Annotated in this window: 96 protein-coding genes (1 of these 96 running past the window's edge); 30 read left to right on the plus strand and 66 right to left on the minus strand. The window is 43.8% G+C overall.

The window, feature by feature from the left end:
- The first annotated feature begins 328 nt into the window (after positions 1-328).
- Positions 329-958 (plus strand): phosphoribosyltransferase, encoded by a 630-nt coding sequence (locus tag OCV57_RS05550; protein WP_022288693.1) that lies wholly within the window; start codon positions 329-331, stop codon positions 956-958.
- Between the two features lie 133 nt (positions 959-1,091).
- On the opposite strand, the gene OCV57_RS05555 is transcribed toward OCV57_RS05550, so the two are convergent.
- Complete coding sequence (locus tag OCV57_RS05555) at positions 1,092-1,643, minus strand: TIGR04002 family protein (RefSeq protein ID WP_051706220.1); 552 nt, start codon at positions 1,641-1,643, stop codon at positions 1,092-1,094.
- 394 nt (positions 1,644-2,037) lie between these two features.
- Positions 2,038-2,472, minus strand: a complete 435-nt coding sequence (locus OCV57_RS05560) for an RrF2 family transcriptional regulator (protein WP_046440590.1) — start codon at positions 2,470-2,472, stop codon at positions 2,038-2,040.
- Positions 2,473-2,676: 204 nt separating this feature from the next.
- On the opposite strand from OCV57_RS05560, the gene zapA reads away from it, so the two are divergent.
- From zapA to OCV57_RS05610, 10 genes are all read left to right on the plus strand, one after another.
- Positions 2,677-3,183, plus strand: coding sequence for a cell division protein ZapA (gene zapA, locus OCV57_RS05565; RefSeq protein WP_117904745.1), 507 nt, complete (start codon positions 2,677-2,679; stop codon positions 3,181-3,183).
- On the plus strand, positions 3,183-5,255 hold the full coding sequence (locus tag OCV57_RS05570) for a U32 family peptidase (protein ID WP_267300731.1): 2,073 nt from the start codon (positions 3,183-3,185) through the stop codon (positions 5,253-5,255). The genes zapA and OCV57_RS05570 overlap by 1 nt, the downstream gene beginning before the upstream one ends.
- Position 5,256: 1 nt before the next feature.
- Positions 5,257-5,697 carry a dUTP diphosphatase gene (gene dut, locus OCV57_RS05575; RefSeq protein WP_022288698.1) on the plus strand — a complete coding sequence of 147 codons (441 nt, stop codon included), beginning with the start codon at positions 5,257-5,259 and terminating at the stop codon, positions 5,695-5,697.
- Positions 5,698-5,715: 18 nt separating this feature from the next.
- Positions 5,716-6,864, plus strand: a complete 1,149-nt coding sequence (locus OCV57_RS05580; protein WP_267300734.1) for an amidohydrolase — start codon at positions 5,716-5,718, stop codon at positions 6,862-6,864.
- Positions 6,865-7,571: 707 nt separating this feature from the next.
- On the plus strand, positions 7,572-9,623 hold the full coding sequence (locus tag OCV57_RS05585) for a chemotaxis protein CheA (protein ID WP_267300735.1): 2,052 nt from the start codon (positions 7,572-7,574) through the stop codon (positions 9,621-9,623).
- Positions 9,624-9,625: 2 nt separating this feature from the next.
- Positions 9,626-10,069 (plus strand): chemotaxis protein CheW, encoded by a 444-nt coding sequence (locus OCV57_RS05590; RefSeq protein WP_267300736.1) that lies wholly within the window; start codon positions 9,626-9,628, stop codon positions 10,067-10,069.
- 25 nt (positions 10,070-10,094) lie between these two features.
- The gene (locus OCV57_RS05595) at positions 10,095-10,931 is read left to right on the plus strand and encodes a CheR family methyltransferase (RefSeq protein ID WP_038670266.1); all 837 of its coding nucleotides are present in this window, start codon (positions 10,095-10,097) and stop codon (positions 10,929-10,931) included.
- Entirely contained in the window at positions 10,928-11,917 is a 990-nt protein-coding gene (locus tag OCV57_RS05600; protein ID WP_267300737.1) for a CheB methylesterase domain-containing protein, read from the plus strand. Before OCV57_RS05595 ends, OCV57_RS05600 begins: the two co-directional genes overlap by 4 nt.
- 25 nt (positions 11,918-11,942) lie before the next feature.
- Positions 11,943-12,407: a chemotaxis protein CheW gene (locus OCV57_RS05605; RefSeq protein ID WP_022288705.1), complete on the plus strand. Its 465-nt coding sequence runs from the start codon at positions 11,943-11,945 to the stop codon at positions 12,405-12,407.
- Between the two features lie 2 nt (positions 12,408-12,409).
- The gene (locus OCV57_RS05610; protein WP_267300738.1) at positions 12,410-13,252 is read left to right on the plus strand and encodes a fumarate hydratase; all 843 of its coding nucleotides are present in this window, start codon (positions 12,410-12,412) and stop codon (positions 13,250-13,252) included.
- 443 nt (positions 13,253-13,695) lie between these two features.
- On the opposite strand, the gene OCV57_RS05615 is transcribed toward OCV57_RS05610, so the two are convergent.
- The gene (locus OCV57_RS05615) at positions 13,696-14,988 is read right to left on the minus strand and encodes an alanine/glycine:cation symporter family protein (RefSeq protein ID WP_267300739.1); all 1,293 of its coding nucleotides are present in this window, start codon (positions 14,986-14,988) and stop codon (positions 13,696-13,698) included.
- Positions 14,989-15,064: 76 nt separating this feature from the next.
- Here OCV57_RS05615 and OCV57_RS05620 point away from each other — a divergent pair, with 76 nt between their 5' ends.
- From OCV57_RS05620 to OCV57_RS05645, 6 genes are all read left to right on the plus strand, one after another.
- Positions 15,065-15,586 carry a YdbT family protein gene (locus OCV57_RS05620; protein WP_022288708.1) on the plus strand — a complete coding sequence of 174 codons (522 nt, stop codon included), beginning with the start codon at positions 15,065-15,067 and terminating at the stop codon, positions 15,584-15,586.
- A gap of 24 nt (positions 15,587-15,610) precedes the next feature.
- Entirely contained in the window at positions 15,611-17,098 is a 1,488-nt protein-coding gene (locus OCV57_RS05625; RefSeq protein ID WP_267300740.1) for a PH domain-containing protein, read from the plus strand.
- 388 nt (positions 17,099-17,486) lie between these two features.
- Positions 17,487-18,020, plus strand: coding sequence for an RNA polymerase sigma factor (locus OCV57_RS05630; RefSeq protein WP_022288710.1), 534 nt, complete (start codon positions 17,487-17,489; stop codon positions 18,018-18,020).
- Entirely contained in the window at positions 18,020-20,479 is a 2,460-nt protein-coding gene (locus OCV57_RS05635) for a beta-propeller domain-containing protein (protein WP_267300741.1), read from the plus strand. The genes OCV57_RS05630 and OCV57_RS05635 overlap by 1 nt, the downstream gene beginning before the upstream one ends.
- A gap of 216 nt (positions 20,480-20,695) precedes the next feature.
- Positions 20,696-22,048, plus strand: coding sequence for an MATE family efflux transporter (locus tag OCV57_RS05640; RefSeq protein WP_267300743.1), 1,353 nt, complete (start codon positions 20,696-20,698; stop codon positions 22,046-22,048).
- 168 nt (positions 22,049-22,216) lie between these two features.
- Positions 22,217-22,732 (plus strand): hypothetical protein, encoded by a 516-nt coding sequence (locus tag OCV57_RS05645; protein WP_267300745.1) that lies wholly within the window; start codon positions 22,217-22,219, stop codon positions 22,730-22,732.
- A 153-nt stretch (positions 22,733-22,885) separates the two neighbouring features.
- On the opposite strand, the gene spoVAC is transcribed toward OCV57_RS05645, so the two are convergent.
- Complete coding sequence (spoVAC, locus tag OCV57_RS05650) at positions 22,886-23,332, minus strand: stage V sporulation protein AC (protein WP_022288714.1); 447 nt, start codon at positions 23,330-23,332, stop codon at positions 22,886-22,888.
- A gap of 287 nt (positions 23,333-23,619) precedes the next feature.
- On the opposite strand from spoVAC, the gene OCV57_RS05655 reads away from it, so the two are divergent.
- Positions 23,620-24,459 carry a hypothetical protein gene (locus OCV57_RS05655; RefSeq protein ID WP_267300746.1) on the plus strand — a complete coding sequence of 280 codons (840 nt, stop codon included), beginning with the start codon at positions 23,620-23,622 and terminating at the stop codon, positions 24,457-24,459.
- 243 nt (positions 24,460-24,702) lie between these two features.
- Here the strand turns inward: OCV57_RS05655 and OCV57_RS05660 are convergent, their stop codons facing one another.
- The 5 genes from OCV57_RS05660 to OCV57_RS05680 all read right to left on the minus strand — a co-directional run bounded on the left by OCV57_RS05660 (position 24,703) and on the right by OCV57_RS05680 (position 30,482).
- Positions 24,703-26,013, minus strand: a complete 1,311-nt coding sequence (locus OCV57_RS05660) for a S1C family serine protease (RefSeq protein ID WP_267300747.1) — start codon at positions 26,011-26,013, stop codon at positions 24,703-24,705.
- A gap of 9 nt (positions 26,014-26,022) precedes the next feature.
- Positions 26,023-27,444: a sensor histidine kinase gene (locus OCV57_RS05665; RefSeq protein ID WP_038670254.1), complete on the minus strand. Its 1,422-nt coding sequence runs from the start codon at positions 27,442-27,444 to the stop codon at positions 26,023-26,025.
- Positions 27,437-28,141 (minus strand): response regulator transcription factor, encoded by a 705-nt coding sequence (locus OCV57_RS05670; protein WP_022288718.1) that lies wholly within the window; start codon positions 28,139-28,141, stop codon positions 27,437-27,439. Before OCV57_RS05670 ends, OCV57_RS05665 begins: the two co-directional genes overlap by 8 nt.
- A gap of 381 nt (positions 28,142-28,522) precedes the next feature.
- Positions 28,523-30,166 (minus strand): chaperonin GroEL, encoded by a 1,644-nt coding sequence (gene groL / locus OCV57_RS05675; protein ID WP_117877148.1) that lies wholly within the window; start codon positions 30,164-30,166, stop codon positions 28,523-28,525.
- A gap of 43 nt (positions 30,167-30,209) precedes the next feature.
- On the minus strand, positions 30,210-30,482 hold the full coding sequence (locus OCV57_RS05680) for a co-chaperone GroES (protein ID WP_022288719.1): 273 nt from the start codon (positions 30,480-30,482) through the stop codon (positions 30,210-30,212).
- 1,093 nt (positions 30,483-31,575) lie between these two features.
- Here OCV57_RS05680 and xylA point away from each other — a divergent pair.
- A complete protein-coding gene (gene xylA, locus OCV57_RS05685; protein WP_022287212.1) occupies positions 31,576-32,901 on the plus strand; it encodes a xylose isomerase in 1,326 nt (441 codons plus the stop codon).
- A gap of 381 nt (positions 32,902-33,282) precedes the next feature.
- Here the strand turns inward: xylA and OCV57_RS05690 are convergent, their stop codons facing one another.
- Positions 33,283-34,548: a cation:proton antiporter gene (locus OCV57_RS05690; RefSeq protein WP_267300749.1), complete on the minus strand. Its 1,266-nt coding sequence runs from the start codon at positions 34,546-34,548 to the stop codon at positions 33,283-33,285.
- A gap of 220 nt (positions 34,549-34,768) precedes the next feature.
- Positions 34,769-35,977, minus strand: a complete 1,209-nt coding sequence (locus tag OCV57_RS05695) for a cellulase (glycosyl hydrolase family 5) (protein WP_038670246.1) — start codon at positions 35,975-35,977, stop codon at positions 34,769-34,771.
- Positions 35,978-36,291: 314 nt separating this feature from the next.
- On the opposite strand from OCV57_RS05695, the gene OCV57_RS05700 reads away from it, so the two are divergent.
- Positions 36,292-39,006 carry a cellulase family glycosylhydrolase gene (locus tag OCV57_RS05700; protein WP_267300750.1) on the plus strand — a complete coding sequence of 905 codons (2,715 nt, stop codon included), beginning with the start codon at positions 36,292-36,294 and terminating at the stop codon, positions 39,004-39,006.
- Positions 39,007-39,134: 128 nt separating this feature from the next.
- Here OCV57_RS05700 and OCV57_RS05705 read toward each other — a convergent pair whose 3' ends face one another.
- From OCV57_RS05705 to OCV57_RS05735, 7 genes are all read right to left on the minus strand, one after another.
- Positions 39,135-40,898: an ArnT family glycosyltransferase gene (locus tag OCV57_RS05705; protein ID WP_267300751.1), complete on the minus strand. Its 1,764-nt coding sequence runs from the start codon at positions 40,896-40,898 to the stop codon at positions 39,135-39,137.
- A 1-nt stretch (position 40,899) separates the two neighbouring features.
- Positions 40,900-42,462, minus strand: a complete 1,563-nt coding sequence (locus OCV57_RS05710) for an NAD(P)/FAD-dependent oxidoreductase (RefSeq protein ID WP_267300753.1) — start codon at positions 42,460-42,462, stop codon at positions 40,900-40,902.
- A gap of 17 nt (positions 42,463-42,479) precedes the next feature.
- On the minus strand, positions 42,480-42,941 hold the full coding sequence (locus OCV57_RS05715; protein ID WP_267300754.1) for a GtrA family protein: 462 nt from the start codon (positions 42,939-42,941) through the stop codon (positions 42,480-42,482).
- Positions 42,942-43,294: 353 nt separating this feature from the next.
- Positions 43,295-45,169, minus strand: coding sequence for a GGDEF domain-containing protein (locus OCV57_RS05720; protein ID WP_267300756.1), 1,875 nt, complete (start codon positions 45,167-45,169; stop codon positions 43,295-43,297).
- A gap of 148 nt (positions 45,170-45,317) precedes the next feature.
- The gene (locus OCV57_RS05725) at positions 45,318-45,758 is read right to left on the minus strand and encodes a hypothetical protein (RefSeq protein WP_267300757.1); all 441 of its coding nucleotides are present in this window, start codon (positions 45,756-45,758) and stop codon (positions 45,318-45,320) included.
- Between the two features lie 34 nt (positions 45,759-45,792).
- Positions 45,793-46,017 (minus strand): hypothetical protein, encoded by a 225-nt coding sequence (locus tag OCV57_RS05730; protein ID WP_267300759.1) that lies wholly within the window; start codon positions 46,015-46,017, stop codon positions 45,793-45,795.
- Positions 46,018-46,375: 358 nt separating this feature from the next.
- On the minus strand, positions 46,376-46,600 hold the full coding sequence (locus tag OCV57_RS05735) for a hypothetical protein (RefSeq protein WP_267300760.1): 225 nt from the start codon (positions 46,598-46,600) through the stop codon (positions 46,376-46,378).
- A gap of 305 nt (positions 46,601-46,905) precedes the next feature.
- On the opposite strand from OCV57_RS05735, the gene OCV57_RS05740 reads away from it, so the two are divergent.
- Positions 46,906-48,216 carry an SGNH/GDSL hydrolase family protein gene (locus tag OCV57_RS05740; RefSeq protein ID WP_267300761.1) on the plus strand — a complete coding sequence of 437 codons (1,311 nt, stop codon included), beginning with the start codon at positions 46,906-46,908 and terminating at the stop codon, positions 48,214-48,216.
- 72 nt (positions 48,217-48,288) lie between these two features.
- Here OCV57_RS05740 and OCV57_RS05745 read toward each other — a convergent pair whose 3' ends face one another.
- From OCV57_RS05745 to OCV57_RS05760, 4 genes are read right to left on the minus strand one after another with little or no spacing between them, the layout of a single operon-like run.
- Positions 48,289-48,972 (minus strand): hypothetical protein, encoded by a 684-nt coding sequence (locus tag OCV57_RS05745; protein ID WP_267300762.1) that lies wholly within the window; start codon positions 48,970-48,972, stop codon positions 48,289-48,291.
- Between the two features lies 1 nt (position 48,973).
- Complete coding sequence (locus OCV57_RS05750; RefSeq protein WP_267300763.1) at positions 48,974-49,723, minus strand: hypothetical protein; 750 nt, start codon at positions 49,721-49,723, stop codon at positions 48,974-48,976.
- Positions 49,720-50,583: an ATP-binding cassette domain-containing protein gene (locus tag OCV57_RS05755; protein WP_267300764.1), complete on the minus strand. Its 864-nt coding sequence runs from the start codon at positions 50,581-50,583 to the stop codon at positions 49,720-49,722. The genes OCV57_RS05750 and OCV57_RS05755 overlap by 4 nt, the downstream gene beginning before the upstream one ends.
- On the minus strand, positions 50,576-50,947 hold the full coding sequence (locus OCV57_RS05760) for a GntR family transcriptional regulator (RefSeq protein ID WP_117957318.1): 372 nt from the start codon (positions 50,945-50,947) through the stop codon (positions 50,576-50,578). The genes OCV57_RS05755 and OCV57_RS05760 overlap by 8 nt, the downstream gene beginning before the upstream one ends.
- Positions 50,948-51,479: 532 nt before the next feature.
- On the opposite strand from OCV57_RS05760, the gene OCV57_RS05765 reads away from it, so the two are divergent.
- A complete protein-coding gene (locus OCV57_RS05765) occupies positions 51,480-51,692 on the plus strand; it encodes a hypothetical protein (protein WP_117957320.1) in 213 nt (70 codons plus the stop codon).
- 168 nt (positions 51,693-51,860) lie between these two features.
- Here OCV57_RS05765 and OCV57_RS05770 read toward each other — a convergent pair whose 3' ends face one another.
- Positions 51,861-54,269: a glycoside hydrolase family 94 protein gene (locus OCV57_RS05770; RefSeq protein WP_267300766.1), complete on the minus strand. Its 2,409-nt coding sequence runs from the start codon at positions 54,267-54,269 to the stop codon at positions 51,861-51,863.
- A gap of 343 nt (positions 54,270-54,612) precedes the next feature.
- Here OCV57_RS05770 and OCV57_RS05775 point away from each other — a divergent pair, with 343 nt between their 5' ends.
- Positions 54,613-55,902, plus strand: a complete 1,290-nt coding sequence (locus OCV57_RS05775) for a hypothetical protein (RefSeq protein WP_267300767.1) — start codon at positions 54,613-54,615, stop codon at positions 55,900-55,902.
- Between the two features lie 64 nt (positions 55,903-55,966).
- On the opposite strand, the gene OCV57_RS05780 is transcribed toward OCV57_RS05775, so the two are convergent.
- From OCV57_RS05780 to OCV57_RS05870, 19 genes are all read right to left on the minus strand, one after another.
- Entirely contained in the window at positions 55,967-56,248 is a 282-nt protein-coding gene (locus OCV57_RS05780) for a hypothetical protein (protein ID WP_022287268.1), read from the minus strand.
- Between the two features lie 233 nt (positions 56,249-56,481).
- Complete coding sequence (locus OCV57_RS05785) at positions 56,482-57,987, minus strand: DUF4340 domain-containing protein (RefSeq protein WP_267300768.1); 1,506 nt, start codon at positions 57,985-57,987, stop codon at positions 56,482-56,484.
- Positions 57,988-58,006: 19 nt separating this feature from the next.
- Positions 58,007-59,731, minus strand: coding sequence for a GldG family protein (locus OCV57_RS05790; protein WP_267300769.1), 1,725 nt, complete (start codon positions 59,729-59,731; stop codon positions 58,007-58,009).
- A 15-nt stretch (positions 59,732-59,746) separates the two neighbouring features.
- The gene (locus tag OCV57_RS05795; protein WP_022287265.1) at positions 59,747-60,451 is read right to left on the minus strand and encodes an ABC transporter permease subunit; all 705 of its coding nucleotides are present in this window, start codon (positions 60,449-60,451) and stop codon (positions 59,747-59,749) included.
- Complete coding sequence (locus OCV57_RS05800; protein ID WP_022287264.1) at positions 60,451-61,428, minus strand: ABC transporter ATP-binding protein; 978 nt, start codon at positions 61,426-61,428, stop codon at positions 60,451-60,453. The genes OCV57_RS05795 and OCV57_RS05800 overlap by 1 nt, the downstream gene beginning before the upstream one ends.
- Positions 61,429-61,711: 283 nt before the next feature.
- Positions 61,712-63,160, minus strand: coding sequence for a glutamate--tRNA ligase (gene gltX / locus OCV57_RS05805; RefSeq protein ID WP_022287263.1), 1,449 nt, complete (start codon positions 63,158-63,160; stop codon positions 61,712-61,714).
- Positions 63,161-63,187: 27 nt separating this feature from the next.
- Positions 63,188-63,727: a transposase gene (locus tag OCV57_RS05810; protein WP_038670216.1), complete on the minus strand. Its 540-nt coding sequence runs from the start codon at positions 63,725-63,727 to the stop codon at positions 63,188-63,190.
- Positions 63,724-64,653, minus strand: a complete 930-nt coding sequence (ribF, locus tag OCV57_RS05815; protein WP_267300771.1) for a riboflavin biosynthesis protein RibF — start codon at positions 64,651-64,653, stop codon at positions 63,724-63,726. The genes OCV57_RS05810 and ribF overlap by 4 nt, the downstream gene beginning before the upstream one ends.
- A gap of 26 nt (positions 64,654-64,679) precedes the next feature.
- Positions 64,680-65,594, minus strand: a complete 915-nt coding sequence (gene truB / locus OCV57_RS05820; protein WP_267300772.1) for a tRNA pseudouridine(55) synthase TruB — start codon at positions 65,592-65,594, stop codon at positions 64,680-64,682.
- A complete protein-coding gene (locus OCV57_RS05825) occupies positions 65,594-66,541 on the minus strand; it encodes a DHH family phosphoesterase (RefSeq protein ID WP_267300773.1) in 948 nt (315 codons plus the stop codon). The genes truB and OCV57_RS05825 overlap by 1 nt, the downstream gene beginning before the upstream one ends.
- Positions 66,542-66,559: 18 nt before the next feature.
- Complete coding sequence (gene rbfA, locus OCV57_RS05830) at positions 66,560-66,940, minus strand: 30S ribosome-binding factor RbfA (protein WP_038670210.1); 381 nt, start codon at positions 66,938-66,940, stop codon at positions 66,560-66,562.
- Positions 66,941-67,005: 65 nt separating this feature from the next.
- Positions 67,006-69,558 (minus strand): translation initiation factor IF-2, encoded by a 2,553-nt coding sequence (gene infB / locus OCV57_RS05835; protein WP_267300774.1) that lies wholly within the window; start codon positions 69,556-69,558, stop codon positions 67,006-67,008.
- Positions 69,559-69,586: 28 nt separating this feature from the next.
- A complete protein-coding gene (locus OCV57_RS05840) occupies positions 69,587-69,919 on the minus strand; it encodes a L7Ae/L30e/S12e/Gadd45 family ribosomal protein (protein WP_267300775.1) in 333 nt (110 codons plus the stop codon).
- Positions 69,912-70,181, minus strand: coding sequence for an RNase P modulator RnpM (gene rnpM / locus OCV57_RS05845; protein ID WP_038672821.1), 270 nt, complete (start codon positions 70,179-70,181; stop codon positions 69,912-69,914). Before rnpM ends, OCV57_RS05840 begins: the two co-directional genes overlap by 8 nt.
- Complete coding sequence (gene nusA / locus OCV57_RS05850; RefSeq protein ID WP_243240703.1) at positions 70,171-71,259, minus strand: transcription termination factor NusA; 1,089 nt, start codon at positions 71,257-71,259, stop codon at positions 70,171-70,173. Before nusA ends, rnpM begins: the two co-directional genes overlap by 11 nt.
- A 61-nt stretch (positions 71,260-71,320) precedes the next feature.
- A complete protein-coding gene (locus tag OCV57_RS05855) occupies positions 71,321-71,815 on the minus strand; it encodes a ribosome maturation factor RimP (protein ID WP_267300778.1) in 495 nt (164 codons plus the stop codon).
- Between the two features lie 216 nt (positions 71,816-72,031).
- The gene (locus tag OCV57_RS05860; protein WP_242988935.1) at positions 72,032-72,430 is read right to left on the minus strand and encodes a hypothetical protein; all 399 of its coding nucleotides are present in this window, start codon (positions 72,428-72,430) and stop codon (positions 72,032-72,034) included.
- Between the two features lie 39 nt (positions 72,431-72,469).
- Entirely contained in the window at positions 72,470-73,387 is a 918-nt protein-coding gene (locus OCV57_RS05865; protein WP_022287251.1) for an LCP family glycopolymer transferase, read from the minus strand.
- A 122-nt stretch (positions 73,388-73,509) separates the two neighbouring features.
- Positions 73,510-74,106, minus strand: a complete 597-nt coding sequence (locus tag OCV57_RS05870) for an SLOG family protein (protein WP_242993225.1) — start codon at positions 74,104-74,106, stop codon at positions 73,510-73,512.
- A 140-nt stretch (positions 74,107-74,246) separates the two neighbouring features.
- On the opposite strand from OCV57_RS05870, the gene alr reads away from it, so the two are divergent.
- Together alr and OCV57_RS05880 are read left to right on the plus strand one after the other, a co-directional pair.
- Entirely contained in the window at positions 74,247-75,410 is a 1,164-nt protein-coding gene (alr, locus tag OCV57_RS05875; RefSeq protein ID WP_267300780.1) for an alanine racemase, read from the plus strand.
- Between the two features lie 16 nt (positions 75,411-75,426).
- Complete coding sequence (locus OCV57_RS05880) at positions 75,427-76,704, plus strand: amidohydrolase (protein ID WP_267300781.1); 1,278 nt, start codon at positions 75,427-75,429, stop codon at positions 76,702-76,704.
- 92 nt (positions 76,705-76,796) lie between these two features.
- Here the strand turns inward: OCV57_RS05880 and OCV57_RS05885 are convergent, their stop codons facing one another.
- The 16 genes from OCV57_RS05885 to OCV57_RS05960 all read right to left on the minus strand — a co-directional run bounded on the left by OCV57_RS05885 (position 76,797) and on the right by OCV57_RS05960 (position 97,805).
- Positions 76,797-77,585 carry a zinc ribbon domain-containing protein gene (locus OCV57_RS05885; RefSeq protein WP_267300782.1) on the minus strand — a complete coding sequence of 263 codons (789 nt, stop codon included), beginning with the start codon at positions 77,583-77,585 and terminating at the stop codon, positions 76,797-76,799.
- 35 nt (positions 77,586-77,620) lie between these two features.
- The gene (locus OCV57_RS05890; RefSeq protein WP_267300784.1) at positions 77,621-78,124 is read right to left on the minus strand and encodes a hypothetical protein; all 504 of its coding nucleotides are present in this window, start codon (positions 78,122-78,124) and stop codon (positions 77,621-77,623) included.
- A 67-nt stretch (positions 78,125-78,191) separates the two neighbouring features.
- Complete coding sequence (locus tag OCV57_RS05895) at positions 78,192-78,953, minus strand: zinc ribbon domain-containing protein (RefSeq protein WP_038670192.1); 762 nt, start codon at positions 78,951-78,953, stop codon at positions 78,192-78,194.
- Between the two features lie 177 nt (positions 78,954-79,130).
- On the minus strand, positions 79,131-79,961 hold the full coding sequence (locus tag OCV57_RS05900; protein WP_117856903.1) for a purine-nucleoside phosphorylase: 831 nt from the start codon (positions 79,959-79,961) through the stop codon (positions 79,131-79,133).
- Positions 79,962-79,975: 14 nt separating this feature from the next.
- Entirely contained in the window at positions 79,976-82,951 is a 2,976-nt protein-coding gene (locus OCV57_RS05905; RefSeq protein ID WP_267300785.1) for an ABC transporter permease, read from the minus strand.
- Positions 82,952-82,969: 18 nt separating this feature from the next.
- Positions 82,970-84,022: an efflux RND transporter periplasmic adaptor subunit gene (locus OCV57_RS05910; RefSeq protein ID WP_138336809.1), complete on the minus strand. Its 1,053-nt coding sequence runs from the start codon at positions 84,020-84,022 to the stop codon at positions 82,970-82,972.
- Between the two features lie 259 nt (positions 84,023-84,281).
- Positions 84,282-85,331 carry a carbohydrate ABC transporter permease gene (locus OCV57_RS05915; protein ID WP_038670186.1) on the minus strand — a complete coding sequence of 350 codons (1,050 nt, stop codon included), beginning with the start codon at positions 85,329-85,331 and terminating at the stop codon, positions 84,282-84,284.
- Positions 85,332-85,343: 12 nt separating this feature from the next.
- Positions 85,344-86,426, minus strand: coding sequence for a carbohydrate ABC transporter permease (locus OCV57_RS05920; RefSeq protein ID WP_267300786.1), 1,083 nt, complete (start codon positions 86,424-86,426; stop codon positions 85,344-85,346).
- Positions 86,426-88,903 (minus strand): DUF5696 domain-containing protein, encoded by a 2,478-nt coding sequence (locus tag OCV57_RS05925; protein ID WP_195221391.1) that lies wholly within the window; start codon positions 88,901-88,903, stop codon positions 86,426-86,428. Before OCV57_RS05925 ends, OCV57_RS05920 begins: the two co-directional genes overlap by 1 nt.
- A gap of 26 nt (positions 88,904-88,929) precedes the next feature.
- Complete coding sequence (locus OCV57_RS05930; protein WP_022287238.1) at positions 88,930-89,559, minus strand: Yip1 family protein; 630 nt, start codon at positions 89,557-89,559, stop codon at positions 88,930-88,932.
- 1 nt (position 89,560) lies between these two features.
- Positions 89,561-91,171, minus strand: coding sequence for a tetratricopeptide repeat protein (locus tag OCV57_RS05935; protein ID WP_267300788.1), 1,611 nt, complete (start codon positions 91,169-91,171; stop codon positions 89,561-89,563).
- A gap of 41 nt (positions 91,172-91,212) precedes the next feature.
- A complete protein-coding gene (locus OCV57_RS05940; protein WP_022287236.1) occupies positions 91,213-92,115 on the minus strand; it encodes a carbohydrate ABC transporter permease in 903 nt (300 codons plus the stop codon).
- An 18-nt stretch (positions 92,116-92,133) separates the two neighbouring features.
- Complete coding sequence (locus tag OCV57_RS05945; RefSeq protein WP_022287235.1) at positions 92,134-93,072, minus strand: carbohydrate ABC transporter permease; 939 nt, start codon at positions 93,070-93,072, stop codon at positions 92,134-92,136.
- Between the two features lie 17 nt (positions 93,073-93,089).
- On the minus strand, positions 93,090-96,056 hold the full coding sequence (locus tag OCV57_RS05950; protein WP_267300789.1) for an extracellular solute-binding protein: 2,967 nt from the start codon (positions 96,054-96,056) through the stop codon (positions 93,090-93,092).
- A 131-nt stretch (positions 96,057-96,187) separates the two neighbouring features.
- Positions 96,188-97,087 carry an ATP-binding cassette domain-containing protein gene (locus tag OCV57_RS05955; RefSeq protein WP_046439215.1) on the minus strand — a complete coding sequence of 300 codons (900 nt, stop codon included), beginning with the start codon at positions 97,085-97,087 and terminating at the stop codon, positions 96,188-96,190.
- A 40-nt stretch (positions 97,088-97,127) separates the two neighbouring features.
- The gene (locus OCV57_RS05960) at positions 97,128-97,805 is read right to left on the minus strand and encodes an ABC transporter ATP-binding protein (RefSeq protein WP_267300790.1); all 678 of its coding nucleotides are present in this window, start codon (positions 97,803-97,805) and stop codon (positions 97,128-97,130) included.
- An 810-nt stretch (positions 97,806-98,615) separates the two neighbouring features.
- Here OCV57_RS05960 and OCV57_RS05965 point away from each other — a divergent pair.
- From OCV57_RS05965 to OCV57_RS05980, 4 genes are all read left to right on the plus strand, one after another.
- Positions 98,616-100,088, plus strand: a complete 1,473-nt coding sequence (locus tag OCV57_RS05965; RefSeq protein WP_267300791.1) for a S1C family serine protease — start codon at positions 98,616-98,618, stop codon at positions 100,086-100,088.
- Positions 100,089-100,307: 219 nt separating this feature from the next.
- A complete protein-coding gene (locus OCV57_RS05970) occupies positions 100,308-100,676 on the plus strand; it encodes an MmcQ/YjbR family DNA-binding protein (RefSeq protein WP_022287230.1) in 369 nt (122 codons plus the stop codon).
- Between the two features lies 1 nt (position 100,677).
- Positions 100,678-101,895 carry a pyridoxal phosphate-dependent aminotransferase gene (locus OCV57_RS05975; RefSeq protein ID WP_267300795.1) on the plus strand — a complete coding sequence of 406 codons (1,218 nt, stop codon included), beginning with the start codon at positions 100,678-100,680 and terminating at the stop codon, positions 101,893-101,895.
- An 81-nt stretch (positions 101,896-101,976) separates the two neighbouring features.
- Complete coding sequence (locus OCV57_RS05980; RefSeq protein WP_267300797.1) at positions 101,977-102,747, plus strand: hypothetical protein; 771 nt, start codon at positions 101,977-101,979, stop codon at positions 102,745-102,747.
- A 153-nt stretch (positions 102,748-102,900) separates the two neighbouring features.
- Here OCV57_RS05980 and OCV57_RS05985 read toward each other — a convergent pair whose 3' ends face one another.
- The gene (locus OCV57_RS05985; protein WP_267300798.1) at positions 102,901-104,223 is read right to left on the minus strand and encodes an ABC transporter permease; all 1,323 of its coding nucleotides are present in this window, start codon (positions 104,221-104,223) and stop codon (positions 102,901-102,903) included.
- Entirely contained in the window at positions 104,210-104,950 is a 741-nt protein-coding gene (locus tag OCV57_RS05990; RefSeq protein WP_022287226.1) for an ABC transporter ATP-binding protein, read from the minus strand. Before OCV57_RS05990 ends, OCV57_RS05985 begins: the two co-directional genes overlap by 14 nt.
- A 717-nt stretch (positions 104,951-105,667) precedes the next feature.
- On the opposite strand from OCV57_RS05990, the gene OCV57_RS05995 reads away from it, so the two are divergent.
- The gene (locus OCV57_RS05995) at positions 105,668-107,302 is read left to right on the plus strand and encodes a cellulase family glycosylhydrolase (RefSeq protein WP_117877526.1); all 1,635 of its coding nucleotides are present in this window, start codon (positions 105,668-105,670) and stop codon (positions 107,300-107,302) included.
- Positions 107,303-107,438: 136 nt separating this feature from the next.
- Here OCV57_RS05995 and cbiB read toward each other — a convergent pair whose 3' ends face one another.
- The 6 genes from cbiB to OCV57_RS06025 form a co-directional block, all read right to left on the minus strand.
- Positions 107,439-108,410 carry an adenosylcobinamide-phosphate synthase CbiB gene (cbiB, locus tag OCV57_RS06000; RefSeq protein WP_022287224.1) on the minus strand — a complete coding sequence of 324 codons (972 nt, stop codon included), beginning with the start codon at positions 108,408-108,410 and terminating at the stop codon, positions 107,439-107,441.
- 224 nt (positions 108,411-108,634) lie between these two features.
- The gene (hisC, locus tag OCV57_RS06005) at positions 108,635-109,696 is read right to left on the minus strand and encodes a histidinol-phosphate transaminase (protein WP_267300799.1); all 1,062 of its coding nucleotides are present in this window, start codon (positions 109,694-109,696) and stop codon (positions 108,635-108,637) included.
- Between the two features lie 90 nt (positions 109,697-109,786).
- Entirely contained in the window at positions 109,787-111,916 is a 2,130-nt protein-coding gene (locus tag OCV57_RS06010) for an RNA polymerase sigma factor (RefSeq protein WP_267300800.1), read from the minus strand.
- 237 nt (positions 111,917-112,153) lie between these two features.
- Complete coding sequence (locus tag OCV57_RS06015; protein ID WP_267300802.1) at positions 112,154-113,917, minus strand: RNA polymerase sigma factor; 1,764 nt, start codon at positions 113,915-113,917, stop codon at positions 112,154-112,156.
- 140 nt (positions 113,918-114,057) lie between these two features.
- Entirely contained in the window at positions 114,058-114,672 is a 615-nt protein-coding gene (locus OCV57_RS06020) for a TIGR04100 family radical SAM protein (RefSeq protein ID WP_242988940.1), read from the minus strand.
- A gap of 122 nt (positions 114,673-114,794) precedes the next feature.
- Positions 114,795-115,343, minus strand: the 3' portion of a protein-coding gene (locus OCV57_RS06025; protein WP_267300804.1) for a glutamate-5-semialdehyde dehydrogenase. 705 nt of this gene lie beyond the right edge of the window; only the last 549 of its 1,254 coding nucleotides appear in the window; its start codon lies off the right edge, out of view; its stop codon occupies positions 114,795-114,797.

A 115,343-nucleotide genomic window follows, 5' to 3' on the forward strand; every position in this document is an offset into this window, starting at 1 on the left:
ACCTCCTCCGATACGCCATTTATCAACAGCAAAGCTTTATCACAGAGCTGCTCAAAGTTTTCCTCATTCAATTATACACATTTTCCAATAAAATTACAAGCAGAATTTTGTACAAATCATACATTCGTTTACACAACAATATACACAACACCTCACGAATTACAAATAAATCGCTGTAAATTTTGATTTATCAGTTTATTAATTGTGTATTGTCACAAAAATATATAGCAAAATTCATCAAAAATAGCATTGAAAATCTTGTTCATATGTGATATAATAACGAATAGCAACATACTGTTCACACTTTACTTGTAAGGAGGTCTTTATTTTGGAAGAACGTATGCAAATTATACAGGCAGCAGGCAACAGCAAGATACAGATAGGCGTTATACCGGGTCACTATGCAACTAACCACTCGCATATCAATTATTATGTAGATATAACATCTCTTAAAACTGGTTATAAAATGGCAAAGGAAGCCGCAAAGGCATTGGCAGCCACCTATGTTTCAACACATATCGACACTATCATATGCCTTGAAGGCACAGAGATCATCGGTGCCTTTCTCGCTGAAAGCCTTGGCGAAAGCGGCATAAACAGCGGTGCAGACGTAAATGTAGTAACGCCTGAGCTAAACGCTGTAAATCAGATGATATTCAGAGATAACACTCAGAAGAAGATATGGGGCAAACAGGTGCTTCTGCTTATCGCTTCCGTTTCAACTGGAAAGAGCATAAACAGAGCAATGGACTGTCTGAAATACTATAACGGCAACCTTGTAGGAATAGCTTCCATATTCTCCGCTATCAAAGAGAACAACGGCACTGCTATCCACGCCCTTTTCACAGAAAAGGATCTGCCTGATTACATGACATATACATCATCAGAATGCCCAATGTGCAAATCAGGACAGAAGGTCGACGCTTTGGTAAACAGCTTCGGCTATTCAAAGATATAGCTTGTAACTTCATTCTCCATAAAAATAACGTTAAAGGGACGGAATTTGACTTCCGCCCCTTTTTCTTTTGCCAAAATGCGTAGGGACGACCTGATGTCGTCCACTTTGCTTATCACGCTTTTATGCCAATAAATTATCCAAACAAATGTGAAAATTTCTTTTTAAGCCCAGCCTTGTCAAAACCAAGACCAAGCACTATATAAAGTATCGAGCTTGCAAGCACCTGTATGCAGTAAGCAGGAGTCTGACCGAAAGCCGAAATTATTGCGCTCTTTGAGAAACCGCCTGCCATAAAAATTCCCTCATAAAGACTGTAGCATACCACGCATATAACAAGTGCAGGGATAATGCCGAGAAGATTTCTCACGCAGATTATCTTCTCTGTCTTTCTTGAAAAGCAAAGAGCAGTTATCGCCTTTATAACGATAGTTCCAGGGAGCCATACCACAAATCCCGAAAGTCCGTCTGCAAGACCTGCTCCGATAGCGCCTGCCGCCATTGCATAAGGTGTAGGAAGCATTGAAGCCGCAAGATAAATAAGTCCGTCACCTGCGTGTGTGTAGCCTGCACCCGTAGGAATGTGCAGCCATGCCGTAAGAACATATATCATTGCCGCAAAAAGACCTGTCACGCATATAAGCTGAATATGCTTTGTTGAATTTTTTACCTGAACTGTTGTACTCATTATTATCACTCCAATTTAATTTCTATCCTTATTTTATACCGCCAGACTATGATTTGCAAATGCCTCAGTTTCACACTTTTCCCACCTCAGATTGTATCTTTTGCACAATCCAAAAGTCCTATCCGAACATCACATTTGTGCATCAAAGCAATACCATATCCCACAATAATTTTACAATAACATGACAAAATCAATTATGCACAAAACCAAGCTGTCATATAGGCTTTCTTTTGTGCTATAGGTAGAAGATAAAAAGGCGTAAAAAAAGAGCGGTCATAGTCAAGACCACTCCACTTTGCAAAACATAAATCATCAAATTGTAGGGGACGGCGCCCCCGACGTCCCGATACTTCTTTTCCCATAAATGTTACCGAGAAATCACAAGCCCTAATACCTAGATAACGTAATCATCTATCCTTGCATTTTCCTGATTTACAAGGTCCTGCAAGGTAATGCCGTCAACAACACCATTTATAGCACCGTAAAGCTTTTTCCATACCGTCAGCGTTGCACAGCTGTCCTGACGTGGACAGGTATTTTCTTCCCCCTCCAGACAAGCCACAGGAGCAAGACTTCCCTCTGTGAGCCGAAGTATCATTCCCACAGTGTATTCCGCAGGCGTTTTTGCCAGCTTGTATCCGCCACCTGCACCACGAACGCTCTTTACAAAGCCCGCTCTTGCAAGAATGGATATTATCTGTTCAAGATACTTGTCGCTGATGTCTTGTCTTTCAGCGATCACTTTGATAGGCACATATCCGCTCTGCTCATGTAAAGCAAGGTCAAGCATAAGCCTCAGTGCATATCTTCCCTTTGTGGATATTTTCATCAGCGTCAGATCCTTTCATAAATCCTACAGAAAATCTATGATTAATTATATATCATATTTGTAAAAATGTCAAGCAAAAACCACCGCAAAGGGCGTATTTACAAAAAACTTCTTTTTACCCTCTTTATTTTTCTCAAAAAGTAGTGTATAATACAATTAAGTATACAAGTTCACAGCAAAGAAAATAAAGGGAGGTCAAAAGCTATGAAAAACAAGCTTAAAGTAAATATTTATAACCGTACATACAATCTGCTTTCCGAAGAGTCGCAGGAGTATACCAATAAACTTGCGTTGGTGATAAATGCAAAGATAAAAGGCATGATGAAAGCTATCCCGAGCCTTTCCGTTCAGGACGCCGCAGTGCTGACAGCACTTGATTGTCTTGACGAGCTTAGCAAGGCAAATCAGAATATCGAGAATATCCGCACCCAGATAAAGGACTATGTTGACGACGCAGGCAGAGCAAGAAGTCAAGCTGACGAAGCTCAGAAAGAAATAAGAGAGCTTCAGGCAAAAGTCCATGACCTTGAAGAACAGCTCGAAGCACGCACAGTTGTAAAAAGAGAGCCTGAGGACGAAGTTATAAACGCAAACGAGCTTCTTTCGCAGGAGATAAAGAACGCTATTGAAAGACCTGTCCACCCTAATCAGCCTAACAACGGCAATTTTGTCGGCACAGTGAATTACAGACCCGAGGGAGGAAGCCATTAATGGCTCACAAAGCTGAGATACTTGCCCCCTGCGGTTCTTTTGAAACTCTCGAAGCCGCCCTTAGAAGCGGCTGTGACGCAGTTTATCTCGGGGGAGAGAAATTTTCCGCCAGACAAAATGCCGCCAATTTCACAGATGAACAGCTAAAAGAAGCCGTAAGGCTCTGTCACCTGCGAGGTGTAAAGGTCTATCAGGCGATAAACACTGTTGTCTTTGACGAACAGCTCGAAGAGTGCAAAAAAGCCGTCAAGTTTGCCGCAGAAATTGGCGTTGACGGACTTATCACACAAGACCTGACCCTTGTGAAAATATGCCGTGAATGTTGCCCCGACCTTGAATATCACGCCTCCACCCAAATGACCATCCACAGCGAAAGCGGTGTGAAAATGGCTAAAAACCTCGGTTTTTCAAGAGCCGTCCTGTCAAGAGAGCTTCCCGAGCATACCATAAAAGACCTCACCGCCCTCGGCATCGAAACAGAGGTCTTTGTACACGGCGCACTTTGTATGTCCGTGTCAGGTCAGTGCTATATGAGCGCTCTTATAGGCTCACGAAGCGCAAACCGCGGCCTTTGCGCACAAGCGTGCAGACTTCCCGCGCAAGGAGATAAGATAACAAAGGGGCAGGAGCGTTACGCCCTCTCTCTGAAAGATATGTCCTATGTTGATAAGCTCCAAAGGCTCGAAAATGACGGAGTTTCCTCTCTTAAAATAGAGGGCAGAATGAAGCGCCCCGAATATGTTGCGGCGGCAGTGAACTGCTGTAAAAATTCTCTCGAAAACAAGCCTTATGACCTGAAAGCCCTTGAAGCGGTCTTTTCCCGCGGGGGCTTTACAGACGGCTATTACAATGGCAGATTAGGCAGAGAAATGTTCGGCACTAGGCAGAAAGAGGACGTTTCCGCCACCGCCAGAATTCTTCCCGAGCTTCATGAGCTTTACCGCAGATGTGAAAAGCGCACAAAAGCCTTTTTCACCATAAAGCTTCAGGAAAGTTCTCCGGCGGAGCTTTCTCTCCGTGACAGCGAGGGAAACACCGTGACCGTTTACGGCGATATACCACAAAAAGCCTTGAAAAAGGCCTGCGACAGCGACTATGTAAAAAAACAGCTCTCCAAGCTTGGGGACACCATATATGAGTTCGGAGGACTTGAAGCCGCCATAGGCAAAGACCTTGCCTATCCAGCTTCCGCACTTAATGACCTAAGACGGCAGGCGGTAGAAAAGCTTGACCAGAAGCGTATAGACTTTTTCACCCATACCGCCGATTTTACCGACAAAGCACTTGCCGATCTTCCTACCCTGCCAAAAGCCTATGAACACAAAAAGATCCGCATAATGCTCTCAAAACTTTCTCAGCTTGAGGGTGTTGACCTTGACAAAGCAGAGCTTGTGGGCGTGCCAATAGAGATAGCGTCAGAAGCGGTAAAGATCGTGTCAGACAAAAGCAAGCTTATGATAATAATGCCACGCTTCACATTCGACGAGAAAGCCCTATGTGAAAAGCTTTCAGCCGCAAAAGAAGCAGGCATAACAAAAATGCTCGCCATGAATATCGGTCACTGCCTTATTGCGAATGACCTTGGCTTTGAGCTTCACGCAGGCTATTCATTCAATCTCTGCAACTCACCCGCATTGGACGAGGTAAAAAAACTTGGTGCAAAAGACTGCACAGTGTCCTTTGAACTTAAAGCGTCGCAGATAGAAAAGTTAAAGAAGCCCATTGAGATAGGCTTTGTGGCATACGGCAGACTTCCCCTTATGCTCACTGCAAACTGTCCTATAAGAAACGATATAGGCTGTAAAAACTGCAAGGGCAAGCTTTTTGACCGCACAGGCAGAGAGTTTCCGGTGAGATGTCCAAAGGGCAGAAATTGCGCAGAGATACTAAATTCCGATATTTTGTACCTTGCAGACAAGCTGACGGATTTTGACAATGCCGACTATATGGAGCTTCACTTCTATGAGGAGAATGCCCACAGGATAAACGAAATAATAAAAGCCTACAGTGGCGAAAGGGGTGCAAAACCCGAAAACGCCACCAATGGCCTATACTACAGAGGAGTTTTATAAAATGAGATTACTTATAAAAAAGCTTAAGGAAAATGCAGTTATCCCTGCAAGACAAACAGAATTTAGCGCAGGCTATGACCTTTGTGCCTGCACAGACGCACCTGTTACCATAAAAGCAGGTCAGACCGAGAAAATACACACAGGCATATCAGCCGAGGTTCAGGGTGAGAAAAACTGCGTTCTTCTTATCTATGCAAGAAGCTCACTGGCATCAAAGTTCGGCATTGCCCCTGCAAACTGCGTTGGCGTTGTTGATTGGGACTACAGAGGCGAGATAATCTGCGCTCTCCACAACAGTTCAGACAAGGACTACACCATAAACAGCGGCGACAGGATCGCACAGCTTGTGATAACCCCTGTTTTCACTCCCGAAGTAGAGGAAGTAACAGAGCTTTCCGATACAGAGCGTGGCGCAGGCGGCTTTGGCTCAACAGGCAAATAAGAATGGTGAAAACTGCATATGAAAATTTACAACGTTAAAATAAAGACCATGGACAGCGACAGACGTGTTATTGAAAACGGCTGGGTGGAGATAACAGACGGCATTATTTCCGCTGTAGAAAGTGGCTCTCCCGAAGCTGTCACAGCCGAGGACATAGACGGCAACGGCAGAACAGTTTATCCTGGTTTTATCGACATTCACACACATCTTGGACTATCCACAAGCGGTGTAGGCATGGAGGGCGAGGATTTCAACGAGGAATCTGAACCATGCACAGCACATATCCGCATTGTTGACGGCATAAACCCGATCGACTATTCCTTTGAGCTTGCAAGAAAAGCAGGCGTAACATGCTGTCTTGTATCCCCAGGCTCTGCAAACCCAGTTGCAGGCAGTATTGCGGCAGTAAAAACCTATGGCAAGCGAATAGATAAAATGCTTGTAGGCACAGTTGGAATGAAATTCTCAATGGGTGAAAACCCTAAACTCACCTATTCTGACAAAGAGGACGCCCCCTACACCCGAATGGCAGTGGCAGGCATAATAAGAGAAGCACTTATAAAGGCGCAGAAATACGGTGAAGCGGTCGAGCGTGCAATGGGAAGCGAGGAGGATATGCCGGAGTTTGACATGAAGTCGGAGGCTCTGCTCCCTGTTCTCAGAGGCGAAGTCAAGGCGCATTTTCACTGTCACAGGGCGGACGATATTTTCACCGCCATAAGGATAGCGAAAGAATTTGAGCTTGACTATGTGCTTATACACTGCACTGACGGTCATATCATAGCTGACGAGCTTGCAGAAGAAGAAGCAAGCTGTGTGATAGGTCCTGTAATATGCGACAGGTGCAAGCCTGAAATGGCAAATCTTACCCCAGCAAACGCAGGCATACTTTCTTCTCACGGCATAAAGGTAGCTATCTGCACCGACCACGCAGAAGTGCCGATAGAATATCTGCCCTTGTCGGCGGCTATTGCAGTAAAAAACGGTCTTGACTATGAAAAAGGTCTTGAGGCTATCACCTGCACAGCGGCAGAGATAGCAGGCATATCCGACCGGGTAGGCTCTGTAAAGACAGGGCTTGACGCAGACCTCACCCTATTCAGCGGCGACCCACTTGATGTAATGGTATCACCTGACATGGTGATATGCGGTGGAAAAATAATTTGATATGATACCAATGCGGAACGGTTTTCGTTTCGCATTTTTTATTTGCGTTATCCGCAATTTGTCATTTTTAACCATGTAGGGGCTGGCGACCTCGACAGCCCGCACCTGTTTGCCTGCTCGATCCTGTGATAAACCCACAAATGGCGGTAGGGGCGAACAGCGTTCGCCCGCCTTTATTCGCCTACATGGTTTGTACAAATTCAACCCCCCGCAACTCCTCGAAACGGGACGTCGTATTTCTGCAAAGCAGAAATTGCGCTGCTCCCCTACAGGTATTCGGGCAAGTTTCTGCCGCCGCAAAATCGCTCCGCTCTTTGCGGATATACGTTTTGCTTTGGGATAGAATAGCGGTGCAGATTGTGTTACTCCGATATTTCTTTTGTCTGATATCTTATTTCTATATGCTTTTAATACTACAATCTGCACCTAGTCGGCTATCGCCGAATGAGGCTCTGCCTCATACTCCGCTAGGGGCTTTGCCCCTAGACCCCACAAGCCCTCCAGCGCCGAGCTTGAGCGTGCGCTTTATCTATCGCTTCGCTCGGTGCTTGGGGGCAGCTTTGCTCACTCCTCACTTACCTTCCTCCTCACTTGATCGTTTCTTTTACTTAAAATGCACAAAAATGCTTGAAAAATATCAAAAAATTTGCTATAATATTATTGATTTTATCCGTATGCTTCAACAGCACCGAAAGGGAGTGACTTTTTTGCCGAAATTTGAAAGCGGTATGGAAAATATGGCGGATATGTTCGTCTTTGAAACAGGCGACCTTCTGGAAAAGTTGGACGAGATCCTTATGCGCACCGAGCAGGAAGACTCTATCTCCTCCGACGATATCAACGAGATATTCCGTACCATGCACACTATTAAAGGCTCTGCCGCCATGATGAGTATGCACAATATGTCTACCCTTGCCCACTCAGTTGAGGATCTCTTCTACATTATCCGTGAAGACCCTACTGTGAAATATGACAAGCCTGCTCTCTATGAGCTTCTTTTCTCAGCCTCCGATAACCTTAAATCAGAGCTTGATTCACTCTATGACGACGCTCCGCTCACCGATTTTTCAGAGCTTGAAAATAAGATACACGCCTTTGCCGCCACCATGAAATGTCAGCCTGCCACAGACAGTTCCGATACTTCATCAGCCGATACCAACACCTATGAGGGGCTTTTCCCTGATGATGAAAAAGAGGGCGTTCTAACCTATAAGGTCACATATTCCGAAAGCTGTGCAATGCCTGATATGCGTGCATTGGTGCTTTTGCGTGCTTTAGGTAAAATGTGCGAGGTAATAAAAACTTTCCCTGAGGATCTTGACGCCGACAATGCAGGGGACGAGATATCAAAAAAGGGACTTTACATAAAGCTTATCACCGATGACCCGAATGGCGTTCTTGACCTTATGAAAAACGCCGTGAACGTTGACAAAGCTGAGCAGGTGAAAAAGCCTGAGCAACCTGCTAACGCAGCCAAAAAACCTCAGCCTGCCCAAAAGTCTGCTCCGGAAAAGTCAGCCCCAAAGCCTGCTCAGCCTGCAAATGCAGTTCCCAAAAAGCATGAGCAGTCCATGATATCCGTCAAGCTCGATAAGCTCAACAGACTTCTTGATCTTGTGGCTGAGATCGTTATAACCGAAGGTTCTGTTATCTCCTCTCCCGACCTGAAAAAAGCCGAGATAAACCTTGACCGCTTCAATAAATCCTCCCGTGAGCTGAAAAAGCTTACCGATGAGCTTCAGGACGTTGTAATGTCCATACGAATGGTACCTGTTTCCACAGCATTTCAGAAGATGAACCGTGTTGTCAGGGATATGAACCAAAAGCTCAAAAAGAACGTTACTCTTGTGTTTGAAGGGCAGGAAACGGAAGTGGATAAATCTATCGTAGATATCCTCAATGACCCCCTTATGCACATTGTAAGAAACGCAGTTGACCATGGCATAGAAGACCCTGAAGTCCGTGCAAAAGCAGGCAAGACCGAGCCTGCCACAGTTACTCTGAGCGCAGGCTATGACTCCAACGAAGTGGTCATCTCCTGCCGTGACAACGGTGCAGGAATGGATACCGCAAAGCTTATGGCGAAAGCCAAGAAAAATGGTATGCTCACAAAGCCTGAGAATGAATATACCGACAAAGAGATATTCAATTTTGTCGTGGCCGCAGGCTTTTCCACCAATGATAAAATAACCGAATATTCAGGCAGAGGCGTGGGAATGGACGTTGTAAAGAAAAACCTTGAGAAAGTCGGCGGAAAGCTCTATGTTGACTCCAAGTTTGGCGAAGGCTCTGTCTTTACTATCAGGATACCACTTTCTCTGTCTATCCTTGACGTTTTAAGCGTTGACGTAGGGGGCGAGAATTTCTCTCTGCCTGTTTCCGCAGTTTCCGAAGCTTTCTCCTGCAAAGCCGAAAGCTTTATCACCGACCCCGAGGGCAACGAGTTTATAATGCTCCGTGAAAAATGTCTGCCTCTTATCAGAATGAGCGACCATTTTGATATACCAAATGCCGAAAAGGACGTAACAAAGGGCATAATGCTCTGTTGTAAAGACGGCGGCAAGGAAGCCGTCCTCATGGCAGACAGGATAACAGTTGACCAGCAGGTGGTAGTAAAACCGTTCTCACCTCTCCTTGACGCCTATCCCCTCAAGGAATCAGGCATGGCAGGCTGTTCGGTCCTCGGTGACGGCAGTATAACCATAATACTGGATATGAAAGAATTTCTCGGCAATTATGACTTCCGAAAGGGTGAATAAAGATGTCAGAACAGGATATAAACGAATTTTGTCAGAAGGGCGGAAAAATACTCTCCTTTGTTTCTGATGAAAAATATTACGCCTTTGAGATAAAAGATGTCACCGATATAATAGGGCTTCTCCCCGTCACAAGACTCCCGAAAACACCAAAGTTCATAAAAGGCGTTATAAATCTGCGAGGAAAAGCCGTTCCCGTGATAGATCTCCGCCTGCGTCTTGGACTGCCCGAAGGGGAGTATGACAACAGAAGCAGTACCATAGTGATAGAAGTCGGCTCAAATCAGGCTGGCATAATATGCGATAAGGTCTTGGACGTTGAGGATATCCTCCCCCAGCAGACCGCCGTGTCGCCCGTAAAAAACAGCCTTGTAAAATGCTTTATAAACGCAAACAACAAAAACATATCCCTGCTTGACCCTGATATTCTGGTCAGAACAAACAGGTAAAACATAATAACAAGGAGGAAGAGGAATGCTGTCACGTCTTGAGATCTCTCAGTCAGACTTTGACGAGCTTACTGCATTCATAAAAGAAAAATACGGCCTTGACCTTGCAAGGAAAAAGTCTATCGTTGAAAGCAGGCTGAGCAACTATGTATTGGACTGCGGCTTCAACAGCTTTTCAGAATATCTCAGCGCCGTCTACAGCGATGAAACAGGCAGAGAAACTGCCAACCTTATAAACCGCCTTACTACCAACCATACATATTTCATGCGTGAAACGGACCATTTCCAACACTTCATGGAGAAATTTCTCCCCTATGCCGAAAAAAACGTCCTCGATCATGATATGCGTATATGGAGTGCAGGCTGCTCATTCGGCAACGAGCCATATAATCTTGCCATGTGTATGGACGATTATTTCGGCTTTGACCGCCGTTTCTGGGACTTGAAAATACTTGCCACGGATATCTCCCTTAACGCACTGCGTTCTGCCAAAAACGGCATTTATACCAGTATGTCCATAAAGAATATCCCCGAAGATTGGCGTAAAAAGTATTTTCACCCATATTCAAACACAAAGGATCTCTGGCAGGTCAGCGATACAATAAGGCAGAATGTTGAGTTTCGCTACCACAATCTTATGGATGATTTCACTTTCAAAAAGAAATTCGACCTTATCGTCTGCCGTAACGTCATGATATATTTTGACGACGATACAAAAGCCGAGATATGCAGAAAATTCTATGACGCAATGGAGGATGGCGGCTATTTCTATATCGGTCACGCAGAATCAGTGCCGAAGTATATGCCTTTTGTAAAAGTTGCCCCTGCAATATACCGCAAGCTGGGAGGGGATAAAAAATGACGCCTCTCTTTCTTGTGATAACTGAAAACAAAACCTTTGCACAGCTTTGCAGAAAGGCCCTTACAAACGCAGGCTTCCAAAGCTCAAAGCTCGCCTCAGCCTGCCTTAGCAACGGCAGAAAAAGCGTCACTGCCCTTTCTCCCGACTATGTTCTTCTCGACGGCGATTGCCAAAACAATATGGACGACTACATCATAAGCCTTGCCCCACGATATTCTGTGCCTATAATCTATCTTACCATTCAGCATAACAATAAATATCCCATGATGCAGGCAGGTGCCATAGACGTCGTATATAAACCTGACGGCACTCCGTCTGATAACGAGCGTTTTCAGAAACGCTTTACCGAAAGCATACAGCGCCTTGAAAAAGCAAGAGTTAATTCTGTTGTGCATATACCTGCCATAAATACCTCCAGAATAATAGCCATAGGCGGTTCAACAGGCTCAACGGAAGCCCTGAAAGCTATCCTTAAAGACCTCCGCCACGACCTGCCCCCTATAGTGGCAGTCCTGCATATGCCTGCGGGCTATACAAGGATATATGCCGAACAGCTATGCACTGAGACCGGTCACAACGTTGTGGAAGCCAAAAGCGGTCTGTATCTCAGCCAAGGCATGGTGGTAATAGCGCAGGGCGGTCAGCACCTTAGATTGTTCAGGGATAAAAAAGGCTATTTTGTCACCTCTGAAGCAGGTGTAAAGGTATCAGGTCACTGTCCGTCAGTTGACGTGCTTTTTGACTCTGTGGCATACAGCGCAAAGCGTAACGCTATAGGCGTTATCCTCACCGGCATGGGCTGTGACGGTGCAAAGGGTATGCTCAACATGAAGAAAATGGGAGCATATAATATCGGACAGGACGCAGAAAGCTCCATAGTCTATGGTATGCCCAAAGCCGCATATGAAAACGGCTCAGTGTCAAAGCAGTGTCCCCTTGACAAGATAGCACAGGAGATACATTATCGCATCGACAGCGGCTTATGATAAAATATAACAAGGAGGGATAGCTGTGGAAAACAGCAGATATCTCATTTTCACCTCAGCAGGGCGAAGCTTTTCACTGCCCTTTGAGGATATAAAAATAATCATAGCGGCGCAGACCCCAACTCCCGTGCCTGATTTTCCCGACTATGTGCCGGGAACAGTGGTGAACGAGGGCGAGGTAGTGCCTGTCATAGACCTGCGCAGACGTTTCCACTATGAGCCAAAAGAGATCTCCGACAGAGATTGCATAATAATCACAATGGGCGAAGAAGTTTCCGTAGGGCTTTTGTGCGACAACGTAGCAGGCTTCACGGATATTCCCGAGGATAAGCTGTGTAAAGCCCCAAACGTCAACGAAGAAGCCTGCGCAGATTTTCTAAAAGGAGAATTTCTTCTGGAGGGCAAGCCATGCTATGTCCTTGACAGCGAAAAAGTAATAAAGCTCAGCGACCGTGAAAAGGTAGCAAATACAGAGCGAAAGGATAAATAAAAATGAGAGAGATAAACGTTTCAGAAGTAGAAGAACTTGTAAGAGATCTGTGCATAAAAGCCAATCTGTATCTTCCTGAGGATATGGAAAGCTGTATAGAGTGCAACGCCAGGGAAGAGCAGTCCCCGGTGGGAAAGAACGTCTTTGCTGATATCCTTGACAATATGAGAGTAGCAAGAGAAGAAACTATCCCTATCTGTCAGGACACAGGCATGGCAGTTATCTTCATGACTATAGGACAGGACGTGCATTTTGTAGGCGGTTCGCTGAATAAAGCCATAAATAAAGGCGTAGCAAGAGGCTATACAGAGGGCAGACTGCGCTGTTCCATAGTATCCGACCCATTGGAAAGAGTAAACACAGGGGATAATACACCGCCTGTTGTGCATCTTAAAATAGCAGAGGGCGAAAAGGTAGAAATAATGGTGGCACCAAAGGGCTTTGGCAGCGAAAATATGTCACAGCTTAAAATGATGACCCCGTCAGTTACCGAGGACGAGATAGTGGATTGGGTAGTGTCAGTGTGTGCAAAAGCAGGTTCTAACCCATGTCCGCCAATAGTCATAGGCGTAGGCATAGGCGGCGACTTTGAGAAGTGCGCATACCTTGCAAAGAAAGCACTGTGCAGAAGCGTATCAAAGAGAAATCCAAAGGAACGTTATGCAAAGCTTGAAGCGAAAATGCTGGAGAAGATAAACCTCCTTGGCATAGGACCACAAGGCTTTGGCGGCACACAGACCTGCCTTGCAGTAAATATAGAAGAAGCACCGACCCACATTGCAGGTCTGCCGGTGTCAGTGAATGTAGGCTGTCATGTGACAAGACACGCAAGCGGAGAGATATAAGGGCATAATGTGGGAGCGAACGGTGTTCACCCGCATTTTCCACAGCACGCACATCTTATTATTCATCAAACAAGCTCCTACATCTTATTCGGGCAAGTTCTTCCGCCGCAAAATCGCTTCGCTCTTTGCGGATTTACATTTGCTAAGGGATAGGGAAAACGGTGCAGATTTTTGCTCCGATATCACCTTTGTTTAATATCGGACTTTTATGTGCTTTTTTCTCATTAAATCTGCACCTAGTCGGCTTATGCCGAATGAGGCTCTGCCTCAAACTCCGCAAGGGACTCTGTCCCTTGACCCTGCAAGCCCTCTAACGCCGGGCTTGTGCCTGCGTTTTACCTCTCGCTTCGCTCGGTGCTAGCTTATACTTTGTGCTTGTGCACAACTCTGGTCAGCTTTGCCAATTCCTCACTCCTCACTCCTCATTCCTCATTCCTCATTCCTCACTCCTCATTCCTCATTTCTACCTCTTTTCTCCACAACACCAATACCCCGATAACATTCGGCACTGCCATAAGTCCATTGAAAATATCCGACACTCCCCACACAAGCTCCATGCTCCACATCGTTCCAATGCACCCACAAGCTATAGCCATAATTCTATATATCATATCGCTCCGAGGGAAAAGATATCTCCAAGCCCTTTCCCCTATGAAAAACCACCCTGCCACTGTCGCTAATGCAAAAAGTATCAGCGAACCTGACATGAAATACTTCCCCGCTCCACCAAGAGCAGCATTGTAAGCCCTCACTGCCATATCCTCCCCCGTGAGGTCAGTGCCGCTTATTATTATGACTATAGCCGTTAGCGTGCATATGACAAAGGTGTCTATAAAGACCTCCGCCATTGCCCATGTACCCTGCAATTCAGGCGACTTTATCTCGCATGAGCTGTGTACTGCCACCGTCGAGCCTAAGCCTGCTTCGTTTGAAAACGCTCCACGCTTTAACCCCTCCACCATGGAAAATATTATCGTCCCTGCCACCGAGCCTGTTATGCAGGCTGTGGGGCAAAAGGCGTTTTTTACTATCATTGCTATCGCTCCTGCGGCTTTTAATGGGTGAAATATTATCACTCCCAAACTGCCGCCTATGAAAAGCACCGCCATTATCGGCACAAGCTTTTCGCAAAGACAAGCTGCTGAGTTTTTTCCCACAGCTACTAAAAATACGAAAATTAGCACCACAAGTGCAAATATATATGAGGGTATCCCAAACCCCTCTCGGGCAGCCGCAGCCGCCGAACCCGTCTGCACCATGTTGCCCATTCCAAGGGACGCACCCACCGTAAAAACCGCAAACAAAACAGCCGTGAGCTTCGTTCTGCCTATCTTTTCGAGATAAGACGCCGCACCGCAAAGCTTTCCGTCAGAGCATCTCACTCCCAGATAGTTTTCGCAGTAAGCAAGCCCCATTCCGAAAAATGCAGATACCCACATCCAGAATACCGAGCCTGCGCCCCCTATCCTGATACATTCCCCCACGCCCACCACCGAGCCTGTTCCTACAGTTGCCGCAAGAGCCGTGGAAAATGTCTGAAACTGCGAGAGAGAATCGCTTTCGGAGCTTTCTTTTTTAAACAGCGTAAAAACCGTTTTCTTCATTATTTTTAAAATGTGTATCTGTGGAAATCCAAGCTTTATGCTCAGATATATTCCGCCCCCAAGCAAAAGTATCAAAAGCGGAACGCCCCACAAAAACGAATTTATCTTGTTTATTATAGCCGTAAGTTCCATAGCTTTCCCCCGAAAACACTTTTTTCGTGCAAATAATTGCCTTATAAATGATATGATATAAAAGGGAGATTAATTCTTGAAAACTGAGATAACCATACATACAAATACGCAAAAAAACAAACAGCGAGGTGAACGTCCTCAAATGCACAGATATAAGCCCTCAAAAATACCGCTTTTTATCTTCTGGGCTATCCTTGCGGTAATATTGTTTCTTATCCGCTATGCGGTCAATCTCATAGAAAAACTTATCCCATTTTCAGTGAATTATATCCTTATGCCAATGTGGATAATCGCCGCACTTTTTTGCCTGCTGGTGCTTCCCTTTTATTTCATCAGATCTTATTTCACCGTCAGCTCAAAAGAAGTCACCGCCTTTACAGGGCTTTTCTTTACCATGCGGCATTTTATGCCCACCTCGGCAATAAAATCCGTCACAACTATCATAACCCCACTGGGCAGTATAACAGGACTGAATTTTGTTGTCCTAAACGCCTTGGGCGCAAGACTTCTTATACCTTTTATGAGCCGCCGTGACGCCATGGAAATATCCGCCATAGTAAACAGCTCCATACGAAACAGAGAACGCAAAGAAGACTAGATACCAAAGACAGGAAAGGTTTAAATGAGCCGCAGAGAAACTATCAAAGAAAAAAGAAGCTGGCTGAAGAATTTCTTCGCCCACCGCCAGCACCCTATAATGATATTATCTTATACAACTAAATATATGTGGCTTCTTGCTATCCCTCTTGCCAAGTATCTCATAGCCGCAAAATTCAACTTTCAAAGCTGGTTTCAGGCACATTGGGTTGATATCCTCACTATCACATTTATCTTCGGCTACGCTTTCTTGCGTTGGATATTTGTCTACTATGAGCTTGAAGAAGATTGCATCATAGCCCACACAGGCTATTTCGGCATAACACGAACAAAGGTCTATTTTGCCGAGATAAGCTCATTGTCACTGTCACAAGGATATATTTCCAGACTTATACATTCCTGTGCCGTATACATAGACACCGATGCAAAATCACTGCAAAATGCAGATATAATGCTCACCCTTACAAAAAAACGAGCCTTTGAGCTTTACCATTTTGCCACTGCCAAATGCAAAAACAAACCTAAATATGTCTACAACTCAAAGAAAAGCCTGCTCGTTATATTCTCTCTTATCTTTTCATCAACTCTGTCAGGCATGATAATCGTGCTGTCGGTACTTTACGAAGCATATAGGATAGTAGGACGAGAGGCGGAGGAACAAATACTCCGCAGAGTGAATACGGAGATAGCAAAAGTTCCGGTGCTTGCAGAAGTGCCTGAATATATCCTTATCGCAGGCGGTGTTCTGGCAGGAGGCTGGCTCATATCATTTCTGTCGAATCTAATGCGCCACTGGAATTTTTCCTGCACACGCTGTGCCGACCTTTTCATAATCAGAAGCGGGATAGGCACAAGACGCAGACACGTCCTCTATAGAGATAGAGTAAACTATATCGACCTAAGACAATCATTGCTTATGAAGATATGCAAAATAACCTCTGTGTCTGCCCACTGTACAGGATACGGAAAAAGACGGCTTGAAATATCAGCACTTATACCGATAACGACAAACGGACAGGTTGACCGCTCCCTGAAGATGCTCATGCCGAAAATACCGCCGGTGAAAAGCGACATCTCCACAGGAAAAGCCGACCTTGGCAGATTTATAACGATACCGCTCATATGCACGTTTATACCTATCGTATCAGGAAGAGGAACGCTTTACTTTTTTCCTAACTGGAAAAGAGAAATAACCATACTTGTTATACTAACTACCATACCATTGCTGTGGCTCGTGATGGTCAAGGCGGCGGCAGCGTTCACAACGTCAATAGGCTTTGAAAACGGGTATTGTACATTGTCATATTGTAAATGGTATAGCTTTCATAAATCAATAGCCGCACTTGACAGAGTGTCAATGGTAACTGTCATGCAAAATCCGTTTCAGAAGATAAGCCATACTTGTGCCGTGAGAGTTTATACCAATTCGGAGAGTACAGACTATCATACTGTAAAGGGACTTAATTATGATAAGGTCATAAAATTGTTGAACAGGAATGGGTATGCGGTGTGAAAAAATGAGGAATGAGGAATTAGCATAGCAGACCAAAGTTACCCCCTCAGCACCGAGCTAAGCGATTTTGCAGCGGTAGAACTTTGGTGTAGGGGCTGGCGCCCTCGACAGCCCGATATCGAAGCGGCTAAGCTTGGAATTTTCACGAATGAAAAGAAGCAGACAATGTTGTGAATTGTTGCGCCGAACTTTGTGCGGATAACGCAAGCTCGTACAGGCAAATAGGAAATGGGCTGTCGAGGACGCCAGCACCTACACAGTTTGATAAACAAATATCATCAGGGACGACCACCTCGTCCCCGATTTTTTTATTCAAAAAATTTTTTCACTGCAACATTTCAGTGAAAAATATACACTTATATTATGACGGACGACAGGGGGGATCAGATTGGACAAAAAGGGAAGAAAAAAGCTCGCAGAACTTGCGGTGAACGGCGATACGGACGCCTTTTCTAAGCTCTATGGAGAGATATATAAGGAGCTTTATTATTACGCCCTCGCTAACCTGCAAAATGCCGAGGACGCCGCCGATGCAGTGCAGGACGCTGTGCTGGACGGCTATATGAGCATCTCCTCGCTGCGGAAAAGCGAAGCTTTCGATAGCTGGATGTTCAAAATTCTGGTCGCCAAGATCAAACAAAAACAAAAGGAATACGCCCAAAGACGCTCTAACCTCGATTATATTAATGAAAGCGACGCAATAATCAAGGACGAAAACGGATTCGAGCGGTGCGAGATCTTAGAAGAGTTTGCTGATCTCAGTGAAGCGGAAAGACTCTGTATATCACTTCACTGTATAGCAGGCTACAAAGGCAGGGAGATAATGGAGATAACAGGTATTAAAGATACGACAGTCCGTTCCCATATATCCAGAGGTAAAGCAAAAATACGCAGTAAGCTGTTTGGAAAGGAGGTGACATGATGAGAAATTTAAGAAAACGCAGAAAGCTTATCAGACAAATGGAACAGGCAAACAAAATTCCTGATAAGCTCATGCCCCAGGAAATAAAAGATATGCTGGACGTGGCAGGCTTCAGACCCGTTATCGAAAATACTCCAAATAGTGCAGAGATAAAAATAAACAGCGGCAGAAGCAACGCCCTGAGATGTCTGGCTGTGGTGGCGGCTTTCGTCCTTGTGGTAGGCGGATTTGCTGTGCTTAGGTTCAGCAATACCCAGTTCGTCAAAAAATACCCCAATTCCGCTTCTTCACAGTCCGCTGACGCCTCAGGTCTTGACGGCCTCCGTGGAACGACCTATAAGGGTCTTTACAACTATATAAATAGCAACAGCAAAAACATAGAGGACTTTATAGTTGACAATAGCTATATATTCAAAAATATCGACGCTTTGTCTGTTGATGACGATGACTATGTGGCTTTGTATAAGCAGGCGCTCAGAGATCACCAGCTCACCCCTAACCCCGCTGATATACAGCTCACTCGCTCAGGCGTGGATATCACCCCCACAAACAGCATAGATGAGCTGGAAACAAACATAACCTACGGAAATGCCCATTTCATTACTGACAATGGCGGTATCGACGTTTATATTACCCAAAACGGAAATATCACAAAGTCAGAACAGGATATCTTTGCGGAAACCTTCCTTAAAAAAGGTCTTGTCGACATTGCCGAATACGAACAGTACGGCTGTAAGTTCGCTCCAAGCGTTGTTGCAATGTATTTGGATAATAACGAGCTTTACGCTTTCTTCGACTTTATCTTACCCGTGAAGGCAGGAAAGAAAAACCTCGATATCGAATACTGCGGAATGTGCGTGTTTGACGTGAGCGACCCTGAGAATATCAAGCTCATAAGCGAGTTTGAACAGCCCGGCGTGCTGGAGGGCATAAGAAAAGTTGACGGAAAATTTTTCATCGTGTCACGCTACACCCGAGCAGCTTCACTGCTATTAGATGACCAAAAGCCCGAGGATATCACACCCGTGCGATACATCAATGGTGAAAAACAGCTTTTTGAAGAAAGTGAAATGTATATCACAGCCAGAGATAATACACCGTCCATGATCTTGCTTTCGTCCTTTGACGGAAAAAATCAAGGCTCATACATGGCTTCAAAGCTTATCGCCTGCGGTGAAAGCAGCATCTTAATGGGAACAGACAACATTTATATTTTAAGAGCATATGGCTTTGAAAAAACAGACGATGATTACAGCACAGTGCCAACAAGAGCGCTTATTACAAGAATAAACTACGGTGGCGGCGACATGGAGCTTAACAAAACCCAGACCGTCACAGGCGCAGACGCCGAGCATATAAGCCACGCCATATCAGGAAATGAGTATAACGGCAGATTGTCGCTGTTCTCAAACGACTCTGCAAACATTTACGATATCAGCACACACAATACCTATTATAGCGGCATTAATATCTGCACGCTGTGGCTTTTTGACAATGACCTTGGCGTCCCTGTGAAAAAGGCCCTCACATACGAGGACACTGATTTCGAGAGTGCAAGATATAACACGTTCTATCATTCTATGCTGTATGTTTACAGAGATTATTCTTCCGCTTACAACAATGATGACACTTATCAGGCAGCGAACAATATCCAGCTTGATGAAGTATATGATTTCTCAGACCCTAACAAGATAACTCAGGTGACCCCTGATGATAAAATGATAGCAGTGTCAACGGCAAACAACTTCTTCCATTATGGTACGAACTATAACGATGATATCGCCGTGCGCACCGACAGCACGTCATTCGACTCTTTCAGCGTAAAAATACTCGACAAGAGCAAAACAGAAAAGCAAGAAACCCTTTTATACGGCTCAAGCGGCAAGGGCATAGCGAATGCTAACGGCACAGTGGATCAGGTGCAGGTCTATGACACAGAGGTAGTAAAGAAATTCAACTTCTTCAAGACTATACAGGAATACAAATATCACGAGAAAGAAATGGGAACAACAGTTGACGGAAAGGATATGACCCAAAGATCCGCCAGCACTGTTTTTTCAAATTCAATAATAACAGACAACGAAAACGGATATATAGCCATACCATTCTATGACATAACCACAGTAGGCAAGACCGATGACGGCGACAATTGGGAATATACCTATTATGAAAAAACTATTGAAAAAATTCTGGTAATGAAATATAACATAGAAACCAAAACCTTCAGCGAGTATGGAACTATAAAGCTTGACGAATATACAGATTATTTTGACGATTATTTCGATCATGCTAGTGAAGACGAGATCACGGCTCTGGTCAACGACAATGACCAGAGAGATCGTTACCGCAGTGCATTCGTTCAGGACGGATATATTTATATCTTCTCCGACAGACAGATACGCTCATACAGCTATGCCGATCTCTCAAAACCCACTGACAGTGTGGACATAGTTAAATAGCATTACACCAAATTTCCCCTTTAGCACCCGACGGATAAATTTCTGTCGGGCGTTTTTTTGCTAAAACGTTTTCGTTATTGCATACAAAGAAAACCACCGCAAATTGTATAGTATGTACAATAAATGTTCACAGTAATATAACCAATTGAAACTCTGTTTGTGCTAAAATAATATGGTTTTAGGAATAAATATAAGACATAAATAGGAGAAAGAATTATGAAAGACCTAACGAAAGGAAATATCACAAAGCTGATATTGATGTTTTCCCTGCCCCTTCTGCTTGGCAACATTTTTCAGCTTTTTTATAATCTTGCCGACACCCGTATTGTGGGTCAGACCCTAGGCAAAAACGCCATAGCCGCCCTTGGTGCAACTTCATCAGTGAACACCGTCATAATAGGCTTTCTGAACGGTCTTACAAACGGCTTTGCCCTTGTGACAGCACGCTTTTTCGGTGCAAAAGAGTTTGACCGCCTGAAAAAGTCCGTCGCCCACGCCCTTACCCTAGGTATCGCAACGGCAATAGCCCTCACCGCCCTCAGCCTTGCCTTTATCGACCCACTGCTGAAAGCGTTGAACACGCCTGACAACATCTTTAAGCAGGCAAAAACCTACATAGTCATAATCCTTGCAGGAATGATAATATCAATGTTCTATAACATCTGCGCAGGTATCCTCCGTGCAGTGGGCGACACTGTCTCGCCACTTATCTTCCTTATAATATCAACTATCGCTAATATCGGGCTTGACCTTCTCTTTATCCTAGGCTTTAAAATGGGCGTTGAGGGTGCGGCATATGCCACCCTTATCGCACAGGGTATCTCAGTTGTGCTTTGTATAATATACATCATTAAAAAACACAAATTTCTTATCCCATCAAAAAGCGACTTCCGCTTTAACTTCAAGCTCGCAGGAGATATGTATGCAACAGGAGTTTCAATGGGACTTATGATATCTCTCGTTGGTATCGGCACTGTTATAATGCAGGGCGCAATAAATATCTTCGGCACTGACATAATAGTCGCCCACACCACCGCAAGAAAAATATCTGAGATCTATATGCTCCCTATATCAGTTTTCGGTGCAGCTTCAGCAACCTTTTCAAGCCAGAACTACGGCGCAGGCAGGATAGACAGAGTAAAAGAGGGCGTGAAAAAAGCGACCCTCATAACATGGGGCTGGTCTGTTATCGTAATAGCCGCAACATGGCTTTTCACACCATTTTTCGCACACCTTATCACAGGTATCAGCGACCCTGAGATAGTGGGTACAGTGGAAAAATACATGAAAATAAACACAGCATTTTACTTTATCCTCGGCATAGTAATAGTTTTCAGAAACGCACTTCAGGGCGTAGGAGATAAGATAACACCTATAGCTTCAAGCATAATAGAGCTTTTAGGCAAGTTCGCAGTGGCAATGATACTCGCCCCACGCATGGGATATTTCGGCATCATGATAAGCGAGCCCCTTGTGTGGGCAGGCATGGCAGTGATGCTCGGCATAGGCTTTGCCGCAAATAAAACCTTCCGTAAAGAGAATATCCCCAACACGGCAGAACAAATGTAAATAGTTTGTTAATTCACATAAAACAGATAGCTCCCTATGTAGAAAAAAAGTAAGCCACTATTGATTTTATCAAAGAAACGTGTTATAATTAGTAAAAACATACAATCCACAAAAGTGTGGCTAACATACCATAGACGTGAAAGGGGGAAATGCCTGCAAACGGCAGGCATGACAGAAAAAATGCTTTCAAAAATATTGTCAAAAGAGGAATGTGCAAAGTGCAGGATATGCTGCTGCTTTGACAGCTATGATATATGGGAAACACCGTATATCTCACAAACGCTTGCAAGCAAGATATTGCAGGAATATACCCCTAAGCAGGAATTTATAAAGAAGGAAAACCATTTCTTGTTCAAAATGGATAAGGAACAGAATGCAGACCTGTATTATTGCCCAATGCTGGATAACGAGAAGGGCTGTATATTAGGCGACGACAAACCGTTCGACTGCAGGATATGGCCGCTGAGAGTAATGGCACTGAATGAAACTAAAGTAATAACATTGTCGCCGGTCTGTCCTACTATGAATGAAAAGTCCATAAAGGAGCTGACGAAAACGGCTAACGAGCTGGCAGATCAGATATTTGAGTATGCAGACGAAAATCAGGAAGCCGTGAAACCGTATCTTGACGGCTATCCAATATTGGTGGTAGAGGGCAAGAAATATAAAGATACACTTGTATGATAAAAAGGGCAGCAAATTCGCTGCCCTTTTATTCTGCATAAAACATATCCAGTGCAGTGTTTCTATGTAGAGGCGACCTGAGGTCGCCTGCTGATATTATTTTTCGGTAGCCCACCAACATCATTTTTTTCGACAAACAGACCTCGCTGCTTGTTACCTCAAAAACAAATAATAAATAAGCCCGTAAAGCACACTAGCCAAAGTGCCGTAAAGAATAACAGGTCCGCTGATAATGAAAATTTTCGCCCCAAGCCCAAGAATATATCCCTCCGTCTTGAACTCAAGAGCAGGTGCAGCCACAGAGTTCGCAAAACCTGTTATGGGTACAAGCGTACCTGCACCTGCGTGCTTCGCTATGCGGTCGTACCAGCCAAGACCTGTGAGAAGAGCCGATAAAAATATCAAAGTTATTGATACCGACATTGAGGCGTTATCCTTGGATAAACCTAAATATAAATACATATCCATAAGCGATTGCCCAATAACGCATATAAGTCCGCCAAATAAAAACGCCTTCGGTATGGTCACCCACCACTTAGTCCCCTTTGACGCCTCTTTGTACATCTCGCTGTATTGTGCCTTGCTTAAATTTATATCCATTTTGTTCTCGCTCCTTTTGGTTTCTGACTGCCAGTATTGTGCCACATAAAGCTCAGGTTATTCATATTTTAAGTGCACGATTTTCGCATGATTTGTTCAATATGTTGCTGTAAGGTTAATATTTTTATATAGTTTCAACAAGTTTTGTATAATGTAAACGATTTATCATAGGGAAATTTGTTAAAATAGTATCTTGAAAAAAATGCGAAAATTTTGTATCATATTCATTAGAGATATTCTATCTTAGGGGCAGTGTAACTGCCATTATTTTTCAGGAGGTTATTATAATGAAAGCTAAAAAAATTCTTGCTGCTGTCACAGCTCTTTCTCTGACAACAGTAGTATTCGCATCATGCGGCGATTCAGCTGATTCATCAAGCACACCTGCCGCAACAACAACTACAGCTGCTACTACAACTACAGCTGCAACAACTACAACAGCTGCTACAGAGGATTCTGCTGCAACAGGCGGCGGAGCAGGCGACTCTGCTGTAGCAGCAGACAGCACAGCTGACTCAAAGACAGAGGGCGGTGACTCTGATTACACACCTGTAAAGACATTCAAGGGCTATGACGCATTCCTTATGTTCGGTGACAGCCAGTGGCTCTGGGGCAACTGGGAAGGTCAGGGCGAACCTGAAGCTACTAAAGCATTCGGCGTTGACGCTGATGTAACAGGCGACGGTGAGTACACTGTTTCTATCACAAACGCATCTATCTCTTATGATGACCCAGACGAGGGTATCAATCCACAGATCGCTCTTGACGGTGACTATGCTGTTGGCGCTCAGGGTTGCGTAGTAATGTGCGTTGATATCATCGGTCTTCTTAACGGCGAAAAACTCAAGGGCACAGGCGATCCTAAGACTGATAAGGAAACTCCAGGTAAGTACAACGCTGACGATCTCAAGGTAGAGCTTAAGTCTATCAAGGCTGACGGTCAGGAAGTTGCATTCGATAAAGCTAAGATCAAGTATGGCAACATCGAGGACAACAACAACTGCTACAGAATCGAGATCTACAACGATTACGGCGATACAGCTAAGGATTCTCCTATCGACAAGGACAATCTTGCATTTGAGGACAGCCTTGAGATTACATTCTCTATCGAGGGTCTTTCTGAATAATTTTTCATGAAAACTAAGAGCAGACCGCAATATGGTCTGCTCTTTTGTATTTTTATACATTTTTCAAGTGACAAAAAGTGTGACAGATTTTTTAAAATAGCTGTCACACTTTTATGTTGACATGAAACTAAGGGGAATATATAATAATAGTATTATAGTAATTCTATAATATCATCACATATTTTATTAATCCCCTAAGAAAAAAGCCGTGGTACCCTTTCTTACCACAGCTTTTTTCTTTTTTTATTTATTCTGACTGTCTGCCACCAGACCGCCGTTATCCGCCATAAGCTTAAATTTTATCTCAAACTCTTTCTCATCACCGCTGTCCGTCTTGCGATATACCTTGCAGACGACTTCATCTCCTGCCTGCTTTCCTGAAAACAGCGACGCTATATCCACCTCTCCTGCGGTGGACTTTCCGTCTATTTCCGTGATGATATCGCCCTCCGCAAGGTCTGTGTTGGCAACGTCACAATCAGGGTTTATGGACACAATACAAATGCCCGGCTTTATACCGTATATCTCAGCAGTGGTGTCGCTGACAGCATAATAAGTCACACCTATCTTTACTCTGCCTGCCACATAGCCCTTTTCCATAAGCTCCTCAATAACAGGCTTCGCCTCGTCAATGGATACCGCAAAGCCTATGCCCTCATAGTCGCTTGAAGCAAGCTTTGATGAGGTTATCCCTATGACCTGACCCCACATATTGAACAGCGCTCCACCTGAGTTACCGGGGTTTATGGCTGCGTCTATCTGTATGCAGTTCATTATTGTTGACGAGTTTTCAAGTCTTATCCTGCGGTTCACACCTGACACGATACCCTTTGTCACAGTGCCGTAATAGCCAGCCGGTGAGCCGATAGCGACTACCTCTTCCCCTGCATTTACCTGAGTTGAATCACCGAACTCAGCCGCCTGCAAGCCCTGCGCCTGTATCTTTATCACCGCTATATCCGTGGCAGGATCCTGCCCCACCACCTTGGCCTCATACTCCGAATTGTCGCTTAGAACAACTTTTATGCCCGACTCCGCCGCATTTACAACATGAGCGTTTGTGACGATATATCCGTCAGCAGACATTATAACACCGCTGCCCTGACCTGCCGCAACATATCCACCCGAATTTTTGTAAACCTCTATAGATACCACAGCGGGAGAAAACCCCTTTGCGATACCCTCGGCAGTGTATCTTCCGTCAGCCTGATAAAATTCATCGTCAAGCTTCGGCTTGTCAGCCACAGGAAGCGTAAAGCTTATCTTTTCGTCCCCTGTAACAAGATTTCTCACCCAGCCGCTTCCCCTTATGGAGGTTATTGATATGGCTATTCCGATGCCTACAAAAAGCACCATAAAACACAACCTTGCAGCTGCATGGCGCATACGCTCTCTGTAGCGGCTTCTTTTTTTTGCCGAATCAACAGCCGACCAAAAATCTTCGTCCACCTTGTGAGCGGCTACCGCTCCCTCAGGCAGCTTGTAATGCCCGGTTTCTTGGGCTGTATCTTCATTTTCATCATGCAGACAAGGCTGCTCTTCAAACTGCTCCATATGAGCCTCCTAGTCGCCCTCCGCCTTGTTAGGCAGCGTGAACACAAATTCCGTATACTCGTTCTTAACGCTTCGTACCATTATCTTGCCCCCGTGGAGCTTTATGATAGAACGCACGATATTAAGTCCCAATCCAACGCCCGTCTTGTCAAGTCCTCTTGACTTATCGGTCTTATAAAATCTGTCGAACACCAGCGGAAGCTCGTCCTCAGACAGACCCTCGCCGCTGTTTCTGATAGAAATGCTTGTCATATTGCCCTCAGGCTCAAAATGAAACTCTATATAACCGCCCTTGTCAACGAACTTTATGGCGTTCTCTATAAGGTTATACATGACCTGATGAACAAGATCGTTATCAGCATAAAGGGTCACTCTGTCAACGTCAAGACCCCTTATCTCTATCTGCTTTTCCTCAAGCCTTGGCTCAAAAGTCACAAGAGTATCGACTATCGGCTCAAGCACAGAGAAATACTGCAAATTAGGTTTTAGCTCGCCTGCCTCGATCTTTGCAAGATTGAGCATACTTCTTACAAGCCTTGCAAGTCTGTGTACCTCAGAGGAAATTATCTTAAGATAATATCTCTCCTGCTCCTTTGGTATGGTGCCGTCAAGCAGACCGTCCACAAAACCGCCTATAGACGTCATAGGCGTTCTAAGCTCATGAGAAACGTTCGCAAGGAAGCTGTTTCGCATGGTGTCATAGCTTTTCAGGCTGGCAGCCATATCGTTGAAAGCGTTGCTGAGCTGTTCAAGCTCCGAGGTTGAATAATCAGGCAGCGTGACAGAAAAATCTCCTGCTCCTATCTTCTTTGATACCTCCGCTATCTCTTTTATAGGCTCTGTAAGCTTCAGCGTCATAAAATATACCAGAAACATTACTATGACCAGAACTATTATAGCGGAAACTATAAATATTTCCATTATGTTGTAGGTATAGTCGTCCTGAGCCGCCTTTGAGCTGAATGCAAGCACATAATATTCAGGTCCATTCGCTTTGAACGACTTACCTATCACATGATATATAGCATCGAAAGCTCCTCCGAGATCCGAATAAACATACTCGCAATTGTCAGAAAAAGCTTCAAGCTCATGGACAGATATATTATGAGGGCTGCACACAGGATCCTTACTGGAGTTCACAAGCACTGCTCCCGTAGAGTCGCACAAGATAAAGTCAGCGTTGCACGCCATTGAATACTGCATCATCTCATCTGTCACCGACTTTTTCCAGTCGGCAGGCTGAGCCAGCATTTCTTCCTGCGTATATAAAGCAAGAGCCTTGGTGTTTTTCTCCAACAGGCTCTTTTTTTCGTCAATAAAATACCTTGAAGAAACCAGCAGTAATACCGTTCCTAAGCACACAAAGCTTATAAGTATTACTGCTGAACAAATTACAAAGTATTTAAAGAATATGCTTTTACGATTACTCATGCGGTGTTTCAGCGACTTCAAACTTGTATCCTACGCCCCATACAGTTTTAAGTGCCCACTTGTCAGAAACGCCCTCAAGCTTCTCACGCAGACGCTTAACGTGAACGTCGATAGTTCTCGAATCGCCGTAATATTCAAAGCCCCATACCTCATCAAGGAGCTGATCTCTTGTATAAACTCTGTTCGGATTTGAAGCAAGGTGGAACAGAAGCTCAAGCTCCTTCGGCGGTGTGTCAAGCACCTGACCGTTTACTCTCAGCTCATATCTTGTCATATTAACTGAAAGCTTGTCATACTTGACTTCCTTTATCTCAGCTTCGCCTGATGACTGACCAACTCTTCTGTATACAGCCTTTATTCTTGCGATAACTTCCTTTGTATCGAAAGGCTTTACTATATAGTCGTCAGCTCCAAGCTCCAGACCAAGCACCTTATCAAATGTTTCTACCTTTGCGGTTATCATGATGATAGGCACGTTGGACTTCTTTCTTATCTCACGGCATACCTGCCAGCCGTCTATACCAGGCAGCATAATGTCAAGCAGTATGATGTCAGGCTTAAGAGCGTTGAATTTTACCACTGCTTCCTCACCGTCATGTGCAAGTATTACTCCATAGCCCTCCTTTTCAAGGTAAAGCCTGAGCAGCTCGCAGATGTTCTTATCATCGTCTACTACCAATACTCGTCCAAGCGACATATTTCATCTTCCTTTCGTTTATTTACTTCTTTTCATGCCCATTATTTCAAATTTTCGCACTTCTGAAAATTTGAACAAAAGACAATAATTATTCAAATTGATATAAGTATTATAACAAATTCACAAACCCATTGTGTGAATATTTATTTAACTTTTTATTAAATATCATAATTTGCTCCAATTTTAAGCGGACGTCTGCAACAATATGTATATATTTAATTTAATTAATCAATACTTTTGGATTTTACTTACAAAAGCATCGATGATATTATTTGATTTTTGTAAACTATATCATAAAATATTACCCGTTCCATACAAACAGCCTCCGCAGGATAACTACGGAGGCTGTAAATTATATCAGATATTAGTCATGGGAGCTTATTAGTACATACCGCCCATTCCGCCTGCACCTGCTGCGGCGGCTGCCATAGCAGCGTCAGCCTGTGGGTCCTTCTTGTCTGCAACAAGGCTCTCAGTTGTGAGCACCATTGAAGCAACAGAAGCTGCGTTCTGGAGAGCTGAACGTGTAACCTTAGTAGGGTCAACGATACCTGCAGGTATCATGTCAACATACTCAGAAGTATAAGCGTTGAAGCCGTAGCCGACCTTTCTTGAACGGATTATCTTGTCTATGATAACGCTGCCCTCAAGACCTGCGTTCACTGCGATCTGTCTAACTGGTTCTTCAAGAGCCTTATAAACGATCTGAGCGCCTGTCTTTTCGTCACCGCTGAGCTTGTCAACGAGCTTCTTAACTGCTGGCATAGCGTTGATAAGAGCTGTTCCGCCGCCTGCTACGATACCCTCTTCAACAGCTGCCTTTGTAGCTGCCAGAGCGTCCTCGATTCTCAGCTTCTTCTCTTTCATTTCTACCTCAGTTGCAGCACCGACCTTGATAACAGCTACGCCGCCTGAAAGCTTAGCAAGTCTTTCCTGAAGCTTTTCTCTGTCGAAATCAGAAGTTGTGTTCTCGATCTGTGACTTGATCTGACCAACTCTTGCCTTGATATCGTCGCTGTTGCCAGCACCGTCAACAATGATAGTGTTCTCTTTCTGAACGACTACCTGTCTTGCTCTGCCCAGCTGCTCCATAGTTGTTTCGCTGAGTTCAAGACCAAGTTCAGATGAAATTACCTGACCGCCTGTGAGGATAGCAATATCCTGAAGCATTTCCTTTCTTCTGTCGCCAAAGCCAGGAGCCTTTACAGCTACACAAGTGAAAGTACCTCTCAGCTTGTTTACGATAAGAGTTGAAAGAGCCTCGCCCTCAACGTCCTCGGCAATGATAAGGAGCTTCTTGCCAGCCTTTACGATCTGCTCGAGAAGTGGAAGAATTTCCTGAATGTTAGAGATCTTCTTGTCTGTGATAAGAATGTAAGCGTCATCAAGAACAGCTTCCATTTTATCTGTATCTGTTACCATGTAAGGTGCGATATATCCTCTGTCGAACTGCATACCCTCAACGACTTCGCTGTAAGTTTCAGCAGTCTTTGACTCCTCAAGAGTGATAACGCCGTCAGCAGTTACCTTTTCCATAGCCTCGGCGATAAGCTTACCGATATTCTCATCAGCGGCAGAAACAGCACCTACTCTAGCTATCTCATCAGAGCCTTCTATCTTCTTTGAGTTAGCGACGATAGTTTCAACAGCAGTATCTACAGCCTGATCCATACCTTTCTTAAGTACCATTGGATTGGCACCTGCTGCGATATTCTTCATACCCTCTCTAACAAGAGCCTGAGCAAGCAATGTAGCTGTTGTTGTACCGTCACCGGCAGCGTCGTTAGTCTTAGTAGCGACTTCCTTTACAAGCTGAGCACCCATGTTCTCAAATGGGTCGTCAAGCTCAATTTCCTTAGCGATAGTAACACCGTCGTTTGTAATAAGAGGAGCACCGTACTTCTTATCAAGAACTACATTTCTGCCCTTAGGTCCCAGTGTTATCTTAACAGTGTTTGCGAGCTTGTCGATACCGCTCTGCAAAGCTTTTCTTGCGTCTTCGCCAAAAATTATATCCTTAGCCATTGTAAATTACCTCCGTTTATATACTATTTAAAATGCAGTGAAATTAGTCAACAACTGCGAGAATGTCGTCCATTTTAACGATAATGAACTCTTCACCGTCCAGCTTAACATTAGTACCGCTGTACTTAGAGATAAGCACCTTGTCACCCTTATTAACGCCCATAGTAACGTCCTTTTTACCAGGGCCTACAGCTATTACCTCTGCGACCTCAGGCTTTTCCTTAGCTGAGCCTGTGAGAATGATACCACTCTTTGTGGTTTCCTCAGCCTCTGTCATCTTAACTACAACTCTGTCCTGCAATGGTTTGATCGCCATGATAAGTTCCTCCTTTTATAATACCAATTATAAGCTTTGTAAAATATTGTGAGCTGCTGTATTTTTAGTCTTTTCAGCACTCTCACCGTTTGATTGTTAGCACTCATTCTTTCTGAGTGCTAATTATATTTTAGCACCTTTTTCGCAAAATTCAAGTCATTTAAGGTCATTTATGTGATTTTTGTAGGATTGCACAATATCTATCAGGATAAAAATTGGTTTCAGAAGCATATTGTACAATTTATTAAGGGGTATTGCAGGTCTGAAATCAGATTTTCGGGTGGGGATAAATGTATTCAATGGAGGTATGCGTATCAACAGTATCCATAATTGTAGGGGACGACGCCCTCGGCGTCCCGATATTCCTCACCAATTGAATTAACGGAGATTATCACAACAATGTCACCCCGAATAATTCAACATCGAAGATACCAAAACCACGGCGTTACCTCTCCGAACGGGACGCCCATTTCTGTGAAACAGAAATTGCGTCTCTCCCCCACAGGTGCGGTGGGCAAGTTTTTCGGTTGCCAAACCGTGTTGTAATTGTGGGCTTGTTCCTTCGACGGGCGAACGGTGTTCGCCCCTACAGATTTGTTGCCGTGGGTTTATCCGTATTTTATATTCAATTTTCAAGCTTCAAACAAGGTGCAGGAAGTGCTTTTCTGTGCGATCAGAACCTCTCATCGTGTTCACCTAACTCACGTTGACAAAATGTTTCCTCATACACTGCTACCTTGCAGGATATTCGATTTGGGATAATACCCTTATACTTATCCCGAAAAAGGGGTGCTTTGTTGCATAAAAAATGCAACAATTGCAGAAATGTTGCCAAATTAAAAGATAAATCATTTGTTTGCACAAGTTTAGTTGTCAAAATTTGTGCATTTATTACACAAAATCATTACAGAAATATTGATGAAAATACGAGAAAAAATAGTGTGTCTATGCAGTTATCCCACAATTTTAATATATATCAATATATGCAATTTTGATAAAAAACAGTTGACAAACGGGTGCGATTTGGTGTATTATTGTATTGTAATCGTTTAATCGTTAAGATCAAACAATAATATATTCGGAGGTCAAAATTATGGCAGAGTATTTTAAGGATATTCCAAAGATCAAGTATGAGGGTGTAAACTCAACTAATCCCCTCTCTTTTAAGTATTATAACCCAGATGAGGTTGTAATGGGCAAGACTATGAGAGAACAGCTCAAGTTCGCTCTTTCATGGTGGCACACAATGGGCGGCGACGGCACTGATATGTTCGGCTGCGGCACTACTGACAAGACTTGGGGCGAGGCTGCTCCTGAGGCAAGAGCTAAGAAGAAGGTCGATGTTGCTTTCGAGATAATGGACAAACTTTCTATTGACTATTTCTGCTTCCATGACCGTGACCTTTCTCCTGAGTACGGTGATCTCGGCACCACTAATGCAAAGCTTGCTGAGGTAGTTGACTACATAGCTGAAAAAATGGCTGCTGACCCTACAAAGAAGCTTCTTTGGGGTACTGCTAAGTGCTTCGATCACCCAAGATATATGCATGGAGCAGGCACATCACCTTCTGCTGATGTTTTCGCTTATGCGGCTGCTCAGATCAAGAACGCTGTTGACGCTACTATCAAGCTTGGCGGTAAGGGCTACGTTTTCTGGGGCGGAAGAGAAGGCTATGAAACTCTTCTGAACACAAACATGGGTCTGGAGCTTGACAACATGGCAAGACTTATGAAGCTGACTGTTGATTATGCTCGTTCAAAGGGCTACACTGGTGATTTCTACATTGAGCCAAAGCCAAAGGAACCTACAAAGCATCAGTATGATTTCGATACAGCTACAGTTCTCGGTTTCCTGAGAAAATATGGTCTTGACAAGGACTTCAAAATGAACATCGAGGCTAACCACGCTACACTTGCACAGCACACTTTCCAGCATGAGCTGAGAGTTGCAAGAGATAACGGTGTATTCGGTTCTATCGACGCTAACCAGGGCGACCCACTGCTCGGTTGGGATACAGACCAGTTCCCTACAAACGCTTATGACGCTACACTTTGTATGTACGAAGTTCTCAAGGCAGGCGGTTTCACAAACGGTGGTCTGAACTTTGACGCTAAGGCAAGAAGAGGCTCATACACAATGGAAGACATTTTCCTGAGCTACATTGCAGGTATGGACACATTTGCACTTGGTCTTAAGGCTGCTGCAAAGATCATTGAGGACGGCAGACTTGACAAGTTCGTTGATGACAGATATGCAAGCTGGACAACAGGCATTGGTGCAGACATCATTGCAGGTAAGGCTGACATGGAGAGCCTTGAGAAGTATGCAGTTGAGAAGGGCGAAGTTACTGACTCACTTTCAAGCGGCAGACAGGAATATCTGGAGAGCGTACTCAATCAGATCATGTTCAATCTTTAAGCAGGGGCGTGCCCCTGCACCCATATCCGCTATCATTCGTGGTAGCGGATTTTTTTATCGCCGCCCATATCATTTTTTACGCTGTGATAAAATATGAAAGCGTGCCCCTGCACCCATATCCGCTATCATTCGTGGCAGCGGATTTTTTATCGCCGCCCATATCATTTTTTACGCTGTGATAAAATATGAAGGCGTGCCCCTGCACCCATATCCGCTATCATTCGTGGTAGCGGATTTTTTTATCGCTGCCCATATCATTTTTTACGCTGTGATAAAATATGAAAGCGTGCCCCTGCACCCATATCCGCTATCATTCGTGGCAGCGGATTTTTTTGTACAAAAAAAGAGCGGCTCTCAGCGAACCGCCCTCTTTGATTATCATTACTTTTCTTTTCTTGAGAGTTCCTGCAGCTCCTGCTCATACTGTGAGAAGCCCTCCACAGACTTCATAAGCTCGTCCTCAACGTGTTCTTCATGATTATCCTTAAACACAAACTTCAGGAATACCGGTGTGATTATCGTTGTTGCAACTACCATGATGATGATAGGTGCGAAAACCTCGTCGCCCATAAGTCCAAGCTTCTGTCCTTTAGCCGCTACTATAAGTGCGACCTCGCCTCGTGAGATCATACCCATTGCTATCTGCAAACTTTCCTGATTTGTATACTTACAAACCTTTGCGCCTAGTCCACAGCCTATTATCTTTGTGATTATTGCCACAGCAAGGAGCAAAATTGTAAACAGCACCATTTTGCCGTTCATGTTGATACCGTTCATTGTAAGACCGATGCTTGCAAAGAACACTGGTGAAAGGAACATATACGAAAGTGTTTCAAATCTGTTTGAGATATACTTTACGTCCTTTTCGCTTGAAATTGCAAGACCTGCAACAAATGCGCCTGTGATATCTGCTACGCCGAAAAGCTCTGCTACATACGCCATGAGCAGGCAGAAAACGAAGGAAATGATAACGTGACGTCTAAGGTCTTTTTTATCTCTTTTTCTCCACTTTGTGAACACAACATGGTAAACGACTGTACAGCCGATAGCCACTGCAAAGAACGCTACTATCTTAATAAGAACTGTTGCAACGTGAACGCTTGTATCTGCAAGGCTTGTGATAAGGGTCAATGCGATGATACCAAGGATATCGTCTATGATAGCCGCACCGAGAATGGCATTACCTGCTCTTGTAGAGAGCTTGCCAAGCTCTTTCAGAGTTTCTACTGTGATAGAAACTGATGTTGCAGTAAGCACAACGCCTATGAAGAGGTGCTGCAGGAATGGTGAGCAGGCGAGCTTATCGCCCTTGCCTATGCCCATTGCAGCGGCAAGTCCAAGTCCGCCGAACAGTGGTACGATAACGCCAAGAAGAGCGATTATGAATGACGCTTTACCAGTCCTTTTAAGCTCCTTAACGTCTGTTGTAAGTCCTGCGGTGAACATCAGCACGATGACGCCAATTTCTGACAGTTCTGAGATGAACTCAGTTTCTTTTACAACATTAAGAACGGCAGGTCCGAGTATTACGCCCGCCAACAACGCACCGACTACCTGCGGCAGTTTCATTTTCTTTGTTACAAGTCCGAGAATTTTGGTCGAAAGCAGTATAAGTGCAATAAACAATATGTAGCTGTATTCTTCCATGATTTTACTTCCTTTCCACGCCGCCATTATATGACGTTAATGCGTAAAAATAACGATCTACAGCATTTTACTCTCTGCAAATCGTCATTGATTTTCCGTATCTTATTATAGCATTATGCCGCACTATAGTCAACAGACAGCACAATTTGTTCACAAAAAAGAGCAACAAAAAAGAGCCGCAAAAGTCGGCTCTTTTTGTGATTATTTTATCAAAGTTTGTTTATACAGCTTTTTTGCCGTTAGGGAATATCTTATCCTCGCAGATACCTGCCATTTTCTCGATAGCAGGCTGTATATCCAGCCACAGACCGCAGCCGTCGTCCTGACCGCTTGTTTTCCATGCAAACACGCCGTTCCAGCCATTATTGTAAGCGTCCTCATAAGCTGAGGTGATGTCGAAATCGCTGTCGCTTGCAACGGCCGGGCATTCGCCTATAACGCAAGGCTTTGTACCGTCAAGGCCAAAGTCTGTTGGAGATTCGCTGAAAGGATATCCCCACATTCCCTGCATCCAGGTGTACCAATGAGTTGAATAGAAGTCAACATAGGCAAGGCTCTTGTCATACTTATCACCGCTCAAAACGTCCTGAAGCGCACTGTCGGATATTTTGTTGCCCTGCTGGCTGTCGGAGTTATACTTTATCATACCCATGCCCACGGTTACGAGAACGTCTGAATTTGCATGGATAGCTGCGGCTGCCTTTGCATAATACTGCTCCAGATAGAGCCAATCAAGCTTGCCACACTCTTCATTTTCAACTATCCAGTCAGGCTCGTTGCAAAGGTCCACAGACCAGAAATAGTCGCTCTTGCCATATCTTTGAACGAGAGGAACTATATAGTTATCTACAAACATATCTGTCTTGTCGCTGTCCTGAATGAGCGTTCTCCAAGCCTGATAATTCTGGTTCTGATCCTTGAAGTTATCGAAGGACTGAACTGTTGCCATTATATAGATCTGATACTGCTCTGCAAGATAGAACAGATTGTCAAGGTCCTCCCAATGAGCTGTTGTTGCACCGTCAAATGTACCGTCTGCTGAGATAGCCATACCAACGTCGCCGTTGCAGATTATCCAGATCCTTGCGGCATTTACGCCTGAATTGTGAAGCTTCTGGAAATGATCCTGCCAAAACTCAAAATTAAAGCCTCCGCCAAAGTCGTTCCACTTATCCCATGGAGCGTTCACTCCATTGAACCAAAGTTCCTTGTCGCCCACCATGAATTTTGTTCCGTCGATCTTGACTTTCGCTGAGCCGTCGGTCGTTGTTGCATAATCCTTTTCAGGCATTGCAGTTTCCGAAACAACGGCAGAGCTGTTGTTTGATTTGCTTTCAGCCTTTGAGCTTGAGGAATTATCTCCGCAGCCCACGGTCGAAACAAGCATCAGCACTGCAAGTGATGATGCAAGCCACTGTTTAACTTTCATAAAATATACCTTTCCTTTCTTTGGACTAAAGTTTTGAACACATTTGATTATAGCACAATACTGATTCATTTTCAATAGCAAGATCTGATTTTTTTGCAGATAATATCCTCTAAAATTTTAACATTGTATAATTATATTAACCCTAGTAAATCGACACTTTTTATATAGTGATTAAAAATATGAACATTTGAGATTTATACACAAAAAGAATGTATGTTATTTGTTTAATAAGCGTATTCTAATTTGAACAGAGATGTGGTATAATGAAAGACACTGATGAGGTTAATATTTTATATATGAAAGGACGGGAAAGAATGAAATCAGTATCAAAAAGATACCTGAGCTTTATTTTATCTCTTTTAATGGCAATGACCATATTTATTGGTCTTGACCTTGGGGATATAAATGTGCAGGCATTGTCGGGAGATACTCTCAAAAACGCTGACACGGAAGCCATACTTGAGGATATGGGTCTGGGCTGGAATTTGGGCAACTCTCTTGACGCAACAGGCGGTTCAGGTCTTGACACGGAAACATCGTGGAGCAATCCTAAAACAACTCAGGCTCTTATAGACAAGGTAAAGTCTTTAGGCTTCAACACGGTGAGAGTGCCTGTTTCTTGGGGCAAGCACGTATCGGGTGACAACTACACTATCGACTCTGCATGGCTTGCGAGAGTAAAGGAAGTAGTTGACTACTGCTACAAAAACGATATGTATGTAATTCTCAACATTCATCATGACACAAAGTCTTCTGCAAGCGCTTCGGGAGCAGGATATTATCCAAGGTCTTCTGCATATTCAAGCTCTGAGAAATTTGTTACGAGCGTATGGTCACAGATGGCAGAATATTTCAAGGATTATGACTATCATCTTATATTTGAAACCCTTAACGAGCCTCGGCTTATTGGCACAGGCTATGAGTGGTGGTTCAACAAGTGGAGCATTCCGTCAGAGGTAAAGGACGCTATAGAGTGCATTAACAAGCTCAATCAGAAGGCTGTTGACACCATAAGAGCCACAGGCTCAAACAACAGGGGCAGACTTATCATGTGTCCCGGTTACGACGCTTCCATAGACGGGGCAACTGTTTCAGGCTTCAAGCTTCCTACAGATATTTCAGGCAACAAAAACCGCATCGCTGTATCAGTTCACGCTTACAGCCCTTACAACTTTGCAATGAATGTTGGTTCAGGCTCGACCTCTACATATACATCTTCTATAAAGAACGAGCTTCAGGACCTTTTCAGCACGCTGAAAAGCAATTTCCGTGACAAGGGTATACCTGTTGTTATCGGCGAGTTTGGCTCAACGGACAAGAACAACACTGCTGAGCGTGTAAAGTGGGCAACAGACTACACTGCGCTTGCAAAAAAGAACAAAATTCCATGCGTACTGTGGGACAACAATGCTTTTGCAGTATACAACGGAAGCAACATTGTTCTCAACAGTGAATATCACGGCTACATAAACAGAAAAGACAACACTGTTACAAGCCCTGCAAAGGACGTTATCGAGGCTCTTATGAAGCCTTACGGCAAAAAAGCAGATCTTAACTGCTCTTCAAGCGTTACCATAGTTGCGGGACAGAGCAAGAACATTGGCGCAAGCTCATCAACAAGCGGTGCTGTTCTCACATACAAAAGCACGACTCCGTCAATATGCACTGTTGACAAGAACGGAAACGTGACCGCTCTCAGGACAGGCACAGGATATGTTACTGTTACGGCTTCTGCAAATGGTTATAACAGCGTTTCAAAGGACGTTAAGATAGTTGTTTCAAAGAAGAGCCTTAACAACGGACTTCTTACGCTTTCAGAAACAAGCTATGTTTATGACGGCACATACAAAAAGCCTGCGGCTACAGTTACGTTTGGCGGCAAGGTGCTTCAGGAAGGCAAGGATTACACTATCTCATACAGAAACAATCTGAACGTTGGCGTTACAACTGTTATTGCGACAGGCATGGGCGACTACACAGGTTACACATCAAAGAACTTCACTATCACAAAGCGTGCAATGGCAGGCGGAACAGTTTCAGTGGCTTCAAGCGTTTCATTCACGGGAAGCAATATTACTCCGTCAGTTACAGTAAAGGTAGCAGGCAGGACGCTTACAAGCGGCACTGACTACACAGTTTCATACTCAAACAACAAGAACGTTGGCAAGGCTACTGTAAAGATAACAGGCAAGGGCAACTATTCAGGCTCTCTGAATGCTAAGTTCGACATTGTTCCTGCAAAACAGCAGATACAGAAGCTTGAAACAAAATACAAGGGCTTCTATATTGATTGGGCGCAGAAAGGCTCTGCAACGGGATATGACGTTGAGTATTCTGTAAACGCAAACATGAGCGGTGCAGTGTCAAAGCATTTGACAGCAAACAAGCCTGACACGCTGACAGTAAGCGGTCTGTCAGGGGACAAGACATATTATGTTCGTGTTCGTTCTTACACAAACGTAAACGGCAAGGTATACTACGGTGCATGGTCTGATATAAAGAGCATAAAGACAGCTAACAACGACATCACAAAGGCTACTGTTTCGGGCATTTCCACAAAGGCTTTCACAGGAAAGGCTATTACACAAAACGTAACTGTAAAGGTCGGAAACACTGTTCTTAAAAACGGCACTGACTACACAGTTTCATACTCCAACAACAAAAAAGTTGGCAAGGCTACTGTAAAGATAACAGGCAAGGGCAAGTATGGCGGAGTTATCACAAAGACGTTCAAGATAAATCCTGCAAAGCAGGAGATACAGAAGCTTACGGCAAAGTCAAAGGCTTTCTTTGTGGATTGGGCGCAGAAGGGATCTGCTACCGGATATGAAATTCAGTATGCTACCAACTCAAAGTTCACTGGTGCAAAGAAAGTGGCTATAACAAACAACAAGACAGACAAGACCACTGTTTCAAAGCTTTCGGGCAACAAGAAATATTACGTTCGTGTGAGATCTTACACAACTGTAGGCGGCACAAAGTATTACGGCGCTTGGTCGGCTGTTAAGAATGTGACTACTAAGAAATAAGGTTATATTGGCATAATGAAAATACCGACGGCTCGGGTTGAGCGGTCGGTATTTTTTTTGCGATAATTTTCAGTTTGTGGGGAAGCTAGGCGGGCGAACGTTGTTCGTCACTACATGGGGTCGGGGTTTTATCCGTTGGTGCTTGCCACAAAGAAGTATGTTATGTAGGACAGGACGATAAACGCAGAAGAAAGATAGCTCAGGGTGCTGACTATGGCTTTGCAGGGGGCTTTTTCAGAGCGGTTGCAAAGGTCTGTGAAAAGTCCGATATTTATAAGTCCTATGAGCATACATGGGATTATGTATCTGAAATTCATTGTGCAGATAAAAGGATATCTGATACAGAAGTTATAATAGTTGCCTAAGATAGTGGCATAGACCACTGTGAGCATGAGTTTTTCGGTGAATCTTGCGTTATCGGTCTTTACAAAAAGCACTATGAGCATTGCGATGAACGCTATGACCGCAAGAACTAAGGCTATCCAGAAAAGTGCATATGGCACGAGCATTGCGTTTTCGGGGAAGAAAGTTTCGTTTATGCCCTCGCCAAAAATGGAGTTTTTAAGCATTGCTATGGTAGGGTTATACTCTTTATAGCTTTCTCCGCCCCACTGCTCAAAGACTATTTTGATCTGTGAGAAGCTGAAGTCTGTAAGGCGGTGTTTGGCTGTAAGGTCGCCTATATACTGGACGTCGGCATTTGAAAGGCTTGGGACATAGTTTGGTTTTATGCCGAAACGCAGGTAGTTTCTCACGCTCCACCAAAGTCCAAGAGGACAGCATATTACACCAAAAAGGCACATTTGACCCAGGCGGTTTGCCATATTCTTACGATTTTGCACAAGCGCCACAAAGAAAAGTATGGCTACGGCAGGGGCGATAAGCCCTACGGATATTTTTGTCATCATGCCAAGACCGATACAGAGGGCTGCTTTGACGATATTCTTTGCGGTCTGCTCTCTATACCATTTCAGCACGCAATATATTGCTCCCACTGTAAAGCACAGCATGAGAGGGTCGTTATTTATCCCACCTGACATAAGGACAAGGTATGGATACATACAGCACATACCGAACGGGATAGTCAGGGCTTTGCCTTTAAGGTCAAAGAGCCTTAATATCTTATAGACTGTTATCGTTACGGCACAGACATAGAAGAGGGTCAAGGCTTGTATAGCCTCGCACGCCATGTAATACTCTATGCCTACGGAGGTGCAGAATTTCAGCCACACTGCACAGATGATATGATGCAGAGGCGGGTGATAATACTGCCAAAGGGTGGTAGGGTCGAAATTCGGCAGGGCGTGGTTATTATAGATATACTCTATATAGCCTGCGTGACCGCCCTCGCCGCCGAAATACCACACGTCATTCTGTCTTGTGTAAATATCAGACATGAAAACATAGGAATAGCGCAGAACAAAGCCTGCTCCTGCCAAGGCAAGGCAGGTGACACGGTCATGGAACTTTTTATCGTTATTGAGCAAAACGACATACATAACAAGCACGACGCAAAGTCCTGCAAAGCAGATAAAAGCCGCTTTATACTGGGTATGTACGAAATAATTCACTGCCGCAAGGGTCAAAAGGGTCTTGCCTGCAAAGGTCAAAACTGAACCTGCGGTATGCTTTCCGCTGTCATCGAGCTGTTTCAAAAACCGTCTGAGGTAGAAAAACTCTATTATCATGAAAAAGCCACACACAATGACGCCGTTTAAAAACTTATAGCTATAGCTTCCAAAGCCTGTGAGTGCAAGGCATATGAACGCCGCAACTATATAAGGGTGACGGCTGAGGGTGCGGAAGTTCGCCTCAAGCCGTCTGTCGCTTATGGCTCTTCTGTTCATGTCTTTCCGCAGGGACAGAAGAAGTCCACCTTTCTTTTTGTTCATATTAGTTTCCAGATTTTTCTTCGTGGTATTCTTTTTCTGTGTTCACGTTCCAAATATCTTTTCTGCTCTTTTTGCCTGTTTTTATAGCCTCGGCTGTTTCCATGGCGGTGAGCATTGAATGGTCCATATTATTATATCTATGCTGACCGTTTCTGCCAACGCAATAGAGGTTCGGGAAAGTATCGAGGAACTTTATCATGGTATCGAAATGCTTATATGTATCAAAATAAGCAGGATATGCTTTCTTGACCTTTTCTCTATGGGAATCGAGCACTTCGTTTTCGGAGATGACGCCCATTTTAACAAGCTCGGCGGTGGCGAATTTCACGCAATCCTCATCGGACATATTCCAGAAATCGTCCCCCTCGGCACAGAAATACTCAAGGCCTATCCAAACTGTATCCTCAGGCTTTTCCACCATATAAGGCGACCAGTTGTTGAATATCTGTATTCTGCCAAGCTTTACGCCCTTATCCTGAACGTATATCCAGCAATCAGGAACGATATTGCCGAGAGTTGTTTTATTTGTTTCATTTTTAAGGTTGAGCTTATTGACCAGCAGACCAACGGTAACAAAGTCACGGTATGGCAGACCCTTGGCTATCTTTATGACGGTATCGCAAGGCTTTGTGCCGTCCATGCCGAGGATAAGGTCTTTGACAGGCATTGAGGAGATAAAGATATCACCTGTGAAGGTCTTTTCGCCCTCAGCGGTATCGCAGACAACGGAGGTGACTTTCCTGCCCTCGCACATTATTTTCTTTACCTGACAGCCTGTGAGTATTTTTCCCCCAAGCTCTTTTACTTTCTCAGCGGCGGTCTCCCAAAGCTGACCTGGGCCGTATTTTGGATACCAGAACTGTTCGATAAGGGAGGTTTCCACCTCGTCCTTATTCTTTGTGCCGAACACCTTTTTGAACATATCTTTCAAAAGGGCTGTGATAGAGAGGCCTTTTACACGCTGTGAGCCCCAATCTGCGGATATCTCGCTTGGGTGTCTGCCCCAGAGCTTTTCGGTATAGCCCTCAAAGAACATAGAATAGAGGACTTTTCCGAAACGGTTTATATAGAAGTTCTCAAGGTTTGTTTCAGGCTTTTTGAACACGCACGCCCACAGGTAGCTAAAGCCTGCTTTCATGGTGGTGACAAAGCCCATGTTCTTTATGGTTTCGGGCTTCATTGAGATAGGGTAGTCGAAGAAGTGCTTGTTGTAATAAATTCTCGACACTCTGTCACGGACGAGCATTACATTATCCTCAGTTTCAGGGTCGGGGCCGTTTTCGGCAAGTGGCTTTTCGTGGCCTAGCTTTTTATCGTCATAGGCAGGCTTGCCCTGCAAAGGCATAAGGTTTGCCCACCAATCCATGACCTGCTGATTTTTGGAGAAAAATCTGTGTCCGCCTATATCCATGCGGTTGCCGTTATATCTCACTGTCTGTGATATTCCGCCCATTGCCTGAGAGCCTTCGAGTATGGTCACGTCATAGTCACCGCCGTTTTTAAGAAGCTCTATTGCCGCAGTCAGACCGGCTGGGCCTGCGCCTATAATAATTACCTTTTCCATGTGTTATCCTCTCCTGTTTAGTCTTTATTTTTATCAAATATAATAAATTTTCTGCCTGCAAAGTTCCATATGAAAACTATCACTGTGGAAACGAGTTTGCCCACAAGATAATATTTATCCTGCGGAAGAAGTGTGCCGAATATGAGCTTTGAAGCAAGGATTTCCTCGAAAAGCCATATTATTGCGGCGTTTATGCCAAGTCCCACAACGCCCACGGCGGCAAATGCCGCAAACTCTGCAAGGCGGTTTTTTATCTTTGAATTTTTGAATATCCAAAACGTACTCAGGGAATAGTTCACCAAAAGTCCTGCCACGAAAGAGATAGTCGCGGCAATGACGGGGTCGAAGCGGCAAAGCTCCACAAGTGCGGTCATAATGCCGTAATCCACCACAAAGGCAAAGCCGCCCACAAAGACGTATCTGAAAAACTGTATGAATGTATTATCGGTATCACCCGAAAAAAGCTGTTTTATCTTCATTTTTTATGTTCCGTTCTGAAAAGTTTCTTGTAGGCAACACTGCAAAAAGTGAGCCTACTATATATAAGTACGTTTTATAAAGGCAAAATGTTGCTATTTTTTACAAAATTCTATCTTTCGCACAAATATATGACACTGTTTTTGTACATGGTGCTTAAACACAAAGTTCATAAAGCATTAATCAATATTATACAACTTTTTCTTCATTTCGTCAAGTAAACTTGTGCAAAAACAAAAAAACGGACGGTTTTATCCGTCCGCTGAGGGTGTATGAAAATTTTTGCCGACCGGTCAATGACAAAAAGAGGGCGACCAAAGGTCGCCCATACAAGTTTTTTCAGAACCATTACAGATCATATTCTGTTATGAGGTTTAAGTCTTTTATCTTCATACATATATTTATCGGCGATGTGCATTACATCGTCAAACCTGAAGTTTTCTACCGGAGCAACGGCTGCACCCACGCTTGCTGAGAGGACATAGGATTTTCCGCAGCGTCTGTTCAGCTCTGCCATTTTATCCTTTATCTCCTCCTTGACCTGATCGGAAAGGTCTGTATCAACTATAGCAAAAAGGGCAAGCTCATCTCCGCCAAATCTTCCGCAGACCTTATTCTCAATGCTCACGCTGTCGATAGCGTTTGCGGCGGCTCTTATTGCATAGTCGCCTGCCTCGTGTCCGAAATTATCGTTTATATACTTTAATCCGTCAACGTCCACTGAGACCACCAATGCAAGCTGGTCGTTTCTTCGTGGGAGAGTTTCAAGGGCATTATAAAAGCCAGTACGGTTATAAAGCCCTGTTAGCATATCGTGACGGTACATTTCTTCGATATGCTTTGTCATATACTTCTGATAGGTGACGCTTCGGAAGCTGCCCAAGGCGGTATTTAGGGAATTTACATAGAGTGGTATTTTAAAATACTCGCTGAGCTGCGCCGGAAAATAGAAGCAGGCATAGCCAAGTGGTACGCCGATATGGGCAAGTGCTGAAAATATGAGGGGGACTTTATAGTCCATTATATTCTCTATATCGGGAATGATGTTGATGCGGTCAAAAGGCTGTGGGATATTTCTATCTTCCACGGCACGGCTCCGCAAAAGTATCATTTTATCGCTAAAAAGCGGTTCTCTATCGCTTATTACACCAGGGGCTTTACGTTCGTCAAAGAAATCGCCGTTCACCACAACAGCCACATCGCCAAAATTATACTCCTTCAGCAGTGTAGCAAGAGTCTTAGGAGTCTCACAATTCATGATATTCACTGCAAGCTCATAGAGGACACGCTCCTCGTCCTGATAGCGATTCATTCTGTCTCGGAGTATTCTGATATACTCCCCCGTATTTATCTGCTCCACTGAGGGTTTACAGCCGCAGGAATTTTCAACGGACAGATCATAGTCTACTGTATATATTTTTTCGGGCTTTTCACCAGCCAGAGCTTTACTTATAACATTAATGATTGTTTTAGCGGTATCATCATAGCTACAGCCGCTTGTTGTAAGCATAGGAGTGCAAAAATTAGCTTCTTCTGAGCCGTCAAAGCCTGTTATGATAATATCCTCCGGGATCTTATAGCCCCTTCTTTGAAACTCAGCCCCTGCGGCTATAGCCATCATATCGTTTGCACAGATGATCGCTCTTGGGACTTTATTTTTTTCTATCATATCGTCCACTGCTTTCAAAGCAGGAACAGACCAATAGTCACCGTAATAAAAGACATCATTTCTGAATGGGATATCATACTCCTCGAGTAGCTTTCTGAAAACTGCTATACGCTCTTCTGAATTTTCTTCGTCTTTTCTGCCTGCGATAAAGCCTATATCTCTTACACCATGCTGTTCTATCACATGGCGAACCACTTGCTCAAAGCCTTTTGCATAGCCGAATTTGATGCTTATGCAATCGTCATGCTCTACGCCGACTGATATGACAGGCTTACCATATTTGGCGGCGTCCATTCTGATTTTTGTCATTACATTCTCAGCATACACACCCTCTTCAAAGGTCACGACGGCATCTGTTATATTATAATCAATAAGGTCAAACACAGACTGCTCGCCTTTTTCAGACAGAGTCTTCCAATAAAGGTCTGAGCAGGTGTGATATACAAACAGCCTGTAATCGTTTTCAACAGCAAAATTATTAAGAGCCCGTATGATTCTATAATTACGCTCATCATAGACTTTACACATACAGACCGCAATTATTTTGATGTTACCGATCATACAGCACAGCTCCTTTCCTATAAATTCAAACACAGTGTTATTATAACATGATTTAATGAATAAATCAAGAGAAAATTGGACAATTTTTAAGAAATTAAGACATAGTTTCGCACACTTGATTAAATAATTAAAGAAAAGGAGCAGGCTGTTAATCCAGTCTGCTCACATCGTTCCATGACCTTACACGCTGATAAGACATTTTATGCTGTTGGAGATACTCGTCGGTATTTTCGGGAGGGCTGGCGATATCCTGTGGTTTATCGCTTGTAAAGATATCCTCATAATCGTTAGTTATGACCTTATCGCCCTTTTGGTTATCCAGCAATTTTTGCAGGTTTTCGGTCATTTTATCACGGGTAAGCCCCTCGAAGTCTATACGCTCTTTTCTGCCGTCGAAGGGAAAGTTGGGGAGTTTACGCATGAAGTTAAGGTCAGACACAGTTTTCGCGGTGATGACAGCGGCTACTATAAGGTAGGCGAGCATAACGAAAGTATCGCCTGACACACTGTCAAAAAGGGCGAATTTCAGACCCATATATAATATCATCACGGCAGGGGATGCGACTATCAATTTAGTTGTATCCGCCATAAGCAAAGCTCCGCTTGCGGCAAACGCCGCATAGTTAAAAAAAGGCATTTGAGCTTGCATCAAAAAATGCGAACATCGCACTTTCCGACGCAAAAAAATTCGCCCATCCCATCATTCCGTATATTATAACCGCAGGAATAAGCAACGCAAAGGTAAAAGCTGCAAATCGCCGCTGCCTTTTTATAAGCCTGCGGAAATGCCTGCGAAGAGTTTCGTCAGGCAGTGTTTTATAGTCGGCTCTCAGATCAAACATTTCCATGTTATGTCACCTCCTGAATTTATTATAGCATTGGGGGAGGGGATTGTCAAATGGTTTCTGGGGGTGTTAGCACAAACCATGTAGGGGAGCGGCGCAATTTCTGCTTTGCAGAAATACGACGTCCCATTATTTCTCGCACGTCACCATTTGTGTTTTTTCACAACAACCCCGAATAACCACACAACGCATTTGTAGGGGACGGCGCCCTCGACGTCCCGACCCCTCGACAGCCTTTGTCCCCCTGCATGGCTTGTGAAAAAAATACAAACCTCACTCCTTCGAGCGGGCTGTCGAGGGCGCCAGCCCCTACAATGCTGAAATTGCATAATTTCAGAACACGGGCGAACGCTGTTCGCCCCTACATATATTCGGGATAGTTTATTCCTCCGCAAAATCGCTCCGCTCTTTGCGTATCTACATTGCGCTTAGGGCTAGAAAGGCGGTGCAGATTTAATTCTCCGATATCACTTTCATCTGATATCATATTTCTATCTGCTTTTGATACTACAATCTGCACCTTGTCGGCTTGCGCCGAATGAGGCTCTGCCTCAAACTCCGACAGGGCTTTGCCCTGTACCCACAATGGGTTTCACCCCTTGACCCTGACCAGGGACGTGTCCCTGGACCTTTTGCTCGCTTCGCTCGGTGCTTTATTTTACTTTATGCTTGCAATTTACTTTGGTCTGCTATGCTCATTCCTCATTCCTCATTTCTCATTCCTCACTCCTCACTCCTCATTTAACTCCGCTCCTCATTTACCCTCGCCCCTGATTTATTCAAATGTAATCGTTTTATACCTATTGCATTAATTTGCTTTTTGTTGTATAATATATTTGTTAATATATACAGCCATTTGGCAAAATCAAGATATGAAAGGACCTTATTACTATGAAGAAATTCCTTGCGGCGGCTCTTGCTCTTTGCATGACAAGCGCTGCTCTCACAAGCTGCGGTAATTCAAACAGCTCTTCTGCTGCTGACTCAAACTCCGCTGCGGCAAACTCTCAGGCTTCCGATTCAAGTGCGGCTGATACCGAAAGTGTTTCAGACAAGCTTCTTGCTGAATACCCTGCATCTACGGAAAAGATAGATGTTAAAAATGGTGCTACTGAGAACATGATCGCCAGAAGCGTTATCAACGAGGGCGACACTTCCCGTCTTGCGGCTAAACTCGACTACGCTCTGCAAAATCCTAAGGAGACAACAAAGATCTGTTTCATCGGCGACTCTATCACGGCAGGTTCAGGTGCTAACTCCTCAACTAATCAGTATGTAAACCAGTTCAAGAGCTGGTGGGAGGAAAACATAAGCTTCTATGTTGATGTTACTAATGCCGGTATCGGTGCAACTGACTCATACATAGGTGTTCACAGGGCACAGCGTGACGCTTTGGAGGCTAAGCCTGACATTATCGTTATCGAGTTTATCAATGACGCTGATGATGAATTTTATGAGTCCTGTATGGACAGCCTTGTAAGAATGTGTCTTGAGCAGGACAACAATCCTGCAGTTATGATACTTGAGCCTTCAACTGAGGGGGGTACATCTCCACAGGCTGCACATCTCAAGGTAGCGCAGGCTTACAACATTCCTATGATATCTTATCATGACGCTGTTATGCCTGAGATAGAGGCTGGCAACTTCACATGGGCTGACATTTCACCTGACAACGTTCACCCTAATGATGACGGACACGTTATAATGGCTTCACTGCTCACAAAATTCGTTGGCAACATAAAGGACAATATTGACAGCGTTGACAAGGAAGCAAAGGCATTTGACACAAGCACTGTTGCACCGACAGGCGATGTATTCGCTGACGCTACTATCGGAAGCCGTCAGACAGAGGACATTGTAAAGACAACTGACGAGGGAACATTCACAGATGTTACAACATTCCAGAAGTTCACAGACGGTTGGGGAACAACAACAGGCGGCACTATCAAGTTTGAGATAACTGCAAAGAACATTGGTATGATATACTACATGACAGTTGACGGCAAGTCCGGCGTGGCTGCTGTAAAGGTCGATGGCGAGGACGTTGCGACTATCAACGCTGACTTCACAAGCGGCTGGGGCAACTACGCTAAGGCACAGCAGATATACTCATCTGACGAGGTGGCTACTCACACTGTTGAGGTAACTGTCGTTGATGACGCAAAGCCTAACTTCCAGATACTTAACTGGCTTATTTCATAAGGATCTATAATAATATTTTGGCGGATACATGGTGTTGTATCCGCCAATTTTTTATGCTTTATCCGTTTTGTATCATTTATTTATATCCATTCTTTTATATGCTGCGGAGAAAAGTATCACAACGAGCATGACTGAGATAATTGCGATATTTCTTCTATAGGTCATGGTATCGACAAAGGTATGGAAATTTACGGCTGATATCATTTTTATCACTGCGGCGGTGAAAACCGTCACTGACAGCACAGCGACTATACCTCTAAAGCGTTTTATCAATGCGCTTAAAACAAGGGAAGCGAGGGAGATGAGGGTGAAAAACAATGCTGCGGAGAGGTAGCTTTTTAGGGCTGAGCCTTTGAAAAACAGGTCGAGGACGCTGGCTTTCATAACGAGCTTATTGAACATATTGCTATTCAGTGATCTTTCCGCTGCGAATATCCACAGGGTATAGACGGCGGAAATCGTCAAAGACATTGCGATGACGCTAAGGAAGATACAGCCGATAGTGTTACGTTTTGAAAGGCAATTTGCGGCGGATATTTTCTCGGAATTTGCATAGATGATATATGTTCCCACGGCGGTTGCCACGATAGAGGCGGCGAGGGTGAGTGGCATTACCACCTCATAGGCATAGGCGACATCGTTTCCTGAGTTGAGGTAGATAGAGAATGTTATCACGCCGTATAGGCAGATAACAAAGGCATAGACCACGTAGCAATAATATTTCTGCACATTTGCGAAAAGTTTCAGGGTATTCATTTTACACGCTCCTTTTATATTTTATGGGTTTTCTGCGGTAAAAGGCGAATGACACTGCTATGGCTAAAATAGTAAGCAGGATATAGGTTATGGTGAAAGCCTGTGCGCCAAAAACGCCGAAAACTGACTCGAAAAAACCATAGCTCATAACGGGTGCAGCGAGGTAGGGAGTGAACATTCCTCCTGCGATATTTGCAGCGAAAAGTATCACGATAACGCCTAGGTTTATTATCCTGCCCATGGTTTCAAGGCGGCTCATGATGATGAAAAAGGCTGTGCCGCTCATAAATATCAGCACTGTGCGCAGGCAAAGCATAAGATAGATATAGGCTATGCTTTCGCTAAATGACAGGGATATAAGGGAATAATTTTGGAGTATCTCTGCGTGTGTATAGTCCACTGCCACGCCGTCAAGGCGTATAACAGTTCCTTTCAGCTTATCTGCAAAAATAAAGCTCTCTATGCTGTGTGCGGCAACAACTATAAATGCTGTGACAAAAGCACAGATAAGTATTGCAGCAAAGGACGTTTTTCTTGACACACCACAGCAGACTGAAAGTGAGAATATCTCTTTTACCGTAAAAAACGCCGCCGCAAATGCTGCCGCCCCCGTAAGCAATTCATAATATTCCGACACACCCTCCACGCTCAAAGCCTTTGCCGCAAGCAGCACAAGGAAAAACACAAGCACGGCTGCAAGGGGAAGGAGAGTTCTTACAACAGTAGTTTTACAGAGTTTCAGCTCATTCATTGTTCCCCCTCCTCACCTGTCAGATTTATGAACACCTGCTGTAGGTCGGGTCTTGAGATCTCAAGACCTTCGGGGACATTTTCGGGCGTGCCCTTTAGATACGCCGAGCTTATTGTTCCGATGTTTTTCATGCAAAGCACCTCTTTATTCTGACAATAGGCACAAACTAAACTCTTTGCACCTGTGACGGAATAGCCATCCGTCAAAATATCCTCCGTTTTGCCTGCCGCAAGCACCTTGCCCTTATCTATTATTATGACATCCTCCACAAGGTTCTCGCACTCTTCGATAAGGTGGGTGGATATTACCACGCCGCACTGAGTTTCGGCAAAGCGTTCTACCAGCAGGCGGTAAAAAAGGTCACGGTGGTTTGCATCAAGCCCAAGAACAGGCTCGTCAAAGAAGAGAAAGTCTGCACCGCTCGCCAAGGTGAGAATGAGCTTTGAAACTGTCAGATAGCCTGTTGACAGTGCAGAAAGGCGTTTTTTCGGGTCAAGCTTGAACTTTTCGGCAAGAGAATAGGCATAGTCCTTATCAAAACCGCCGTAAAAATCAGCCGTGATATTCACCGCCTGCTTAAAGGTCAGACCTGCCGGCATTGTGACGCTCTCGCTCATTGCGTATATACGATTCAGTGCTTTATCATTTTCCAAAAGGTCTTCGCCGTCAAGAGTACACCTGCCCGAGGTGGCAAAAACACGGTTCGTTATGATATTCATAAGAGTGGATTTGCCTGCGCCGTTTCTGCCCAAAAGTCCGTATATCCTGCCCTTTTCTATCTCCACAGACACACCCACAAGGGCATAGTTCCTGCCGTATTTTTTTATGATGTTATCCGCCTTTATAACGCTGTTACTCATTTTCAAATCCCCTTTCGATCATTGCGATTATCTCATTTTTTGATATGCCAAGTTTTTTAGCCTCTTCACACATTTTATCAACGTATGTTTGCTGAAAATCCTGCTGTCTTTCTGCTTTGAGTTTTTCCACTGCTCCCACGCTAACAAACATTCCCAAACCTCTTTTTTTGAATATCACCCCTTTATCCACGAGCATATTTATTCCTTTCAAGGCTGTGGCGGGGTTCACTTTATACTCCACTGATATTTCTGTTGTGGACGGTATCTGCTCTCCCTCAGGTATCGTTCCGCTTATTATCATATCCGACAGCCACTCGCACAGCTGAACATATATAGGCTTTTCGCTCTTCAGTCTGAGTTCCACGCTATTTCCTCCTTCCGCTTATTTTGTTGTCTTTTTTCTTTTATTCTCACAAGTTAATTAGTTAGTTACTCATGTAACTAACTATACAGTATCTTTTCCCTTTTGTCAAGGCGAAAGAGAATGATTTCTTTTGTTTTGGTGATATAGACAATTTATCAGAGTGGAAATTATGCAGAAGATATATTATAAGATTTAATAAATACACAAAATATTTAGTGAAAACTAAGCAGCCAGCTTAACAAAAACGAAAATAGATATGATATAATAAATATGCTGAAAGAAACAAACACAGCGATAACTTATTGATCCCCTTAATAAGACTTCTCCCGACAGTTTTTCCGACTGTCGGGGATTTTTTTATTTCTAAAAATGTCACAAAACAGTCTATTAGCTAAAAATTCACCTTTATTTTACAAAATGTAATCGTTATCCTAAGCAGTCAGCTTAACAAATCTTGTAAATAAAGTGATATAATATAGTTGCATCAATATGTGAGATGCAAAATTTACATTATGAGTTGGAGGCATTGATTATGTTAAAGAAAATCATGATTTTAGGAACAGCCTTAATGATGTGCTTAGCTTTTGCAAGCTGTGACGGTGACTCTAGTGGTGACAATGGATATTCTCCTGAGTATAATAATGACGCTGAATACCGTTCAAATGTTAACAAGGCGGCAGACGCATGGGGTAAGGACGCAGGAGATGTTGACAGAACATATCATGCTCTTGCTGGCGATGATTGATATTTTTTTTGGAATAAACAAACACAGCGATAACTTATTGATCCCTTTAGTAAGACTTCTCCCGACAGATTTTCCGACTGTCGGGAGTTTTTTTGCAAAAAAATCGGCAGCAGACACATGATAGCGTCTGCTGCCGAAGGTTTTATATTGTTTTAAGCATTAAAGCAATTATCCAAGAACAACAACGATGTTTGTCTGCTCTGTCATCTTGCACTCGCACACGAAGTTGCCTTCAACTGCTTCGCCGTTGACTGTCATAGACTTTACGCCGCTCTGAACGTGGTCTGGGTTCTGAATGTCGATAGAAAGGTGCTTGCCACGGAAGTTCTTTTCGATCTTGAAGCCGTCCCATGTGTGTGGGATAGATGGGCTTATTACAAGTCCCTCTGCGTTTGGTCTCATACCGCAGATACCCTCTACGCAGCCTACCATTACTGTTGAGCCTGTACCTGTCAGCCAATGAACGTGTGAACGTCCTGCATATGGTGAACGTGTTGACTCTGTAAACTGACCGTGAACGTATGGCTCAAGTATTCTTACTTCTGCCTTATCGTTCATGTTAGCAGGTGAGGACTCGAGGAAGTACTCGAATGCTCTGTCACCGTGACCGAGAAGTGACTCTGCAAGGATAGCCCAGCCCTGTGTCTGTGAGAAGATACCACCGTTCTCCTTTGTATCAGGGTTAAAGATGTGCATGAGAGCACCGTCAAAGTAATGATCTACATAAGGTGGCTCCATGATCTTTACGCCAAATGGAGTATTGAGTATCTCGTGTACCTTTTCCATAGCAGTTTCAGCCTGCTTATCAGATGCGAAGCCTGAGATAACTGACCAAGACTGTGGGTTGAGCCACATTGAAGCCTCTGGATCCTTCTTAGCGCCAACGATCTCGCCGTTCTCTCTGTAGCCTCTGATAAATCTATCCTCGTCCCAGCAAGCTTCAAGGCTCTTGCCGAGTTCAGGCTGTACCTTATCGATATAAGCAGCGTACTCATTATCGCCTCTGTCAAGAGCATAGCCCTTGATGATGCTCATTGCATAGTAGAGCTGGAATGCAACGAATGTTGACTCACCCTTCTTGCCAAGTCTGAGGCAGTCATTCCAGTCAGCATAAAGACCTGCTGGCATTGTATGAGCGCCAAGTCTTTCCATTGAGAAGTTGATAGCTCTCTTAAGATGCTCGTAAACTGTATCCTCGCCGCCGTTTGCGTATACGATAACCTCATCGAGGAACGCCTTGTTTCCGCTCTCGCCGATATACTTATTAACTGTTGGGAAGAGCCAGAGAGCGTCGTCTGCTCTATAGCATGGGTGACCTGTTTCCTTAGCGTAGATAGAGTTCTCATCGTTCTCGTCCGGGCAAGTTTCATGGCCTGCCTTGTGGTCGAACTTAACAAGTGGAAGTCCGCCGCCGTTATCTACCTGTGCAGAGATCATAAATCTGATCTTTTCAGCAGCAAGCTCAGGATTGATATGGATAATACCCTGGATATCCTGAACTGTATCTCTATAGCCATAGCCGTTTCTCAGACCGCAATAGATGAATGATGCAGCTCTTGACCAGATAAATGTGATGAAGCACTGATAAGCGTTCCATACGTTTACCATGTTATTGAACTCGTCAGAAGGAGTTTCGATCTGGAAGTTATTGAGCTGACCATGCCAGTAAGCGATAAGCTCCTTTACCTCAGCGTCTACCTTGCCAGGCTCATTATATGCAGCGAGTATCTCGTCTGCTACCTTAGGGTTCTTCTGACCAACAACATAGATTATCTCCTTTGTTTCGCCAGGAGCAAGGATAATGTCAGACTGAAGAGCGCCGCAAGCGTTTGAGTTATAGTTGAGCTTGTTATCGCAGAAGCCTCTTTCAACTGCAACAGGGTTGCCGTATGTTCTGTAAGAGCCGATAAAGCTGTCCAGATTACCGTTATAAGCGGAAACAGGAGCGCCAACTACGCCGAAAAATCTTTCTCTCCAGTTAGAGCCGTTCTCGTCCTTACCGCTGTTCTCATTGATGTGCTGAACGATCTTGTTGCCCTCAAAGCTTGTTCTTGTGATGAACAGTGTATACTGGAGGTTTACCTGATCCTGCTCGTAGTTGTTCTCATTTGTGAACTCTACAAAGCCGAATGTTGAAAGGTTTCTGTATCTGTCAGAGTTATTTGTGATCTTAGTTCTCCATACCTCATATGTTTTGTTCAGAGGAACATAATATGTAAGCTCGGAGTGGATATCTGCATAGTCAGACTTGATAGTTGTATAAGCTGTACCATGGTGGCACTCTGTCTTATACTGATCGAGAGGCTTGCCTACAGGCTGCCATGTGCATGACCAATAATCCTTGGCGTCGTTATCTCTGATGTAGATATATCTGCCAGGGAGACCGATATTTGAATTGAAACGGTAACGGATTATTCTTCCGTTAGCACCGCTCTTTACAAAGCTGTATCCGCCGCCGTTGTTGGATACGATAGCACCGTACTCTGGTGAGCCGAGATAGTTAGCCCAAGGTGCAGGTGTGTCAGGTCTTGTGATGACGTATTCCTTGTGTTTAAGGTCAAAATAACCATACTGCATATTTTTTATACGCTCCTTTTCAATATTTTAAAGTTGTAAACGTTTCACCAAAATGGCGTAAACGTTTCCCTCATAGATCCCGTCATTATTCATAACGCTTATACTATTTTAGCATACTTCCGATAGCTTTACAAGGGGGTAAAGCCAAAAAAATGGGCGTATTTTCAAAAAACTTTTTCGGGATTGTTGACTTTTGAAACTTAAACGATTGAAAATCGTTATGCTTTTTGTCATTGTCCAAAACGCACTAATAACTGATATTTATTTATATATATTGGATATTGACAGTAATGCCGAAAATATGGTATATTGTGTATATAATAAATTATAGGAGGTAGATACTATGGCAAAGATATGTAACAGCAAGCCTGTTAAAATCGTGCTAATAGTTGCAATTATAATACTGGCTATAGTATTTGGTTTTGTCTTTTATCAAAAAATGTCTGATGAAAATGAAGAAAAGGCTGCAAATGCCCCAGATGACGTGTCTTATGATGTTCCCGACGCCTCTGACATAAAAGTCAAGAAAGGTCGCTATTACCTAAATGGTGACACAAACAGCTATTATTTTGAGATCACCGCAGGCAATCACATACAGCTCCACTGCGATGATATGTATGCTCTTTTTGAAAAGTGGAATCCCGGCAAGGATGACATTATCAAAGAGGACGTTGCTTATTGGACAGGCGAAAAAGAGTATAAAATAGTTGTGACTGAAATTGGCACAGTTATATTGGCGGTGGAATGGGAATATGACGACAACAGCAATCTGACCGGACTTACAAGCGGTCCTTGCTGGCTCGATGAAAACACTCTCGGCAAGTGGGGTCAGGAGGGCGACTTCAAGTATGTAGACAGCAGTGAATATGCTGACAGTTCCACAGCAGAAACAGTTGACACTTCGTACACGATAGCTATTGAAGACAAGATATACCATCTGAGCAACAAGGTGCTTTCAGCAGAAGAAAAAGCTTACATTGATAAGCAAGCTGCTGACGCTTCATCAACACGTTATTTATATGACCCTGCTCAGCAAGCCGACGGCGCTATCACAGATGTTAAGGCAGATGTTTTCAGACTTGACAGCAAATACCTTTGCATAAAGATCAAATGTGATGATCTTTACAGAAGCGTACAAAAGATATATACCGATAAAAATGGGATAGACGGAAATGAAACTGCATATGTTGTTTTGGAACCTGCGGGAAGTAACTACACTCTTGCTGATAGTTTACCCGACAGCACTGAAATTTCGGCATATTATATTTATCACTGGTATGGAGAAGAACCATATGAGATAACAGACAAGGACACTATCGACAAGATAACTGCGTGGATAGAGAACGCTAAATCGGTATGCAAGGATTATCCTTACATTGACGGCTTAGAATACGGCGGTGCAGACGCTTATGGAATCTCTCTCGAAAAGGATGAATCAAGTGATGCGTATGAGAGCATTTGTGTTATCGATGTTTCACAGTATTCGTGGGACACCTCAGGCGGTATGCACTCTGAAAGTAAAATATGCAATTTTAGCATAAAAGATGATACAGGCGAATTTCAGGATTACAATTTGCCAAAGGAAATGATAGATGAGATAATGCCCCTTATAACAAGACCTAATGTTGAATAGCATACAACACATACAAAACCGGCGTGTATCACGAAGATACACGCCGGTCGTTTCTATTATGTTTTTATGATACCTTGAGCCATGCGCAGGCAAAATCAAGTGCTTCATAGAGGCTTGATTTCTCTGCTACCTTAACTATCTGCTTATTCGGAGGCAGTGTGCTGTCTGTTGCAAATTTTCTTATTCTTACCTTATTTGCAACGTCGATACCGCCGACCTTTTCTGTAGAAAGTATTTCTATCATGACTACGAACTCGTCATACATATTTCCAAAATAGATATTATTCCCTTTTCTCACCAGAGGAACGCCCTTATAGGTGAAAAAAGCTTTCTTTTCTTCTGCCATTTATCTCTCCGCCTTTCTCATAATATATTTCTCTTTTTGTTTACTATTTTATTATACCATACTTTTCACACAATTAAAAGAGCTTTTGACAACTTTTTTGCGCAGGTTTTCAGCCTCAATTTATGTGGGATACATATTGTATCACATATTCTTTGAGAAAGCTGTCGAAACATGACCGTAGGGGCGAACTCCGTTCGCCCGTCAGATCATATGCTTAGCATGGGGTATGCGTTTTAATAGTTATCGTCCACAGCCTCGCCTTTAAGAAGTCTGTCCATATTTGCAACGAACGTATCTACCCAAGTTGACTGTATTCTGAATGAGGTTTCACCATTTAGCTTGACTACAGAACGTCTTGAAGAATCCTTATAAATCTCCATAACGTCCTTTTTGCCGTCCTTGCGGTCGAATGTTATAGTCAGATAGCTTTCGCCCTCAGGGTCTGTGAAGTATATCTCATTTGTCGGGCAACCCATAAGATACTGATAGAAGGTCTTAAAGTTGTCAACGTCAAGCTCCTTGCCGTCTGTTGTGACCTTTGTTACCTGTGCGGTAGTTTTGCCGTCAGAATCTGTATCCGTGCTTGCGCCTGAGCTTTCCACCTCATAAACGGTCTTTTTACCATTATAGACTACCTCAACGTCTTTAAGGTCAACAAGGTAGTTTGAAGTCATAAGGCTTGTGATAACGTCCTCTGCTTTGATCGTTGCCCATGGGAGGTTATCGGCTGAAACGAGGTATATAGCGTCAACGCCCTTTACGCCCTCAAAGTAGCAATAATATGCAGACACTGTATCTGTTGTTTCACTGCTGTCGCCTGCGGTAGCATAGACAGGGTCGCCTATTTTAAGGGTATAGTCATAGCCGTCTCCCGAGAGTCTTACTGTTGCGAACGGGTCGGAAAGTCCATGCTCCTTCATTGCAGTTTCATCAGGTGCGATGACCTCACAGCTCTGTGCTGTAAGTCCCCACATACCATGGGTAGTTGCTGAAGAATTTGTAATGTTCAGGTATGAGAAGATAGGCTCTGTCATTACCTGACCTGAAAGTCCCTCTATCTCGTTAGGGTTATTTTCAAACGCCATTTCATAGTCCAGATCTTTTCTTGTAACTGTTTCCTTGCCATAGTCAGGCCAATCGTCGTCAGACGGCTTTGTGAGCAAAGTGAGGTTCGCATATGCGGTCACTGGATCTGTATAGTATGAAAGCTTTGTTCCCATTACCATATAGACGGTCTTTTCATCGTCAAGGCTCACATATCTGTATCTTTCGTTGCTTGGTGAAACAGAGCCTACATGAAGGGTAGTGGCAGTGCCGTCGCTGTATTCAACTGTGAGATCTGCTGTGGGCTTATCAAGACCGTATTTTGACATATCCTCAACGTTTTCTTCAACGAGCTTTTTCGCCTTGAAGCCGTCAAGATTCGATATCATGGAAGCTTCTGCGTTGGCATTTGCATTGAGAGTGCCAAGCTCAGGTATGCTCCATGTGGATTTACCTGACTCGGACTTATTAACGGAATACTCGCCATGTTCGTTTGAAACCTTTACGCTTGTTATATCGTCGCTTGACTTTGTAAGGATAACAACGCTCTCGTCCTGACTTGAAACTGCCGCTGTTGACGATGAGCTGGAGTCTGCGTCTGATTTGCCTGAGGTGGAGTTGAGAAACGCCATTACTCCCACCAGACAAGCGGCTGTGACTCCGCAGATAATGATACCCTGCAATTTACCATTCATTTGTGATTACCTCTGTGTTTTACTTATTCTTTCTTCTTGCCCAGATAACAATACCCACTATAAGAACTACAACAGGTACGCCAAGGCAGAATGTCCATTTAAGAACTGTTTTCTGCTGCTGAGTGATATCGAAAACATTGCCTGTGATAGTTTTTGGTGTGATAGTGATACCTGCAGTCTTTCCGGTAAGGCCGTTTATAACGCTTATGAAATACTCGCTGTTCTGATACTGTGAATACTGCAAGTAGGTATCAGACAGCATACCCTCTGAACCTACTGCGATAACATTGCTATAGAGAGTTTTGTTATCGTCTGTAAATTTTGCCTTTGAGCCGACAGCCATATAATTCTGCTGACCCTTTACCAGAGCATCGCCTATATTCACCTGACCTGTGGTCTGTGATATATCAACATTTGCGGTATAGGCAGAATCTGAGGACTTGAGGTAGGCGTCTGTGGACACCATATCCTGCTCGTCAAAGAGTGTGTTTACAGGACGGCAGAGTGCTGAAAGGATAGCCGGGTTCTCTGTAGAAACGTCCTGAGTGAAGTTATCGGAAACATCTGACGCAACTGTTACGCAAGGCGAGTTATAATACTTGCCTGAATCGCTTTCGCAGATAACGCCCTTGCCGACAGAAAGTCCATACTCTGACAGGAACTCATCAAGATTCGGGGTGTCCTCCTGACCATAAGAAGCGATATAGAGGAGCTGTTTGCCAAGATTTCCGTCATTATTGAGGAAGTCACTGACCTTTTTGATATCCTCCTCCAGATAGTCAGTCTTAGGAGCAGGGATAACCACAACGTCTGTATCGGCAGGGATATCCTCGGAGGTTATATCCACTGTGTTCACGTTATAGCCGTTAGCTGTAAGAAGCGTCTGGAAATATGTGAGCTGTGTAAGCTCGCTTCTGCCTGTGAGGACAGTAACATAGACAGGGTTAGGGTCTGTTACTGTCATAAGTGCAGAAGTGAAAGCCTGCTCTGCATTTGAGGACTCAACATAGCTGCCGTAATAGGACAGGAATGAAAGGTCGCCGCCTGCCTGCTGAGCAAGGGTATCTATGCTGTAGCCTGATTGTGACAGCTTCTGCTCGAACTCGTCTGTGAATGTAAGAAGGTCGAGCATACCGAGCTTTCTTGTTCGGCTTATCTCTTTGCCGTCAACCTTTGTTTTTGTTTCAAATATCATATCGAACTGGCTGATAGTATCGGTATACTCCTTAACGATCTCAGGGTGTGAGTCGATATCAACGAAACGATATGTGATATGGTGATTGAGCTTACAATAGTTTTTCAAAAGCTCAACTGCCTGCTTATTATAAGAGCTGTAATTTGTATAAGCATTCTCGTCTGCGAAGATAGTTACCTGAACGTCAACGTTCACTTTCTTTACATAATCCTCTGTATCGTTTGAAACTGAATATATCTTATTTGTAGTCAGGTCGATAGTGATAGGATATCTGTCAAAAAGCATTGTTGTGACAACATTCACCAGGACAAGCAGAGCGACAAAAACGCAGGTGAACACTGTTGCCATTGTTCCATGCTTGAGCTTTTTGGCATTGAACTTTTTGCCGTCCTTTGTCTTTTTCTCTTTTTTATCTTTCTTTTTGTCTTTATCTTTTTTATCCTTTTCTGTATCCTTTGGAGCGGTCTTTGCTGCCTTTTCGTCTGCTACAACGTCTTTAAGCAGGTCTGCTCCTGATACAGAGATCTTTTCGTTATTATTCTCTTCCATTTAAACAGCCCTCCTTTAGCCCCAGCGGCGTTTTTCAAGCACTCTCACCGTGAGGAAAAGAAATGCCACTATTGCACTCAGAAAGAACACAACGTTAGAAAAATCAAAAAGTCCATAGGTGAATGAATAATATCTCTCGCCGAATGACACCTTTTCGCACACTGTTGTGAGCCATTCAAAAGGCAGAAGATTGCCTATAGTTGACAGGAACGACACGAAGATAAGTGCGATAAAGCTTATTACTGCGGCAACTATCTGGTTTTCTGTGAAAGATGAGCAGAAGATACCGATAGCGATATAAGCGCCGCCAACAAGTGCCAGAGCGACGATATTGCCCACAACGACGTTCCAGTCAGGCGTACCGAAAGCGGATACGACAACTGCAAAAACGCCTGTGATAGCGATAGCTATGATATAGATAAGGAAAGCGGCAAGGAATTTACCAACGACTATGCTGCCAAGACCCACAGGGGCGGTGAGCAGACACTGGTCTGTTTTTGTTCGCTTTTCCTCAGATATGGTCCTCATGGTGAGGACAGGTATAAGCACTATTATGATTATAAGAAGCGCACTGAAAACGGAATCAAGTCTTGTATAGCCGCTTTCAAGGCTGTAGTTTGCAAACATTACGCCTGAATAGGCATAGAATGCCGCAAGGAAAATATAACCGATAGGTGAGGTAAAATAGCTTCTTACCTCTCGTCTGAATATTGCGCCCATTAGTCATTTCCCTCCTTATCGGAAGTATTTTCAAGGGCAGGCAAAGCCTCGCCCATTGTGAGCTTGAGGAATATATCTTCAAGTGAAAGCTCAGAGGTCTTAAGTTCAAGCATATACCAGCCGTTTTTAACAACTGTTTCAAAGACGTCACGTCTGATATCCACGCCCTCTTTTGCCTCTATTCTTATATCGTTCACGCCGTCTTTATGGCTTGCGTCGCAGATGACTTTCTCAACGCCCTTTATGCCCTGCATTGCTCTGACGATCTTATCCTTATCGCCCTGTATCTTTGCAGTGAGCTTATGCTCGCCTGAGAGCTTCTGTGAGAGGTGTTCCTCTGTATCGTTTGCGACGACCTTGCCCTCGTTGATAACTATTATCTTATCGCAGACAGCCTGCACCTCAGAGAGGATATGGGAAGAAAGGATAACAGTATGATTTTTGCCGAGCTTTCTTATAAGAGTTCTTATCTCGATTATCTGCTTAGGGTCAAGACCTACCGTAGGCTCGTCCAAGATAAGAACCTTTGGGTTGCCGATAAGAGCCTGAGCAAGACCTACTCTCTGTCTATAACCTTTTGACAGGTTCTTGATTATTCTGTTATAAACATGGTCTATCTTTACAAGTCCGCATATATCTTTAAGATGCGACACCTTTGGGAGCTTACACTTTTTAAGGTCATAGACAAAATAGAGATATTCTTTTACGGTCATATCCATATAAAGGGGCGGAAGCTCAGGGAGATAGCCTATCTGCTTTTTAGCCTTGATAGGGTCTTCAAGGATATCTACGCCGTCTATAAGGGCTTTGCCGTCTGTACAGGATATGTAGCCTGTAAGGATATTCATGGTGGTGGATTTTCCCGCTCCGTTAGGACCGAGGAAGCCGAGAACTTCGCCGTCCTCAGCTTTAAAAGAGATATTATCGACAGCTTTTTTGTCGCCGTATCTCTTGGTAAGGTTTATAACCTCTATCATTTTATTTCCTCCTCTTAGGAAAAGCATTCATAAGTCTTTACAATTTTATAATACTTATGTGACAGGGGAGTGATAGCTGTACGAAATACAGAGCATTTTAAGTAAATTTAAAGTAGCAAATACTCAAAATGCTCCGCTGTTGAATTATTTATCTGTTTAAAAGCGATGTATCTATGTAATTTGTAGGGGAGCGGTGCAATTTCTGCTTTGCAGAGATCCGACATCCCACTTGTTTGGAAATAATTTCGCCCCTACACATATTCAACATTTTCGTAGTTTTTTATTATGACAGCTTCTCAATGCCCTTTCTTATTCTTGCAAGAGTATCCTCCTTGCCGATGAGATATGATATCTCAACACCGCCGCCCGGAGTGAACGCCTTACCTGAAACTGCAACTCTAAGAGGCCACAGAACGATACCGTTCTTTACGCCAAGCTTGCCGATAAGGTCAAAGAGTGCGTCATGGATATTTTCCTCTGTCCAATCCTCAACACCCTCGAGAACAGGGAGAACTTCTTTGAGAGATTCAAGAGAATTTTCAGGGTTCGTTTTCATCTTCTTATGTGTATAGAGAGCTATATCATACTCAGGGAGAGCGTCGATAAAGTCTACCATTTCAGGTATCTCTGTGAAAAGCTCTGTTCTTGCCTGCAAGAGCTTTGCGATCTCGTTAAGGTCAACGTCCTCTCTATGAACAGACTGCTTGATATAAGGGATAGCATACTCAGCAAACTTCTCAGGGGTCATAGCCTTTATATACTTGCCGTTGATAGCTTTAAGCTTAGCAGGGTCGAAGATAGCAGGGGACTTAGAAAGTCCGTGGATATCGAATTCCTTAACAAGCTCTTCAAGTGAGAATATCTCGTTCTCGCCCTTTGGCGCCCAGCCAAGCAGAGCGATATAGTTTATAACGGCTTCTTTAAGATAGCCCTTTTTCATAAGATCCTCATAAGATGCGTCGCCGTCTCTCTTTGAGAGCTTATGCTGCTTATCTTTCATGATATGCTCAACATGGATATAGGTTGGTATCTCCCAGCCGAAAGCCTTATAGAGCAGGTTATACTTAGGTGCAGAAGCAAGGTACTCGTTACCTCTAACAACGTGGGTGATACCCATAAGGTGGTCGTCAACGACGTTTGCAAAGTTATAGGTAGGCATACCGTCTGTCTTTATAAGTATCTGGTCGTCGAGGGTAGAGCAGTCAACAGTGATATCGCCGTAAAGCTCGTCATGGAAGGTAACTTCGCCCTCTGTAGGTATTTTCTGTCTGATAACATAAGGAACACCTGCGTCAAGCTTTTCCTTTATCTCTTCAGGTGAGAGGTTACGGCAATGTCTGTCATACATTGGAGCGATACCGCTTGCTTCCTGAATGGCTCTTACTTCCTCAAGTCTTTCCTTGTCGCAGAAGCAATAATAAGCTTCACCCTTTTCAACAAGCTCCTCGGCATATTTCTTGAACATACCCATTCTCTGTGACTGGATATAAGGGCCTACAGGTCCGCCGATATCAGGACCTTCGTCCCAGTTGAGACCAACGTCCTTAAGTGTCTTATAGATGACCTCAACAGCACCGTCAACGTAACGTTCCTGGTCTGTATCCTCAATACGGAGAATAAAGTCTCCTCCGTTCTGCTTTGCAATAAGATAGGTAAAGAGTGCTGTTCTCAGGTTACCTATGTGCATATAACCTGTTGGTGAAGGTGCAAATCTTGTTCTTACCTTGTTCATTTATATCTTCCTTTCAAAATTAGAGTCTTATTTCATATCCTGCTCATCAAATGCAATTTTTACATATTTCGCAGGATTATTTGCAATATACTGCCTTATTTCTGCGTGTTGCTTTCTGTTTTTGATTATCGTATCATAAAAAGATTTTTGCCATATGGAATAACCTAGTTCTTTTGTGACAGCCTCTTTGAAATGTTTTATGACCCTTGAAAGTGTCGGTGTTTCACTTGTAGGGGCGAACAGTGTTCGCCCGTTTTTCGGCTGTTTTTCAATTTTGATTATAATATGCACATGGTCAGGCATGATACAAGACATCTCTACAAAAACGTCGGGATAGTGCTCAGATATCTTTGTGAGTTTTCTCTTTACAAGTTTTCCTGTAACAGAAAGTTTTGGGTGCAGAATTTCATTTGCAGTCAGCGGGCGAACACTGTTCGCCCCTACATTCTCCCACAGGACTTGGTATTTTTCAGTAACACATATCGTCACAAAATACAAGCCGTTTGCAGAATAATCATAACCCTCAAGACGTATTTTCTTTCGTCTTGGCAAATCTTCACTTGTCATATTTTATTTTCCTCAAAATATCTGACCGCCTGCTCTTTGTTTTTAGCTATCTCCTCACGGAGACTGTCGAAGCTGTCAAACATTTTTTCGGGGCGGAGAAATTCATGCAGTTCAAGTTTTAGCTTTCTGCCGTAAAGATCCCCATGATAATCCATGATGAAGGTTTCTGCAAGGGGAGCTGTTTCAACATGGACGGTAGGCTTTACGCCTATATTTGTCACGCCTGCATACTTATTTCCGTCTATTTCAACAGCGGAGCAATAAACGCCGAATTTCGGCATTACCCTGCCCTTTGGTATCTGCTGATTTATCGTGGGGAAATCCCACGTTCTGCCACGTTGAAAGCCGTGTTCCACTTCAAGGCAGAATCCAAAATGATAACCCAGCATTTCATTTGCTTTGGCTATCTCGCCCTCACGGACGCATCGTCTTATCTCAGTGGAACTTATGACCTCGCCGCCCATGAGCAGTGGACTTACTATTTCCACATCTATATCATATTTTTCACCGAGCCTTTTAAGGTCAACAGCCTTGCCCTGTGCGCCTTTGCCGAATGTAAAATCGTTTCCGCACACTGCGCCGCTGCAATTGAGCCTTTCTTTCAGCACCTTTTTCACAAAATCCTCCGGCTCCATGCCTTTGAACTCTGCAAAATCAGGTGAGAAAAGCACTTCGACCCCAAGCTCTGCCATTTTTTTATGCTTTTCCTCGTCGCTCATAAGCATTTCTATCCTGCCGTCATGACCTTTTGAGGTCACTGTGTCGGTCTTGAAACAGAAAACTGCCGAATGTCCGCCAAGGCTCTGAGCCTTTTTCACAGCCGTTGTTATTATGAGCTGATGTCCTCTGTGGACTCCGTCAAAAAGTCCAAGAGCGCAAACTGTTCTTTTTTCGGGGATAAACCCGCTGTTTGTTATATCCGTCAAAATATCCCTCCGAATAAAACAAATTATCAGAAATTTTTGAAGCTTCTGAAGCTGCCCTCATGAAAAGTGCCGATACCCAGGAAGCTGTTATCACTGCCGTAGACACGGTAGTGCTTGTCCTCTGACAGATCTTTTATCCCTGTCTGCTCAGGTCTGAGCTTTACTCCGTTTCTATAAAGCTTTGTTTCCCACTGTCCAAGGGTAGTTTTTTCGTAGCTTACAAAGGCTCTGTCAAGTGGGATAAGCATTTGTGACAGCTTATCCTGCTCGCAAATTTCGGCTATCTCCTCTATGGTATAGCAATCCTTTATATCAACGCCCCCTGAATAGGAACGCTCCAGAGAAGTCATCATTCCACCGCAGCCAAGCTTTTCACCTATGTCGCTGATAACGGAGCGTATATAAGTACCTTTTTCGCAATCAACTTTCATTACGCCCCTGCGTGAAGCTTCGTCATATTCTATTATATCAATGCTGTCGATATGGACAGCTCTCGGCTCACGCTCTATTTCTTTGCCTGCTCTTGCAAGCTCATAGAGCTTTTTGCCGTTCACTTTTATTGCAGAATACATAGGCGGCACCTGCATGATATCGCCTACAAAACTGCTTTTTGCACATTCAAGGTCGGCTCTGGCAACTGCCTTGTCGCTTGTTTTTAACGTCTTTCCTGTGCTGTCTAAGGTATCGGTGCTTACCCCAAGCTGAAAGCCTGCGGTATAGACCTTTTGTCTGTCAGGGATAATATCGCAGGCTTTTGTGGCTCTGCCCACGAAAACAGGCAGAACGCCTGTTGCCATGGGGTCAAGGGTCCCTGAATGGCCCAATCTTTTTATCCTTAGAACTCCTCTGAGCTTTGCGATAACGTCAAAAGAAGTCCAGCCCTCGGGCTTTTTTACAGGCAAAATGCCGCAGATATTATCCTTGCTGTTATCCAAGCTCATCAGCCCAAGACCTTTTCCGCTTGCTTGAGAAGCTTAGCCTTGACTTCTTCAAGGCTTCCTGTTATCTCACAGCCTGCGGCTCTTATGTGTCCTCCGCCGCCAAACTCACGGCAGAATGCAGAAGCGTCTATCTCATCATCGCTTCTTACTGATATTTTAAAGACGTTCTCGTGTCTTTGCTTAACTGTTATGCCTATTTTCACGCCCTCAACGGACAATGGTATAGAAGCAAGTCCCTCGAACTCGGCAGCGTCAACGCCACTTTTCTCCATAAGCTCTTTTGTAAGCACTATCATAGAGCATTTGCCACCGCAGTAATACTCCATATTCGCTGTAACGGACTGCTCCACCATAAGTCTGCCCTTGCTTTTTACATCAAACATTTTTCTGTTGATATAAGCAAAATCTATGCCATATGACATAAGCTCTGCACAGGCGATGTGAGCCTGCGGAGTTGTGTTTTCATACTTGAAGCAGCCTGTATCCGTTGCAATGCCTGTATAAAGGCATCTCGCTATCTGACGTGATATCTTTCTGCCTGAAGCTTTGAATATCTTATACATTATAAGTGCTGCGGCAGAAGCGTCTGCTTCTACATATGACTGCTTTGCAAAATACTTGTTTGAGATGTGGTGGTCGATGCAAAGGTCGATCGCACCCTCCTCGGCATACTTTGACAGGTTGCTGCCAAGAAGATTTGTGTCTGCGATATCCACTGCGATAACGTACTTCACATCAAATTCCTGAGGGTAATAGCTCTCATAGATAAGATCATATCTTTCGGGAAAGTTGTCGGAATTTACAACGTTAGCCTTTTTCCCCATATCTCTCAGAAAAGCGCACAGGGCAAAGCCTGAACCAAGCGTATCGCCGTCGGGGCTTTTATGAGTTAAAATAAGAAAATTGTCATTTTCTTCAAATATTTTAAGAATATCCTGAAATGTCATAATATCCTTTCTCCTCTATTACTCTTCGCCGTCTTTCTCTTCTTTTTCTTCTTCGGGCAGAACTTCTTTAAGAAGCTTGTTTATCTTTGCTGAATGCTCGATAGAATTATCTGCGATAAATTTAAGCTCAGGGCATTTTTTCAGCTTCAGCACGTTTGATATCTCTCTTTTGAGAAATCCTGTTGCCGACTCAAAGCCCTTAACGGCTTCCTTTGCCTTTTCATAGCCCTCAAAGCTTGAAACATACACTTTACAGAATGAGCCGTCGCCTGCCACGTCGCAGCGGACGATAGTGAGCATATCTCCTCCGTGTATCCTTGGGTCTTTAAGGTCTCTCATTTTGCCCGATATTATTCTTCTTATATCTTCGGACATACGTCCTGCTCTGTAACCTGCCATAATATCTTTATCTCCTGCTTAAATATGCTCTTACGGGGCGGCTGTCCGTCCCGTAAGCATCATTATCAATCTCTGTATTCTTCCATATAGAACGCCTCGAAAATGTCGCCCTCCTTGATATCGGTGAACTTTTCAAGAGTGATACCGCACTCAAAGCCTGCGGCAACTTCCTTGGCGTCGTCCTTAAATCTCTTAAGGCTTGACATCTTATCCTCGGCGATAACGATACCGTCTCTTACGACTCTTATCTCGTTATTTCTGCCCACCTTACCGTCAAGAACGTAAGAACCTGCTACAGTACCAACATTGGATATCTTGTATACCTGTCTTACCTCGATACGGGCTGTTTCCACCTCTCTGTACTTAGGAGCGAGCATACCCTTCATAGCGTCTGTTATTTCTTCTATTGCATCATAGATTATTCTGTAAAGTCTGATATCAACGCCGCTCTGCTCTGCATTCTGCTTTGCAACAGGGTCAGGACGAACGTTAAATCCAACGATGATAGCGTTTGAAGCGTTTGCGAGCATAACGTCGCTTTCAGATACAGCGCCTACGCCGCCGTGGATGACCTTAACTCTGACCTCGTCATTTGAAAGCTTTTCAAGTGACTGCTTAACGGCTTCAACTGAGCCTTGAACGTCAGCCTTGACGATGATAGGAAGCTCTTTCATTTCTCCCTCAGCTATCTGGCTGAACAGGTTGTCGAGAGTTACCTTCTGATGCTGCTGGAACAGTTCTTCCTTAGCTTCATGCTTTCTCTGCTCAACAAGCTCTCTTGCAAGCTTTTCGTCTGCAACTGCGTTGAAAACGTCGCCTGCACTTGGAACTTCGCCCAGACCTGTTATCTCAACAGGTGTTGACGGACCGGCTTCCTTAATGCTTCTGCCCTTATCGTTTGTCATCGTTCTTATACGTCCGACAGAAGTGCCTGCGATTATAACGTCGCCTGACTTCAAAGTACCATTCTGAACGAGGAGTGTAGCAACAGGGCCTTTACCCTTATCAAGTCTGGCCTCGACAACAGTACCTCTTGCAAGTCTGTCAGGGTTAGCTTTAAGCTCCTTGACCTCTGCAACGAGGAGGATATTCTCAAGAAGTTCGTCTATACCCATACCGGTCTTTGCGGAAACAGGAACTGCGATAACGTCGCCGCCCCATTCCTCGACAACGAGGGACTGCTCTGTGAGCTGCTGCTTAACTCTGTCAGGGTCTGCGCCTTCTTTATCCATTTTATTGATAGCAACGATTATTGAAACGCCTGCTGCCTTTGCGTGGTTGATAGACTCGATAGTCTGCGGCATGATACCGTCATCAGCGGCAACAACGAGGATAGCGATATCTGTAACGTTCGCACCTCTTGCTCTCATGGCTGTGAAAGCTTCATGACCCGGAGTATCCAGGAACGTTATCTTCTTGCCCTCATACTCTACCTGATAAGCACCGATATGCTGTGTGATACCGCCTGCCTCAGTGTCAGTAACGTGAGCGTTTCTTATTCTGTCGAGGATAGATGTCTTACCATGGTCAACGTGACCCATAACGACAACGACAGGGCATCTTTCCTGCAGGCTCTCCTCTGGATCTTCGTCAGTTTCGATAAGTCTTTCTTCTATTGTAACGTGTACTTCCTTTTCAACCTTTGCGCCAAGCTCTTCTGCAACAAGTGCGGCGGTATCAAAGTCGACCACCTCATTGATAGAAGCCATTACGCCAAGACCCATAAGCTTTTTGATGACCTCGGTAGCTGTTACTTTAAGTCTGCTTGCAAGCTCTGAAACAACGATCTCGTCAGGTATCATGACCTTGAGCTGCTGCTTTCTAGCTCTTTCAAGCTCCAGTCTGCGGAGCTTTTCGCTCTCAGTTTCCTTCTTATGTGAGAACTGCTGTTTCTTTCTCTGCTGAGATTTCTGAGTGAGCTTCTGCTTCTTTGTGAAGTTATCCTTGCTCTTGTTCTGCTTTGAGTTTGCAAGGTTATCATACTTCTCGTTATACTTATCAAGCTCTATATAGCTTCCTCTTGTGTCGATAGTTCTCTGTGTGCCGAACGAATCGTTATCCTCAGAGATAGTATATCCGCCTGAAGTTTCTTTCTTATCAGAAAAACCGCCAAGCTGCTGACGAACGCCATGCTCTTTCTTCTTTGCAGGCTTCTGTGGAGCTGGCTGCTTTTTCTTCTGTTCAGGTGCAGGCTGTTTTGTTTCGGCCTTGACCTCCGGCTTCTTTTCCACCTTTGGCTCTGCCTTAGGCTCAGGCTTTGCTTCCGCCTTTGGAGCCGGCTTAGGCTCAGGCTTTGCTTCCGCCTTTGGAGTCGGCTTAGGCTCAGGCTTCTTTTCAACCTTTTTCTCCTTTTTCTCAGCCTTTACAGGCTTCTTATCTGCCTTCTTTTCTTCCTTGACAGGCTTTACGTTATTTGCATAGAAAGCATCAAAGCTGTCCACCTGATTGTTCTGTGTATAATACTCCAGAACATAAGAGATCTCCTCAGGGGTAAGCACTGACTGTGTTTTCTTTGGCTCTCCGCCGAGCTTGCCAAGACACTCGATAAGGTCGTTATTTGTAACTTTCAGATCCTTAGCCATATCGCTAAGCTTATATTTAGTTGTTTTCATACTCATAGGCTGTAAAATACCTCCTCAATAAATGCTAAATGCTATAAAACTCATTTTCGTCTATAGGGATCTCCTCAAGCCCTTTGGCGCAAGCCTTTGCGAAGCCTCCCTCGCAAATAGCGATAACGCCTGTTCTTTTGCCAAGACCAAAATGGATATCGTCCATTGTCATGCCAAGGCCGTAAAGCTTTATCCCGTTTTTGTAGCAGTTGAACTTTATCTCTTTAAGAGATTTAGGTGAAAAATCCGTTGCCGCAAACACTGCGCAGGCTTTGCCTGTATTGCAGGCGTCCTTCACCATATCCATACCCATTACAAGCTTTCCTGCTTTTCTGCACATTGTAACAAGCCCTATTTTATTATTCATTTTCCCTAAGCTCGCCCTCCATGCTGTTATATATATCCTCGCTTATCATGCAGGAAAAGCTTCTTTCAAACTTTCTTGCTTTTCTTGCTTTTTCAAAGCATTCGACGCTTTTGCATATATAAGCGCCTCTGCCTGATTTTTTGCCTGTGAGGTCAAGGGAGATATCCCCCTCTTTTGACTTCACCACTCTGATAAGCTCTCTCTTGGGTTTCATTTCGCCGCACCCAAGACACATTCTCATTGGTATCTTCTTAGTTTTCATCATCGGCAGCCTCAGCCTTTGCAGAGCTTTCGGATACGATATCTATTTTATAGCCTGTCAGACCTGCGGCAAGCTTTGCGTTCTGACCCTTATTACCGATAGCAAGTGAGAGCTGGTTGTCAGGAACAGTAACACGGCACTCTCTTACGCCCTCCTCTTCGCTGAGAACAACGTTTATTACCTCAGCCGGAGCAAGAGCCTTTGCGATAAACTGAGCAGGGTCTTCGCACCAATTGATAACGTCTATCTTCTCGCCCTTAAGCTCGTTCACAACAGAAGTTATTCTTGACTTTCTAGGACCGATACAAGCGCCTACAGCGTCAACATTAGGGTCCTTTGAATAAACCGCTATCTTGCTTCTTGCGCCTGCAACTCTTGAAATAGCCTTTACTTCAACAGTGCCGTCTGCTATCTCAGGAACTTCAAGCTCAAAAAGTCTTTTAACAAGCTCTCTGTGAGTTCTTGATATCTTGATAGAAGGCTTCCTGTCAGGATTTGCGATACCCACAACATATACCTTGACGATATCTCCTGCCTTGAGAGTTTCACCCGGTATCTGCTCGTTTCTTACAAGATAAACTTCGTTCTTGTCGATAGTAAGTATAGCGTTCTGAGTAGCAGGCTCGACCTTCTGGACTGTGGCAGAAACGCACTCATGCTCCTTATCGTGATACTGCTCGATAAGTCTTGCTCTTTCAAAATCCTTGATATCGTGCTTGATAGACTGCTTTGCATTCTGAGCGGCAACTCTGCCGAACTTTGCAGGGTCGAGAGGTATCTCCACCATATCGCCCACCTTGATGTTAGGGTCATAGACCTTTGCTTCGTCAAGGAAGATCTCGTTGTCAGGGTCGTCAACATACATAACATCCATAACTTCCTTGAGTATCCTTATATCGAGCTTTCCTGTAACAGGGTCGATATCCACTCTGATATTCTCGCAGTAAGGATAATCCTTCTTGATAGCCTTTTCGATACCTGATTTTATTTTCTCAATAAGTATATCGCTGCCAATATTATTTTCCTTTTCCAAATCCGTCAGAGCTTCAAAAAATTTGCTGGTCATTTCCTTATTCATTTTCTGATCAATCCTTTCACACTTGATTCGGGCTTTGCCCATATTTATTAAATTTCTTCATTCAGAACAGGTCTGCGTCATCATTGAGCTTTACATAAGCACAATCTGCAAGCTTGAACTCTACATTCTCCACGCCGTTCATATCCTCGTCCAGCTTCTGACAAAGTATCTTATCCTTGTCATATCCCACAAGACCCACAACGAACTCTTTTTCACCGTTTTCGTCAGGTCTTATGAGCCTTACTCTTATAACGTCGCCTATGCAAACTTCAAAATGCTCGGGTCTTCTAAGCTCTCTGCCAAGTCCGGGACTTCCGCACTCCAGCACATAGCTCTGAGATATAGGGTCTGCCTCGTCAAGCGCCTTGTTCATCGGTCTTGTGAAAGCCTCGCAATCGTCCATATCTATGCCGCCGTCCTTGTCGATAAGCACCCTGAGGTACCACGTTGCTCCCTCCTTTTCAAACCTTACGTCCCAAAGGAAAAAGCCAAGCTCGTCTGCGATAGGCTGTGCAAGCTCTCTTACTTTTTCTACCGTAGTTTTCTTTACTTCCATACAGCACCTCCGTTAATGCTTCCCAAAGCAAAGCCATTAGGCTTTGCCATGAAAAAAAAGCCCCATACAAAACCAAAAGACCGGAAGTCAAGTTCCAGTCTTTCATTAAAAGCCTATTGTGATTATTATACCACACAAAACAGTTTTTTGCAAGGACATTCAAAAGTTTTTAATGAAAAGAATTAAATATTATGTTAATAGTCTGTAAACATTTCGTCAACTGACGTTCTTTTCATTCTCCTCAGGGATATCCTTAGGTTTTGCTTTTTCTTTATCCACGGGTTTCTTCACTGTTCCCTCGACGAAATCCAGCGGAACGGTGAACATTATTCCCGTATTGGGCTGAGATAGATCGCCCACAGTATTATAAACTATCTTTCGTGCGGTATCGAGCTGATTATTCTTTATTACTGAGAGGATAGTTCTGTTATCCTCGTCACCGCTGAAAAGTCCTCGGATAGAGGCGCTGAGAAAGCTGCTGTCAAGTCTTGAAAGGGTCATTGCCATACCTGACGACTCGATTATAGTCGCACCCTTTATGCCTGCTGCTGAAAGTCCCTCCAGCAAATAGTCAAGCACGTCTGTTTTATTAAGGATTATGACCAGAAGTTTCACGTTATATCGCCCCCTGTTAAAATTTCAGCCTTTACGTTTTTACTTCTCCGCTGCTGACGGTGCAGTATCTTTGAGCATTGTCTGAACGCTCTCCTTGAACTTATCAGACACCTTAAAGTGAGAATCGTCCGTCCACTCGCCCTCTGGCACAAGAGCTTCTGCAGGAGTAAGGTTCTGATCCAGCATATCCTTGAGATATGACTTTTCTTCCTTATACTGTGCACTTGTCCAATCGGTATCGCTGTTTGCGGTGAATATATTATAGAAGTTATCAAGATTATCCTTAGTGATATTCGTCTGCTGGAAAGCGTTGTTTATAAGCATTGTCACCGCAGTTCCAAGAAACTTCATATTACCGTTCCTGCCCTCTTTGAAAACAGGATACTGACAGATAAGTCTTATCTGATGACCGCTGAGGTTAGTCAGATCGCCGCTTGGGATAGCGATATCGTTCTCGTCATTATCCTGAGAGAGATAGTAAAGCTCCTCATCAGGAGTATATGTAATTCCGCCCACAATATCCGCCGCATTCTCGAATGCGTCATTTGTGAGAGAAACGTAATTGTCTATAGTGATACCGAAAGTGTCTGCAACGGCTGCTTCAAGCTTCACCATGCCGCCCTCTTCGTGTATCTCACGCATTGTCTGGCTTCCGCTCACTGTGAACGCTGAAACAGGCATTATGATTATTTTCTTTGCGTCCGGTGCAACTCTTATGACTGTTGCGTCTGCAAGAACGCCCTTGCTGTTCACTCTTGCAAAAAGGGTATTATAAACCGGGCTTTTTATGCCTGCGTCGCTGTCGCTGTCATCATTGCCGATAACACCAAACTCTCTTAGGGCATACAGTGCAAGCATGCCGATAACAAAGAGGAATATTATCATCGTTATGAAGTAGACCAGAGCGATAGGAGCCTGAGATCTTCTTTTTTTCTTGTGAGCTTTCGTCTGAGCCATGTTATTGATCTCCTTACTTTCAAATATATACAGGCAGGCATACTGTCCGCCATATTTTCATATATAAACTTTTTCGGAAAAATTCTCGAAAACTATTGAACAATTTGCAATTTAGGTGTAAACTAAATAGGACGGCTGTCTGAGTCTGAGTCGATATAGAAAACAGGATTATCGTCAAGGCATATGATGTTCAGCGTAAGGCCTGCACGCTTTGCCATGTTTATGGTCTGCAAAGTGCCTGAGCCTTTGGCTTTCTCTTTTATGACCCCGATCAGACGAGAGGAATGTTCAACCATAAAGCTGTTTCGCTTTTTATAACAGCCGCTTTCATACTTGGGGCTTGTTATCACGACCGCACTGCAAGAGTTCAGAATAAGCGAATATGTATAGCTGTCCAAGGGTGTTTTCATCTCTGTACGCTGACCTGCATAGGGCAGAACGCACACGAGCTTCATATCCTTATATTCGGGCTGAGCCGAAAGGCTGTGGACTATCTCAGCACAGCGCAGGTCGATACCTTTTGACATACCAGATATAAAAGTACGGCAACCTTCGCTATATGCTTCCTTTATCATAAGGACGAGCATACTCAGGAGATTTTTCATACCCTGCTTATGGACATCGCCGCCGAAAGGCAGATCCCTGTCCCTATGACCTGTAAAGCAGCAAGAGGTATCTCGGTTGCAGAAAAATTCTTCTGCGGGGACGATATTACTCACATCAAAGCCTCCTGAAAAATTTGGCGACACAATGCCCATGATAAGAACATTATAACACATTGATTTATCTTTTTCAATAGAAAATGACAAATATTTTGCGCAAAGGCACAATTATAAAACCGAAAGGGAAGAAAAATAAAATGGATTTTTTGAAGAGAGCATGGGCTGAGGTAGATCTTGACAGCATTGAATACAATCTGAAAGAATACCGCAGGCTCATAGGGGAAAAAACAGAGATAATGTGCGTTGTAAAGGCGAGCTGCTACGGACATTTTGACAACGGGGTAGTTCCGTTTCTTGAAAACGAGATGGACATTCGCTGGTTTGCGGTATCGAACATACACGAAGCCCACAGGCTCAGGGATATGGGCATAAAAGGCGAGATACTCATTTTGGGCTACACACCTCCTGAAAATGCTAAGTGGCTCACAAGGCTTGACATCATTCAGGCTTGCACAGAGCTTTCATATGCTAAAGCACTTTCAGAAAACGCTGACGGCAAGGTACGCATACACGCCGCTATCGACACGGGCATGACGAGGATAGGTCTTCACGGGGAAACCGACAAGATATACGGTGAGCTTAAAGAGATATCAAAGCTTGAAAACATTGCGCTGGAGGGCATTTTCACCCACTATGCGGTGGCTGACAGCCTGAGAGAGCAGGACGAGAAATACACAAAGGCACAGACGGAGAAGATACTTGCCGTTGCTGACAAGTGCGAAGCAGAGGGACTTCACCTTGACAAGGTGCATTTTCTCAACTCAGCCGGCGGAGTATACTATTATAATGAGAGAAGCTCTCTTGCAAGGCTTGGAATAATACTTTACGGACTTTATCCTGACCCTGCAAAGGCTCTGCCTTTTGAGCCAAAGCCTGCTATGGAATTTAAGGCGGCTGTTGCGCAGGTAAAATACATAGACAATGGCACTGACGTAAGCTACGGCAGGACTTACACTGCAAATGGCAAAGTAAAGCTCGCAACTGTTACGGCAGGCTATGCAGACGGATATCCAAGGGCGCTTTCAAACAAGGGATATGTGCTTATCAACGGAAAGAAATGCCCTATCACAGGCAGGATATGTATGGATCAGTTCATGTGTGATGTAACTGAGGTAGAGGACGTAAAGGCAGGGGACGAGGCTGTCCTCATAGGCTCACAGGGTGATGAGAGGATAACCGCCGACGATATCGGCAAAATGACAGGAACTATAGGCTACGAGATAGTTTGCGGAATATCTGCAAGAGTGCCGAGAATTATCTCACGCCATGGAGAGCAGACGGCTGTTCTTGAAATAGAGTAAGGGAGGATAAAGAGCCATGATAAGATTTTTCGGCGGCAGGGTAATGACCCTTGCCAACGGCATAGAAACGCAGGATATAGAGGTCTGGACGGAAGGCTCAAAGATAGTTTTCGTTGGCAAGCCTAAGGCTGAGGAGCTTGACGGAAAGGTTTTTGAACGTGAATATGACCTCAAGGGAAATCTCCTTATGCCGTCATTCAAAAATGCGCACACTCACTCGGCAATGACTTTTCTGCGATCATATGCTGACGATATGCCTTTGCAGGACTGGCTTTTCAAGCAGATCTTTCCAATGGAAGCAAAGCTTGACGGAGAGAAAGTTTACTGGCTCACGAAGCTTGCTATACTTGAATATCTCACAACAGGCTGTACGGCGGCATTTGATATGTACTTTGAGCTTGACGATTATGTAAAAGCCTGCATAGAAAGCGGCTTCCGCTCTGTGCTTTGCGGTGCGGTGAGCGGTGACAAGTCTAATCTTGAAAGGCTTGAAAACAACTATCTGAAATACAACAATGTTGACCCTCTTATAAGCTTTATGCTTGGCTTCCATGCAGAATACACCTGCGAAAAGGAGCTTATGGAGGGCGTTGGCAAGCTTGCGGCAAAATACAAAGCGCCTGTTGCGATGCACAACTCGGAAACTGCAAAAGAAGTTAGAGAGTGCATAGAGAAATACGGCATGACGCCAACTGAGCTTTTTGACAGCTTCGGAATTTTCGACTTTGGCGGTGCAGGCTTCCACTGCGTTCACATGAGCGACAAGGATCTTGAGATATTCAAAAACAAGGGCGTATGGGCTGTTCACTGTGCAGGCTCTAACGTAAAGCTTGCAAGCGGCATTGCTCCTATCGTAAAAATGCAGGATATGGGCATAAACATTGCTATAGGTACTGACGGCCCTGCAAGCAACAACTGTCTTGATATGTTCAGAGAAATGTTCCTTATGACAGGCTTGCAGAAGATAGCTTGCGATGACGCTTCTGCCTGCCCTGCTGACTCGGTGCTGAAAGCGGCAACTGTAGGCTCTGCAAGGGCAATGGGGCTTTCTGACTGCGACATTATCGCAGAGGGCAAGCAGGCTGACCTTATCGTCATCGACCTTTTTCAGCCTAATATGCAGCCTCTTAACAACATAGGCAAAAACCTTGTTTACAGCGGTTCAAAGCAGAATGTAAAGCTCACGATGTGTGCAGGAAAGGTGCTTTACGAGGACGGCGAGTTCAGGATAGGCGAAGAACCTGCGGTCATTTACAAGAAATCTAACGAGATAATCGAGAGCATGAAAGACTAAAAGTAGGGGCGACCTTGGGTCGCCTTTATCTTTTACGCAAACACTGTGTTGACACACAAAAAAAGGGACGCTTTGAAACGTCCCTTTTTACATTATATTCTATTCTTCAAAAAAAATGCTTCGTTTGCAGGATAGTCTGTTTCGTCCGTGAGAGTTATCACTGCACAGTCATTTGAGCTTTCGTCCTTTTTGCCGAATATCTGATCTCTGAAAAGCCAGAAAACGTCAACGCAGATAACAGCAAGTATAAGAATGATAAGTATTATCGGCACAAGTGCGCCTGCACCCTTTCCAGGTGTAACGCCGTTCATTTGATTCATCTGATTTGGCTGGATAGGCTGTCCACCCTGATTCATCTGTGGCATTGCATTGTTTACAGGCTGAGCAGTCTGCTGATAGCCCTCTGGTGTAAGAACTCTTTCAGGCTGTGGCTGTGGTGCAACGTTTGGAGTTTCAGCAACTGTAGGCGTCTGAGGTATTTCCACAGTTCTTGAAGCCATTGCAACTTCCTCGGCTGTCGGCTGTGCAGGCTTTGCAGGCTCTTGCCCTGGCAGATAAACGCTGTCCATAGTCGGCATATCAGGAGTCGTTGGCGGAATAGTCTGATTTTGCACAGGAGTATCGTCAAAATGCAGCTCAGGCACTTCGATAGACTCCATTTCAGGATTTCTCTCGTCCACTACAGGCTCGTCGGCAGGCGTTTCGTCCTGCGGCACAGCTGTTCCGCAGACGTTGCAGAACTTAGCCCCCGCATTAAGTGTGTTTCCGCACACTGAGCAGACCTTGCTCTTTATAAGCTTCTGCGGCATTCTTGTTCCGCAGGCAGCGCAGAACTTTGCACCGTCGGCAACAGGCAGACCGCATTTTGGACAATTTTCCATATTAATACCCTCTTTTCATATTATTATTGATCCCCTCAGCCCTTTTGGCTGAGATCAAATTTTTCGATAACTTTTCCGAAAATATACCAGTTGTTTTCTATTTTGACCACTGTTATCTCACGGCTGGCAGACAGCTCGCCGCTGTCAGTAGTCTCTGTGAGCTTTGCTGTCATTGTAACAGCTTTTTTGATAGTCACATTTTTGTGATAGCTTTCCTTATAGCTTTTTTCAAGGTCTTTCAAGCCGTTGCTGTCAAGCTCTTTTTTATTGCTGAGCTTATAAGAAAGCTCCGTTTTTTCCTCGCCCCTTGTGAGAAGCGTTTCCGCAAGGGCTTCGTTATAGCTGTCGCTGTTTTTATACTCCGCCTCCGCTTCTGGGGTAAAGCAGGAAAGATATGACTGCGTATCGCTATACTGCGCCGCTGTGATAAGTGTCGCCACGGGCTGTTCATATCCCAGGACCGCTCTTTCTTCCTCTCCGCAGGAGCAAAAGAGCATTGCCACACACAAAAGCATACACAGCACTGATAATTTTTTCATTGTGCAAACACCGCATTTTCAAAAACGGGCGGAAAATTCTCCGCCCGTTACTGATCGTTTATATATCTTAGAAACCTGTGCTTATTGGAAGGTCGCCCTCGTCGAGAAGTACCCATGTGCCGTCCATCTTGCCAACAATAACAGTTGTCTTGTCGGTCTTATCAGCGTCTTCACCTTCGATAGTATACTTGATCTTTACCTTATAAGCCTTTGTAAGCTTATACTTCTTAGCCTTTTTGCTGCTGAGTATTGACGCAACGTCTGAAACTTCGTTATAGCTGTCGATATCGTCTGAGTCTACCTCAGTCTTTTTAACTACCTCATAGCTTATCTCAGCGTCATCGCCGTATTTCTTTGTAAGTCTATCTCTCTGCTTTTCAGCCTCTTCATCAAAATCCTCGTCGCTTATATCAATGATACCGTCCAGAGCGTCTGCCATATCCTTATAATAAGGAGGCATAAGCTCTTCATAAGCCTTACCGTCACCGTCATTGAGAACGTCCATAACGTTATTGATAGGAGTTTTCCAGCTTCCGCCGCCGAATATCATGCAAAGGATAACGACTACCAGAATAACAAGCACAAGCAGAACCGCCAGAACTGCGATAGTGAGCTTATTAGGCTTGTTTTTGAGATTTTTGATGTTTTCAACAGAAACAGCGTCCTTTATAGCGTTCATGTCGATATTCTTGGCTGCCTGCTGAAGATTTGCCATTGGTGAAGCGGTCTGCTGTGCAGGCTGCTGAGGTGCTATTGTTGCACCGCACTGAGTACAGAAAGTCGCATTGTCATTAAGCTGAGCTCCGCACTGTCCACAAAATTTTGCCATATGATTATCTCTCCATATTCTTGATATTTTTTTGAAGATACTTACTTCATAATAATATATTAAACTAAAGTGTTTGATTTGTCAATAGTTTTTCACAAAGTTTAGCAAAAAAGTACACATCATCAGCCCTTTTCGCACATTTGTTACATATTATTTTGAAAAAGCTGTTACAAAACCTTAAAGCTGTTTACCTATTCTTATAATGCTTTCAGTGATAAGCTTTTTGAAAAGGGGAGCAGCCTTGTCTGCACATTCCTGAACTTCAGCATGAGTGAGAGGATTATCCGTCATGCCTGCTGCAAGGTTTGCAACGCAGGATATTCCGCAGACTTTCATGCCTGCATGATTTGCGGCGATAGCCTCGCAGGCTGTTGACATTCCCACTGCGTCAGCACCGATAGTTCTTGCCATTCTTATTTCCGCAGGGGACTCGAAAGACGGTCCGGTGAGCTGGAGATAAACGCCATGGCGGAGGGTTATGTCAAGATCTTCTGCCGCACCTGAGATTATATCCCTGAGCTTTTTGTTATATATCTCGCTCATATCAGGAAATCTTGTACCAAGTTCGTCGATATTCTTGCCAATAAGAGGATTAGGTACAAAGCTTGAGATATGGTCGGTTATAAGCATGAAGTCGCCTGCCTTGAAGCCCGCGTTCACTCCGCCCGATGCGTTTGTAAGGAAAAGCACCTTTGCACCCAACATTCTCATAAGTCTTGCAGGAAGCACAACGTCCTCCATTGCATAGCCCTCATAATAGTGCACTCTGCCCTGCATTATAACAACAGGCACTTCGCCAACATATCCGAAAACGAACTGACCCTTATGACCCTCTACCGTTGATGTAGGGAAGCCCTCTATATCCTTATAGCTGAGGGTGTATTTCACGTCTATGGAATTTGCATAATCGCCAAGACCTGAGCCAAGCACAAGGGCTACCTTTGGCTCAAAGTCTATTTTACTTTTTACGCACTCATAACATTTTGTAAGCTTTTCATAAGCTGTCATAAAATTTCCTCCTATCAATCCTCACCAAGCTTTAACGCCTGACTTATCTTTATCTTCTTTATAAGTCTGCCAAGCACCACAAAGGCTGTGAGCAGCATTACTCCTATAACTGCATAAAGCTTCAGATAGTCGCTGCGTTCAGGTATCACTGCAAACGGCGGCACTGACTGGCTTGCGTCGAAGATGCTCTGGAACAGTGGTACGAAAAGGTCGCTTGTTACGCCGCCGATAAAGATAGCGGCGAATATTGCAACGCCTGACACCAAAAGCTGTTCATAGACTATCATCATTATTATCTCTCTGAACTTCATTCCCATTGCTCTTAGGATACCAAACTGCAAAGTCCTGCTCTTTATGGAGAGTATCCAATAGATAAGGAAACCTATTATGCACATCACCATGATGATGATAAAGCCGAGAGTGAGAGCACCGTTCATGCCCTGGAGCATAGGGTCGTTTTTCTTTTCTATGGTCTGCTGGCTTGCAGATTCAAGGGTGAGGGGTTTAATGCCTGCTTTGTCTATTGAGTCATAAAACTCCTGAACGGAAGCTCCGTCTTTGAGCTTGAACCATACCTCATAAGGCTCCATGCTTGTCTGAACGTTCACATAATCGTAGTTCATAACGGCAAAGTCCATATAACCGCCGTTTTTCGCCTCTTTATAAGGGCTTAGTCCCGGCCAGTAGTCAACAAAGGCAAGGACGGTCACTTCAAAGGGCTCGTTTCCGCCCCACTTACACTCTACAGTATCACCAAGCTCCAGACCATAGCTCTTGAAGCTTGAAGAGAGGATAACTCCCGGTGTGTACTCTGCGAGAGCGTTCAGGTAGTTATTTAACTGAACCGGCAGAAGTCTGTCCTCAAATTTGCAGACCTTTGAGAAATCGCTTGGCACTATGGTCATAAGCTGGACATTGCTTGTTGAGCTTTTGCCTGAGCTTGTGTCAACGCTTTGGTCAAGGAAATCGTCACGGGTCTTTTCCTCATCGTCAGACTTTGTCTGCTGTCTTGGAACGTTCATTTTGTTTGAAGATATGGTCACGTCGTCTTTTCTGAAAACCTTTGTGACATTTTCCACTCCTGCGAGCTTTTCAAATCGCTCAAAAACAGGCTCTACATACTGTATGGTAGTTTCTGTATCTTCTTCGTCGCTTTCTTCGGAAGTCTGCTTTATGCCTGATTGAGCTGCCTGAGATGCGCTTTGAGGAGTGGTCTGCTGTGCAGATTCTATCTTACTGCTATACCACTGCTCTGTAAGAACAGCGTCGCAGCCGACCCCATAGGCAACGCTTTCCTCGGCATTTCTGTTCAAGGCTCTTGCGGTATTGGCAAAGAACACGCCCAATGATACAGTAAGAACAAGGAACAGCATCAAAAATCTTTCCCTGCCCGTTGAGGAGCGACCGATATTGGTCAGTGAAACATACTGTGCAGGCGACCACACTCTTCTGCCTATTCTTGCGAGAAGCCTTATTATATAAGGATATATCCTTATAAGAAACAGACCAAGGCCAAGTATAAAGGCAGTGGAAGCCACGAACATTATAGGGTTTACTGTTGCGGTGGTGTCTGTTACACCCTCTGCAACAAGCTTTTCCTGAGTTTTGTTGTAATAATAAAGCCAGCCAACTGAACCGCCCACAAGGATAAAATCAAGGCAGACCTTTTCCCACAGAGCGTGCTTTTTCTTTTTGGCTTTTGACTGCTTATGCTCAACAATAGTTGTTTTTGTGGCAGGAACGATCGGTATCATAGTTGTGACAAAGAACACTGCCACGGCTATTGCCGCATAGACGACAGCTTCTATTGTCATATGAACAGGTAGCGAACGCCTGTTGACAAACTCCAAGAATCCGTTTGACGCACCAAGTACCTTGCAAAGTCCAAGACCTGCGAATGGTCCTATTATAACGGTCAGAACGCCCAGTACGAGAGATTCCAGAGCATAAATGCCCATTATCTGCAAGCGGCTTGCTCCACGGCTTTTGAACACCGCTATCTCGTTACGCTCCTGCTCAACGTTGAGCTGCGACACCATAAAGAGATAGAATATTATCATAAGTATGACAGGTATCTGCAAAAGCCACAAAACAAGCTGGAGCTGTGATGAACGGCTCTCATAGTCCTTGAGGATATCTGAGGCAGGCATCGAAAAGCCTATGGAATTTTCACCAAAATAGGTCTTTTGCTTTGCTATCATTTCGTTTGTGCTTGCAAGGTCAGTCATATTCATGGAAGCATAATCCACCGCATAGTTATGGACAGCCTTTGTGATATTCACAACGCCAGTATCAACGCAATCCCCGAGCATAGTGTCATAATCTGTAAAGACAACGGCTGTATACTGAGAATCAAGACCCTCTGCCCAATATGCGTCATTTTCGTCCTTAACGTCAAAAACGCCCACGATCTCTATTTTTATTGACTTGTTATCATCAAACACGTCGGCTATCTCATATACTGTGTTTATAGCAAGCTCTGTGCTTTTCATGGCTTTTTCTGTGGCAACGCACTCGTAAACGCCGTCTGAACGCTTGCCTGCAGTGAACATTCTGCCCTGCTTTATGCTGATATGGTCGGAAATATCCGTCATACCGCCGAGAGTGAATCTTGCCTGCGAATTGCCATCTGAAACGGCAAGTGAACGCACATAGAGATACTCGTCACTTATATACTTCTTATCAAGCTTTTCAGGCAGACCAAGCTCCTTGAACTTAGCCTCCACTTTGTTATTATAATTCTCAACAGCTTTCTGCTGCTCACTGCCTGAGATATCCATTTTCAATCCATAGCTGGTATTATACGCACCTGGATAGATCTCATATTCTGTCTGGAACGACTCAAGATCCTTTACAAGCATTCTTTGCAGAGAAGCGTTCATATAAATAGGGATAGTGCTCATCATGGCAGACGCCATAACAAAGCCTATCAGCAGGCAAAGCACCATCCATTTGGTGTTTCGCATTTTACGGAACAATAAGGTGAACATAAGCTTATCCTTTCAAACCTATCTGATAACAATTTCGTCGCCCTCTTTAAGGCCCGATTTTATCTCGGTCTGAGAGCCTGTAGAAAGTCCTGTTTCCACTTCAACGGCAGTTTTTTCACCGTTTTTCAGCACATAAACTACCTTTGTGCCGTCAACCTTTTTTATCAGATTATTTGAGATAACGATAGCGTCCTTTACGCTGTCAAGGACAAGTATCGTATCTGCAAGCTGACCCACTGTTTCCGCAGGGGCGGTATCCTTGAAACGAACATAGATAGTATCCGCCTGATAATCTATACCTGTATCGTCAACATTGTTATGATCCTCTTTCTGCTCTTCCTGATAATCCGCAAGCTTTTTAGGAGTCATAAAAACAACACCGTCATAATAATCCTCGCCTATCCTTATCTGCACTTCTGTGTCGATATCATACTGGGTGAGGTCGTCAGGCTGTATTGCGATATAAAGAGCCGAAGTATCTATAACAGTTGCGATAGTCTGACCCGGATTTACGTTGTCGCCTGCTCTTACGTCAGAGAGTGACGAAACAACGCCGTCTATAGGTGATTTCAGGCTTGAATCCTCCTTCTGAGCCTGAAGCTTTTCAAGTTCTTTTTCAAGGAGCTGAACGTCAACATAAGCAGAGTCTATCTCTGCCTGGGAGCCACCGCCCTCATAAATTATATCAACTTTAAGCTTTGCTTTTTCAAGATAAAGCTGTTTTTCTTCTATCTGATAGTCAAGGTCATATGTATCAAGGTCACAGATAACATCACCCTTTTTGACCTTATCGCCTGCTTTTACATAAAATTTTGACACTGTGCCACTCTGCTTTTCATAAGAAAGAGTATACTGATTTTCCGCTGTGACAGTGCCCGTTGCGACTATCTTCTTTTCAAGGTCTTTTTTCTTTGCCGTCACTGTGGAATATGTAACATCGCTTGCCTTCACGGTCGGCGCATCGAGGACTTCCTCCTCGTCAGGAAGCAGATAGCAACCCCCTGCGGAGAGGCACATTATCGCTGATACTGCGGCAGCAAAAAGCTTTTTTAAATCAACTTTTATATTCATGTTCAGACTCCTAACTGAATATTTTTATAAACAACTTACCATGGGCAATAATACCCAAAGTAATTATATCAAAAAAAAGATGTTTTTTCTATACACGATTGTACTAAATTAACCTGACATTTCAAAGCAATATGCACAATTGCGTTGCTTTATATATGTACAAATTTAATAAGTCTTAAATATATGAACATAAAAAAGGGCTTCACGCAAAAAAAGTCCCGCACCGAAGTGCAGGACTTTTGATAAGCTTATTTGCAAATTAGTTTGCAAGACCTGATCTTTCAACACCCTCGATAAAGTATCTCTGGAGAAATACATACATAATAAGGATAGGTGTGATAGAAAGCAGACAACCTGCTTCAAGCCATACGATTATCTGTCTTACAGATACCGCCTGACCGTCGAAGAGCTGCTGAGTCAGGTTTGTATTCAGGTTCTTCAGCATAAGAGCAACAGTGTCGTTCTGTGTGAAGAATGATGATGATACATAGTAGTCGTTCCAATACCAAACGATAGAGAACAGGAATACTGTCAGGAACGATGACTTTGCGTTAGGACACATGATAACAAGGAATGTTTTCAGTGGGCTGCAGCCGTCGAGGTATGCAGCATCTTCAAGCTCCTTAGGAAGTCCTCTGAAGAACTGACGGAAGATGAAGATAAACAGACCTGCACGGAGTCCGTTTGCAAACAATGCAGGAAGATACATTGTCCAACCGCTGTTGATAAGCGATGTTGATTTGCCAAGTGTGAATACCTTAGCGAGCCACGCTGGCTTGAAGTAAGCATACTGGAGGTAAAGTGGGATAGTTGTGATCTGTGGAGGTACGATGATCATAAGAACAACGATACCGAACAGGATTCCCTTACCTTTGAACTTAAATCTAGCGAAGCCGTAGCCTGTGATAGAGCAGGTGATAACCTGAAGGACAGAGGCCACGAGGTTAAGGATAACGGTGTTTACAACAGTATCTTCAAACTTCATTACTCCCCAAACGTCCTTGATGTTATCAAGTGTGAAGCTCTTAGGGATCCAAACTACTGATGGGTCGTTCATCTGCTCATTTGGTCTGAACGCAGTTGAAAGCATGAATATCAGTGGATAGAGGATTACGAAGCACAGACCAAACAGGATAAGGAACCTGAAGAACGGCCAAACCATTCCGATCGCTCTTCTTCTTCTGTTATAGCTGATCTGCTCAGGGGTGAGATATTTCTCAAGACCCTCCTCTTTCATCTTCTTATAACGGGCTTTAATAGCAGCCTTTCGTTCTTTTTCGAACTCTTTTTCTTCTTTTTTAGTTGCCACTTAAATCCCCCCTTATTCTACTTCATAGTAAACGAACTTATTAACAAGTGCTACGACAAGTGCAAGGAATACTGCTACGATAAGGAAGTATGCCCAAGCCATTGCCGCTGAGTAGCCATGCTCCCAGTTGCTTGCCTTGTTAAGAACGATCGTCATAACTTCGTTCTGTGGATCGACGAATGAGTCAACGATTGTATAAACCACGCTTGAAAGTATCATTGGGCTGATATAAGGAATTGTGACTTTCCAGAAGAACTCCCATGAAGTTGCACCCTCGATCTGGGCTGCTTCCTTAGCTGAGAGCGGGATACCCTGAAGTGCTGAAAGCACCAGAAGTATCTGGATACCTGAGTTCCATACAAGGTTCAGGATGTCGGTGGTCAGCGAGTTTATTATCTCAGTGAGCTTATCACTGATGTTGTAGATACCGAGGAAGTTCAGCAACTGGTCAACGAGGTCAGCCTCGAACATTGAGCTGAACTGCTCAGATCCGCCTGCGTATCCGCCTGTGCTCATGTTACCGTTGATGATGTCGATAACAGGACCTGTAGCGATGATAACAGGGAGGAAGAATACTGATCTTGCGAATGTTCTTCCCTTGAATTTCTGATTAAGGATAACTGCGATAAAGATAGAGAATATGAGGATAAGAGGAGTTCTCAAAACCGTATTCTCGATCATCGCTACCAGAGCCTTGGAATAATCCTGATCCTTACGGAAAGCGTTTACATAGTTTTTCCAACCGATAAAGGACATTTTCATTCCGCCCTGAGTTACCTCAGTTTTGTTGAATGAGTAAATGAGAGATTCTATAAGAGGCAGGATAAAGAAGTAGATAGTACCCAGCGCCCAGATCGCTATAAATCCGTAGCCGTAAAGTCCTTTTCTTTTTTCATAAGAAAGTCTGTGCTTCTTTTCCTTCATCACAGGTGCAGGAGCGACTGCCTCAGCGGCAGGCTCTTCTGCGATTATCTCCTCTGTTGAAATATCTTCTGTAACAGCCTCAGCGTCATTTTCCTTTTCGACTGTATCTTCAAGATCCTCAGCCTTAACAGCCTCGATCTCTTCAGGAGTGTTTTTGATCTCTTCGCTCATTATTCTGTCAAACCTCCTTCTATACAATCTGCAAGGTCATAGACCTCTGTGCCTACGGTAGCTGTTGCGTTCTTCTTATCAACACTGATAACAACGTCTGAAGCTCCGTCCTTTGAATAAGTTGTGGTAAGAACGTTCTTGTCATCGCTCAGCTCATACTTTGTGATCGTATAATCTGAAACGCCTGAAAGTATGCTGCTTACCTTTTTGTACTGATTAGCCGCAAGATCTGTCCAGCCTGCATAGTTTGAATAATACAGGTCGTCATATTCCGTATCCTGAAGCGTATCAGCGTCAGCGTATGTCATATCATAGTGTATCTGTGAGCCTGAAGCCAGTGAAAGCAGGAATGTTTCATCTGAATTTGAGCTCTTATTGATAGGGGTTGAAGCGTAGTCAACATATCCGTGAATGACCATCTGATAGAACGGGATATCGAAATCTGTTACGTTGAATCCACTGGAGTAAACAGGAACGTTTGAAACGTTTGTTACATATGGGAGAACGTAAGAGTTCGCACCGTCTGCGAATACTGTACTGATCTTCTCGCTCGCACTCTTATAGCCGTCAACGATAGTATTCATGGTCTTGCTTCTGCTTGAAGGATCCTTCTTTGAATAGTCAGAAACAAGCTTTGTTGAATAATCACCGAAGCCGATAGAAGTGAGCTTTTCATCAGTATAGCTCTCGAGCATTTCTGTGAACACATTCGAGTACTTGTTTGGTGTGAGCAGAGCAGGTGAAACTCCCTTTTCTGCAACACCGAAGGCTGGGCTGTATGATGACTGTCTTGAATAAGCATTTGAAACTCTGATAGCTGTGCTTGTAAGAGTCATATATCCCCATGAACCACTGTCCATCTTGAAGTTGTTCATTGAAGGAACGATCTTCATATTATCGTCCTTTGAGATAAGCTTATCGAATGCGCTTGAACCACCAAGCTTGCCGGACGGAGATACCTCTGTGGATATCTTGTTCTTGATAGAGTCATTTGTCCAGTCGTTATAGTTGACAGTTATGTTGTCAACTCCGCCGTCCTTGAGGATATCAAGTATGTCTGAAGCCTGATCGAAGCCAGTGATCTCTGTTTTAAGATTGAATGGGATACCGAGAATAGAAGTATCCTTCATAACGCCGCCATAAAGGTCAACGTAAAGATCGCTCTTATTTGCCTGAGCCTTAGCTGTAAGGCCCCTATTATTGATAAGGTAGTTTCTGTAGACCTCAGCGCAGTCGGCGTAGTTAAGATCCTCGCCGTTGTCTGAATCAACAGGATAATAACGAACTCCAAATCTCTCGGTCTTTATTCCGTTCTTCTCGAACACTGTGATCTTGTTTGAGTTATCACCGCTCATGAAGAATGAGTCTGAGCTTCTTGTTTCAAACTCGAAGTAACAAGTGTTGTAAGCCTGCTTTTCCTGTCCGCATACCTGAGCGTGAGCATAAACGTTTGACTCACCGTCAGAAGCAACGCAAACAAGTCCGGATGAACCGCTTACTGTTGCAAGGACCGGCATATAAGCCTGCTGAGTAGTTCTTGGAGCTGTTATTGGAACGGCTGTATAATCTCTGCCGAATACCTGCTGATTATAGTCAGCGTACTCGGTCTTGCCGTTATTGTAGTTTATTACAGCACCGCTTCCGTCAGGAACTATCATATAGCCTGTCGCAGTTGAATCAGCAGCGCCGAAGTTAGGGCAGAACTCGATCTTTGTAAGCACCTTTCCGTCTACCTGAGAAGTGTTTTTCTCCTCGATCTCATCTGAATCGCAGTAAACATAAAGGTTATCGTCCTCAAGAACGTAATGTATCTTGAGCTTCACACCATCAGAAACGTAGTTATATGTAGCAACAACGCCGTCTGAATTTTTCTGCCATTTTACTTTTGCCTTGTTGGAGTAAACCGGAGCAGGGGACTCTGTTCTCTTTTCCTGTCTAAGGTCACCGACTCTGATAGCGGCACTTGCAGCGATCTGCTTTCTCTGGGCATTTTTCATTGCTGTGCCCTTAACTGTGTCGATAATTGTCTGGTCAGCCTGAACATTTATAGGCGAAGTCCACCAATACTTACCTGAAGCCTTTACATAAAGACAAAGTCTTTCGTTTTCTTCGTCAAGATAAAGAGCTATCTTGTCGTTCTCTGTTATCTTTTCGCACATTGCAAGAGCTTCTTCGTCAGTTATAGGCTGAACCTCGTCGTCCTTGCTTGCTGTAGTAGTTGTTTTCTCATCGGCTGCTGAGTCTTCAGCAGCTTTATCGCTGCTTTCATCGGCAGTAGCTGCTGCGTCGGAAGCGTCAGCTGAGCTTGTATCATCAGCCGCTGAATCGACACTGCTGTCAGTATCCTTTACTGCGGCGCTTGAATCAGCCTGGCTTGAACTCTCGTCAGTGGAAGAAACCACCATTGACCCCAGAGGCATCAGCATTGTAAGGCAGATAGCAAAGACAACTGCTTTCTTGTAACTTTTGTTATGCATTTATTATTTACACCACCGTTTCTGTTTTAGCCTCTGATCCTGTACATGATCTCAGTATAAACTGAGTAACCGAATACATATACCTGCTGGAACAATGAAAGGAGAAGTATCGCAAGGAACAATATAAGAAGCATTGCGATGATCGTACCAATAATTGAAGCAAGTGTTTTTCCGAATGAATACTGGTGAACGGCTCTCATTGCCTGCACCATAAGGATAACAGACCAGCCGATGCCAAGATACTGGATAGCTGTGATCCAGATCGACTCGTCCTGTACCAGAACGTTTGAGAAGATCACTGCGATAAATGTGCAAACGATGTAAGGAACAAGAGAATATGCAGAATAGATGCAGATCTTTTTAAGTGTACCTTCACCGTCGAGAAGTGTGCATATTGCCCAGTTGCCGAGTACCCAAGTGAAGAAGTAAACTACAGACTGAACGATAAGCGGAACAACGTTGAATACTTTAACGTAGCTGTCATTGAACTGGAAGCCTGTGAGCTGTCTGTCAACGACCATTGCAATAAAGAGGAAGAGAACTATGAGCATCGATATTTTCATTGAGCCTTGTTTCTTCCATCTCAGGTCCTCAAAACCTTCAACAGGGTGGAAAACACAATGCTTGAGCCAACCTACCGGAGTAAATTCATACATATCAGTTCCCCTCCTTCTTTTTGCGCTTGATGAGCTTTATGCCCTTTTTCTTAAGAACTGCCTTTACGATGAGCAGGGCGATCAAAACGATAATAACTATCATTATCACTGTGAAGTTATCTCTAAGCCATTCTTCTCTTGCATACTTGAACGCCTTATCGTAGTCGTCCTGATCGTAAGCTGTTTTGAAGTAATCAAGAGCCTTCATATACTCGCCGTCGTTAAGGCAAGCCTTACCAAGTCCGACATAAGCCATTGCATAGCCGCCGTCTCTCTTTATAACTTCTTCCCAGTCAGCTCTTGCGTCTGAGTATCTACCCTCGTCATAGAGGAGAACTGCTCTGTGAACGACATTACCGAAAGTTGTTTCAGTATAAACTGTGATATCGTTCTTTGTTCCGTCAAGGATATAGACCTCGTTGCCTCTTGCTTCGATAGCGTTTGGTCCAAGGAAGCTTCCTGCCTGATCGGAAGTGGAGTTCTTTGTACCAAAGATGCAAAGAAGATTACAGAGCTTATCATACTGGAACACTCTGCCGTTTTCATAGTCAAGAACATTTATTGTTCCGTTGTCAGATACGCAAATATCTGTAAGTCTGCACTTATAAGTTTTGTTTGTTGTTGAATCGTACTCAGAAGAAACGTCACCGAATGAATACTCATCACCGACTGCGTTATCCCAGATGTTATAACCTGCTGGGTTAAGCTTCTTAACAGCGTCGGTCGTAGTATTTGCAGCCTCAGTAACAGTGTAGATAAATCCATCTGCGTCGATATCGAAGTTTGCATACTCGACAGGAACGTTTCTTGTCATTGCTGAGATCTGCTCGTTTGAAGCGATCTTTCTCCACAGCTTCTGAGCGATAACGGCAGCTGTTACCTCAACACGGTTAGCACCGTAGAAGCCCTGGAACTCACCGTCCTTATTGAACTGAACAGAACCTGTGTTTACTGACTTACAAACAACGTAGATATTCTCTGCCTTGTCTGCAAGTATCTTTGAAGGGTTGAATGTTTCGGAATCATAAAGCTTTGTGTCAGGCTTTGTGTATTCCTGCACCAGAGTCATTTCTGTGCCTGACTCAACAGTACACTTAACAGCCCTTGAATTGTCTGTATCTGCGATGTAAACATAAAGCTTATCATCAAAGATGCTCTTTTTGACATATATGCCGTTAGGATTAAGGAAGGTCGATTTTCCGTCCTCGCCTACAGATATTTCTGTAGAGCCTGTGAATCCGGTATAACAGCCTGTTACCTTAAGATCAGTATCAAGACGGAGTATTCTGTTGTTGCCTGAATCGCACACCCAGAAAGTATCGTTGTCCTGATCGTAAAAGAGGTCTTTTGCATCTGAGAGCTTTGCAGGAGCATCATCGCTTATATAAAGCGGGTCGCTCGGATCTGAAAGCCTGTCAAGACCCATATCTGCACCTGTTACAGTCTTTTCTACACGGTAGGCACTCTGCGATGGGATCGCATCGTCCCAATAGTCGTAGTTATAGGCTGTATAAGGCTCATCTGCGAAAGCAGTCACGGTCATGGTCAGCGCCAGACCTGCTGCAAGTGCCGCAGAGATCATTCGTTTTAGAGAGATTTTATTTCTCGACACTACTTATCACCTTTTTTCCTTTTCTATAATCTAAGTTCAAATTAATCCTTCATACCTGAGTTAGCCATTGTTTCCATGACGTTGCCCTGAGCTACAAGGAATACGATCAGTGGTGGTATCAGAAGTACAACTGCTGCGGCAAATGTAACGCCCTGACGAGCAAGACCTGCTGCTGTGATCTGCTGTACAACTGTAGGTAGTGTTTTGAGCTGCTCGGAGTAGATAAGTGCTCCGCCCTGAATGTTCCATGCTCCCTGGAAAGCGAAGATGATAAGTGTCATCAAAGCTGGCTTTGAGTTTGGAACGACGATCTGCCAACAGATCCTGAACAGACCTGCGCCGTCCACCTTAGCCGCTTCCACCATGGAGTCGTGGATGGTTGTCATGCTCTGACGCATGAGGTAAAGACCCATTGATGTTGAAATGCTTGGGAGGATCAATGCCCAGTATGTATCGATCATATGGAGCTTAGCCATTACGAGGAACTGCATGATCCATGTTGCATTTGAGGAGAACAGGAGGGCAATAACGATGATCTGGTTAATGACCTTGTTTCCTGGGAATTTACACTTTGCAAGAACGAATGCTGCACAGCAGCAAACGAAAAGGTTGCAGATACAAATTACTATTGTAATAAAGAAGCTGTTGAAGATATATCTTGACAGCGGTACCTGCCATGAGCTTGCGGCTACCTTGAACATATCTGAGAAGTTGTTGGTAGTCGGATTCAGTACATAAAGCTTTGGAGGGAACACGAACAGCTCCTCAACAGGCTTCATAGACTGGATAACTGAGTAATACAGCGGGAACACCATGAATGCACCAAGGAGACAGAGGAATACGAAAATAACTATATCTCCGCCAAGAGAACCATTGACTCTCGCCTTTTTCTCTTTGACCTTCAGCTTTTCAATAGACTGCTGCTTTTTTCTTTTTCTAGCCATTTTATATACTCCCCTCCTTTAGTCAAGATACTTGCCTAAGAGCCAGTTGATACCCTTATTGGCAAGGAGCATTGCAGCGAACAATACGAAACATATTGCTGACGCATAACCCATTTCGTAACGAATGTTACCATAGTCTGTTGCGTGGTTCATGATCGTGTGAGCTGCATAGTCTGTTGAAGGCAGACCTACGAGGTTCTGACCAACAACACCGACTGTGAATGATGCTGAGATCTGGATAACGGCAGCGAACAGAAGCTGTGGTCCCATTGAAGGGATAGTGATGTAGAAAAGCTCCTGCCATCTGTTCTTGATACCCTCGATAGCACCTGCCTCGTACATTGACTTATCAATGTTCTGGAAGCCTGCACGGATAGCAAGGAAGCCTGCACCCATTGACATCCAAAGCTGAACGATGATAACAACTGTAAGGATATAGTTTGTATCTGTGAGCCACTGTGCAGGTTCGTTCAGGATACCCAGATCGATAAGCACAGCGTTCAGGTAACCGTAGGAGTCACCTGACAGGATAAGCTGCCAGGTAACATATACGGAAGTTGTCATAGAAGGTGCATAGAAAACGAATGTGAAGAAGGTTTTGAGGAATGCGTTCATCTCGTTTATCAGCCAAGCAATGATAAAGCTGAGGATATAAGAGAACGGTCCTGTGAATATCGCAAAGATAAGAGTGTTTCTTACTGCGATAAGGAATACGTCGTCGTTAAGGAACAGCGTATAGAAGTTTGAAAGTCCTACGAACTTAGGAGTTTCGATCATGTTAAAGTTTGTAAAGCCCATTGGCAGCGACATTACGACAGGCACTACCGTGAAGATAATGAACAAAGACATGAAAGGCAGGAGCATTGCATAGCAAGCCTTGTTGGTTTTCATCATGTGCCATGTGTACTTCCACTTGCCCTGTTTTATCATAGGCGCTTCAGGATTGGTTTTGGCCATTAGTTACTCCCCTTTCATTAATTGTCGTACAGACCAAGATCTTCAAGCTTACGAGTGATCTCGTCATTGATATCCTTATTGTACCAGAACAGTGTATCACGAGCGTTGTCGTAGTCATTAACTACAGCTCTGAATGCGTTCATAACGTTTCTTGTTACACCGTAAGATGCAGGAATGATCGGAATCTCTACCTGTGAATTAAGCTGGTCAAGAAGAAGATTTACTTCTGAAGTTGTCCAAGACAACTGCTGAAGAGCTTCTTCGTTAGCTGTTGCATATCTACCCATTGTACCAAGGATAGACTCGATGTTGTTACCGTACTTGACCTGAGCGTCAGTTGAGGTGAACCACTTGATGAAGTCCCAAGCGCCCTCCTGATCTGCTGCCTTTGTGAAGATAATAGCACCTGAACCATTGGAGTTTGCTGCATGGTTGATAGTTCCGTCTTCCTGAACAGTACCAGGAACTGGCTGGAATCCCCAGCAGCCCTTGATCTCAGGAGCGGCTACAGAAAGCTGGTTATAGAATGTGTAGTTCTGGATAACTACCGGCATATCACCTGTTCTGAAACGTGTGAATGCGTCATATGTCTGCTGGAAGCTGTATGTTGTATAGAACTTTGTCCAAGTATCGAAAGCGTTTACAGCCTCCTGAGTATCGAATGTTGTCTTTGTCTGCTCTTCGTTGTAGTAGTTAAGACCCTGCTGGAGAAGGAGCATAGCGAATGTGTTACCAGGCTCTGTGATAGCAGATACCTGAGTTGTTCCGCCTGTGCTTGTCATTACAGGGAGGATAAGACCAACTTCAAGGTAGTTTCTCTGAAGTGTTGGCAGACAGTTAAGAAGTCCGTCCCAGGTGTTAAGATCTGTTGCTGGGTCGATACCGTACTCGCTGAGGATATCAGAACGATAGAACAGCATTGGGAAGGTCTGGTCACATGGAAGACCGTATGTACCGCCGTTGTACTGATAAAGAACAGTAGCGTCGTCTGCAAAACGTGTCTTTACCTCGTCAAAGTCGCTGAATGTAGTGAGATCTGTAAGAACGCCACGGGCTGCAAGCTGGATAGGGAAGTCGCCGCCCATGAAGAGAGCGAGGTCAGGACCCTTGCCTGCAAATGTAGCCTCAACGATACCACCCTGAACGAGCTTAAGATTGATCTTTGTTTTAGCTGTTGGATTGTATTCACTTGAAATGAGCTGCTGGAGAGCCTCAGCGTTATCACGACCGAGCATTACCCAGCACTCCATAGCGCTTTCGTCCTCATCGGACAGTGCGTTGTAGTCCTCGAAGAATGAACCGATAAAGCCCTTGAAGCCGAAGCCAAGTGAGCCAAAGAATGACTTGTCACATGAAGTGAAATCCTGATCGGAAGTAGCTACCTCGATCATATCGACCTCAAGAGGCTGCTCACGATACTGGTTTACGAAAGAAGAAACCGATGTGATGTTATCCTTGATCTGTGACATCATCTCAGGGATAAGGTCAGGCTTCTTTATACACTTATCAAGAACGATAGCCATTTTCTCAAGAGTTTCAGCCTCAGTTCCGCCTGAACCTGAAAGCTTCTCGATCTCAGCCTTCTTATCTCTCAATGTCTTAGCATATTCCTTGAAATCAGGAACGATAGAAGGGATGGCTGTGTCGATCATGTAGTTGTTGTATTCATCAGGATCAGGACCTGTGATCTGTCTGATCTGTCTATAGTAGCTGTTTATGTTATAAACAAGCTCGTCCAGATTGCCCATGATCTCACCGATCTCACCAGGAACTGCTTCCAGAGAAATAGTGTTTGTGCCTGCCTGGAGGTAGAAATAAAGATCGTCGCCATTTTCAGACTTTGGCGTTGTGATGCTCCAGTCTGTATCGTAGTAGAACTTTATCTGATTAGCTTCAAGGCAAGGTACTTCACCATTGACATAAAGACGTCTGTTGGAGTACATACCTCTCACCTGATCCTGTCTGCCTCTTATACCTATCTTATAGTAGCCAGCCTTGTCAACATTGAACTCCCATGTTACTGTCTGAGTTGACTGCGTCCAGCTTCCTGAACCGATAGTATTATATCTTGTTTTAGTAGGGCTTGAGCCGTTTGCGCTCGATGTGAGATAAGAGCTCTTATCTGCTGTAGGATAAAGAGTTCTTGATGACTTGTAGGCAGCAGTTTCACCCTCAAGAGTGATCTTCTGTCCCTGAGCCTGTGTCAGATCGCTGTCTGACGGTGCTGTGTAAGCAGCAGGTGCTTCATACTGATAGAAAATAAAGCTCTTGACAGCAAACTCAGCCTTTTCAGATTCAAATGTTATCGTATGTTCGCCTGCCTCCATATAGAACTCCAGCGGCTCGTTAAAAAGTCCGTCGATGTCCTCCAGAGGAGTTTCCTGCCAGCATGGAGTCGATATCTGTCCAGGACGGATATCGTTCTGTCTTGAATCCTGTTTGATCTCAGATTCGTTGATCCATCTCTTGCTAAGCGTGATTCTTGACGCTGTTGCATATGGGCTTTCGCCGTCGATAAGCAACGAAAACTCAACGTCGTTTGTGTTGCTTTCAAGTGCCTCATATATCATCTTGATATTGTAGACGCCTGTTTCAGGAATGTTCACCGTCCAAGAAACTGAACCCTCCTGATTTGCCCACTGCATAACATCATTCTCTCCATCTACTGTAGTTACAGTGATCTGAGCGTCTGTTACTGAAGCAGGATCGTAATCCTTTCCCAAGACCTCGACTGTCTGGTCAGGTCTTGCAGCGTCGGCATACTTCTTTACATAGTTAGTATAAGAAGTCTGACGGATCGAATCGGTACCCGTCGTGGCAGCGGAGCTTCCGTCGCCTGTTGCAGAATCATCAGCAGTTGCCTGCGTGCCTAGAGTGCTGTCGTCCGCCGCTTCACTGTCTGCAAATGCTGGAACTGATGCGCTTGCACACAGAGCAAGTGCCAATGCGGAAGCAATAACACGCCTAAACATTGTGTCTTTCACTATGAATCCACCTTTCTAAATAAATTGCTTTTGGTTTTGCGAGAATCAAGCCTACTTAATTACATTCTAATATAAATAGTATAGAACCTCTTCATTATGTGATCCCCCACGGGAAATAAAGAAAATAAAACTTACGTCCCCCCCGATCTGAACAGCACGAGCTTTTCGCCGTTCTCATCAAGTTCGACCTTGACCTTATCGCCGCCTTTTATCTCAAGAGCGTCCATAAAGTCCTTCGGGAGCTGCAGCCGTCCGGATCTGTCGAGGACGATAAGCTCTTCATGAGCCGTTTCCTCGCTGTTCTCAACCAGCACGATATCTCCCATTTCATTAAGCTCCTCCACATAAGAACGCTTTCTTACGATCTCAGAGCTTGTTCTTCCATCTCTGATAGCCACCACTCTGTCGATATGATCGGCAAGCTTAAGGTCATGGGTAACGATCACTATAGTGATCTTCTCATCTTTATTAAGCTCCTTGAATATATCAAGTATCATATTGGAAGTCTTTGTATCCACCGAGCCTGTAGGTTCATCAGCCAACAGTAATCTCGGATCATTTGCCAATGCAATAGCTATTGCAACTCTTTGCTGTTCGCCTCCCGACATCTGGTCAAGCCTGCTGTTTTTTCTTTTCAGCAGTCCCACTCTGTCAAGCAGCTCCAGTGCTTTCTGCCGTCTTTTATGCTCGCCGTTGAGCAGCATAGGAAGCTCAACATTCTGCACAGCCGTAAGATACGGCACAAGATTTCTTGCATTATTCTGCCACACAAAGCCTACGGTGTTCCTTTTATACTCCATATAATCCTTATCAGTAAACTTCAGAAGATCCTTACCGTCCACATAAAGGTTTCCCGCCGAAGGCTTATCAAGTCCTCCAAGCATATTGAGCAGCGTCGATTTACCACTTCCTGAGTTTCCGACAATGGCCATAAGCTCTCCACGCTCGACATCCAGGTCAAGTCCTTGGAGCGCCACCACCTCAACATCAGAAGTTTTGTAGATCTTCACCAGATTTTCACACCGTATCATATATTTATCATTGTCGGCAGCTACAATAGTATCAAGTTCATCACTCAACTATCTCACCGTCCTCTAATGTATAAACCTTATCAGCTATATCTATCATGCTGGGGTCGTGAGTGGTCATTATGATAGTCATCTCATCTCTCGCCACCAGCTCTTTGAAAAGCTTTACAACATGGAGCGCAGTTGCCGTATCAAGCTCGGCAGTAGGCTCGTCCGCAAAAATTATGTCAGGCTTATGTGCGATAGCTCTTGCTATAGCAACTCGCTGCTGTTCACCACCGGACATTTCCCCCGGTCGGTGGAACATTCGCTTTTCAAGTCCCACGCTTCGCAGACATTCCCTTGTGCGCTTATCCCTTTCTTCATATGGATATTTTGCAAGTCTTAGACCAAAGTCAACGTTTTCATAAGCGGTCATTCCCGACATAAGTGCCACAGATTGGAACACGAACGCCATTTTATACCGTCGTATATCATCTCTGGCTCTTTCAGAAAGCCTTGTAATATCCCGTCCGCCAAACATGACCTTGCCCTTTGTTGGCTTGTCAAGCGCTCCAAGAATATTGATAAGAGTAGTCTTACCGCTTCCTGAACGTCCTCTAAGGATCGTCAGCCTGCCCTTTTCTATTTCAATGTTGATATTTTTCAGCGCATTCACAACGCTTCCGTCGCCGATCTTAAAATCACGGCACAGATCTTCAGTTGAAAGTATAGTGTCCATGCCGCATGGCTCCTTTATCACATCAAACAGGATCTTCGCCCTCATCACATCCACTGTATTGGTCATTTTGACCTATGTAATATACTCAAACAAAGGTTAAAATATTTGTGCATTATTCACATATCGTGTCAGAAGCACACAACGACCACAACATATTGTATTTCTTGTACAATATGTTCAAATTTCGGGCAATAAATTATGCAAATCAGCCCACAATTTTATGTAAAATGCCAAAATGGGTTCATTCAGCTAATCTTAATTATATCAATTTCTCTGTATTTTGTCAAGGATGTTAAACGTTTAAGATAACATAAAAACGAGGCTTGCGGAGGATTTAGTCACCTTAAACAAACTATAAAATCATTTTTTGTGCATTTCGCAATAAATCTTGTCAAAAAAGGTTGAAAACTCTGTAGCCGTCAAGATTTTAGCTTTCAATTAATAATAATTTTACATTTTGAAGAATAAAATCCGAAAAATTTCTACCGATATGCACAAAAAACATTTGATATATTTATTTAAAATATGCAAAAGCAAAACTGTTCTTAACATTATGTAAAAGGAGGCAAAAAAAACTATACAAAAAGGCATTTGTGCAATTTGAACCTATAAAAAAAGCCAAATGTGAAAGAAATAAGCCTGCAATATGACGTAATATTCCCGTAAAAAACATTAAACATTGTCCTATTTATCATACAGTTTTCACATAAACAAGTATAATATTAGATAACGAAACAAGAAAGCCCCACAAGGGGCGGTTAAAATTGATTACCACGGCTCACGCCGCTGACATACCAGGAGGTTTTCATCATGAATGAATACAAAAACAACAACTTCAATGATAACAATAATAACAATTTTGAGAATAGCTATACACAGCAAAACGGATATAATCAATATCAGGCTCAGGCAGGCAGCGTGAATGAGTTCACATACAATCCTAATAAGAAAAAGTCAAAGGGCAAGAAGGTGCTTTCAGGCATTATTGCAGTGCTTTGCGTTGCAGCTATCGGAACTACTTCCATTGTAGGCTACAATCTTGTTACAGGAAAGAACGCTGTAGGCTCTTCAAACAACGGCACCGTTGTTTCAAAGGACGACAGCTCATCAAACAGTGCAAAAAGCACTGTTGACCGTTCAAATCTGCCAACTATCCAGCAGCTCTCAACTCCGTCCGACGCACTGACTATCCCTGAGATAGTAAAGAAGGTCTCACCTTCTGTTGTAGGCATCTCCTGTATCCTTTCAAACGGCACTGCAACAGGTTCAGGTATCGTAATGAGCGAGGACGGCTACATCGTAACCAACGCACACGTTGTTGACGGTGCACAGTCTATTTCAGTTGTGCTTCCTGACAGCTACAACGATACTTCAAGCAAATCAGATAGCAGCAAATCAAGCTCTGACAGCAGTTCTGATGACGATGAGGACAACCTCACATACACAGCTACCCTTGTAGGCAAAGACACTCAGACTGATATCGCAGTTTTGAAGATAGACGCAAAGGGACTTACAGCCGCTGAGTTCGGCACATCTGCAGATCTTCAGGTAGGTGAAGCTTCTATCGTAATAGGCAACCCACTTGGCTTCTCACTTGCAAACTCTGTAACAGCAGGTATAATCTCTGCAACAGACAGAACGCTCACTGTTGAGGACAGGACAATGAATCTTATCCAGACAGACGCTTCTATCAACAGCGGTAACTCAGGTGGACCACTCATCAACGCATATGGTCAGGTAATAGGCATCACCTCTGCAAAGGTATCATCATCTGTGGGCGAGGGACTTGGGTTTGCTATCCCTATCGACGAGGCGCTCCCTATTGTCGAGGACCTTATGAAGAACGGTTACGTTACAGGCAGACCTAGCCTTGGAATTTCAGGCACAGACATCACAAGCGCATATTCATCATACTATGGTATCCCACAGGGCTTCCTTGTAAAGAGCGTTACTAAGGGAAGCGGCTCTGAAAAGGCTGGTATTCAGGAAAATGATATCGTTATAGGCATAAACGGAACTGTTATATCAAACATCAGCGAGCTAAATGAGATAAAGAACAAGTGCAAAGTCGGTGACACTGTTCAGCTTACTATATACAGAAACAAGAAAATGATAAATGTTGACGTTGTTCTCGGCGAGTCCACAGAGGACACTTCTGAGTCAAATGACAACGACCAGAACAACAATAACAATAATAATAACAATAACAACGACGACTACAACGATTACTATGGAAACTATGGCAATGGTCTTGGCGGCTATAATTACGGCTACGGTTTCTAAATAACAAAGCTTTCTTCATATTTTTCATATTCTTTTACTTCAGGGAAAGAGCTGTTCCGAGAGATCGGGACAGCTTTTTTCTTGACTTTCTTCTTGACAGAGGGTCAAAGCAGTGTTATTATAATAAGGTATACTATTAAGGCAACACCGCACAAAGCCCGCCTGACGGTTTTGCCTTAAACGAGTACACTTCTTTATTTTGCAAAGGTCGGTGATTTTATGACAAAAGAAGAATATCTTGACTTTTGCGGCTCTATTGCAGGTGCGACATATGACCAGCCTTTCAACGAGGACTTTCAGTCCACTGCACTGCGCCACTGGGACACGAAAAAGTGGTTCGGGCTTTTGATGCTCCACAATGACAGATGGATAGTAAACTTAAAGCTAAAACCCGAAGAAGTGCTGTTTTACAGGGATATCTACAAGGGCGTGACGGAAGCTTATCACATGAACAAGGTCCACTGGATAACATTGTATCTCGACAGCGACGTGCCAACAGAGGAGATAGAAGATCTTACCCTCAGAAGCTTTGAGCTTACAAAGAGTAAAGATAAAAAGAAAACCAAAAAGCGAAAGGAAGCTTTATAAAATGAGAACTTTTTCAAAATCAAGCAAGCTTGATAATGTGTGTTATGATATAAGAGGTCCTGTTATGGACGAAGCAAATGAAATGATAGCAAAGGGAGAGAAGATATTCAAGCTCAATATCGGAAACCCTGCTCCGTTCGCATTCAATGCCCCTGACGAGATAATACAGGCAATGACAGACAATCTGAGAAACGCTCAGGGCTATTCCGACTCAAAGGGCATAACAGAAGCAAGACAGGCTATTTATGATTATGCACACTTTAAGGGCATACCTGTTGAAAGTCTTAACGATATCTACACCGGAAACGGTGTTTCCGAGCTTATCACAATGGTAATGCAGGGTCTTCTCAACAACGGTGACGAGGTTCTTGTTCCTGCCCCTGACTATCCGCTGTGGACAGCTTCCGTTACTCTTGCAGGCGGTACTGCCGTTCACTATATTTGTGATGAAAGCTCCGAATGGTATCCTGACCTTGAGGACATGGAAAAGAAGATAACAGACAAGACAAAGGCTATCGTTATCATCAACCCTAACAACCCGACAGGTGCGGTATATCCAAAAGAGATACTTGAAAAGATAGCAAACATGGCAAGACGTCATGAGCTTATCATATTCTCAGACGAGATATATGACAGACTTCTTATGGACGGCGTTGAGCACACTTCTATCGCTTCACTTTGTCCTGACGTTTTCTGCATCACCCTCAACGGACTTTCAAAGTCCCACAGGATAGCAGGTTTCCGTGTGGGTTGGATGACCCTCAGCGGAGATAAGAGCAGGGTAAAAGGCTACATCGAGGGTCTTAATATGCTTTCAAGCATGAGGCTTTGTTCAAATGTACCGAGCCAGTATATAATCAAATATGCTCTTGGTGATTACACAAAAACTGACGATCTGCTCCTGCCGGGCGGACGTATCTACGATCAGAGAGAGTATATCTACAACGCACTTAACAGCATTGACGGTCTGTCGACTGTAAAGCCTAAGGCGGCATTCTATATCTTCCCAAAGATAGACGCAAAGCGTTTCAACATCACAAATGACGAGCAGTTCGTGCTTGATTTTCTCCGTGAGAAGAAGATACTTCTTGTTCATGGCGGCGGCTTCCACTGGGAACAGCCTGACCATTTCAGGATAGTTTATCTTCCTAAGCTTGAGGATCTTGAATACTCCATGAATGAAATGAGAGATTTCCTCAAAGACTACAAGCAAAAGTAAAACTGTAGAGCGGACAGTGTTCGCCAAATATGCTTTTATGCTCATACCATACATCTACAAACACAGACACGAGGTACAAAAATGTCAAAACTTTGCAAATCATGTGGAAACTATTATGAGGGAGATCACTGCGACAAGTGCGGCTATGGCGACCCAAACTTAAAGACCCACGCCGCCGACAAATACAAAAAGCCCACAAAGCCTGAACGTTTCAGGACCGAGGAGGAAAAAGAGCTTTACGCCGAGTGGGAAAAGGAGAAAAAAGAGGACACTGAGATAAAGCGTCACTATGATCCCAACGCAGGCAAAAAGACCCTTGCCATTGTGGCGGTAGTTGTTATAGGCGTTATCGTGGCTGTGCTATACAAAAGCGGAGTTATTTTCAGCTCCACAAAGACAGAGGTAATAGAAAAATACTTCAAGTCCATACAGACAAGCGATTTCGACTCATTCGTGGAGTGCTTTCCGAAAGAGATGAAGAACGAATACGAACAGCAGCGAACCGAAGGCGGATATGGCAAAGAGCAGGTTATGAAAGAAGTCCTTTATGGTGATTTCATTGATAGCTATGGTTCTGATTACACTATTGACGTATCTTTCGGCAGAGAAACAAAGCTTAAAAAATCTGAATATGACCTGAGCGAATACAAAAGCTTTTACGGCTCTGCACCGAATGTTTCAGAGGCTTATGAGATAGTAACGAACGTGACTTTCAAAGGCTCAAAGGGCAGTGAGGACGCAAAGCTTTACATCTACGTTGGAAAATGCAGCGGAAAATGGTGCATTTTCAATATCACGCAGGATAACGGCATTGTTGACGAGGACACGGGGCTTAAAACTTCAGAAAATTAAATAGCACAAAGCAAAACCGCCACGGAGAAAATCCGCAGCGGTTTTTTTGTTTTGCGATAAAACCTATATGGTGGGACGCCGTATTTCTGTTAAACAGAAACTGAGTCGCTCCCCCTACATATAAGTAGCGTAATTATACGCTTTTATGTGATATTATCTCTTCTTAAAAGCAAATGACTTTCTTGTTCTCTGCTTTCCGCCTATTGACATTGTGAATATCTTGTCGCTCATGAAGATTTTCAGTGCGACAGTCATGCACACTACAAGAAGTACTATCTGATAGATAAGTCCCCCTGCATAAAGGCTGTAGTTGCCAAACATTACGTTCTCGCTTGCCATAAAGGTATGGGTGAACGGTATAGCATAGACGATATACTTTATAACAGGTGAAAGCGTTCTGATATCAACTACCATTGCAAGAAGATATGGTATCATTGCGGAGAAGGTTATAGGCAAAAGCATTGTCTGGGCAGATTTTGCGTCTTTTGCAAGCGCTCCTAATACCATTGAGAGTGACAATGAGATAAGGATAGACACAAACATCTGTATTCCCACAAGAGCATACTGTCCGACGCTCATGGTAAGACCAAGGTTTTCCATTGCAGATTCATATGCTGAGGTATCTCCCATGCCCTCAGTAAGACCGCCTGTCATTTTGCTCATGCCGAACATATAGACCACAGCCTGCAAAGCCGCAACAACACCTGCGGCAAGCATTTTTGACGCAAGGACTGAAAGTCTTGAAACAGGTGCGGAAAGAAGCGTTTCAAGGGTCTTGTCTATTTTCTCGGTAGAGATCGCGCTAAGTATCATCTGAGCCGAGAACATTATAAGAACGAACATTATTATAGGCACTACCATGCTCTGTGCCGAGCAAAGCGACATCACTATAGAACTGCTCACCTTATCGGACCTGTCGCCCACAACCGTTGTTTCAGAAAGCTCGACAGGGTCTTCAAGCTGATTCATTTCGTCCTCTGTCATTGCGCCGCTTGAAAGCTTATCCTGATAGATAGTTGATTTTACAGCCTGCTGTATAACTGCAAGGGCAGTGTCTGAGCCTGTGTTTGTATTTGACATGGTTGCAAGAGAGGTCATTCTCTGAACATATCCCACGTCCGCCTTTTTATGCTGTTTTACCTGCTCTGTAAAGCCTTTTGGTATTATCACAACGCTGTCCTGATCGAGCCTTTTAAGCTCTGCGGCATAGTCATCAGACTTTATATCTACAACTGTTATCTTACCGTCACCAGCCTTTGCAGTAGCTTTCAGAGAGTTTAAAACGTTTTCTGTGAACTCTGTTTTGTCAAGGTCGCAGATAGTAAGGTCGGAGGCCTTTTCGGCACTGTCGCTTATTGCCCCTGACATTGCCTGACCTGCCATAACAAGCACCACTACTGTGACTATCATTGTTATAATAGTTTGCAGGCTGAGCATTTCCTTTAATTCCTTGCGGAAAAGACTATAAAACTTCACGGTCAAGCACCACCCTTTCAAAGACTTCTTCAAGGTTCTGAGCGCCATATTTTTCAATAAGCTCCGCAGGCTTGCCGACTTCCAGCAACTCGCCCTTTGCAATTATACCCACTCTGTCTGAAACATACTCTATTTCAAGCATATTGTGAGAAGAAAGCAGAAAGCTCATGCCCTCAGAAGCAAGCTTTCTTATCATTCTTCTTATTTCAAGGGCGTTTATGATATCAAGTCCCGAAGTCGGCTCGTCAAGGATAGCCAGTGCAGGCAGTGGCATTATCGCCCTTGCAAGGAGAAGCTTTCTTGCCATACCACGGGAATAATTTGATATCTTATCATTAAGCCTGTCACCAAGCTCGCATATCTCACAGCCACGCTTAACAAACTCGTAAGCCTGTTCTCCGTTGTCGGCATATATAGAAGCCATGAACTCCAGATATTCTCTGCCTGTCATGGTCTTATACGCACCAGCCTCGTCAGGGAGGTATGTAATGCTTTTTCTTACCATATCAGGTTCAGTGAGAATACTATGACCTGCCACGATAGCGTCGCCCTCTGTTGCCTGCAAAAGTGTTGATATCATTCTTATGGTCGTGGTCTTTCCTGCACCGTTTGGACCTATCAGCGCAAATATCTCGCCCTTTCCAACGTCAAAAGTGACGTTATGGGAGGCGTAAATGCCTTTTTTGTACTGCTTTGAAAGCCCTTTGACCTGTAAAACGGTTTCCATCGTTTCCCCATTCCTTTCTTTGTCTGTATCATTGTATTTTTTTGTGAATAAATCAAGTATAGCACACCACGTTCCAACTGTCAATTGACATTTGTCATGTGCTGTTATGTAAATATTATTTACTAACAGTATACACTGTCTATGGCACGATGTCAATAGCGGTTTTCACCAAAACAAGCATGATTTTTATTATTTATGCGTTAGAATGTAAAATTCACTTACTTTGTGAGATAAAGTAAACCACGTTACACAATGATTACAAATCAAATAATATTCTGTACATTTTCAACTCTTTCAAGTACGTTTTTTTGGATATCACAATGTAATGATTTGATTACATTTCGGTTACAGACAAGGGTAAAAAAACGGACGATTGTTGAAAACTTTATAATTTTCAACACCAAATTGCTGTTATAGCATGAGTTTTAAACATTTTCAACATGGTTTTCAACATTTTTAAAAGTTTTCAACTGTAGTTTTCAACTGTCCAAAAAAGCTCTTGTTACCGTTTTTTAATCATTTGTAATTTATTCATTTTTCGTACTTCTATAGTAAATAGGGAGGATTTATTACATTTTCACCAATGAACGAATTTAAAATTTGTGAAGTATTTAAGTTTTAAAATAGGCTTTTGCTGTTTACAAATGAATGAAAATATGTTAAACTTATAATAAATATGAATGAAAAGTTACAATATTCATTATTGGAGGAAAAATTATGGGAAAATTAACCAGTCTGAAAAAAGCCGCCGCTGTGCTGCTGACCTCGGTAACACTCATGTCGGCTGCGGCGGCACTGCCTGCTGTGGACGAAACGCCGCTTCTTTCGCAGACGGCGATAACTGTTGAGGCGGCAAGCGTCGGAAAAGTCACAGGGCTTACTTCAAAAACACTTAGCAACAGCGAGATAAAGCTTAGCTGGAAAAAGGTCAGCGGAGCTTCGGGATACTCAGTTTGTATGAGGAAAAACGGTAAATATCCGCAGATCGCAGACGTAAAAAGTGGCTCGACCCTCACATACACTGTGAAAAATCTGCCAAATGCTACCCGTGAAAACTTCAAGGTAAGAGCCTACAAGACCGTGAAAGGAAAAAAGGTATACGGCGCATATTCCGACAACTGGAACACCGCCACGAACCCACAGCCTGCAAAGGGTCTTAAAGTATCAAGCGTTTCCTATAACAGCGTAAAGCTTTCATGGACAAAGATAGGATGCACAAATTACAGAGTATTTCAGCTTAAAAATGGTCAGTGGAAAGAGATCGCAAAGACCACTTCCACAAGCTACACTGTAAAAAATCTCAGCCAGAAGACCACCTACAAGTTCAAGATAAGAGCCTGCAAGACAGACGACAAGAAAGCCAACCACTACGGAAAATATTCCGCAGAGGTATCCGCTACTACATCTAAAGCTCCTGCTGTTGTGACACCTGTTTCACAGCATGGTCAGCTTTCTGTAAAGGGTGCGAACATTGTTGACAAGAACGGCAAGGTATTCAAGATAAAGGGTATGTCAACTCACGGCATCATGTGGGAGGATTTTTCCGATATCCTTACAAAGGACTCACTTAAAGTTCTCAGAGATGACTGGAAGGTCAACACCATAAGAATCGCAATGTATACTTATGAATGGGGCGGCTACTGCACCGAGAACGGCAAGTATCAGGCGCAGGCAAAGCAGAAAGTCAAGACAGGCGTTGAGAATGCAAAATCTCTTGGTATGTATGCTATAATCGACTGGCACGTTCTCAACGACAGAAACCCAAACACCTACAAAGCTGACGCTATAAAGTTCTTCACGGAAATGGCTCAGACTTATAAGGATTATGACAACGTTATTTACGAGATCTGCAACGAGCCTAACGGCGGAATCACATGGACAGGCGGAATAAAGAGTTATTGTCAGAGCGTTGTAAGCGCTATCAGAAAATACGACAGTGACGCTATCATAATCTGCGGCACAGGCACATGGAGTCAGGACATAGATCAGGTGCTTGGCAACAAGCTTTCTGACAAAAACTGCGTTTACGCTCTTCACTTCTATGCTGATACTCACAGAGATTGGCTGAGAAACAGACTTCAGAACTGCTACAACAAGGGACTTCCTGTTCTTGTATCTGAGTTCGGAACTTGCGACGCAAGCGGAAACGGCGGATATAACTCAACAGAAAGCACAAAATGGCTCAAGCTTCTCGATTCACTGAATGTAGGCTACATAAACTGGTCAGCCTGCGGAAAGAGCGAAACGGCTTCCGCATTCAATAGCGGTACGAACCTCAAAGCTATAAAGAGCGGCACTTCACAGCTCACAGCAAGCGGCAAGTTCATTCGTGATTGGTACAGAAACCACTGATAACACAAAAGACCTCTCTTGGTGGGAGGTCTTTTTTTTGCACAGAAACTAACGATAAGCGGGCGACCCAAGGTCGCCTCTACACTATAAAAACAAAGCCGAGGGGCGTTTACCTCTCGGCTATTGTTATTTTATATCATATCACAAAGAACAGTGCCGTTCTTATAACGGCTGTAAAAAGCATAGCATAGAACGATGTGCCAAGCAAAAGCTGATTTGCCCAGAATATATCGTTAGGCTCGCATGGCTTTAGATTTCTGCCTATAACAGGCTTTCTTACAAGCTGTCCGCCGTAATACTCATCACTGCCAAGCTGTATACCCAATGCACCTGCACACACCGACTGAGTTTGCGCTGAATTAGGACTAGGGGATTTTCTTCTGTCTTTTTTGTATACCTGAGAAGCGTTCTTGCTGTCAAGGTGAAGATAAGAAACGTTCATTTTCATAAGCAGGGCGGCTATTCTTGCAGGTATAAAGCTGAGAACGTCGTCGAGCTTTGCAGGGAATTTGCCGAAGTTTATGTATGTGTCTGTTTTATAGCCCACTGTGTTGTCGATAATATTCACTGTTCTGTAGAGTATTCCGCCCAGGCCGCCGAATATCGCAGACCAGAAAATAGGTGCGACCGCCCAATCTGTGGTGTTCTCTGCAACCGACTCCACCGTACTTTTTATAACAGCGTCAATGTTCATATCGTCGGTGTCACGGAAGGTCACTTTTTTTACCTTGCGCTGTGCAGAAGAAAGATTGCCTGCCCTTGCAGCACGCATCACTCCCCCTGCCGCAGTTTTAAGGGACTTTACAGAAAGTGCTGACCAGCACATTATGCCCTCGAGGAAGATGCCAAGTGCGGCATTTAGCTTATAGCCCACGAATAGAAGAAGCAATGCCACAGCGGCAACTATAAGAAGCACTATCACAGTCATCATAAGACCTGCCATGCGCTGTGCTTCGGGGGTGTTTTTATAGCTGTTTCTGAAAGACTTATCAAGCTTTGCCACAAGCTTTTTTATAAAATACTGAGGATAGACCACTACTTCAGGGTCGCCAAGGAGCATATCCAGCGCAAAGCCAAGCGCAAGCGCCGCCAGTGAATTTATCAACATATATACATATCCTTTCTTCAGGCAATAATTACTTATGATAATTATATCACAACATTTTCTGATTTTCAATACCTTTATGCTTTGATTTTAAGGGATAAGGCACAAAAAAAGGGCGGTCAGAGCCGCCCGAACAAAAGTCTTTCAAAAAAATCAGAAACTAAGGTGCGAACACTGTTTGCCCCTACACTGAAAAGATATATCCATAAGCTTTTGTGATAACTATATTATTTGCATATCTCCGAAAGCTTTTCAAGCATAAGCTCCATTTCCTCGTCTGTGCCGATAGTAATTCTCAGGAAGTTATCTATTCTCGGCTTGTTGAAATATCTCACGAAAATACCATTTTCACGGAGGTATGTGAAGATCTCCTTTGCAGAGAGTTTTTCATGCTGTGCAAAGAGAAAATTCGTTTCGCTGTCAAGGACGTTGAAGCCCATTTCACGCATTTTTTCCGCTGTTCTATCCCTTGTTGCCTTGACCTTTTCAACTGTCGCCTTGAAATAATCCTCGTCAGAAAGGCTTGCAACGGCAGTTTCTATGGCTATCTGGTCGAGAGGATAGGAATTGTATGAGTCCTTCACAGCCTGCATATAGCTGATAAGTTCGGCACTGGCAAAAGCCATGCCAACTCTCATGCCTGCAAGGGAACGTGACTTTGAGAAAGTCTGCGTTACAACCAAGTTGTCATATTCTTTCACAAGCTCCACGCAGGAATACCTGCCGAAATCCACATATGCCTCGTCGATTATAACAATGCTGTCCTGATTGTTTTCAAGAAGTTCTCTTATAAATTTCTCACCCACACCAAGGCTTGTCGGAGCATTAGGGTTTGGTATAACAACGCCACCGTTAGGCTCTTTGAAATCCTCGATATTTATTACAAAATCATCGTCAACGCTCTTAGTCTTGTATGGTATCTTCAGAAGCTCACACCACACAGGATAGAACGAATAAGTTATATCAGGATAAAGTATAGGCTTATCAGAGTTGAAAAATGCTCTGAAAGCTGTGGCAAGCACATCGTCTGAACCGTTTCCGCAGAAAACATTTTCGCTTTTAAGCCCAACACGCTCCGCAAGCGCCGCCCTAAGAACAGAAGCGTCAGCACTAGGGTATTTTCTAAGCTCTGCAATAGTTTTCCCCTCCAATATCGCCTTTACCTTTGATGACGGCGGATAAGGGTTTTCATTTGCATTGAGCTTTATTATCTTATCGTTTTTAGGCTGTTCCCCTGCAACGTATGGCTCTATATTTATAAGGTTTTTTCTCCAAAGCTTTTCGCTCATTTTACATTATCCTCTCTATATTTTATCATAGTAAAGTATTAATATAAAATATTATAGCACATACCGCTTATGTTGTCAAATAAAAGCCGCCTAGTTTTCAAAGTTAGCCTGTATAGACTGCAAAACGCCGTCATAGTAATATGCGTTCACGCTCATGGAATCGCTCTTCCAATCAAGAAACTGATCTTTGCCGTTTCTGTCGCTGACCTCAGGTGTGCCGAGAATCGCAGCCATCTCCTCAGGAGTTGAATTTTTTGTTATACCGAATATTGAGCAGTCGCTTTCGGTGGTGAAACTCATTCTTATCTTATGGAGGGTATGATCGCTGTTGAGCCAGAAGTCGAAGATGATGATATTATCCACAGTCGAGCTTGTTTTTCCGTAGCAAAGAGCAGACTCGTATTCATCGTCAGGGGTATCCACCATTTCTTCTCTTACATCATCAATAAGCTCAGTGCCTGTGAAAACGTGGTCTATGCCCTTATAGCTTACGCTTATATCCTTAGGCAGAGCAGCGTCTGAAGTAAGGTCAAGGGTCTTGAGGTCATCATATACCTTTATTCTGTTCTCATCAGTGTTTACAGTGCTCTCGCCCGGTGTTGTTATGCCTGTATACTCAGATGTGAAAACAGCCTCTCCGTCTTTTTCGTGTATTTCTTCCTGCGGATAGTTTTTGCTGTAGTATGTGAAATCGGAAACCGAGAAGTAATCAAGCACTACGTCATACTCTTCGTAATTACTATATGTTTCCACCACGCCGAGTGAAACTGTATAGTCAACGTTCTCCCAATACATTGTATAGCATTTATAATCGTCCATGCCGTCATATTCGCTGTTCATATAAATGCTTGTAGGGCAGCCCATTTTGTCGATTATTTTATCAAGATCTTCTTTATTGCTGTAGTTGCCGTAGCTTTCATACTCCCAGTCGGAGGTATCCACAGCCTCTTCTACAGGTATGGTAATGCTCCAGCTGTTTTCCTTGAGAATGTCAGACACACTTGCGTCACGGTCAAATGGGTTTGCACCGGTAAGGTCGTAGTTTGTTTGGCTCTCATCTGATGAAACGAAGGTTATCTCAACGTCACTGTTTTCACCTATCATTTTATCAACGCTCATAATATCACTAGATCTGCCAATATCGTCGCCGTACATTTTCATATTGGCATTGCCGCCGTCTATGGCACTAAGGTCAACAGGCACTGATATTTTGCTGCCGAAAATATCCTGCGGCAAAGTATCTGACGGCGTACCACCATTAAATCCGTCTATCCAATATAAGCCGCTGTCTTTGTTATCGTTAGCGGTATCAGACAGGGTCTTATCGCCCTTTGAAGCTGTGCTGTCATTTTGTGAAGAAGCAACAACAATATCATTATTATCATCGTCATCACTATTATTTGAACTAATCATTACCGCCGCTGTGATACCTCCGCCCACAACTGCCACGGCACAAACGCCTGCTATAACTTTTGCTTTTACTGTTGAAAACATTCCTTTTCCTCCCGATATAGTTTTTGTTGATGTTACGCTATCGGGAACTGCATTAGCGGCTGAGGCTGAGCCTGTGAAAACGGTAAGTTTCGGAAGAACGGTGTTTGAAGCCTCTTTATTAAGAAGCTTTGAAAGAATAAATACAGGCACGGCAGCATGAAGTCTGTCGTTGTTGTTTTCCTCGTATATAAGCACCGCCTCCTTTATCTTTTTTCTTGCGGCACTAAGGCGGGAAGTTACTGTACCTGTGGTGCAGTTCATTACCTCTGCTATCTCAGGCACTGTGAGCATATCAAAATAATACAGTATCACCGAACGCCTTTGCTCCTCTGTGAGAACAGTGTCGATAATATCCATTATTATCTTTCTTTTAGCGTCATTGCTCACATATTCCTCCGGGATAAGCCCTTCGTCAGGGATCTCCTCTATTATCTCCTCTGAGTTGTCCTCAGGGGCGGAATTGTTTCTAAAGTGCATTTTGCAGAGATTTATCCCTATCCTGTTTACCCATGCTGGAAAATTCTCAGGCTGTGCAAGAGTGCCAAGCTTTTGAAGGGCTGTAAGATAAGTTTCCTGAGTGATATCCTCTGCAAGCTGTGGGTCGCCAAGAAGCTTCAGGCAGCTAAAATACACTGTTCTGCCCGTTTCTTCATAAAGCGCACCGAACGCCGCCTTGTTTCCCTGTGCCGCCTGCAATACAAGCTTTTTGATATCATCTTTTTCCATGTTTTTTACCTGCTCTTTCTTTCCGAATTGCCGTTTTCTCGTCCGCTGTTTTATCAGTCCCGACATTAGTTAGATGCAAAACGCAGACGATTTGTTGAGCAAATTCAAAATTTTCATATATAGTTTACATATAATTAATACTTATTATTATAATATTGCCGAAATAATTATATCACATAACAAAATGCCTGTCAACGAGCAAAAAAATATCCCCCACAAATGTGAGGGATAGGTTTTTCAGAACATACCTGCAAGATACATTCTGCTTTCATAAAGCTTTTTTGAATTTGTATCGAAGGCAAAATGATATCTGTAGAGAGGTGTAAGCCCTGCGGCATTTTTCTCACCTGCAACATATGCAACGAAAACATCAGGGTCAGTGTCGCTGTTCACACAGTATGTTCCGTCCATTGACATATCGCCCTGTGAGTAAACATAGGAAAGATAGTTGCCTGAAATGCTGTTCTCGCCCTTTGAGATGCCCTGAGAAGCAAGCATATCCTGCACTGATCGTGCTGAATAATTGTCTATGTTGTCATATATCTCATCAAGCTTCTTTGTGCTTGTGACATCATAGCAAAGCCTTGTTGGCATACCGGTCGGTATCCAAGCAGGGGTGTAAATATCGTTTGACATAGGCGTTTCCTCTGCCCATACCACATAGCTGTCTGCAAGAGATACCTGTCCGTCAGGGTTTGTTAGATTTGCAACATAGACCGTTATCTCATCTCCCTGCGGCTCGACCTTTGGGATAAGGGTCATGTAATAGCTATCCCACCATTCACCGCCGAAATAGTTGTCAGCACCTACACGATAATTGAGCATTTCGCCCTTTTTATCCTCATAGTGACCTCCATCGCAGTATACAAAGCTATACTCGTCAGCATATTTTGCATAGAAATCAGACGTCTTTATATATCCGCCCACCTGCATGATGTCACCATTGAGCTGAACAAGACCTGACGAAAGATCAGCATTTTTTATCTCGTCAGACACAGTGTAAACAGCCATTTCAAGCTCGCTGTTTGAATTTGTACCGCTTGCATCATCGTCAGTAACATTATCTTCATTATCAGCATTTTCATCAAGTTCGTTTAGATTGTCCTCTATCTCCTGCTCGTTCACTTCCCCTTGTGCGTCTGTCTGAACGGCTGTGTTTGGCTTATCAGCATCTGCTGTCGTATCTCTGTTTGCAAGCACCACCGCTGTGATACCTCCGCCAACTACTGCCAATGCGACCACACCTGCTATTACTTTTGCTTTTACTGTGGAAAACATACCTTTTCCTCCCGATTTACTTATTGTAGTATTTTTATCGGGAACAACTTCCATGGCTGACGCCTTGCTGAAAACGGATAATTCAGGCAGCTTCAAATGCTGACATTCCTGCATAAATATCTTTGACAGAACAGGTATAGGCATAACAGCATGAAGCCTGTCATTGTTTTTCTTTTCGTAAATAAGCACCGCCTCCCTTATCTTCTTTCTTGCAGCGCTAAGACGGGAAGTGACAGTGCCAACAGAACATTCCATTATCTCTGCTATCTCAGCTACGCTCATCATATCAAAATAGAAAAGTATTATTGTCTGACGCTGTTCGTCAGTGAGAGCGGTGTCGATAATGTTCATTATTATCCTGCGTTTTTCTTCGCTGTCGGCATAATCGTCAGGGATAAGCTCGCTGTCGGGCGTATCGACGATTATCTTTTCCGACTCCTCCTCCGCAGTGCGGGGATTTTTCCTGAAATACATTTTGCAGTTGTTTATGGCAATGCGGTTTACCCATGCTGAGAAATTCTCAGGCTCTTTAAGACTGTCAAGCTTTTCAAGAGCTTTCATGAAAGTGTCCTGAGTTATATCCTCTGCCTGCTGAGCATTTCCAATAAGCTTCAGGCAGTTAAAATATACCGACCTGCCCGTTTCTTCGTAAAGCTCGCCGAAAGCTGCTCTGTCACCCTGTCCTGCCTGCAAAACAAGACGTCTTATCTTTTCCTTTTCCATTTTTCTACCCAGCTTCCTTTTTATTATCGAACAAAAATATTCCGTTTTCAGCACTCGGTTATTGTTCCGACATCACTTAGATGTTTGCTGAAAACGGAATATTGAGCAAATATAAAACTTAATATATTGTTTACAAAATATTAATCAACATATTCTCTGACTCTGAGATGTATACCCACGCTGTCAGCAACCGCCTGAGATTTTTTTATCTCCTCTTCGCCGATTATATCAACCACAGTGAGCATTACCTCAGGCACGAACTCTTTCACTCTTTTTGCAAAAGAGAGCATTTCTTCAAAGCAGTTCACGCCCTTGAATGAGGGTCTTGTTATCTCGTCATAAGCCTTTGCGTCAGAAGCGTTAAGACTTATTGAGATTATATCAACAAGTCCCTTGAACTCAGCAGGAGTTTCACGCTTGTTGATAAGGTCGCTAAGACCATTTGTGTTGATCCTTATAGGTGTCTTTGTAACAGACTTTATATACTTTGCAGTTTCTTTGAGTATTTCAAGCTCACAGGTAGGCTCGCCATAGCCACAGAAAATAATTTCCTTGTAGCTGTCAAGGTCACGCTTTTTGATGTCGTCTATTACCTCTTCGGCAGTAGGCTGATGTTCCAGCCACAGTGGGTCAGAGCCATAAGCACCGTCACCGTTGTGACGAATACAGAATGTGCAGTTGCATGGGCACTTGTTTGTGATGTTGAGATAAAGCTTATCGCCTATCTCATAAGAAATATTCATAGCTTTTATCATTATAATTACCTCTTTTTTGTAATATATCAAAGTATAGAGTAAACGGGCGAACACTGTTCGCCCCTACAGAGAGAAATCATCGCCGTTAGGCGATACCTTCATTCCTCATTCCTCATTAATATCTATTCTCTTATCTGTCCGTTGCCTGAGATAAGATACTTTGTGGTGGTCATTTCTCTAAGACCCATAGGACCTCTTGCATGAAGCTTCTGAGTGGAAATGCCTATCTCAGCACCAAGACCGAACATTCCGCCGTCTGTAAATCTTGTTGAGCAGTTTACATATACTGCCGCTGAGTCAACACGCTTTTGAAATTCCTGTGCGGCAAAAAGGCTTTCCGTAACGATACACTCAGAATGTCCTGTAGAAAATCTGTCGATATGTTCAAGTGCTTCCGCCATGTCGTCAACGACCTTGATAGAGATTATATAGTCAAGAAACTCTGTTGCATAATCGTCATCATCAGCAGGAGTAACGTTTTCAGAGCCAAGTATCTGCCTTGTAAGCTCACAGCCTCTTATCTCAACGTGGTGCTTGTCAAGTCTTTCTTTAAGCTTCGGGAGAAAATCCTCTGCAATATCCCTGTGAACAAGACAGCTTTCAACTGCGTTGCATACAGACGGACGTGAGGTCTTGCCATTATCAACAATGTTCACAGCCATTTTTATATC

The sequence above is a fragment of the Hominimerdicola aceti genome, from assembly GCF_025567495.1.
Lineage (GTDB): Bacteria > Bacillota > Clostridia > Oscillospirales > Ruminococcaceae > Hominimerdicola > Hominimerdicola aceti.

Excerpts from the sequence above, each read along its gene's own strand:
- OCV57_RS05555 (WP_051706220.1), bottom strand. The coding sequence starts at position 1,643 with ATGAGTACAACAGTTCAGGTAAAAAATTCAACAAAGCATATTCAGCTT.
- OCV57_RS05560 (WP_046440590.1), bottom strand. The coding sequence starts at position 2,472 with ATGAAAATATCCACAAAGGGAAGATATGCACTGAGGCTTATGCTTGAC.
- zapA (WP_117904745.1), top strand. The coding sequence starts at position 2,677 with ATGAAAAACAAGCTTAAAGTAAATATTTATAACCGTACATACAATCTG.
- OCV57_RS05570 (WP_267300731.1), top strand. The coding sequence starts at position 3,183 with ATGGCTCACAAAGCTGAGATACTTGCCCCCTGCGGTTCTTTTGAAACT.
- dut (WP_022288698.1), top strand. The coding sequence starts at position 5,257 with ATGAGATTACTTATAAAAAAGCTTAAGGAAAATGCAGTTATCCCTGCA.
- OCV57_RS05580 (WP_267300734.1), top strand. The coding sequence starts at position 5,716 with ATGAAAATTTACAACGTTAAAATAAAGACCATGGACAGCGACAGACGT.
- OCV57_RS05590 (WP_267300736.1), top strand. The coding sequence starts at position 9,626 with ATGTCAGAACAGGATATAAACGAATTTTGTCAGAAGGGCGGAAAAATA.
- OCV57_RS05595 (WP_038670266.1), top strand. The coding sequence starts at position 10,095 with ATGCTGTCACGTCTTGAGATCTCTCAGTCAGACTTTGACGAGCTTACT.
- OCV57_RS05600 (WP_267300737.1), top strand. The coding sequence starts at position 10,928 with ATGACGCCTCTCTTTCTTGTGATAACTGAAAACAAAACCTTTGCACAG.
- OCV57_RS05610 (WP_267300738.1), top strand. The coding sequence starts at position 12,410 with ATGAGAGAGATAAACGTTTCAGAAGTAGAAGAACTTGTAAGAGATCTG.
- OCV57_RS05615 (WP_267300739.1), bottom strand. The coding sequence starts at position 14,988 with ATGGAACTTACGGCTATAATAAACAAGATAAATTCGTTTTTGTGGGGC.
- OCV57_RS05625 (WP_267300740.1), top strand. The coding sequence starts at position 15,611 with ATGAGCCGCAGAGAAACTATCAAAGAAAAAAGAAGCTGGCTGAAGAAT.
- OCV57_RS05635 (WP_267300741.1), top strand. The coding sequence starts at position 18,020 with ATGAGAAATTTAAGAAAACGCAGAAAGCTTATCAGACAAATGGAACAG.
- OCV57_RS05640 (WP_267300743.1), top strand. The coding sequence starts at position 20,696 with ATGAAAGACCTAACGAAAGGAAATATCACAAAGCTGATATTGATGTTT.
- OCV57_RS05645 (WP_267300745.1), top strand. The coding sequence starts at position 22,217 with ATGACAGAAAAAATGCTTTCAAAAATATTGTCAAAAGAGGAATGTGCA.
- spoVAC (WP_022288714.1), bottom strand. The coding sequence starts at position 23,332 with ATGGATATAAATTTAAGCAAGGCACAATACAGCGAGATGTACAAAGAG.
- OCV57_RS05655 (WP_267300746.1), top strand. The coding sequence starts at position 23,620 with ATGAAAGCTAAAAAAATTCTTGCTGCTGTCACAGCTCTTTCTCTGACA.
- OCV57_RS05660 (WP_267300747.1), bottom strand. The coding sequence starts at position 26,013 with ATGGAGCAGTTTGAAGAGCAGCCTTGTCTGCATGATGAAAATGAAGAT.
- OCV57_RS05665 (WP_038670254.1), bottom strand. The coding sequence starts at position 27,444 with ATGAGTAATCGTAAAAGCATATTCTTTAAATACTTTGTAATTTGTTCA.
- OCV57_RS05670 (WP_022288718.1), bottom strand. The coding sequence starts at position 28,141 with ATGTCGCTTGGACGAGTATTGGTAGTAGACGATGATAAGAACATCTGC.
- groL (WP_117877148.1), bottom strand. The coding sequence starts at position 30,166 with ATGGCTAAGGATATAATTTTTGGCGAAGACGCAAGAAAAGCTTTGCAG.
- OCV57_RS05680 (WP_022288719.1), bottom strand. The coding sequence starts at position 30,482 with ATGGCGATCAAACCATTGCAGGACAGAGTTGTAGTTAAGATGACAGAG.
- xylA (WP_022287212.1), top strand. The coding sequence starts at position 31,576 with ATGGCAGAGTATTTTAAGGATATTCCAAAGATCAAGTATGAGGGTGTA.
- OCV57_RS05690 (WP_267300749.1), bottom strand. The coding sequence starts at position 34,548 with ATGGAAGAATACAGCTACATATTGTTTATTGCACTTATACTGCTTTCG.
- OCV57_RS05695 (WP_038670246.1), bottom strand. The coding sequence starts at position 35,977 with ATGAAAGTTAAACAGTGGCTTGCATCATCACTTGCAGTGCTGATGCTT.
- OCV57_RS05700 (WP_267300750.1), top strand. The coding sequence starts at position 36,292 with ATGAAATCAGTATCAAAAAGATACCTGAGCTTTATTTTATCTCTTTTA.
- OCV57_RS05705 (WP_267300751.1), bottom strand. The coding sequence starts at position 40,898 with ATGAACAAAAAGAAAGGTGGACTTCTTCTGTCCCTGCGGAAAGACATG.
- OCV57_RS05710 (WP_267300753.1), bottom strand. The coding sequence starts at position 42,462 with ATGGAAAAGGTAATTATTATAGGCGCAGGCCCAGCCGGTCTGACTGCG.
- OCV57_RS05715 (WP_267300754.1), bottom strand. The coding sequence starts at position 42,941 with ATGAAGATAAAACAGCTTTTTTCGGGTGATACCGATAATACATTCATA.
- OCV57_RS05720 (WP_267300756.1), bottom strand. The coding sequence starts at position 45,169 with ATGATCGGTAACATCAAAATAATTGCGGTCTGTATGTGTAAAGTCTAT.
- OCV57_RS05725 (WP_267300757.1), bottom strand. The coding sequence starts at position 45,758 with ATGGCGGATACAACTAAATTGATAGTCGCATCCCCTGCCGTGATGATA.
- OCV57_RS05730 (WP_267300759.1), bottom strand. The coding sequence starts at position 46,017 with ATGGAAATGTTTGATCTGAGAGCCGACTATAAAACACTGCCTGACGAA.
- OCV57_RS05740 (WP_267300761.1), top strand. The coding sequence starts at position 46,906 with ATGAAGAAATTCCTTGCGGCGGCTCTTGCTCTTTGCATGACAAGCGCT.
- OCV57_RS05745 (WP_267300762.1), bottom strand. The coding sequence starts at position 48,972 with ATGAATACCCTGAAACTTTTCGCAAATGTGCAGAAATATTATTGCTAC.
- OCV57_RS05750 (WP_267300763.1), bottom strand. The coding sequence starts at position 49,723 with ATGAATGAGCTGAAACTCTGTAAAACTACTGTTGTAAGAACTCTCCTT.
- OCV57_RS05755 (WP_267300764.1), bottom strand. The coding sequence starts at position 50,583 with ATGAGTAACAGCGTTATAAAGGCGGATAACATCATAAAAAAATACGGC.
- OCV57_RS05765 (WP_117957320.1), top strand. The coding sequence starts at position 51,480 with ATGTTAAAGAAAATCATGATTTTAGGAACAGCCTTAATGATGTGCTTA.
- OCV57_RS05770 (WP_267300766.1), bottom strand. The coding sequence starts at position 54,269 with ATGCAGTATGGTTATTTTGACCTTAAACACAAGGAATACGTCATCACA.
- OCV57_RS05775 (WP_267300767.1), top strand. The coding sequence starts at position 54,613 with ATGGCAAAGATATGTAACAGCAAGCCTGTTAAAATCGTGCTAATAGTT.
- OCV57_RS05780 (WP_022287268.1), bottom strand. The coding sequence starts at position 56,248 with ATGGCAGAAGAAAAGAAAGCTTTTTTCACCTATAAGGGCGTTCCTCTG.
- OCV57_RS05785 (WP_267300768.1), bottom strand. The coding sequence starts at position 57,987 with ATGAATGGTAAATTGCAGGGTATCATTATCTGCGGAGTCACAGCCGCT.
- OCV57_RS05790 (WP_267300769.1), bottom strand. The coding sequence starts at position 59,731 with ATGGAAGAGAATAATAACGAAAAGATCTCTGTATCAGGAGCAGACCTG.
- OCV57_RS05795 (WP_022287265.1), bottom strand. The coding sequence starts at position 60,451 with ATGGGCGCAATATTCAGACGAGAGGTAAGAAGCTATTTTACCTCACCT.
- OCV57_RS05800 (WP_022287264.1), bottom strand. The coding sequence starts at position 61,428 with ATGATAGAGGTTATAAACCTTACCAAGAGATACGGCGACAAAAAAGCT.
- gltX (WP_022287263.1), bottom strand. The coding sequence starts at position 63,160 with ATGAACAAGGTAAGAACAAGATTTGCACCTTCACCAACAGGTTATATG.
- OCV57_RS05810 (WP_038670216.1), bottom strand. The coding sequence starts at position 63,727 with ATGACAAGTGAAGATTTGCCAAGACGAAAGAAAATACGTCTTGAGGGT.
- truB (WP_267300772.1), bottom strand. The coding sequence starts at position 65,594 with ATGAGCTTGGATAACAGCAAGGATAATATCTGCGGCATTTTGCCTGTA.
- OCV57_RS05825 (WP_267300773.1), bottom strand. The coding sequence starts at position 66,541 with ATGACATTTCAGGATATTCTTAAAATATTTGAAGAAAATGACAATTTT.
- rbfA (WP_038670210.1), bottom strand. The coding sequence starts at position 66,940 with ATGGCAGGTTACAGAGCAGGACGTATGTCCGAAGATATAAGAAGAATA.
- infB (WP_267300774.1), bottom strand. The coding sequence starts at position 69,558 with ATGAGTATGAAAACAACTAAATATAAGCTTAGCGATATGGCTAAGGAT.
- OCV57_RS05840 (WP_267300775.1), bottom strand. The coding sequence starts at position 69,919 with ATGAATAATAAAATAGGGCTTGTTACAATGTGCAGAAAAGCAGGAAAG.
- rnpM (WP_038672821.1), bottom strand. The coding sequence starts at position 70,181 with ATGAAAACTAAGAAGATACCAATGAGAATGTGTCTTGGGTGCGGCGAA.
- nusA (WP_243240703.1), bottom strand. The coding sequence starts at position 71,259 with ATGAATAAGGAAATGACCAGCAAATTTTTTGAAGCTCTGACGGATTTG.
- OCV57_RS05855 (WP_267300778.1), bottom strand. The coding sequence starts at position 71,815 with ATGGAAGTAAAGAAAACTACGGTAGAAAAAGTAAGAGAGCTTGCACAG.
- OCV57_RS05865 (WP_022287251.1), bottom strand. The coding sequence starts at position 73,387 with ATGGCTCAGACGAAAGCTCACAAGAAAAAAAGAAGATCTCAGGCTCCT.
- alr (WP_267300780.1), top strand. The coding sequence starts at position 74,247 with ATGGATTTTTTGAAGAGAGCATGGGCTGAGGTAGATCTTGACAGCATT.
- OCV57_RS05880 (WP_267300781.1), top strand. The coding sequence starts at position 75,427 with ATGATAAGATTTTTCGGCGGCAGGGTAATGACCCTTGCCAACGGCATA.
- OCV57_RS05885 (WP_267300782.1), bottom strand. The coding sequence starts at position 77,585 with ATGGAAAATTGTCCAAAATGCGGTCTGCCTGTTGCCGACGGTGCAAAG.
- OCV57_RS05890 (WP_267300784.1), bottom strand. The coding sequence starts at position 78,124 with ATGAAAAAATTATCAGTGCTGTGTATGCTTTTGTGTGTGGCAATGCTC.
- OCV57_RS05895 (WP_038670192.1), bottom strand. The coding sequence starts at position 78,953 with ATGGCAAAATTTTGTGGACAGTGCGGAGCTCAGCTTAATGACAATGCG.
- OCV57_RS05900 (WP_117856903.1), bottom strand. The coding sequence starts at position 79,961 with ATGACAGCTTATGAAAAGCTTACAAAATGTTATGAGTGCGTAAAAAGT.
- OCV57_RS05905 (WP_267300785.1), bottom strand. The coding sequence starts at position 82,951 with ATGTTCACCTTATTGTTCCGTAAAATGCGAAACACCAAATGGATGGTG.
- OCV57_RS05910 (WP_138336809.1), bottom strand. The coding sequence starts at position 84,022 with ATGAATATAAAAGTTGATTTAAAAAAGCTTTTTGCTGCCGCAGTATCA.
- OCV57_RS05920 (WP_267300786.1), bottom strand. The coding sequence starts at position 86,426 with ATGAGCGAAGAGATCAAAAACACTCCTGAAGAGATCGAGGCTGTTAAG.
- OCV57_RS05925 (WP_195221391.1), bottom strand. The coding sequence starts at position 88,903 with ATGCATAACAAAAGTTACAAGAAAGCAGTTGTCTTTGCTATCTGCCTT.
- OCV57_RS05930 (WP_022287238.1), bottom strand. The coding sequence starts at position 89,559 with ATGTATGAATTTACTCCGGTAGGTTGGCTCAAGCATTGTGTTTTCCAC.
- OCV57_RS05940 (WP_022287236.1), bottom strand. The coding sequence starts at position 92,115 with ATGGCTAGAAAAAGAAAAAAGCAGCAGTCTATTGAAAAGCTGAAGGTC.
- OCV57_RS05945 (WP_022287235.1), bottom strand. The coding sequence starts at position 93,072 with ATGGCCAAAACCAATCCTGAAGCGCCTATGATAAAACAGGGCAAGTGG.
- OCV57_RS05955 (WP_046439215.1), bottom strand. The coding sequence starts at position 97,087 with ATGATACGGTGTGAAAATCTGGTGAAGATCTACAAAACTTCTGATGTT.
- OCV57_RS05960 (WP_267300790.1), bottom strand. The coding sequence starts at position 97,805 with ATGGACACTATACTTTCAACTGAAGATCTGTGCCGTGATTTTAAGATC.
- OCV57_RS05965 (WP_267300791.1), top strand. The coding sequence starts at position 98,616 with ATGAATGAATACAAAAACAACAACTTCAATGATAACAATAATAACAAT.
- OCV57_RS05970 (WP_022287230.1), top strand. The coding sequence starts at position 100,308 with ATGACAAAAGAAGAATATCTTGACTTTTGCGGCTCTATTGCAGGTGCG.
- OCV57_RS05975 (WP_267300795.1), top strand. The coding sequence starts at position 100,678 with ATGAGAACTTTTTCAAAATCAAGCAAGCTTGATAATGTGTGTTATGAT.
- OCV57_RS05980 (WP_267300797.1), top strand. The coding sequence starts at position 101,977 with ATGTCAAAACTTTGCAAATCATGTGGAAACTATTATGAGGGAGATCAC.
- OCV57_RS05990 (WP_022287226.1), bottom strand. The coding sequence starts at position 104,950 with ATGGAAACCGTTTTACAGGTCAAAGGGCTTTCAAAGCAGTACAAAAAA.
- OCV57_RS05995 (WP_117877526.1), top strand. The coding sequence starts at position 105,668 with ATGGGAAAATTAACCAGTCTGAAAAAAGCCGCCGCTGTGCTGCTGACC.
- cbiB (WP_022287224.1), bottom strand. The coding sequence starts at position 108,410 with ATGTTGATAAATTCACTGGCGGCGCTTGCGCTTGGCTTTGCGCTGGAT.
- hisC (WP_267300799.1), bottom strand. The coding sequence starts at position 109,696 with ATGAGCGAAAAGCTTTGGAGAAAAAACCTTATAAATATAGAGCCATAC.
- OCV57_RS06010 (WP_267300800.1), bottom strand. The coding sequence starts at position 111,916 with ATGGAAAAAGATGATATCAAAAAGCTTGTATTGCAGGCGGCACAGGGA.
- OCV57_RS06015 (WP_267300802.1), bottom strand. The coding sequence starts at position 113,917 with ATGGAAAAGGAAAAGATAAGACGTCTTGTTTTGCAGGCAGGACAGGGT.
- OCV57_RS06020 (WP_242988940.1), bottom strand. The coding sequence starts at position 114,672 with ATGATAAAAGCTATGAATATTTCTTATGAGATAGGCGATAAGCTTTAT.